The organism is Herbaspirillum sp. 1130 (genome assembly GCF_017833835.1).
Lineage (GTDB): Bacteria > Pseudomonadota > Gammaproteobacteria > Burkholderiales > Burkholderiaceae_D > Herbaspirillum > Herbaspirillum huttiense.
The window spans coordinates 516359-607498 of sequence record NZ_JAFICQ010000005.1 but is presented as its reverse complement, the minus strand read 5'-3'; the positions used below and the strand labels follow the sequence as shown (position 1 = coordinate 607498).

80 protein-coding genes, 1 tRNA gene, 1 pseudogene and 1 riboswitch are annotated in these 91140 nt (G+C 62.8%); of the genes and pseudogenes, 47 read left to right on the top strand and 35 right to left on the bottom strand.

Translation table 11 applies throughout. The features are described 5' to 3' along the window. Positions 1–191 precede the first annotated feature (191 nt). Positions 192–1436, bottom strand: coding sequence for a urate hydroxylase PuuD (locus JOD78_RS24235; protein ID WP_121040603.1), 1245 nt, complete (start codon positions 1434–1436; stop codon positions 192–194). Between the two features lie 719 nt (positions 1437–2155). Between JOD78_RS24235 and JOD78_RS24230 the strand changes: the two genes are divergently transcribed. From JOD78_RS24230 to prmC, 16 genes are all read left to right on the top strand, one after another. After that, positions 2156–3238: a porin gene (locus JOD78_RS24230; RefSeq protein WP_121040605.1), complete on the top strand. Its 1083-nt coding sequence runs from the start codon at positions 2156–2158 to the stop codon at positions 3236–3238. 300 nt (positions 3239–3538) lie between these two features. After that, the gene (locus JOD78_RS24225; protein WP_209569871.1) at positions 3539–4573 is read left to right on the top strand and encodes an ABC transporter substrate-binding protein; all 1035 of its coding nucleotides are present in this window, start codon (positions 3539–3541) and stop codon (positions 4571–4573) included. Positions 4574–4617: 44 nt separating this feature from the next. Then, positions 4618–5403, top strand: coding sequence for an ABC transporter ATP-binding protein (locus tag JOD78_RS24220; protein WP_034332722.1), 786 nt, complete (start codon positions 4618–4620; stop codon positions 5401–5403). Positions 5404–5431: 28 nt separating this feature from the next. Beyond that, positions 5432–6211, top strand: a complete 780-nt coding sequence (locus tag JOD78_RS24215) for an ABC transporter permease (RefSeq protein ID WP_051057499.1) — start codon at positions 5432–5434, stop codon at positions 6209–6211. A gap of 179 nt (positions 6212–6390) precedes the next feature. Next, the gene (locus tag JOD78_RS24210; RefSeq protein WP_209569872.1) at positions 6391–7941 is read left to right on the top strand and encodes an ABC transporter ATP-binding protein; all 1551 of its coding nucleotides are present in this window, start codon (positions 6391–6393) and stop codon (positions 7939–7941) included. Continuing rightward, on the top strand, positions 7934–9028 hold the full coding sequence (locus tag JOD78_RS24205; RefSeq protein WP_034332725.1) for an ABC transporter permease: 1095 nt from the start codon (positions 7934–7936) through the stop codon (positions 9026–9028). The genes JOD78_RS24210 and JOD78_RS24205 overlap by 8 nt, the downstream gene beginning before the upstream one ends. A 16-nt stretch (positions 9029–9044) precedes the next feature. Continuing rightward, positions 9045–9965 carry an ABC transporter permease gene (locus JOD78_RS24200; protein ID WP_034332726.1) on the top strand — a complete coding sequence of 307 codons (921 nt, stop codon included), beginning with the start codon at positions 9045–9047 and terminating at the stop codon, positions 9963–9965. Between the two features lie 89 nt (positions 9966–10054). Then, on the top strand, positions 10055–11194 hold the full coding sequence (locus tag JOD78_RS24195; RefSeq protein WP_209569874.1) for a BMP family ABC transporter substrate-binding protein: 1140 nt from the start codon (positions 10055–10057) through the stop codon (positions 11192–11194). A gap of 310 nt (positions 11195–11504) precedes the next feature. Further along, a complete protein-coding gene (gene minC / locus JOD78_RS24190; RefSeq protein WP_121040610.1) occupies positions 11505–12302 on the top strand; it encodes a septum site-determining protein MinC in 798 nt (265 codons plus the stop codon). Between the two features lie 72 nt (positions 12303–12374). Then, a complete protein-coding gene (gene minD, locus JOD78_RS24185; RefSeq protein WP_039783678.1) occupies positions 12375–13190 on the top strand; it encodes a septum site-determining protein MinD in 816 nt (271 codons plus the stop codon). A gap of 1 nt (position 13191) precedes the next feature. Next, positions 13192–13461, top strand: coding sequence for a cell division topological specificity factor MinE (gene minE, locus JOD78_RS24180; RefSeq protein WP_006465131.1), 270 nt, complete (start codon positions 13192–13194; stop codon positions 13459–13461). Positions 13462–13583: 122 nt separating this feature from the next. Then, positions 13584–14285 (top strand): response regulator transcription factor, encoded by a 702-nt coding sequence (locus JOD78_RS24175; RefSeq protein WP_034340459.1) that lies wholly within the window; start codon positions 13584–13586, stop codon positions 14283–14285. Positions 14286–14561: 276 nt separating this feature from the next. Continuing rightward, positions 14562–15854 (top strand): glutamyl-tRNA reductase, encoded by a 1293-nt coding sequence (gene hemA, locus JOD78_RS24170; RefSeq protein WP_209569876.1) that lies wholly within the window; start codon positions 14562–14564, stop codon positions 15852–15854. Positions 15855–15961: 107 nt separating this feature from the next. After that, a complete protein-coding gene (prfA, locus tag JOD78_RS24165) occupies positions 15962–17041 on the top strand; it encodes a peptide chain release factor 1 (RefSeq protein WP_034331945.1) in 1080 nt (359 codons plus the stop codon). Positions 17042–17225: 184 nt separating this feature from the next. Further along, entirely contained in the window at positions 17226–17720 is a 495-nt protein-coding gene (locus JOD78_RS24160) for a disulfide bond formation protein B (RefSeq protein ID WP_034331943.1), read from the top strand. Then, a complete protein-coding gene (gene prmC / locus JOD78_RS24155) occupies positions 17720–18553 on the top strand; it encodes a peptide chain release factor N(5)-glutamine methyltransferase (protein WP_121040614.1) in 834 nt (277 codons plus the stop codon). Before JOD78_RS24160 ends, prmC begins: the two co-directional genes overlap by 1 nt. 34 nt (positions 18554–18587) lie before the next feature. Here prmC and JOD78_RS24150 read toward each other — a convergent pair whose 3' ends face one another. The 7 genes from JOD78_RS24150 to JOD78_RS24120 form a co-directional block, all read right to left on the bottom strand. After that, complete coding sequence (locus tag JOD78_RS24150) at positions 18588–22184, bottom strand: indolepyruvate ferredoxin oxidoreductase family protein (RefSeq protein WP_134136997.1); 3597 nt, start codon at positions 22182–22184, stop codon at positions 18588–18590. 600 nt (positions 22185–22784) lie between these two features. Continuing rightward, on the bottom strand, positions 22785–23666 hold the full coding sequence (gene phhA, locus JOD78_RS24145; RefSeq protein WP_209569878.1) for a phenylalanine 4-monooxygenase: 882 nt from the start codon (positions 23664–23666) through the stop codon (positions 22785–22787). Positions 23667–23746: 80 nt separating this feature from the next. Continuing rightward, positions 23747–24484, bottom strand: a complete 738-nt coding sequence (locus tag JOD78_RS24140) for a GNAT family N-acetyltransferase (RefSeq protein WP_121040620.1) — start codon at positions 24482–24484, stop codon at positions 23747–23749. A 12-nt stretch (positions 24485–24496) separates the two neighbouring features. Beyond that, entirely contained in the window at positions 24497–25729 is a 1233-nt protein-coding gene (locus JOD78_RS24135; RefSeq protein WP_034331934.1) for a multifunctional CCA addition/repair protein, read from the bottom strand. Positions 25730–25739: 10 nt separating this feature from the next. Next, complete coding sequence (locus tag JOD78_RS24130) at positions 25740–26441, bottom strand: glutathione S-transferase family protein (RefSeq protein ID WP_034331932.1); 702 nt, start codon at positions 26439–26441, stop codon at positions 25740–25742. Positions 26442–26485: 44 nt separating this feature from the next. After that, complete coding sequence (locus JOD78_RS24125; RefSeq protein ID WP_039783660.1) at positions 26486–27454, bottom strand: complex I NDUFA9 subunit family protein; 969 nt, start codon at positions 27452–27454, stop codon at positions 26486–26488. Positions 27455–27527: 73 nt separating this feature from the next. Next, entirely contained in the window at positions 27528–29528 is a 2001-nt protein-coding gene (locus JOD78_RS24120; protein WP_121040622.1) for a lytic transglycosylase domain-containing protein, read from the bottom strand. Between the two features lie 34 nt (positions 29529–29562). On the opposite strand from JOD78_RS24120, the gene JOD78_RS24115 reads away from it, so the two are divergent. Beyond that, positions 29563–30159, top strand: coding sequence for a 5-formyltetrahydrofolate cyclo-ligase (locus tag JOD78_RS24115; protein WP_227022775.1), 597 nt, complete (start codon positions 29563–29565; stop codon positions 30157–30159). Positions 30160–30204: 45 nt separating this feature from the next. Here the strand turns inward: JOD78_RS24115 and metF are convergent, their stop codons facing one another. The 4 genes from metF to metK all read right to left on the bottom strand — a co-directional run bounded on the left by metF (position 30205) and on the right by metK (position 34479). After that, complete coding sequence (metF, locus tag JOD78_RS24110) at positions 30205–31047, bottom strand: methylenetetrahydrofolate reductase [NAD(P)H] (protein WP_134137001.1); 843 nt, start codon at positions 31045–31047, stop codon at positions 30205–30207. Next, positions 31044–31397 (bottom strand): phage holin family protein, encoded by a 354-nt coding sequence (locus JOD78_RS24105; protein ID WP_008332818.1) that lies wholly within the window; start codon positions 31395–31397, stop codon positions 31044–31046. Before JOD78_RS24105 ends, metF begins: the two co-directional genes overlap by 4 nt. 153 nt (positions 31398–31550) lie before the next feature. Next, positions 31551–32957, bottom strand: a complete 1407-nt coding sequence (ahcY, locus tag JOD78_RS24100; protein WP_121041348.1) for an adenosylhomocysteinase — start codon at positions 32955–32957, stop codon at positions 31551–31553. 49 nt (positions 32958–33006) lie between these two features. After that, positions 33007–33096: riboswitch (S-adenosyl-L-homocysteine riboswitch) on the bottom strand. 219 nt (positions 33097–33315) lie between these two features. After that, positions 33316–34479, bottom strand: a complete 1164-nt coding sequence (gene metK / locus JOD78_RS24095; protein ID WP_039783651.1) for a methionine adenosyltransferase — start codon at positions 34477–34479, stop codon at positions 33316–33318. A 189-nt stretch (positions 34480–34668) separates the two neighbouring features. On the opposite strand from metK, the gene JOD78_RS24090 reads away from it, so the two are divergent. Genes JOD78_RS24090 through dapF form a run of 3 tightly spaced genes read left to right on the top strand, consistent with a single transcriptional unit; the run spans position 34669 to position 37317 of the window. Beyond that, a complete protein-coding gene (locus tag JOD78_RS24090; protein ID WP_121040627.1) occupies positions 34669–35514 on the top strand; it encodes a lysophospholipid acyltransferase family protein in 846 nt (281 codons plus the stop codon). Next, positions 35511–36395 carry a lipid A biosynthesis acyltransferase gene (locus JOD78_RS24085; protein WP_034331920.1) on the top strand — a complete coding sequence of 295 codons (885 nt, stop codon included), beginning with the start codon at positions 35511–35513 and terminating at the stop codon, positions 36393–36395. Before JOD78_RS24090 ends, JOD78_RS24085 begins: the two co-directional genes overlap by 4 nt. Before the next feature lie 58 nt (positions 36396–36453). After that, positions 36454–37317 (top strand): diaminopimelate epimerase, encoded by an 864-nt coding sequence (gene dapF, locus JOD78_RS24080; protein ID WP_121040629.1) that lies wholly within the window; start codon positions 36454–36456, stop codon positions 37315–37317. Between the two features lie 104 nt (positions 37318–37421). Here the strand turns inward: dapF and JOD78_RS24075 are convergent, their stop codons facing one another. Further along, a complete protein-coding gene (locus JOD78_RS24075) occupies positions 37422–39038 on the bottom strand; it encodes an SEL1-like repeat protein (protein WP_121040631.1) in 1617 nt (538 codons plus the stop codon). Positions 39039–39405: 367 nt separating this feature from the next. Between JOD78_RS24075 and JOD78_RS24070 the strand changes: the two genes are divergently transcribed. The 4 genes from JOD78_RS24070 (at position 39406) to JOD78_RS24055 (ending at position 43212) form a co-directional block, all read left to right on the top strand. Further along, positions 39406–40557, top strand: coding sequence for a porin (locus JOD78_RS24070; protein ID WP_121040633.1), 1152 nt, complete (start codon positions 39406–39408; stop codon positions 40555–40557). 251 nt (positions 40558–40808) lie between these two features. Then, positions 40809–41477 (top strand): DUF484 family protein, encoded by a 669-nt coding sequence (locus tag JOD78_RS24065; protein ID WP_039783642.1) that lies wholly within the window; start codon positions 40809–40811, stop codon positions 41475–41477. 34 nt (positions 41478–41511) lie between these two features. Beyond that, complete coding sequence (gene xerC / locus JOD78_RS24060) at positions 41512–42504, top strand: tyrosine recombinase XerC (RefSeq protein ID WP_121040635.1); 993 nt, start codon at positions 41512–41514, stop codon at positions 42502–42504. A 135-nt stretch (positions 42505–42639) separates the two neighbouring features. Beyond that, entirely contained in the window at positions 42640–43212 is a 573-nt protein-coding gene (locus JOD78_RS24055; protein ID WP_121040637.1) for a Fur family transcriptional regulator, read from the top strand. Between the two features lie 22 nt (positions 43213–43234). Here the strand turns inward: JOD78_RS24055 and JOD78_RS24050 are convergent, their stop codons facing one another. Continuing rightward, the gene (locus JOD78_RS24050; RefSeq protein WP_121040639.1) at positions 43235–43972 is read right to left on the bottom strand and encodes an HAD-IA family hydrolase; all 738 of its coding nucleotides are present in this window, start codon (positions 43970–43972) and stop codon (positions 43235–43237) included. A gap of 95 nt (positions 43973–44067) precedes the next feature. Between JOD78_RS24050 and JOD78_RS24045 the strand changes: the two genes are divergently transcribed. After that, entirely contained in the window at positions 44068–44970 is a 903-nt protein-coding gene (locus JOD78_RS24045; RefSeq protein WP_310162808.1) for a TraB/GumN family protein, read from the top strand. 82 nt (positions 44971–45052) lie between these two features. On the opposite strand, the gene JOD78_RS24040 is transcribed toward JOD78_RS24045, so the two are convergent. The 5 genes from JOD78_RS24040 to JOD78_RS24020 all read right to left on the bottom strand — a co-directional run bounded on the left by JOD78_RS24040 (position 45053) and on the right by JOD78_RS24020 (position 49203). Further along, positions 45053–45577, bottom strand: coding sequence for a DUF2059 domain-containing protein (locus tag JOD78_RS24040; protein ID WP_121040643.1), 525 nt, complete (start codon positions 45575–45577; stop codon positions 45053–45055). Between the two features lie 110 nt (positions 45578–45687). Next, on the bottom strand, positions 45688–46581 hold the full coding sequence (gene argB / locus JOD78_RS24035) for an acetylglutamate kinase (protein WP_121040645.1): 894 nt from the start codon (positions 46579–46581) through the stop codon (positions 45688–45690). A 131-nt stretch (positions 46582–46712) separates the two neighbouring features. Continuing rightward, the gene (locus JOD78_RS24030; RefSeq protein ID WP_121040647.1) at positions 46713–47495 is read right to left on the bottom strand and encodes a hypothetical protein; all 783 of its coding nucleotides are present in this window, start codon (positions 47493–47495) and stop codon (positions 46713–46715) included. Positions 47496–47563: 68 nt separating this feature from the next. Beyond that, on the bottom strand, positions 47564–48364 hold the full coding sequence (locus tag JOD78_RS24025) for a type III pantothenate kinase (protein WP_121040649.1): 801 nt from the start codon (positions 48362–48364) through the stop codon (positions 47564–47566). After that, entirely contained in the window at positions 48361–49203 is an 843-nt protein-coding gene (locus tag JOD78_RS24020) for a biotin--[acetyl-CoA-carboxylase] ligase (protein WP_121040651.1), read from the bottom strand. The genes JOD78_RS24025 and JOD78_RS24020 overlap by 4 nt, the downstream gene beginning before the upstream one ends. 112 nt (positions 49204–49315) lie before the next feature. On the opposite strand from JOD78_RS24020, the gene JOD78_RS24015 reads away from it, so the two are divergent. The 4 genes from JOD78_RS24015 (at position 49316) to JOD78_RS24000 (ending at position 53069) form a co-directional block, all read left to right on the top strand. Then, positions 49316–50467, top strand: a complete 1152-nt coding sequence (locus tag JOD78_RS24015) for a VanZ family protein (RefSeq protein ID WP_121040653.1) — start codon at positions 49316–49318, stop codon at positions 50465–50467. A 67-nt stretch (positions 50468–50534) separates the two neighbouring features. Next, positions 50535–50885: an NAD(P)H-dependent oxidoreductase subunit E gene (locus JOD78_RS24010; RefSeq protein ID WP_039783618.1), complete on the top strand. Its 351-nt coding sequence runs from the start codon at positions 50535–50537 to the stop codon at positions 50883–50885. Between the two features lie 78 nt (positions 50886–50963). After that, the gene (locus JOD78_RS24005) at positions 50964–51626 is read left to right on the top strand and encodes an alpha/beta hydrolase (RefSeq protein WP_209569879.1); all 663 of its coding nucleotides are present in this window, start codon (positions 50964–50966) and stop codon (positions 51624–51626) included. Positions 51627–51914: 288 nt separating this feature from the next. After that, positions 51915–53069, top strand: coding sequence for a D-alanyl-D-alanine carboxypeptidase family protein (locus JOD78_RS24000; RefSeq protein ID WP_034331763.1), 1155 nt, complete (start codon positions 51915–51917; stop codon positions 53067–53069). A 243-nt stretch (positions 53070–53312) separates the two neighbouring features. On the opposite strand, the gene ahpF is transcribed toward JOD78_RS24000, so the two are convergent. Continuing rightward, positions 53313–54914 (bottom strand): alkyl hydroperoxide reductase subunit F, encoded by a 1602-nt coding sequence (gene ahpF, locus JOD78_RS23995; protein WP_121040657.1) that lies wholly within the window; start codon positions 54912–54914, stop codon positions 53313–53315. 172 nt (positions 54915–55086) lie between these two features. Next, positions 55087–55650, bottom strand: coding sequence for an alkyl hydroperoxide reductase subunit C (gene ahpC / locus JOD78_RS23990; protein WP_008332872.1), 564 nt, complete (start codon positions 55648–55650; stop codon positions 55087–55089). A 358-nt stretch (positions 55651–56008) separates the two neighbouring features. Here ahpC and JOD78_RS23985 point away from each other — a divergent pair, with 358 nt between their 5' ends. Then, complete coding sequence (locus tag JOD78_RS23985; RefSeq protein ID WP_134137011.1) at positions 56009–56461, top strand: thioesterase family protein; 453 nt, start codon at positions 56009–56011, stop codon at positions 56459–56461. A 92-nt stretch (positions 56462–56553) separates the two neighbouring features. Here JOD78_RS23985 and JOD78_RS23980 read toward each other — a convergent pair whose 3' ends face one another. After that, positions 56554–58422, bottom strand: a complete 1869-nt coding sequence (locus JOD78_RS23980) for a phosphoenolpyruvate carboxykinase (GTP) (RefSeq protein WP_121040659.1) — start codon at positions 58420–58422, stop codon at positions 56554–56556. 386 nt (positions 58423–58808) lie between these two features. Further along, positions 58809–59699, bottom strand: coding sequence for a LysR family transcriptional regulator (locus JOD78_RS23975; protein ID WP_121040661.1), 891 nt, complete (start codon positions 59697–59699; stop codon positions 58809–58811). Between the two features lie 198 nt (positions 59700–59897). Here JOD78_RS23975 and JOD78_RS23970 point away from each other — a divergent pair, with 198 nt between their 5' ends. Both JOD78_RS23970 and JOD78_RS23965 read left to right on the top strand, forming a co-directional pair. Beyond that, positions 59898–60905 carry a zinc-dependent alcohol dehydrogenase family protein gene (locus JOD78_RS23970; protein ID WP_209569880.1) on the top strand — a complete coding sequence of 336 codons (1008 nt, stop codon included), beginning with the start codon at positions 59898–59900 and terminating at the stop codon, positions 60903–60905. A 125-nt stretch (positions 60906–61030) separates the two neighbouring features. Beyond that, complete coding sequence (locus JOD78_RS23965; RefSeq protein WP_134137016.1) at positions 61031–62017, top strand: D-2-hydroxyacid dehydrogenase family protein; 987 nt, start codon at positions 61031–61033, stop codon at positions 62015–62017. On the opposite strand, the gene JOD78_RS23960 is transcribed toward JOD78_RS23965, so the two are convergent. Beyond that, complete coding sequence (locus tag JOD78_RS23960; protein WP_134137018.1) at positions 61995–62759, bottom strand: L-asparaginase; 765 nt, start codon at positions 62757–62759, stop codon at positions 61995–61997. The two genes, JOD78_RS23965 and JOD78_RS23960, sit on opposite strands and share 23 nt — an antisense overlap. A gap of 206 nt (positions 62760–62965) precedes the next feature. On the opposite strand from JOD78_RS23960, the gene JOD78_RS23955 reads away from it, so the two are divergent. Beyond that, a complete protein-coding gene (locus JOD78_RS23955) occupies positions 62966–63451 on the top strand; it encodes an asparaginase domain-containing protein (protein WP_034330389.1) in 486 nt (161 codons plus the stop codon). A 25-nt stretch (positions 63452–63476) separates the two neighbouring features. On the opposite strand, the gene JOD78_RS23950 is transcribed toward JOD78_RS23955, so the two are convergent. Further along, entirely contained in the window at positions 63477–64379 is a 903-nt protein-coding gene (locus JOD78_RS23950) for a LysR family transcriptional regulator (protein WP_121040667.1), read from the bottom strand. A gap of 161 nt (positions 64380–64540) precedes the next feature. Between JOD78_RS23950 and JOD78_RS23945 the strand changes: the two genes are divergently transcribed. Beyond that, positions 64541–65590 carry a YeiH family protein gene (locus JOD78_RS23945; RefSeq protein ID WP_121040669.1) on the top strand — a complete coding sequence of 350 codons (1050 nt, stop codon included), beginning with the start codon at positions 64541–64543 and terminating at the stop codon, positions 65588–65590. A 107-nt stretch (positions 65591–65697) separates the two neighbouring features. Here the strand turns inward: JOD78_RS23945 and JOD78_RS23940 are convergent, their stop codons facing one another. Further along, positions 65698–66168, bottom strand: a complete 471-nt coding sequence (locus JOD78_RS23940; protein ID WP_034330381.1) for an SRPBCC family protein — start codon at positions 66166–66168, stop codon at positions 65698–65700. A gap of 126 nt (positions 66169–66294) precedes the next feature. Here JOD78_RS23940 and JOD78_RS23935 point away from each other — a divergent pair, with 126 nt between their 5' ends. The 12 genes from JOD78_RS23935 (at position 66295) to JOD78_RS23885 (ending at position 80480) form a co-directional block, all read left to right on the top strand. Beyond that, the gene (locus tag JOD78_RS23935; RefSeq protein WP_209569882.1) at positions 66295–68367 is read left to right on the top strand and encodes a UvrD-helicase domain-containing protein; all 2073 of its coding nucleotides are present in this window, start codon (positions 66295–66297) and stop codon (positions 68365–68367) included. A 343-nt stretch (positions 68368–68710) separates the two neighbouring features. Next, positions 68711–69859, top strand: a complete 1149-nt coding sequence (locus JOD78_RS28115) for a phage late control D family protein (protein ID WP_245202258.1) — start codon at positions 68711–68713, stop codon at positions 69857–69859. Further along, positions 69741–71354, top strand: a complete 1614-nt coding sequence (gene tssI, locus JOD78_RS28110; protein WP_348534282.1) for a type VI secretion system tip protein TssI/VgrG — start codon at positions 69741–69743, stop codon at positions 71352–71354. Before JOD78_RS28115 ends, tssI begins: the two co-directional genes overlap by 119 nt. An 11-nt stretch (positions 71355–71365) precedes the next feature. Then, the gene (locus JOD78_RS23925) at positions 71366–72967 is read left to right on the top strand and encodes a hypothetical protein (protein WP_121040675.1); all 1602 of its coding nucleotides are present in this window, start codon (positions 71366–71368) and stop codon (positions 72965–72967) included. After that, positions 72964–74079, top strand: a complete 1116-nt coding sequence (locus JOD78_RS23920) for a T6SS immunity protein Tli4 family protein (RefSeq protein WP_209569884.1) — start codon at positions 72964–72966, stop codon at positions 74077–74079. The genes JOD78_RS23925 and JOD78_RS23920 overlap by 4 nt, the downstream gene beginning before the upstream one ends. A 29-nt stretch (positions 74080–74108) precedes the next feature. Beyond that, positions 74109–74579 carry a hypothetical protein gene (locus tag JOD78_RS23915; protein WP_121040679.1) on the top strand — a complete coding sequence of 157 codons (471 nt, stop codon included), beginning with the start codon at positions 74109–74111 and terminating at the stop codon, positions 74577–74579. Positions 74580–74895: 316 nt separating this feature from the next. Beyond that, positions 74896–75708 carry a basic amino acid ABC transporter substrate-binding protein gene (locus JOD78_RS23910; RefSeq protein ID WP_121040681.1) on the top strand — a complete coding sequence of 271 codons (813 nt, stop codon included), beginning with the start codon at positions 74896–74898 and terminating at the stop codon, positions 75706–75708. Between the two features lie 151 nt (positions 75709–75859). Further along, on the top strand, positions 75860–76603 hold the full coding sequence (locus JOD78_RS23905; protein WP_209569886.1) for an amino acid ABC transporter permease: 744 nt from the start codon (positions 75860–75862) through the stop codon (positions 76601–76603). 85 nt (positions 76604–76688) lie between these two features. Next, positions 76689–77987: a TIGR03862 family flavoprotein gene (locus tag JOD78_RS23900; RefSeq protein WP_204726964.1), complete on the top strand. Its 1299-nt coding sequence runs from the start codon at positions 76689–76691 to the stop codon at positions 77985–77987. Continuing rightward, complete coding sequence (locus tag JOD78_RS23895; protein WP_083859453.1) at positions 77984–78193, top strand: SlyX family protein; 210 nt, start codon at positions 77984–77986, stop codon at positions 78191–78193. The genes JOD78_RS23900 and JOD78_RS23895 overlap by 4 nt, the downstream gene beginning before the upstream one ends. A gap of 45 nt (positions 78194–78238) precedes the next feature. Further along, complete coding sequence (dinB, locus tag JOD78_RS23890; RefSeq protein WP_209569888.1) at positions 78239–79393, top strand: DNA polymerase IV; 1155 nt, start codon at positions 78239–78241, stop codon at positions 79391–79393. Between the two features lie 160 nt (positions 79394–79553). Continuing rightward, positions 79554–80480, top strand: coding sequence for a recombination-associated protein RdgC (locus JOD78_RS23885; RefSeq protein ID WP_034330361.1), 927 nt, complete (start codon positions 79554–79556; stop codon positions 80478–80480). A gap of 68 nt (positions 80481–80548) precedes the next feature. Here the strand turns inward: JOD78_RS23885 and lhgO are convergent, their stop codons facing one another. Together lhgO and JOD78_RS23875 are read right to left on the bottom strand one after the other, a co-directional pair. Further along, a complete protein-coding gene (gene lhgO / locus JOD78_RS23880) occupies positions 80549–81766 on the bottom strand; it encodes an L-2-hydroxyglutarate oxidase (protein ID WP_209569890.1) in 1218 nt (405 codons plus the stop codon). 68 nt (positions 81767–81834) lie between these two features. Beyond that, a complete protein-coding gene (locus JOD78_RS23875) occupies positions 81835–82476 on the bottom strand; it encodes a TetR/AcrR family transcriptional regulator (protein ID WP_121040689.1) in 642 nt (213 codons plus the stop codon). 227 nt (positions 82477–82703) lie between these two features. Between JOD78_RS23875 and fusA the strand changes: the two genes are divergently transcribed. Next, positions 82704–84809: an elongation factor G gene (gene fusA, locus JOD78_RS23870; RefSeq protein WP_039783594.1), complete on the top strand. Its 2106-nt coding sequence runs from the start codon at positions 82704–82706 to the stop codon at positions 84807–84809. A 470-nt stretch (positions 84810–85279) separates the two neighbouring features. On the opposite strand, the gene JOD78_RS23865 is transcribed toward fusA, so the two are convergent. The 7 genes and pseudogenes from JOD78_RS23865 to rpmH form a co-directional block, all read right to left on the bottom strand. Beyond that, positions 85280–85356, bottom strand: a tRNA-Asp gene (locus tag JOD78_RS23865). A gap of 111 nt (positions 85357–85467) precedes the next feature. Further along, on the bottom strand, positions 85468–86061 hold the full coding sequence (locus JOD78_RS23860) for a nitroreductase family protein (RefSeq protein ID WP_039783592.1): 594 nt from the start codon (positions 86059–86061) through the stop codon (positions 85468–85470). 313 nt (positions 86062–86374) lie between these two features. After that, complete coding sequence (mnmE, locus tag JOD78_RS23855) at positions 86375–87775, bottom strand: tRNA uridine-5-carboxymethylaminomethyl(34) synthesis GTPase MnmE (RefSeq protein ID WP_134137025.1); 1401 nt, start codon at positions 87773–87775, stop codon at positions 86375–86377. A gap of 154 nt (positions 87776–87929) precedes the next feature. Then, a complete protein-coding gene (yidC, locus tag JOD78_RS23850; protein ID WP_134137026.1) occupies positions 87930–89630 on the bottom strand; it encodes a membrane protein insertase YidC in 1701 nt (566 codons plus the stop codon). A 145-nt stretch (positions 89631–89775) separates the two neighbouring features. Beyond that, positions 89776–90000: pseudogene (gene yidD / locus JOD78_RS28105) on the bottom strand (membrane protein insertion efficiency factor YidD); the annotation flags it as partial. An 18-nt stretch (positions 90001–90018) separates the two neighbouring features. Next, a complete protein-coding gene (gene rnpA, locus JOD78_RS23840) occupies positions 90019–90432 on the bottom strand; it encodes a ribonuclease P protein component (protein WP_088755113.1) in 414 nt (137 codons plus the stop codon). 26 nt (positions 90433–90458) lie between these two features. After that, positions 90459–90596: a 50S ribosomal protein L34 gene (gene rpmH / locus JOD78_RS23835; RefSeq protein ID WP_006461360.1), complete on the bottom strand. Its 138-nt coding sequence runs from the start codon at positions 90594–90596 to the stop codon at positions 90459–90461. Positions 90597–91140 lie beyond the last annotated feature (544 nt).

Below are 91140 nucleotides of genomic sequence, written 5' to 3'. Positions count from 1 at the left end.
GGGTCGCCTTCTTTTGCTTACTTTTCTTGGCGAGACAAGAAAAGTGAGCGGCTGCCGGGCCGCTCCCGGCGCGTTCTTCCGACCGGAGAGAGAAAATAATTAAGCTAGAGCGCAGGAAAGATTTCCGTGCAGACTACCCCAAACCACAAAACCAGAAAAGCAGTCTGCCAAGCCACCAAGCAATCAAACCATCATTTAACGGGAGCACCGCTTTCGAACCACTTCCCGATGATGGCACGTTCATCGTCGGTGATCTGAGTCATGTTCCCTAAGGGCATGGCTTTCTGCACGACAGCCTGTTGATAGATCTGCTGAGCGTGCTGGGAGATATGTTCAGGCGAATCGAGCAGCACGCCTTTGCCGGGCACAGGCATGAGGGTAGGTTTGGCGGCATGGCACTGGATGCATCGTGCCTGGATGACTTGCTGGACTTGGGCAAACGACCCTGCAGCCACAGCTTCGCCAGCAGGAGCAGGAGCAGCAGAGGAAGAAGGAGCAACAGCAGCCACCGGCTTGGACTGCATGGCAGGACTCATCCACAAGATCACCGCCAGCAGCAGTGCAACAGCAATCCCCGGATACCACCAGTTGTAAACCCCCTTGTGCCGCAACACGAAGAACTGCCGGATCAAGGCACCAGCGGCCATGATGCACAACAAGACAATCCAGTTATGCGGCGCGCTGTAAGTCATGCTGTAGTGATTGGACAGCATGGCAAACAGCACCGGCAAGGTGAAGTAAGTATTGTGGACGCTACGCTGCTTGCCGCGCTTGCCATGAATCGGATCGGGTGCTTGCCCGGCGCGCATGGAGGCCACCATCTTGCGCTGCCCCGGAATGATCCACACCAGCACGTTCGCGCTCATGATGGTGGCAAGGGAAGCCCCGCTGATGAGGAACGCCGCCCGCCCCGAAAACAGATGGCAGGCTGCCCAAACCGAAACGATCACCTGCAACCCGACCAGAATATTGACCAGCCGATCCGCCCCCGGCCGATCCCCGATGGTGCTGCAGATCGCGTCATAGATCAGCCAGTTGAAGACCAGGAAGGCAATCGCCGTCCCGCCCGCCATCGACGCCGACATATCGAACACATTGCGATCCACCAAAAAGACGTTCGCATTGAAGAGATACAACAGCGAAAACAAGGCAAAGCCCGACAGCCAGGTACTGTAGGACTCCCAATAAAACCAGTGCAGATGCTCCGGCAACACCTTGGGTGCAAGAAGATACTTTTGCGGATTGTAGAAACCGCCGCCATGCACCGCCCACAGCTCCCCGCCGACGCCCTTCTCCTTGAGCTCAGGATCGGTCGGTGCCACCAGACTGTTGTCCAGCCAGACGAAATAGAACGAAGACCCGATCCAGGCAATCGCCGTGATCACGTGCAGCCAGCGCAGCAGAAGATTGAGCCAATCGAGAAGGTAGGCTTCCATGTCAGAAATGCGTCCTCATGTAGTAGTAAGGCTGGAGGGCGAAAATGCCCCAGCCAAAGGTTCAAGCATAAATGGTGCCGGGATGAGAAAAACACCGACGTCCGCTTGCGAACAAGTCTGCATCCCGATTGCCAACAGGCTTAATCCCACCGAGCAACCCAAACCAACAGCAGCCCAGCTGACGCTTGGAGAATCCAAGCGCAGATTGTGCACAATAGCAATATTTTTTGTTCACAATATGTGGCGATCGTTATAGCCCAAAGTGCTTTTTGCAGATAAGCGTCAACCCGCTCCCAGGCGATACCTCCACGATCAGATCAAGGCCATCGCCAGCCTGCCTGGCAAGCATGTTTTTTTAGTGCATGCCGTCAAAATCAGTGCAGCGAAGGCACCAACTTGTTGCAATTGATCAGAAAACATTGTCAACAAAATGTAAGCCAACTGCCGACGCATACGACAATTGATTGTCGCACCTCACAATAACCTCAGTCAGAACCACCTCTCCCCTTGTGCAGGGGGCCGGGCTGATGAGTCCCGCCCGCCCTCCAATATCAGCGCCCGGCCCGCAATACCCGGTTGGCACGATATCTGCTAATTGGCGTTGCTGAACCCGCACGGCAGGTGGATCGGGAGAGCGGCATTACCTCCTGTCATGCGCAACACGGTGAAATCGTCGGATCAGCTTTCCGACACCCATTTTTTATCAACAGGGGAGATCAATGAAGAAAACTCGTTTGGCACTGGCTTTATCAGCCTGCCTGATGGCCGGCAGTGCAATGGCGCAATCATCCGTCACTGTCAGCGGCCTCGTCGACGCTTACGTCGGCAGCATGAAAAACAGTGGCGATACCGGAAGCAAGTCCTCGGTCGGTTCTGGCGGCATGACCACCTCCTGGATCGGCTTCAAGGGTGTTGAAGATCTGGGCGGCGGTCTCAGGGCAGAATTTGCCCTGACCTCGTTCTTCCAGACAGATACCGGTGCCTATGGCCGCTTCTCCGGAGACAACCTGTTCTCGCGCGATGCCAACATCGGCCTGTCAGGTGAGTTCGGCAAAGTCTCCCTGGGACGCGGTCTCGCACCAAGCTTCCTGCCAACCGTGCTGTTCAACCCGTTTGGCGACTCCTTTACCTTCTCACCGCTGGTACTGCACGTCTACACCCCGTCGGGAAGTTTCGGTGCGCGCACCTGGCCCCAAGCAAACGCAGCTGACAGCGGTTGGAGCAACGAAGTCATCTATACCACTCCGAAGTTCGGTGGCCTGCAAGCCAACCTGCACTATCAGTTCGGTGAAGTGGCTGGCGATAACGGCAAAAAGAACATCGGTGTCAACGCGCTCTACTTCAACGGTGGTCTGGCACTGACCGCCTTGTACTTCGATGCGCAGGTCAGCAACCCCAATTCCGGTGCGGCTGTCGTTGACGCCACCACCCCCTTCGCTTCCATCAATCGCCAGAAAACCTGGATGCTCGGCGCGACCTATGACTTCCAGGTGATCAAGCTGTACGGCACCTACCAGACCAGCAAGGACACCACCGCTGGCGCGTCGCAAGCCAAGGACAAGGTAATGAGCGCAGGCCTGTCGATCCCGGTAGGCAATGGCTCCATCCTGGCCGCCATCGCTCGCACCAAACGCACCGGCGATCTGCTGACCACCGGCGACGTGTCGCGCAATACCACCTCAGTCGGCTACGACTACTTCCTGTCCAAGCGCACCGACGTGTACGCGATCGTCATGAACGACAAGATCTCCAGCCAAAGCAATGCAGCATCGTTCGGCCTGGGAATCCGCCATCGCTTCTAACGGCATGTCCGCATATTGAACACACCGCAATTGCGGCAAGTTCAAACTGGAGTACGCGCCACCCGTTTCCGATGGCGTGGACTCCGGTCATGCGGTGATCGTGCAGCAGGTTTTACAAGCGTCGTAGCCGTCGCGGCGACTCCTTCTAGCCGTGGCGTGATCTTGAGGCAGTACTTCGGTGGGAACCGCATTACCGGAACGCGCCGCCGGCACTCTGAACGCTATCGTTTCCACGACCAAATAGCGCGCGCGTTGCGGTTTCCATCTTCTTTTTTCAATCGCTTTTCGGGAGATTTCCCCATGCGTCATTTCCGCTTCCTCGGTTGCCTGGCGGCGCTGCTGCTCGGCCTGCTGTCGACCTCGCCCAGCTTTGCCCAGGACACCAAAATCAAATTCCAGCTGGACTGGCGCTTTGAAGGACCGGCCGCCCTGTTCCTGGTGGCCAAGTCCAAGGGCTACTTCGCGCAGGAAAAGCTGGATGTCACCATCGACGCCGGCAACGGCTCCGGCAATGCGGTCAACCGCGTGGCCTCCGGCACCTATGACATGGGCTTTGCCGACATGGCCGCCCTGATGGAATTCACCGCCAACAATCCCGATGCCCCGGGCAAGCCGGTGGCCGTGATGATGGTCTACAACGACACCCCGGCCGCGGTGTTCTCGCTCAAGAAATCCGGCATCAAGAAGCCCGCCGACCTGGCCGGCAAGAAGCTGGGCGCACCGGTGTTCGACGCCGGCCGCCGCGCTTATCCGATCTTCGCCAAGGCCAATGGCCTCGATGCCACCAAGGCGCAATGGACCAGCATGGACCCGCCGCTGCGCGAAACCATGCTGGCACGCGGCGACGTGGATGCCATCACCGGTTTCTATTTCACCTCGCTCCTGAACCTGAATGCGCGCGGCATCAAGGATGAAGACATCAACGTGATGATGTACCCGGACTACGGCGTGCGCCTGTACGGCAATACCATCATCGCCTCCGAAACCATGGTCAAGCAGAAGCCGGAAGCCATCAAGGGCTTCCTGCGCGCCTTCGCCAAGGCCAGCCGCGATGTGATGGCCAATCCGGAAGCCGCCATCAAGGTCCTGAAGGAACGCGATGGCCTCATCGATGAAAAGCTGGAACTGCGCCGCCTGAAACTGGCCATCGCCAGCGCCATCGCCACGCCGCACGCCAAGGCGGAAGGCTACGGACAGGTCTACAGCCCGCGCCTGACGCTCATGGCCTCGCAAGTCTCGGACGCCTACGGCACCAAGACCCGCGTCAACGCCGACAAGATCTGGAATGGCAGCTTCCTGCCGAGCAAGGCCGAGCTGGACGTGTTCCCCAAGTAAATCATTTATATCGTTTACCAAATTCATCCTTGACTGAAGCATTCATGAGCGAACCCTTCGTCGATTTCCGCCACGTCTACCTGGCCTATGATGGCGCCGCCGAATTTGCGGTGGAAGACATCGACCTGCAGACCCGCGCTGGCGAATTCATCGCCATCGTCGGGCCGTCCGGCTGCGGCAAGTCCACCTTCATGAAGCTGGCCACGGGCTTGAAGCAGCCCAATCGCGGCAGCGTCGTCATCAATGGCCAGACGGTCACGGGGCCGCTCAAGTTCGTGGGCATGGCCTTCCAGGCCCCGACCCTGTTGCCCTGGCGCACCACGCTGGAAAACGTGCTGCTGCCGCTGGAGATCGTCGAGCCCTACCGGCGCGAGTTCAAGCAGAAGAAGGCCGAGTACACAGAGCGTGCGCTCAAGCTGCTCAAGACCGTGGGCCTGGATGGCTATGCCGACAAATTCCCGTGGCAACTCTCGGGCGGCATGCAGCAGCGCGCCTCGATCTGCCGCGCGCTGATTCATGAGCCCAAGATGCTGCTGCTGGATGAACCCTTCGGCGCGCTCGACGCATTCACCCGCGAAGAACTGTGGTGCGTACTGCGCGACTTGTGGGCCGAGCGCCGCTTCAACGTCATCCTGGTCACGCACGACCTGCGCGAGGCGGCCTTCCTGGCCGACACCATCTATGTGATGAGCAAGCGTCCGGGCCGCATCGTGGTGCGGCGGGAAAACCCGCTGCCGCGTCCCTGCCCGCTGGAAACCACCTATACCGACGGCTTCAACGCGCTGGTGCATGAACTGCGCGAGCACATCGGCCACGTGCGCAATACCTGACCCTCACACGGCCCGGCCAAGGAAACTCATGAAAACTCCGTTCAACGGCAAACTCAACCGCGCCGCCACCACGCTGGCGCCCTGGATCCTGCTGCTCGCCATCCTGGGCGTGTGGCAATTCATCTGCAGCGTGTGGCAGGTCTCCGACTTCATCTTTCCGAGTCCCGCTTCCATCCTGCAGGCCATGGTGGATTACGCCGGCCCGATCACCGAACATGCCCTCTCGACCTTTTGGGTCACCATGGTGGGCTTCGCCATCGCCGTGGCGGTCGGTGTGACGCTGGGCTTCGTGATCGGATCTTCACCCGTGCTGTATGCCGCCGCCTATCCGCTCATGACGGCCTTCAATGCCCTGCCCAAGGCGGCCTTCGTGCCGGTGCTGGTGGTCTGGTTCGGCATCGGCGCAGGGCCGGCCATCCTCACGGCTTTCCTGATCTCCTTCTTCCCCATCATGGTCAACATCGCCACCGGCCTGGCCACGCTGGAACCGGAGCTGGAAGACGTCTTGCGCGTGCTGGGCGCGCGCCGCATGGACATCCTGCTCAAGGTCGGCCTGCCGCGTTCGATGCCGTATTTCTTTGCCTCCCTGAAGGTGGCCATCACGCTGGCCTTCGTGGGCTCCACCGTGTCGGAAATGAATGCCTCCAACCAGGGCATCGGCTACCTGCTGGTCTCGGCCGGATCGTCGATGAAGATGCCGCTGGCCTTTGCCGGACTGGTGGTGATCGGGGCCATGGCCATGGCCATGTACGAACTGTTTGCCATCATCGAGAAACGCACCACCGGCTGGGCGCATCGGGGAAAATGAGGTAAATCGGGCCGTAACGCCGCAACAGGGGCGCAAAACCCGGCAAAAGCGGTATGCGGCGCGGCGCAATTTGTCTATGATGTCGCGCGTGCGAGCCGCAGGGGCGCTCGCGGCGGCCGCAGGCACGCGGACCGCGTTGCATTTCGACATGACCACATTCATCACCACAGGGAAATCACGTGAGCGCAGTTCCACTCCGTCTTGAAATCAGCCATGTGCGCAAGGCCTACCCGGGCGTGCTGGCCAATGACGATGTCAGCCTGGCGGTGGCGCCCGGCGAGATCCACGCCGTGCTCGGGGAGAACGGCGCGGGCAAGTCCACCCTGATGAAAATCATTTTCGGCGCGGTCAAGCCGGATGCCGGCGAACTGCGCTGGAACGGCGAGACCGTGCAGATCGCCAATCCGCAGGTGGCGCGCAAGCTGGGCATTGCGATGGTGTTCCAGCATTTCTCGCTGTTCGATACGCTGACCGTGACCGAGAACATCGCTCTGGGCCTGGATGCCAAGACCGACCTCAAGGAACTGGCCGAACGCATCACCCGCACCGGCGAAAAATACGGACTGGAACTGGAACCGCAGCGCCACGTGCATACGCTGTCGGTCGGTGAACGCCAGCGCGTGGAAATCGTGCGCGCGCTGCTGACCGAACCGCAATTGCTGATCCTGGATGAGCCGACCTCGGTGCTCACGCCCCAGGCGGTGGAAAAACTGTTCGTCACCCTGCGCCGCCTGGCCGACGAGGGTTGCAGCATCCTCTACATCAGCCACAAGCTCGACGAAATCCGCGCGCTGTGCCACAGCGCCACCGTCATGCGCGGTGGCCGCGTGACCGGCAACTGCGATCCGCGCAATGAGAGCAGCGCCAGCCTTTCACGCATGATGATCGGCGACGAACTGGTGCGCCTGCAGCGCGAACGCAATCCCGATTCGCTGCGCAATGAACGCAAGCTGCACGTCAATCGTCTCTCGCTGCCCGAGGCGCATCTGTTTGCCACCGAACTGAAAGACATCGAATGCGAAGTGCGCGCAGGTGAAATCGTCGGTATCGCCGGGGTCTCCGGCAATGGCCAGCAGGAATTGCTGGCGGCGCTCTCGGGCGAAGACCAGCGCGCTGCGCCCAACATGATCATGCTGGCCGGCAAGGCCGTCGGCGACCTCTCGCCCAATCCGCGCCGCGCGGCGGGCCTGGGCCTGGTGCCGGAAGAACGCCTGGGGCGCGGTGCCGTGCCTGGGCTTTCGCTTACGGCCAACATGCTGCTGTCGCACCAGAAAGCGCCCTACGTGAAGCGCGGCATGATCGACTTCGGTTTTACGCGCCGTGCTGCGGCCTCCATCATCGAACGCTTCAAGGTCAAGGCAGCCGGACCGGATGCCCCGGCCAAGAGCCTCTCGGGCGGCAACCTGCAGAAATTCATCGTCGGCCGCGAAATGGAACGCAAACCCGCCGTCTTCGTGGTGGCCCAGCCGACCTGGGGGGTGGACGTCGGTGCCGCCGCCCAGATCCACGGCGAAATCTTGAAACTGAAACAGGAAGGTTGTGCAGTGCTGGTGATCTCGGAAGAACTTGACGAATTGTTCGCATTATGTGATCGCCTGCACGTCATCGCCAAGGGGCGTCTGTCGCCCTCCATCCCCATCGAACAGGCTACGCGCGAACAAGTGGGCGTGTGGATGAGCGGCCTGTGGGACGAACCGGCAGCCGCTGCGGCGGAGGTGAGCCATGGCTGAACGCATGAGCTTCCCGCTGCGGCTTGAACTGCGCGGTGCGCCGTCCAAGACCATGACCTATCTGTCGCCGGTGATCGCCATCGTCGCCACCCTCTTCCTGGGGGCGCTGCTGTTCCTGGCACTGGGCAAGGATCCGCTGGCCGGCCTGAAGGTGTTCCTGGTTGACCCGTTCAATGGCAAGCGCGCCATCAGCGAGCTGCTGCTCAAATCCGTGCCGCTGATCCTGTGCGCGCTGGGGCTGGCAGTGTGCTTCCGCGCCAGCATCTGGAACATCGGTGCCGAAGGCCAGTTCACGGTCGGCGCGCTCTGCTCGGGCGCCATGCTGGTGTGGCTGGATGTGCCGGGGCACGGCATTTCCGGCGGCATGGGGCTGGTGCTCATGATCGTGGCCGGCGTCATCGGCGGTGCCTTGTGGGCGGCCATCACGGCTTACCTGCGCGACCAGTTCAATGCCAATGAAATCCTGGTCTCGCTGATGCTGACCTATGTGGCGCAGCTGCTGCTGATGTGGGCCGTCAATGGTCCGCTGAAGGATCCCAATGGCATGAACTTCCCGCAGTCGAAGGTGTTCTCCGGCGAATTCATGCTGCCCATGCTGATGTCGGGCACGCGCCTGCATATCGGCTTTGCGGTGGCCATCGTCGCGGCCATCCTGATGGCCATCTTCATGATGCGCAGCCTGCGCGGTTTCTCGCTCATGGTCGGTGGCGTGGCACCGCATGCGGCGCGCTATGCGGGCTTCTCGGCACGGTCGGCCTTGTGGGTCTCGCTGCTGATCTCGGGAGCCTTCGCCGGACTGGCCGGGGCCTTCGAGATCGCCGGTCCGATCGGGCAGCTGTTGCCGTCGGTGTCGCCGGGCTATGGTTTCGCCGCCATCATCGTGGCCTTCATCGGCCGCCTGCATCCGGTGGGTGCCATCCTGGGCGGGCTGATCATGTCGCTGCTGTACCTGGGCGGCGAGCTGGCGCAGTCGCGCCTGGGCCTGCCTTCGGCCATCACGGGCGTATTCCAGGGCATGCTGCTGTTCCTGCTGCTGGCCTGCGATACGCTCATCGATTACCGCCTGGCGTGGAAAAAGAAAGTCTAAGGAATCAGGACAGGACATGGAACAACTCGCTCCTCTCATCGCAGCCTCCATCAATGCCGGCACGCCCCTGCTGCTGGCGGCCATCGGGCTGTTGATCAATGAACGATCCGGCGTGCTCAACCTGGGTGCCGAAGGCATGATGCTGGTGGCGGCCATCGCCGGCTTTGCGGTCGGCTATGCCACCAAGAGCCCGCTGCTCGGCTTTGTTGCCGGCGCCGTCTGCGGCATGCTCATGGCCACGCTCTTCGCCTGGCTGGCGCTGCGCCTGGCCACCAACCAGGTCGCGACCGGCCTGGCGCTGTCGATCTTCGGCGCGGGCCTGTCGGCCTTCGTCGGCCAGCGTTTCGTCGGCCTGGCGCTGCCGGCGCAACCGAATTCGATTCCGCTGCTGGGTGATATTCCCTTCCTCGGCAAGGCGCTGTTCCACCAGCACTGGATGAGCTATGTGGCCTTCGCGCTGTGCCTGGCCAGCATCTGGTTCCTGTATCGCACACGGGCCGGGCTGGTCTTGCGTGCCGTGGGCGAGTCGCCGGAATCGGCGCATGCGCTGGGCTATTCGGTGCGTGGCATCCGCTATCTGGCGCTGCTGTTCGGCGGTGCTTGCTGCGGCCTGGCGGGTGCCTACATGTCGCTGGTCTATACCCCGATGTGGGTCGAAGGCCTGGTGGCCGGACGCGGCTGGATCGCGCTGGCCCTGACCGCCTTCGCCACCTGGCGTCCGGCACGGGTCTTGCTGGGTTCGCTGCTGTTCGGCGGCGTTACAATCGCGCAGTTCTACCTGCAGGGCATGGGCGTGACGGTGCCCTCGCAGATCCTGTCGATGGCCCCGTACCTGGCCACCATCGTGGTGCTGGCGCTGATCTCGCGCAACCCAGACTGGATCCGCCTGAACATGCCGGCCTCGCTGGGCAAGCCGTTCCGTCCGGGCGCCTCCTGAACTATTTATACCGTTTATATCGTTTAAATCGTTTATTCCGTTTTTGTAGCAGCACCTGCATTTATCCACTGACCTTGAGGGAGAACACAATGAAGATTTCGCGCAGGGCATCCTTGACGATGCTCGCCACCCTGGCGGCAGCAACCCTGATCGGTTGCGGCAAGAAGGAAGAACCCGCTGCCGCCGCGCCCGCTGCTGCGCCGGCTGCTGCGGCACCGGCGGCTGATCCGCTGAAGGTGGCCTTCGTCTACATCGGCCCGGTGGGCGACGCCGGCTGGACCTTTGCGCATGACAAGGGCCGCAAGGCGGTCGAAGAAAAATTCGGCGACAAGGTCAAGACCACCTTCGTGGAAAACATTCCTGAATCCGCAGCGGATGCCGAGCGCGTCTTCCGCCAGCTGGCCACCGATGGCAACAAGCTGATCTTCGGCACCACCTTCGGCTACATGGAAGCGATGCTCAAGGTCGCCAAGGAATTCCCGGATGTGAAGTTCGAACACGCCACCGGCTTCAAGACCGCCGACAACCTGGCGCAATACGACGTGCGCACCTATGAAGGCGCTTACCTGGCCGGCGTGGTCGCGGGCAAGATGAGCAAGTCCGGCAAGCTGGGCGTGGTGGCCTCGGTGCCGATTCCTGAAGTGATCCGCAACATCGACTCCTTCACCCTGGGTGCGCGTTCGGTCAATCCGAAGGCCACCACCGCCGTGGTGTGGGTCAACAAGTGGTTCGATCCGGGCAAGGAACGTGAAGCCGCCACCACCCTGATCGGCCAGGGCGTGGATGTGCTGATGCAGAACACCGACTCCGCGGCCGTGGTGCAGACCGCGCAGGAAAAGGGTGTGTATGCCTTCGGCTGGGACAGCGACATGACCAGCTTCGGCCCCAAGGCCCACCTGGCTGCTTCCATCATCAACTGGGGCGTGTATTACACGGCGCGCGTGCAAGCCGTGCTGGATGGCTCGTGGAAGAGCAGCACCAGCTGGATCGGCCTGAAGGAAAACGGCATCGACCTGGCCGCCTTCAATCCTGAACTGCCGGCCGACGTGAAGTCGCTGGTGGAAGAGCGCAAGAAGGGCATCGTCGACGGCTCGGCGCCGATCTGGAAGGGTCCGTTCAAGGACAACGCCGGCAAGGAAGTGCTGGGCAAGGACGCCGTGGCCGATGACGGCTTCCTGCATGGCATCAAATTCTACGTCGAGGGCGTGGACGGCAAGGTACCGGGCTGATTGCCGGTTTCCTCACCCGGCGCTGCTGTCAGGCGCCGGGACAAGCTTGATGAAGACCGCTGACATCGCGAGGTGCCGGCGGCTTTTTTTTGGCAAAGTGCGCTTTCGCCGGGTTACTTTTCTCTCAGAAATCTTCACGGCTGCAACTTTTGCCGAATCTCCGAACAGTCTTGGCCGCCTTACTATCGGCTCGCCGAAAACCCCCGCTCCACCGCTATCGCAGCCGCATCCAGCCTGTATAATGCACAGCCAAACCGGGTGGAAAGCCTGCATTTTCCTTCACTTTCCGCCGCATTGAACTACAGGATTTATGCAAAAAACGCGCAAACCGATCGAAATCAAAATTTCCACTGTAGTTGCCATTTCGGCAATCCTGCATGAAACCGATCCGACTTCGCTGGAAAAAGCCCTGAAGGAAATGACTGGCGGCGTCGCCGATTTCTTCGAAGACGAATTCGCGGTACTGGACATCGGCACCCTGGATGCGGCGGCCGCTGCGGCCATCGACTGGAGCGCCGTGGTGGCCCTGTTCAAGCGCTTCCGCTTGAATACCGTGGCCGTGCGCAATGCGCCGGAAGAGTTACACGGCGGCATCGTCGCCCAGGGCCTGGCCATCGACAACTCGGCCGTGGCCGGTGCCGGCACCGCCAATGCACGTGCGCAGGAGGCGGCAGCCCAGCAAGCCGAGCCGGCGCCGACACCGGTAGCCGCCCCCGCAGCACCGGCCGCTCCCGCTGCGCCCGCTCCCCAGTCCGCCCCGGCCCCGGTGGCCAACACCGTGGTGATCGATACCCCGGTGCGCGCCGGCCAGCGCATCTATGCGCGCGGTGCCGACCTGGTGGTGCTGGCCGTGGTCAACAACGGTGCCGAGCTGATCGCCGATGGCTGCATCCACGTCTATGCACCGCTGCGCGGCCGTGCCCTGGCCGGTGCCTCGGGCAATACGACCGCGCGCATCTTCGCCGCTTCACTGGAAGCGGAACTGGTTTCCATTGCGGGGGTCTATCGGACCTTCGAGAACGGTCATGCGCCCGAACTCGCCGGCAAGCAGGTGCAGGTGCGCCTGCAGGGCGAACGCATCGACGTGCTGCCAATGGCGGCATCGTAAGGCTGCGGCGTAAATCATTTAAACGAATCCAGCCGGAACCGCCGGCGTACTGTTCTTCTTAAGGAGTTTTTCGTGGCAAAAATCATCGTTGTGACTTCGGGTAAGGGCGGCGTCGGCAAAACGACGTCCAGCGCCAGTTTCGCATCGGGCCTGGCCATGCGCGGCCACAAGACGGCCGTGATCGACTTCGACGTCGGTCTGCGCAACCTGGACCTGATCATGGGCTGCGAGCGCCGCGTGGTCTACGACCTGATCAACGTGATCAACAAGGAAGCCACCCTGAACCAGGCCCTGATCAAGGACAAGCACTGCGACAACCTGTTCATCCTGCCGGCCTCGCAAACCCGCGACAAGGACGCCCTGACCGAAGAAGGCGTGGAGCGTGTCCTCAACGACCTCTCCAAGATGGACTTCGAATACATCATCTGCGACTCCCCGGCCGGCATCGAGCACGGTGCGGTGATGGCACTGACCTTCGCCGACGAAGCCGTGGTGGTCTCCAACCCGGAAGTGTCGTCGGTGCGTGACTCGGACCGCATCCTCGGCATCATCCAGGCCAAGTCGCGCCGTGCCTCCTCGGGCGGCGAGCCGGTCAAGGAACACCTGCTCATCACCCGCTATTCGCCCAAGCGCGTGGAAGACGGCGAGATGCTGTCCTATACCGACGTGCAGGAAATCCTGCGCATTCCCCTGATCGGCATCATCCCCGAATCGGAAACCGTGCTGCAGGCCTCCAACCAGGGCTCCCCCGCCATCCACATGAAGGACAGCGACGTGGCCCAGGCCTACCAGGACGTGGTGTCGCGCTTCCTCGGCGAGACCGTCGAGCTGCGTTTCACCACCTACGAAAAGCCGGGCTTCCTGCAGCGCATCTTCGGAGGTAAGTGACATGTCCCTGCTTTCTTTCCTGTTCCCCAGCAAGCCCAAAAGTGCGGTGGCGGCGAAGGAGCGGCTGCAGATCATCATCGCCCGCGAGCGTTCCAACGGCCGCCAGGGCCCGGACTTCCTGCCGGCCCTGCACAAGGAACTCATCGAGGTCATCTCCAAGTACACCAAGGTCAACGCCGACGACATCAAGATCTCGCTGGACCGCCAGGGCAACCTGGAAGTGCTGGATGTGAACGTGGTGCTGCCTGACAGCGACGTTCCGGCTGCTTGAGCGCACATACCGCACTCTGCATGAAGAAAAGGGCAGCTTCGGCTGCCCTTTTTGCCAATACGGTCCACCACACCCGGGCCCTGCGCGTTGACTGCCTTTTACTGCTGCCCTGAACTGATGCAATGAAAATCGGGATCCTTTCCAAAGACGCCGATACCGTGACCCTGGTCACGCAGCTGGCCGATCGCCATGACTGCCAGGTCTACAGCGGCGTCGAAGGCTTTGCCGCCGCCTGTGCCGACCGCGCCAACCTGGTCGTGCTGGATCTGGACGACCTGCAGCGGCATCAGCATGCGGTCACCATGCTGGTCCAGCAGCACCGTCCGCCGGCGGCCTCCAAGGCGCGGCCGGTGGTGTTGCTGCTGTGCACGCCGGCTCATCAGCACTGGCTGCGCAACCTGCGCATGGCGGGGGCCGATGATTTCCTGGTCAAGCCGGTGGACCGCCAGGAACTGGCCCTGCGGCTGGACTTGCTGCTGCTGGCCGCGCAGCCCTACGAAGCCCCGCCCAGCGTGGTGGAAGCCGGCGGCTTCATGGTCGACCTGGCGCGCCTGCGCATCACCCATCCCGAGCGGCCCGGCCTGGATGCCACGCTCACCCGCAAGGAAGTCGAACTGGCGCTGCTGTTCATGCAGCACCTGGGACGCCCGCTGTCGCGCGCCTTCCTGCAGGAACGCATCTGGGGGGCCGAGCCGGAAACCCCGACCCGCACCATCGATACCCACGTCTCGCGCATCCGCACCAAGCTCAAGCTGCATCCCGGCAATGGCTACCAGCTGGCCACCGTCTATGGCTACGGCTACCAGCTGGAGCGGCTGGAATAACACCCCGGGAGCCTTCGCGCAGGCCAGCCGGAGAGTGTTGCATCGGCACCCCGGCCATCTGCGCCAAGCCTGATCCATGTCAGGGACATATACCGATTATCAGGGGGCGCCCCAACCCGACAGTGGGCAAAGAGTATAATTATTCCCAAAACCGGGGCCGAATCTGTCTGATTTTGTACGAATTGCATTGTTTCGTACGCTTTTCATTCAGTTTCACAGCCATAGAAGTGCAATTTCCCAGCTCATCGGCACTGCTGCCTTATAGTCGATTCCTCCATGCATTTGCTCGCCGTCGGACTCAACCACACTACCGCGCCGGTCTCGCTGCGCGAGAAAGTGGCATTCCCCGCTGACCAGATCGGTCAGGCGGTGGCGTCCGCGCGTGCGTGGTTTGGCGGCAATGACAAGATCGTGGCCGCGGGCGAAGCCGCCATCCTTTCCACCTGCAATCGCACCGAGCTGTATGCGGCTGCGGCCGCCGGGCAAGACGGGGTGGAATTCGCCATCGACCGTACCGCGCAGTTCCTGGCCGAGTATCACCACATTCCCTACGCCGACCTGCGTCCCTACCTCTATTCGCTGCCGCAGGACAATGCCGTGCGCCATGCCTTCCGCGTCGCCTCCGGGCTGGACTCGATGGTACTGGGCGAACCGCAGATCCTGGGCCAGATGAAGGATGCAGTGCGCCAGGCCGATGCCGCCGGTGGCCTGGGCACCTATCTGCACCAGCTGTTCCAGCGCACCTTCGCGGTGGCCAAGGAAGTGCGCAGCACCACCGAAATCGGCGCGCACAGCGTCTCGATGGCCGCCGCTGCCGTGCGCCTGTCGCAGCGCATCTTCGATTCGATCTCCGGCCAGAACGTGCTCTTCATCGGCGCGGGCGAGATGATCGAACTGTGCGCCACGCACTTCGCGGCCCAGAATCCCAAGACCCTGACGGTGGCCAACCGCACCATGGAGCGCGGCGAAACCCTGGCCCATCGCTTCAGCGGCCGTGCCATCCGCCTGGCCGACCTGCCGGCGCAGCTGGCCAACTTCGACATCGTGGTCTCCTGTACCGCCTCGCAGCTGCCCATCATCGGCCTGGGGCTGGTGGAACGGGCCGTCAAGGCACGCCGCCACAAACCCATCTTCATGGTCGACCTGGCCGTGCCGCGCGATATCGAGGCCGAAGTCGGCCGCCTGGATGACGTTTTCCTCTACACCGTGGACGACCTGGCCTCGGTGGTGCAAAGCGGCGTCGAAAACCGCCAGGCTGCGGTCGCGCAGGCCGAAGCCATCATCGAAACCCGGGTGCAATCCTTCATGCACTGGATCGACAGCCGCGCCATGGTGCCGCTGATCCAGGACCTGCACGAAACCGGCGAGGCCCTGCGCCTGGCCGAACTGGACCGCGCACGCCGCATGCTGGCCAAGGGCGAGGATGTGGAAGCGGTGCTGGACGCCCTCTCCAAGGGCCTGACCGCCAAGTTCCTGCACGGCCCGCAACAGGCCCTGCACCACGCCCAGGGTGAACAGCGCAGCCAGCTGGTCTCGCTGCTGCCGCAACTGTTCCGCGCCAAGCGTTAGCGCCTCTCCCGCCGCGCTGGCCGCTGCCTGCGGCTGGCACCCTCGCGCCGTCGCCGACGGCTGCCGTCGTCCCCCTCATTGCTGACCGATACTGACTTCCCGACCTCATGAAACCCTCAATGCTCGCCAAACTCGACCAGCTCGCCGAACGGCTGGAAGAGCTCAACAGCCTGCTGGCCCAGGAAGATGCCACGTCCAGCATGGACAACTTCCGCAAGATGACCCGCGAACACGCCGAACTGGGCCCGCTGGTGGCGCTGTACCACGACTATGTGCAGGCCAGTGAAGATATCCGCACCGCCGGCGAGCTGCTGTCAGACCCCGACATGAAAGCTTTCGCCCAGGAAGAAATCGATGGCGCCAAGGCCCGCATGGAGGCGCTGGAGCTGGATCTGCAGAAGATGCTGCTGCCCAAGGATCCCAATGATGAACGAAACATCTTCCTGGAAATCCGCGCCGGAACCGGAGGTGACGAATCAGCCCTGTTCGCCGGCGACCTGCTGCGCATGTACACCCGCTATGCAGAACGCCAGCGCTGGCAGGTGGAGATCGTCTCGGCCTCGGAATCGGAACTGGGTGGCTACAAGGAAGTCATCGCCCGCATCGCCGGCTTCGGCGCCTACTCGCGCCTGAAGTTCGAATCCGGCGGCCACCGCGTGCAACGCGTGCCGGCCACCGAGACCCAGGGCCGCATCCACACCTCCGCCTGCACGGTGGCCGTGATGCCTGAAGCCGATGAAGTCGAGGATGTGGACATCAACCCGGCCGACCTGCGCATCGACACCTATCGCGCCTCCGGGGCTGGTGGGCAGCACATCAACAAGACCGATTCGGCGGTGCGCATCACGCACTTGCCGACCGGCATCGTGGTGGAATGCCAGGACGACCGCAGCCAGCACAAGAACAAGGCGCAGGCCATGAAAGTGCTGGCAGCACGGATCAAGGACGTGCAATTGCGCGAGCAGCAATCCAAGGAAGCCGCCACCCGCAAGTCCTTGATCGGCTCGGGCGACCGCAGCGAGCGCATCCGCACCTACAACTTCCCGCAGGGGCGCATGACCGACCACCGCATCAACCTGACGCTCTACAAGCTCGATTTCATCATGGATGGCGACCTGGACGAACTGACCAATGCCCTCATCACCGAGCACCAGGCTGAACTGCTGGCCCAGCTGGGCGACGACTGAGGCCAACGGAACCAAGCCGGGGGGATCCGTTCAGAGTGCCTTTGCCTGCGCGGGCAGCATGCACGCAGGCCCGGACTTCTCTACAATCGCGTCATGGCAAAAAACCGCCGGATCATCCGCGTGGTCCCGCCCATCGAACTGCCCCGACGCATTCCCCCATTAATGAATCTCTGAATCCTCAACCATGAAATCATCCAAAGCGGTTTTCCTGCTGGTGGCGCTGGTGTGCGCTGCCCTGCTGGGCGTTGCCATGTACCTGCAGATCGTCGAAGAAATGCAGCCCTGCCCGCTGTGCGTCATCCAGCGCTACATGTTCGTGCTGGTCGGTGCCTTCGCCCTGATCGGTGCCCTGATGCCCGAAGCCGCCCGCCGCGGCAGCGCCGGCCTGGGCCTGCTGGCCGCGCTGGCTGGCGCCGGCACCGCGATCTGGCATCTGTACGTAAAGGCGCATCCGGGTGTCTCCTGCACCACCGATCCGCTGGAAACGGCGCTCAACCAGCTGCCCACGGCCAAGCTGTGGCCGCAGATGTTCACCGCCGACGGCTTCTGCTCGGCCCCCTGGCCCCCGGTGTTCGGCCTGCAGATCCCGACCTGGTCGCTGATCTGGTTCGGCGTGCTGGCCCTGGTGCTGGCCGTGCAACTGTTCAAGCGCGCCCCGCGCACCACCATCTGGAAGTGATGGAGCCGCTCTCCAGCTATGCCGGCTGTACGCTGGCCACCGTATTGAAGACGGCGCCGCTGGAGCCGCTGGAGAACCGCATCCTGCTGTGCCACGCGCTGCGCATGACGCGCGTGCAACTGATCACGCAATCCGAACGGCGGCTCGATGCCGCTGAATCGGAGGCGCTCACGGCCCTCTACACCCGTCGTCTGCGTGGCGAGCCGATTGCCTACATCATCGGCCAGCGCGAATTCTATGGACTGGACTTGCGCGTCACGCCGGATGTGTTGATCCCCCGGCCCGATACCGAGCTGCTGGTGGAACTGGCCATGGAAAGATTGCCGCAAGGCGCGGCGCTGCTGGACATGGGGACCGGTTCGGGGGCGATTGCCATCGCCATTGCCCATACGCGGCCCGATGCGGTAGTGACGGCACTGGATGCCAGCGCTGCTGCACTGGCCATCGCACGTGAAAACGCCACCGCCAACCAGGTCCGCGTGACGCTGCTGGAAAGCGACTGGTACGCCGCCCTGCCCCAGGATCAGCGCTTTGCAGTGATCGCCTCCAACCCGCCTTATATCGTCGCAGGGGATGTGCATCTCTCCCAGGGCGACCTGCGCTTCGAACCGGTCGATGCGCTCACCGATCACGCTGATGGCCTGACCGACCTGCGCAGCATCATCGACGGCGCACCGGCGCATCTGCTGCCCGGCGGCTGGCTGCTGATGGAGCATGGTTACGACCAGGCCGCTGCGGTGCGCGGACTGCTCTCCGGCACCGGCTTCAAGGAAGTCCGGAGCTGGCGCGACCTGGCCGGTATTGAACGGGTCAGCGGCGGCCGCCTGGCCTGATCCGCTGACCGTTTCTGGCTTTCCTCCTGCTCTCTCAGGCCGCCCGCTTGCCGCCTCCTTGCGGCGAGTGCGGCTGACCGCTTGAGACGCCCTGTTCCAGTTGCGCCAGCAAGGTAGCCTGCTTTTGCATGGCCGCTTTCAGATGGCGTTCCTTCACGTGGCCATAGCCGCGAATCTCTTCCGGAATGCGGGCCACGGCGACGACCTGTTCAAGGTTCTCGGGCGTGAGCTTTGCCAGCAGGCGTGACAGGGTGGCACGGTACTCGCTGATCAGCGCCCGCTCCTGTCTGCGCTCATCGGTGTAGCCAAAAGGATCGAAGGCCGTACCCCGCAGGAAGCGCAGCTTGGCCAGCACGCCGAAGGCTGGCATCATCCAGCTGCCGAAGGCCTGCTTGCGCAGGTGTCCCTTGTCGTCGCGCTTGGCCAGCAGCGGCGGGGCCAGGTGGAAGCGCAGGTTGTAATTCCCCTCGAACATGCCGGCGATCTTGGCGCGGAAGGCCGGCTCGGTGTAGAGGCGCGCGACTTCGTACTCATCCTTGTAGGCCATGAGCTTGAAGAGACTGGTCGCTACCGCACGGCTCAATTTGAAGCCGCGTGCCGCCTCACCCAGCGTGCTCTCGCGCGCACGCACTTCTTCCACGGCATCGCGATAGCTGCGCGCATAGGCGGCGTTCTGGTAATCGGTGAGGAAGGCCACGCGGCGTTCCACCAGTTCATCCAGGGTCGGCGTGCGCTTGAATTCGATCACCTGGGCCGTCATGCCATTGCGGCCTGCGGCGGCCAATACGACCTCGACATCGTGCGCGGCCACGCGGCCCCAGGCGAAGGCCTGCTTGTTGAAATCCACCTGCAGCGCGTTGAGTTCGATGGCGCGCAACAGGGCCGCTTCCGACAACGGTACCCAGCCCTTTTGCCAGGCATAGCCGAGCATGAACATGTTGGTCGCGATCGCATCGCCCATGAGCGCCGTCGCAATGCGGCCGGCATCAATCAGTGAAAGATTGTCGCGGCCGCAGGCCTTGGCGATCTCGCCTTCGCTGGAGGCAGTGGGGAATTGCCAGTCCGGATTGCGGACGAACGCGGCAGTGGGCATCTGCGTCGAATTGACCGCTGCATGGGTACGCCCCTCGCCCATGCGCGAGAGGGCATCGCGGCCTGCAGTGACGATGACGTCGCAGCCGATGACCAGGTCAGCCATGCCGGTGCCCACGCGGGTGGACTGGATGTGCGCCGGGTCCTCGGCCACGCGCACGTGCGACATCACCGGCCCGCCCTTTTGTGCCAGCCCGCTCATGTCGAGCACCGAGCAGGCGCGGCCTTCGACGTGAGCCGCCATGGCGATGATCTGGCCAATGGTGATCACGCCCGTGCCGCCCACGCCGGTGACCACGATGCCATAAGGCTGGGCCAGCCCCGGCAGGACCGGTTCCGGCAGTGTCGGCAAGACCGGACCCGATTGCGTCTTGGCGCGTACCGGCTTCTTCAGCTGGCCACCTTCCACCGTCACGAAGCTGGGGCAGAAGCCGTTCACGCAGGAATAGTCCTTGTTGCAGGAAGACTGATTGATCTGGCGCTTGCGGCCGAACTCGGTTTCCAGCGGCTCCACCGACAGGCAATTGGACTGCACGCTGCAATCGCCGCAGCCTTCGCACACCGCCTCGTTGATGACGGCGCGCTTGGCCGGGTCGGGATAGGCATTGCGTTTCCGACGACGGCGTTTTTCCGAAGCGCAGGTCTGGTCATAAATCATGGCCGACACACCGGGCTGTTCACGCAGTTCGCGCTGCACGGCATCGAGTTCGCTGCGATGGCGGATGGTCACGCCCTCGGCCCATTGGGTGCCGGCCGGATATTTGTCCGGCTCATCGGTGACCACGATGATGGGCCGCACGTTTTCGGCCGCCAGCTGGCGCGAGATCATGGCTGGATCGAGCGGGCCATCGAACTCCTGGCCACCGGTCATGGCCACCGCATCGTTGTACAGGATCTTGTACGTGATATTGACCTTCGCCGCGACCGAGGCGCGCACCGCAAGCAGGCCGGAATGGAAGTAGGTGCCATCACCGAGGTTGGCGAAGACGTGTTTTTCCGTCGTGAACGGCGCCTGTCCCACCCAGGTCACGCCCTCGCCGCCCATGTGGGTGAAGAGGCTGGTCTCGCGGTCCATCCAGGTGACCATGTAATGGCAACCGATACCGGCCAGGCCACGGCTGCCATCGGGCAATTTGGTGGAGGTGTTGTGCGGGCAGCCCGAGCAGAAATGCGGCACGCGGTCCTTGTCGGGATCGGGCTTGCTGCTGATGTTGAGGGCCGCTTCCTTGGCTTCGAGATAGGCCACGCGGGTGCGCACACGCTGCTCCACCGGATGGCCGGCGAAGTAGCGCGAGATGCGCGTGGCAATCGCGCGTGCGATCTGCGCCGGATTGAGTTCATAGGTGGCCGGCAGCAGCCAGTTGCCATGGCCTTCGCGCTGCGAACCGCTCCATTCTCCGGTGTCATCGAATTTGCCGACCACGCGGGGTCGAACATCGTCGCGCCAGTTGTAGAGTTCTTCCTTTAACTGGTATTCAAGAATCTGGCGCTTCTCCTCGACCACCAGAATCTCATCCAGACCCTGCGCGAATTCACGCACGCCCTCGGCTTCCAGCGGCCAGGTCATGCCGACCTTGTAGAGACGGATGCCGATGTCGGCGGCGACCTGTTCATCGATGCCCAGGTCTTCCAGCGCCTGGCGCGTATCGAGGTAGGACTTGCCGGCAGTGATGATGCCGATGCGCGCACGCGGACTGTCCCAGATAATGCGGTTCAACTTGTTCGCACGTGCGTAAGCGAGGGCGGCATACCATTTGTAGTTGATCATGCGCGCTTCCTGGCCCAGCACCGTATCCGGCATGCGGATGTTGAGACCATCGGGCGGCAGTTCGAAGTCCGGTAACTCTATCTTCACGCGCTCCGGATCGATCATCACCGACATGCCCGATTCGACCAGGTCGGTCACGCATTTCATTGCCACCCACAAGCCGGTGTAGCGGCTCATGGCCCAGCCATGCAGGCCGTAGTCGAGATACTCCTGCACCGACGACGGATAGAGCACCGGAATGCCGCAGGCCTTGAGGATGTGCTCGCTCTGGTGTGCGGCGGTAGAGGACTTGGCGGCGTGGTCATCGCCCGCGATCACCAGCACGCCGCCGTGTTTGGAGGTGCCTGCCATGTTGGCGTGCTTGAAGACATCGCCGCAACGATCGACCCCCGGGCCCTTGCCGTACCACAGCGAGAACACGCCGTCGTATTGCGCGCCCTTGAAGAGATTGACCTGCTGCGTGCCCCACACACTGGTGGCGGCCAGGTCTTCATTCATGCCGGGATGGAATTTGACCTGTTTGGCTTCCAGGTATTTGCGCGCCTTCTCGGCGGTCTGGTCGACCGAGCCCAGGGGGGAGCCGCGATAGCCCGTGATGAAGCCGGCGGTGTTCAGGCCCGCGCGTTCATCGTATTGCCGCTGCAGCATCGGCAGGCGGATCAGCGCCTGAATGCCGGTCATGAAGACGCGGCCGCGCTCCAGTGCATATTTGTCGTCCAGGGATACATCGTCCAGCAGCAGGCGTTGCCCGGCGGGTAGGGGTGCGTTCATGTGGTCTCCGTGCCAAAAATCTTGTTTTTGCCTTGCACATGCTCCCGCCAGTCATGCCCCGCACCCTGTCGCTGTGCAGTTACGCTGATCTGTCGGGAATCGGGAACACCTCAGTCTTGTGAACCGGGTGTCTTCAAGTTGTGGGGTCAAGTTAGCACAAGGGTGACCGGCCCGCTACGCGCGCCGCAGCAGGGTTTCCGGGCTTTTTTGTCTTGCGGGAAACTGTTTCCGCAAGTCCTGCGGCATTCACGGCATTGCGGAGAAGAAAATGCCGGAAAGCGAAAAACAACAACATTTCCGGCTGAAAAAAAAGGGCTGCGGACGCCCCAAGTGTTACAAGCAAGACGTGAATGTAACAGCCCGTAAAAGCCGTTGGACCAGCTCGGCCGCTGACGTTTAATAGACCTCACTTGAACAGCGATTGATTGGTATCCGTTACTGTGCAAGGTTCCTCCCCTCTAGTGTTGAAAGCACCACTAGCTCGCGGATCCGGCCTCCCCTGTCGGATCCGCTTTTTTTATGTGCGCTTCTGCCGGGCACAAAAAAAAAGCCGGACGCATGTCCGGCTTTCCTGAGCGCTTGCTTGCAGCGATGTCATCTTCAGCGATTGGGCGGGAAATTGGTCTCGCCCGGCAGCAAGGTATTGGCCGGCAGGGCCTCCTGCTGCTTGAGCCGCTCGTAGAGCAGCGTGAAGTCCGGCGCGGTATCGTTGAAGAGCTGTTCGAAATCCTTGATCACGAAATAGGTCTCCTGATAGGTGTCGATCTTGTAGAGCGTGCGCATGATGCGCTCCACTTCAAACGGCACGCGGCGCGGCTGGTCGCTGGAGAGGCAGTACTCGACCTCGCCGCCCGAGGAGAGGATGCCGGCACCATAGATGCGCAAACCCTCCTTGCTCTGGATCAGCCCGAACTCGATGGTGTACCAGTACAGGCGCGCCAGATAGGCCAGCCCGTCGAGCTTGAGCGCCTTGAGGCCACCCTTGCCGTATTCCTGCAGGTGGTTGGCGAAGATCGGATTGAACAGCAGCGGGACATGGCCGAAGAAGTCATGGAACAGATCGGGCTCGACGATGTAATCGAACTCGTGCTCTTCACGCAGCCACACCGTGACAGGGAAGCGGCGATTGGCCAGGTGCTCGAAGAAGGTGTGGTCCGGCACCAGGCCCGGCACCGCCACCAGCTGCCAGCCGGTGGCCTTGAAGAGTGCTTCGGTGGTGCGGTCAAAGCGCGGGATGCCTTGCGAGACATCGAGCGCCTTGAGGCTGCCGATGAAGACATCACAGGCGCGACCCGGAATCAACTTGGCTTGGCGTTCATAGAGACGACGCCACAGCGCGTGCTGGGCGGGCGTGTAGCCCTCCCAGTTCTGGGCCACGACGTAGTTGGCGTCGGCCTGGCTGTAGTCGCCGCGCAAGGCTCCGCTATCGGACTTGGTGGCGACGGTGGCGAAGAAATCATCGGTGTTGGGATTGGTGCTCATGGCATACCCGTTATCAAAGTGAGGCGCATATTATGCGCTCCCGGCACGGGATGGTCATGTGCGTTCGCGCAAGCAGCGCGTCAGGCAGCAGGCGGCGGCGTGCCGTCATCCTTCTTTTTGGCACCGATGCCGGTCACGCGCGCGCCCCATTTCAGCAGTGCCTTGAAGTTGGCCTTGACGATATAGTCCAACATTGCAACTTGCTCTTCCAGCGCTTCCTGGAACACCGTGGCCGAGTTGGCCGGCTTGATCTTGAGGTAGGCATCGGCCTCGCCATAGTCGCGGTGGATTTCCATGCCGGCCTTCTTGGCGATGTGCATCATCACTTTGTTCGACGAGAGGCAGTGCATGTACAGCGTATCGACATCGGCATTGCGACAGTGCACGGAGGCGCGCATGAACAGGCGCGTGCCCACACCGAGCCCACGCGCGGCAGCCGTCACCGAGACCCCGAACTCGGCCACCACCGGCTTGATGGTGGCACCGCTGATGCGCGTGCTCTCCTTGGGCGCGAAGGCCAGGTGGCCGACACCGAGCAGTCGCAAGCGACGGTCATAGACGCCGAAGACGGTATCGCGCTCGAAGTTGATGCCCTCCACGTAGCGCGTCACCATCTCATCGGAGAGCTTGGAACCGAAGCGCAGCAGGCGATCCTTCTCTTCCAGCGCGAGGAAATGGCGCAGCAGGTGGCGGCGCGCACGCGGCGAGAGCTCCTTGACGAAGACGTTGGGCTTGTCCTGCTTCTCCGGCTGTACAGGCGGCAAGCCGGATTGCTGGCCACGCAAGCGCTGGAGGAGACGGGACAGGGGATGGCTCATCGTGACGTTTCCTCAAGACTGCGCCGGACGATGCTGCTCGACATAGGCCGCCACTTGCGCGGTACGTGCCGCCAGGATGGCCTCAGGAATGCGTTGCGGCTGTGCCTGCTGCTGCGCGATGGCGCCGGCATCGATGGCCTGCGCGGCCTGCAGTGCGCCTTCCAGATAAGCTGCCTGCGGGAAGGGCTGCAACTCCAGCCCGGTGCGGCCGCGATGGTCGCATTCCGAGGCGCGCAGCATGTCGACGAAGCGCTGCGGTTTGCGGAAGGCATCGCACCGTGCGAAGAACTTGACCAGGGTATCGGGACGCATCTCGAAGGAGCGTCCCACATTGCCATGTTCGCGCGCCGTCATCAGCGCCAGGTCACGGCATTCGCCGGGCACCTTCAGGCGCGTGCAGACGTCTTCGGCCAAACGCTCGCTGCGCGCTTCATGGCCATGATGGCGCGGCCAGATCTCGGGTGGCGTGGTGCCTTTGCCGAGGTCGTGCAACAGCGCGGCAAATCGGATCGGCAATGAAAAATTCTGCGCGGCGGCCCAATCGACCACCAGCATCACATGAACACCGGTATCGATTTCGGGATGCCATTTCTCCGGCTGCGGTACGCCCCACAGCGCATCGAGTTCGGGCAGGATGCGCTGCAAGGCGCCGCAGGCGCGCAAGACCTCGAACATGCGAGACGGCTTGTGCTCCATCAGGCCGCGCGCCAGTTCCTGCCAGACGCGTTCAGGCACCAGCGCATCCACCTCGCCCTCTTGCACCATGCGCTGCATGAGCGCATTGGTTTCCGGGGCCACCGTGAAATCGGCGAAGCGCGCCGCAAAACGTGCTACGCGCAGGATGCGTACCGGATCTTCGACAAAGGCCTCGGAGACATGGCGAAATACGCGCGCCTCAAGATCGGCACGGCCGTGATACGGATCGACCAGGGTGCCATCCTCATCCTGCGCAATCGCGTTGATGGTGAGGTCGCGGCGCGCGAGATCGTCTTCCAGCGTCACATCGGGTGCGGCATGGAAGGCGAAGCCCTTGTAGCCGGGCGCGGTCTTGCGCTCGGTGCGGGCCAGGGCATATTCCTCGTGGGTGTCGGGATGGAGGAACACCGGGAAGTCCTTGCCGACCGGGCGGAAACCCAGTTCCAGCAGCTGCTGCGGCGTGGCCCCCACCACCACGTGGTCGCGGTCCTTCACCGGCAGGCCCAGCAAGCCGTCGCGCACTGCGCCGCCGACGGTGTAGGTCTTCATCGGCTGCGCCTCACTGGTGGTCCGGAAGGATTTCCTTCTCGGCCAGCGCCTCGGCGATCCAGCGCGCCACCGCCGGGTGCTCGCGCACACGGTCGGCATAGGCTTGCAGGGCCGGAGCCAGCGGCACCTGGTAGCTGACGAAGCGCATCACCACCGGTGCATAGAAGGCATCGGCAATGGAGAAATCGCCGAAGAGGAATTCATGATGGCCGAATTGCGAGAGGCACTCTTCCCAGATTTCGCACACGCGCGCGATATCGGCTTGTGCGTCGGCGGTGCGCCCCTTGCCGGGGTAGCGGCCACGGATGTCCATGCTCATGGCCGTGCGCAGGCCAGTGAAACCGGAGTGCATCTCGGCACAGATGCTGCGCGCGATGGCGCGAGCATCGGTGCGGGCCGGCCACAGGTGGCGGTCAGGGAATTGCTCGGCCAGGTATTCGCAGATGGACAGCGAATCCCAGATCGCGATGTCGCCATCGAGCAGCACCGGCACGCGGCCCGAGCCGGTGTAGCGGGCGATCTCGCCGGCGGTCTCGGGCTGGTCCAGCAGCACGCGCACTTCCTTGAAAGGGATATCGAAGGCCACGGCGGTGACCCACGGGCGCATCGACCACGAGGAATAATTCTTGTTGGCGATCACCAGGGTGGGCATGTGGCGTCCGGCCTTTTGCAGGGTTTCGGACAAGACCGGATCCAGTTCTGTATCTTGCATGGGAGCTCGTTTCTCGAAGATCAATGTCGCGGCGACTGAACCATTCAGCGTCGCGCGGTGCTACGGAAAAAGTCGAATTGCTGTTGCGGGCTGCGCGGCAGGAGATAGCCGGGAATGACGTCTTCCAGTGCGCGCGGCGTGAGCTGCAGCTCGGGGGCAATGGGGCCGTGCAGGACATTGTCCACCTTCATGGAGGCGACATTGTCGCGGCTCATCAGCTTGCCCGGCAGGTGTTCCAGCGCGAAGGCCTGCAGCCAGCCGGCCGCATCGGGCAAGCCGATCACCGGTCGCGGATGGCCGCTGTACCAGCCCGACAGGCGCACCAGTTCACGCAGAGAATATTGCTTGGGCCCGCCCAGCTCGAACACCTTGCCGCCCAGGCGCGGCAAGGCCAGCGCATTGACGAAGGCCTGTGCCACATCACCCACGTAGACCGGCTGGAAGCGCGCATCAGGGCTGCCCAGCGGAATCACCGGGAACAGGCGGTTCAGGCCGGCGAACATGTTGATGAAATTATCGCCCTCGCCGAACACGACCGACGGACGGAAAATGGCCACATCGAGCGCCGGCGAGGCCAGCGCTTCCTGTTCGCCGGCCGCCTTGGAACGCAGGTACATCGACGGCCCCTGGGCATCGGCGCACAGCGCGCTCATGTGCAGGTAGCGCGGCACGCCCTGCTGCACGCAGGCGGCCACGATGCGGCGCGGCAGCAGCACGTGCTGGCGTTCGAAATCCGGACCATAAGGAGCACCGCCACGCGCCGGACGCGATTGCAGGATGCCGACCAGGTTGATGACCACGTCCGCCTCGGCTACCAGGCGCGCCAGCACGGCATCGTCATGGATGTTGGCCTGGACCACGCTGACCACGGGCGAGACCAGCAGATGCTTGGCGCGCTCGTAGCGGCGCGTGGGCACCATGATGCGGTAGCCGGTGGTGCTGCCCAGCAGTTCGATCAGGCGGGTGCCGATGAAGCCGGAACCGCCGATGACGAGGATCTTCTTGACTGCCATTTGTCTCTCTCCGATTTCCAGGGGGAACCGCTGGCCGCCGCGTCAACGAGGGACGGCGGCCGCGGCGATGGGATCAGGGCAGGTCGGTGGCGACGTTGGCATTGGGGGCCACCGTACCCATGCGCTGCTTCAGCGATTGCGGGCGGTTCTCGAACATGGCCGCATAGTAGGTCGCATTGGACATCACGTTCTTGACATAGCCCCGGGTTTCATTGAAAGGGATGATCTCGGCGAAGATCGCCCCTTCGACCGGACGCGGCAAGGTCGCGCGCCAGGTGCGCGGACGGCCGGGGCCGGCATTGTAGCCGGCGGTGGCCAGGGTTTCCGAGCCTTCCAGGTTGTTCAACACCATGTCCAGATAGCTGGTGCCCAGCAGCAGGTTGGTGTTGATGTCATTGACCTGGTCAGCCGTGAATTCGGTCATCCCGATCTTCTTGGCAACGAACTTGGCGGTGGCCGGCATCAGTTGCATCAGGCCGGAAGCGCCCACATGCGAACGGGCCGACTTGATGAAGCGCGACTCCTGGCGGATCAGGCCATAGACCCAGGCGTTCTCCATGCCCAGCGGTCGCGTGGCCGCATTCATCTCGGGCAGGTGCGGTGCCGGGAAGCGCTGGGTGAAATCGAACTCGGTCTTGGTGCGGTCGGAGGTGTTGACCATGCGGTCCAGCACATCATTCTGGCGTGCGTATTCAGCGGCGGCCAGCAACTGGCGGTCGGTCATGTTGCGCAGTTCCCAGTTCCATTCGCGGATGGCTTCGAAGCGCAGGTTCAGCTGATAGAACTTGAGCGAACGCTTGAAGCCGGCATTCTGCGAATACAGCGCCACTTCACCGGCGCCCGGCGGGGTCGGGCCAGGCGGAATGGTGATCTGCTGACCCAGCTCTTCCAGCGCCAGCTGGCCATAGAAGCTGAAGTTGGGCGCGATCGATTCGAACAGGCGGCGTGCGGCCTCGTTCTGGCCTTCGGCCTTCAGGGCACGGCCGAGCCAGTAGACCCAGGCGGTGTCGCTGCGCAGCGGGGCCGGCATGGCTTCGATGGTCTTGCGTACGGTCTTCCAGTCGCCGTCGCGCAGGGCCATGCGGACCTTCCATTGCATCGCATCCTGGGTCAGCGGCGCGTCCTTGGCTTTGCGCCAGTAGTCCGAGGCTTCCGGTGCCAGCTTGTAGGATGCGGCCAGGGCGATCTGTGCCCAAGCCTGTGCGACTTCCTGCGAGCTCATGTTGCGGCCGGCATCGTTGAGATAGGTCGCGGCCTGGGACGGATTGGTCTTGGCGATGCGGCCCAGCGCGATGATGTAGAGCTGGTGGTTCACCGGGCCACGGCCCGGTCCCTTGGCCAGCATCAGGGCCGGACGATCCATCACCTGGGTCACGCTGACATCGCCGCTGTCGACCAGCACCGCCGCACGGCGCGCCACGGTGGCATTGCCGTTCTCGGCGGCCTGGCGGATCTGGAACCAGACGTCGGCATCACTGAACTGGCCGTTCTGCGCCAGGGTGGCAATCAGGTCGCTGCAGCCCTGGCCGTAGTCCTTGGGATTGCTCAGCAGCGCACGCGCCTCCTCGGCCACATTGGCCCCCTTGAGCGCGCGCGAGTTCAGGGCAAAGCACTTGACCTGGGTATCATCATTGAGTACGAACTTGGGGTACTGCTCATCGAAGACGGCCCAGTTGCCGGTCTTGCCCAGGGCCAGCAGCCAGTCGTTGCGCAGGCGATCAACGATGGCCTGGCCGTCCCAGCGTGCCAGGAAATCGCGGATCTCCTGCTCGCTGGCGCTGTAGTCGCGCACGCGCGGCTTGAGCCGGTAGTAATCGACATAGGACGCCAGCTCATAGCCCGACAGCCGCGAGGCCAGGTCTTGCGCCAGCGCGGCGTTGTCGCTGGCGGCCGCCTGGCGCAGGGCCAGGAAAATATCGTCAGGAGCGGCGTCCGGGGCCACGCGCTTCTGGGCGTGGGCGGCGGGCGCAGCGGTGAGCATGGCGCCGGTCGCCAGCGCCAGGGGGAGCGCCACGGAGGCGGCCAGCGCGCGCAGGCGCTGGTTGAACGGATGATTCTTCGGACGCATACTCATGCAAGCTTCTTCATGCAGATTGTTGGAACAAATAATGAACCCAAGCATAGCACGCGATACGCCCCCTCCACCGACGGAACAGGAGGCGGCCGCCCTTCACAAACAGCGCCTGCGCGCAGAGCTGCTGGCGCGCCGCAAGGCCCTGCTTGACGAGGACAAGATCGCAGCCGATGCCATCATCGGGCAGCGGGTACTGGACTGGTGCGCCACGTACGCCATCCACAGCCTGGCGGTTTACCAGCCGATCCGGCGCGAACCGGATCTGTCTGCGGCCTATAACGCGCTGGCCGCGCGCGGGGTGCACCTGTGCCTGCCGGTGGTGGTCGATAAAGATTCGGCACTGGAATTTCGCGCCTGGCAGCCTGGCGATCCTCTGGAAAAGGATGGGATGGGCACACTCGTGCCACCGGCCGGGACCACCATCGTGCAGCCGCAGGCCTTGCTGATTCCTTGCCTGGGTGTCAATGCGGCAGGATGCCGTCTGGGCTATGGCGGCGGCTTCTACGACCGCACGTTGGCGGCCAGTCCGCGGCCGCTGGCGGTGGGGGTCTGCCACGGCTTCGGACGGGTCGAATTCGAAGCGCAGGCGCACGACATCGCGCTGGATAGCGTCATTTTCGACGATATATGAAGAAAAAAGCCGGACCCAGGTCCGGCTTGGAAAGGCAATCTCCGCCTACTTCACCAGTTGTTGCCAGATCGCCTCGGTCGGCCCTGCCTGGTTCAGTGAATAAAAATGCAAACCGGGCGCACCGCCAGCCAGCAGGCGCTGGCACAGCTGGGTCACCACGTCCTGGCCGAAGGCGCGGATCGATTCGGTATCGTCGCCGTAGCTGGCCAGCTTGAGACGGATCCAGCGCGGGATCTCGGTACCGCACATGTCCGAGAAGCGCATCAGCTGCGTGTAGTTGGTGATGGGCATGATGCCGGCAATCACCGGAACGGTCGCGCCCAGTCTGGCGGCCTCGTCCACGAAGCGGAAGTAGGCGTCGGCATTGTAGAAATACTGGGTGATGGCCGAATTGGCACCGGCCTTCACTTTGCGTGCGAAGTTCTGCACATCGTCCTGCGGCGAGCGCGCTTGCGGGTGCATCTCGGGATAGGCGGCCACTTCGATGTGGAACCAGTCGCCGGTTTCGGCGCGCACGAACTCGACCAGTTCGTTGGCATGGCGGAATTCGCTCGAAGCCTGATCCATCGCCCCATAGCCGCTGGGCAGGTCGCCGCGCAGAGCCACCAGGCGCTTGATGCCTTGGGAGCGGTAATCTTCGAGAATGGTGCGCAGGCTGGCGCGCGAGCTGCCGATGCAGGACAGGTGCGGTGCGGCCTCGTGGCCTTCACCGATGATTTCCAGCACGGTATCGCGTGTACCTTGTTGCGTCGAACCGCCGGCACCGAAGGTCACCGAGAAATACTTCGGAGCCAGCGCCGCCAGCCGGGCGCGGGTAGCGCGCAGCTTTTCCGCCCCTTCGGCAGTCTTGGGCGGGAAAAATTCGATACTGAAATTATGTGTACTCATTGATTCGAACCCGATTTCAGCAACAGTGTGGACAGGGCCCAGGACACGATGCTGTAGAGCAGTGCGCCGCCGACCGCAGACCAGAAGCCGGCCACGTGGAAGCCGCCGACCAGTTGCGCCACAACCCAGAACATGAGGCCATTGATGACCAGGATGAACAGGCCCAGGGTGAGCATGGTCACCGGCAGGGTCAGCACCACCAGCACCGGGCGCACGATGGTATTGACGAACCCCAGGATCAGCGCGGCCAGCAGGGCCGAGCCGAAGCTGTCGACCTGCACCGAGTGCATCAGGTAAGGAACGGCCAGCAAGGCCAATGCGTTGATGAGCCAGGTCAGCAGCAGGCGCATGAAAAAACCTTTCGATCCCGTCGGGGGAGTGATGAAGACACCCGTGAAGCTTGCATCACCTCAAGAGGGGATGCAAGGTCCGCAGGCGGGAGATGATACTGAGACTGCAGGGCCGGCCCCTCAAATCAAGAGAAGGCCGGCGCCAGGCAGGAATCAGTAGCGGTAGTGCTCAGGCTTGTAGGGGCCTTCGACCTTCACGCCAATGTAGGCGGCCTGTTCGGCGGTCAGTTCGCTCAACTGCGCATTGAGTTTCTTCAATTGCAGACGGGCGACCTTTTCGTCCAGGTGCTTGGGCAGCGTGTAGACGCCGACCGGATAGTCCTTGGTGTTGACGAACAGTTCGATCTGGGCAATGGTCTGGTTGGCGAAGGACGAGCTCATCACGTAGGACGGGTGGCCGGTGGCACAACCCAGGTTCACCAGGCGGCCTTCGGCCAGCAGGATGATGCGCTTGCCATCGGGGAAGATCACGTGGTCGACCTGCGGCTTGATGTTTTCCCAGGTGTACTGCTTCAGGGCGGCAACTTCGATTTCATTGTCGAAGTGGCCGATGTTGCAGACGATGGCCTGGTCCTTCATCTTCTTCATGTGCTCGTGGGTGATCACATGGTAGTTGCCGGTGGCGGTGACGAAGATGTCGCCGTGTTCGGCGGCGTAGTCCATGGTCACCACGCGATAGCCTTCCATGGCGGCCTGCAGGGCACAGATCGGATCGATCTCGGTGACCCACACTTGCGCCGACAGCGCGCGCAGGGCCTGGGCCGAACCCTTGCCGACGTCACCGTAACCGGCCACGATGGCGACCTTGCCGGCGATCATCACGTCGGTGGCGCGCTTGATGCCGTCCACCAGCGATTCGCGGCAGCCGTACAGGTTGTCGAACTTGGACTTGGTGACCGAGTCGTTGACGTTGATGGCCGGGAAAGCCAGCTTGCCTTCCTTGAACATCTGGTACAGGCGGTGCACGCCGGTGGTGGTCTCTTCGGTGACGCCCTTGATTTCCTTGATGCGCTTGGAATACCACTGCGGGTCCTTGGCCAGGGTGCGCTTGATGGCGTTGAAGAGGCACACGGCTTCTTCCGAATCCGGCTTGTCCAGCACCGAAATGTCCGCCTCGGCACGAGTGCCCAGGTGCAGCAGCACGGTGGCGTCGCCGCCATCGTCCAGGATCATGTTGGAATAGCCACCGTCGGTCCATTCGAAGATGCGGTGGGTGTAATCCCAGTATTCATCCAGGGTTTCGCCCTTGACGGCGAACACCGGGGTGCCGTTGGCCGCGATGGCCGCAGCAGCGTGATCCTGGGTCGAGTAGATGTTGCAGGAAGCCCAACGCACCTTGGCGCCCAGTGCTTCCAGGGTCTGGATCAGCACGGCGGTCTGGATGGTCATGTGCAGCGAACCGGTGATGCGCGCGCCCTTCAGGGGCTGCGAGGCAGCGAATTCCTCGCGGATCGCCATCAGGCCCGGCATTTCGGTTTCGGCAATCTTGATTTCCTTGTGGCCCCAGTCGGCCAGCTTGATGTCTGCGACGATGTAGTCTTGGGTAGGATTGGTGGTCATGGCAATGGCGCTGTTCACGCCCTCCTTTCATGAAAAAGCCAGAAAAAAAGTAACGTGAGCGCGGTTGCCAGGCGACTTGCGCCTGTTCACCGCTTCAAGCCTGGCAGGGGATGTCCCTGTCGCAACGCTCCTTGCAGCGGTGAGGCATTGTGAGATTTGGCGTTCCGGACGCAATGCCAACATCGGAACAGTGCGCGAATCTTCATTCGCGGGAACAGCATTGTAGCGCGGGTCAGGCGTTAGTCAATCCTCGGAACAGGCGTGTGAATCGCTCTTCACACGCCTGTTGAGCAGGTTTGCAGATGCATTGGCGCTTCATTGTGCATACTGCAAGCCGGCTCGTGCCGGATGGGCTGGCTTACAGGCCGGCCGAGGCACGCAGGGCGGCGACCTTGTCGGTGCGCTCCCAGGTGAATTCCGGCTCTTCGCGGCCGAAGTGGCCGTAAGCGGCGGTCTTGGCGTAGATCGGACGCAGCAGGTCCAGCATCTGGACGATGCCCTTGGGACGCAGGTCGAAGTGCTCCTGCACCAGTTGGGCCAGCTTTTCATCGCTGATCTTGCCTGTGCCGAAGGTGGTCACCATGACCGAAGTCGGCTTGGCGATACCGATGGCATAGGACACCTGGATCTGGCAACGCTCGGCCAGGCCGGCAGCGACGATGTTCTTGGCCACATAGCGGCCGGCGTAGGCAGCCGAACGGTCGACCTTGGATGGGTCCTTGCCGGAGAAAGCACCGCCACCGTGGGGCGCCGCGCCACCATAGGTATCGACGATGATCTTGCGGCCGGTCAGGCCGCAGTCGCCCTGCGGGCCGCCGATGACGAAACGGCCGGTCGGGTTGATCAGGTAGCGGGTGTTCTTGAGCCACTCGGCCGGCAGCACCGGCTTGATGATTTCCTCGATGGCGGCTTCGTGGATGTCCTTCTGCTCCATCTCGGGCGCATGCTGGGTCGACAGCACCACGGTATCGATGGCGACCGGCTTGCCATCCACATACTTCAGCGTGACCTGCGACTTGGCATCCGGACGCAGCCAGGGCAGGCGGCCATCCTTGCGCAGTTGCGACTGGCGCTCGACGATGCGGTGGGCGTAATAGATTGCGGCCGGCATCAGTTCCGGGGTTTCATTGCAGGCGTAGCCGAACATCAGGCCCTGATCGCCGGCACCTTGCTCCAGATCAACGCCACGGCCTTCGTCCACGCCCTGAGCGATGTCGGGAGATTGCTTGTCGTAGGCCACCAGCACGGCGCAGCTCTTGTAGTCGATGCCGAAGTCGGCGTTGTCGTAGCCGATGCGCTTGATGGTTTCGCGGGCCACATCGATGTAGTCGACGTTGGCACGGGTGGTGATTTCACCGGCCAAGACCACCAGACCGGTGTTGCACAAGGTTTCGGCAGCGACGCGGGAATGCGGGTCCTGGGTGAAGATGGCATCCAGGATGGCGTCCGAGATCTGGTCGGCAACCTTGTCGGGATGGCCTTCGGAGACGGATTCGGAAGTGAAGAGATATTCGTTGGACATGCAAGCCTCTGACTGAAAACGATTTACCAATGTCGCGGCCCATCGTTAGTCGTGCCTGCGACGCTTTAGCGATATTTGTACCCCGTCTCGCAAGTTGTCATTAACTCGACGGCTTGTGCTATTTTACGCGTCTTGCATTTTTCTGCAATTTGACGGCGGAGCAACTCCGCCTTTTTGTTATCGGCAAGTATGCTCGTTTCTTTATTCCGCCTGCTCTCTTTCCTGCCGCTGCCGGCCTTGCATGCCCTCGGCGTGGTGGTGGGCTGGCTGGTTTTCCTGCTCTCCCCCGCCTATCGCCGCCGCCTGACTGACAACATCACCCTGGCCGGCCATCGCGGCAGCCTGTGGAAATCGGTCGGGGAAGCCGGCAAGGGCATGTTCGAGCTGCCCTTCATCTGGTGCGCCCGCCCGGAACGGGTGTTGCGCACGGCGCGCATCGTCAACTGGGATCTGGTCCAGCAGGCACTGGACGCCAAGGCCGGCATCGTCTTCCTCACTCCGCACCTGGGCTGTTTCGAGATTTCGGCGCAGTCGGTGGCGCGCCATCACAGCCTGAGCGTGCTGTACCGCCCACCGCGCAAGGCCGCACTCAAGCCGCTCATCGAGGGTGCCCGCGCCCGCGCCAACCTGCACCTGGCACCGGCCAACCTGTCCGGCGTGCGTATCCTGCTCAAGGCCTTGAAGAATGGCCAGGCCATCGGCCTGCTGCCGGACCAGGTGCCGCAGAATGGCGAAGGCGTGTGGGCCAATTTCTTCGGCAAGCCGGCCTATACCATGACCCTGCCGGCCAAGCTGCAACAGATGAGCGGCGCGCCCATCATCCTGGCCTATGCCGAGCGCCTGTCCTGGGGACGCGGCTACGCCATCCATTTCGTGGCCTTTGAAGGTGAACTGGGCGAAACGCCCGAGCAACAGGCTCGTGCCATCAACGCCGCCATGGAAAAGCTGATCGCCCGCTGCCCGGCGCAATACATCTGGAGCTACAACCGCTACAAGACGCCCCCGGGCGTAACCCCGCCGGGAGCCGCTCAATGAGAGCCCTGATCGGGCTGATGTGGCTGCTGCACTGGTTGCCGCTGCCCATTCTGGGACGGCTGGGCGAGGCGCTGGGCTGGCTGCTCTATATCTATATGCGCCCGCGCCGCCGCATCACCCTGATCAACCTGCGGCTGTGCTTTCCCGAGAAATCGGAAGAGGAACGCCGCCTCATCGCCCGCCGCCACTTCCAGGCCTACGCCCGCAGCGCCCTGGAGCGCGGCATCCTGTGGTGGGCCCCGGAGTCCCGCCTGAAGCGCCTGATCCAGGTCGAGCCCGGCATTCCCTTCGAGACGCTCGACAAGGGTCCGACCATCCTGCTGTGCCCGCATTTCGTCTGCCTGGAGATTCCCGGCATCGCGCTGGTGCTCAACTCGGACTACTCGGTCTGCACCATCTACTCCCGCCAGCAGAACGAAGTGGTGGACCAGGCCCTGCTCAAGGGACGCTCGCGCTTCCGCCCGGTGACCCTGCTGGCGCGCGAGAAAGGGGTCAAACCCATCATTCGCGCCATGCGCGAGGGCCTGCCCTTCATCATGCTGCCGGATATGGATTTCGGCACCCGCGATGCCGAGTTCGTCCCCTTCTTCGGCGTGCCGGCCGCTACGCTCACCGCCACCGCCCGCATCGCGGCGGCCACCGGCGCGTCGGTGGTGCCGGTGATCACCACCTTCCTGCCCGGCTATCGCGGCTGGAAGACCACGTTCTATCCGGCCTGGGAAAACTATCCGGGCGACGATATCGTGGCCGCCACCCGCCGCATGAATGCCTTCATCGAAGAACGCGTGCTGGAAGCCCCGGCCGAATATTTCTGGGCGCACAAGCGTTTCAAGAACCGGCCCCCGGGCGAGCCCGACGTCTACCGCAAGGGCCAGCACTAGGCCCTGATCTCCCTCCCTGCGCCCTGTGAATCGGGCGCGGCGTACTTATAATGATGTGATGAAAATCAAATTTACCAAGATGCATGGTGCCGGCAACGACTTCGTCGTGCTTGATGCCGTGAACCAGGCCATTTCGCTCACCCCAGCCCAGTGGCAGTTCATCGCCGACCGCCGCTTCGGCATCGGGGCCGACCAGATGCTGGTGGTGGAAAAGGCGCAAGCCCCTGGCGTCGATTTCCGTTATCGCATCTACAACGCCGATGGCGGCGAGGTGGAGCAATGCGGCAACGGCGCGCGCGCCTTCGTGCGTTTCGTTACCGAAAAGGGCCTGACCGACAAGCGGGCGATCCGGGTGGAAACCATGTCCGGCGTAATCGAACCGCGCCTGGAAGCAGACGGCCAGATCACCGTGGACATGGGCGCGCCCATCCTCACGCCGGCCGACGTCCCCTTCGACAGCCGCGGCCTGCAACACCGCACCGAAGCCGAGGACACGCTGTGGCCGCTGGACGTGGCCGGCAAGACCACCTGGATCTCGGTGGTGTCGATGGGCAACCCGCATGCGGTGCAAGTGGTGGAGGACAGCGAAGCGGCCCCGGTCTTGGTGGACGGACCGCTGATCGAGCACCATGAACGTTTTCCCAGGCGCGTCAACGCGGGCTTCATGCAGGTGGCGGATCGCCATCACATCAATCTGCGCGTCTACGAACGCGGTGCAGGAGAAACCCTGGCCTGCGGCACCGGCGCCTGCGCCGCGGTCGTCGCGGGTATCCGCCGTGGCCTGCTGGATTCGCCGGTAGCGGTCCAGACGCACGGCGGCGTGCTCAACATCGCCTGGGCCGGCCCGGGCGAACCGGTGATGATGACTGGCCCCGCGGTGACGGTGTTTGAAGGCGAAATCGAACTGCCTGATTCTCTTTGATCCCGGACCGACAGCAGATATAACAAAGCGGCTTGCTGAGGCATCAGCAAGCCGCTTTTCATTTGCGCTGCAAGGCTTGCGCTGAACAGTGACTTCAGGTTCAGTCAGGCCGCCAGATCCTGGGTCTCGGTTTCCTCGTCTTCCTGCGACTGGGGCAGCACGGTCTTCAGACGGTACAGACGCTGGCGGTAATTGCCTTCCGGCCCGCTGGGACCGCAGTCCATGTCTTCGAAGAGCCGTCCGATACGGTTGAGCGTACCACGCTGCTCGCCGGTCTCCACCATGATGAGCCGCCGCTTGCTGCGCGCGTACTGGCTGCGGATGTCGATCATCAGGCAATGTCCGCAATCCGCCTGCTTCAGGTCGATCAACAGGGCTTCGGGCCGGGTCAGGCCAAACAGCATGGCCAGCTCGATGCGGGCGGCCAGGAAGGGATGGGCATTGACCTGCTCGCGGCTCATCTGTGCGCGGGCCTGCACGGCCCAGGCGGCAGATTGCGGACGATCCGCCACCTTGTCGAGCAAGGCTTGCGCCTGTTGCGCACCCTGGCTTGCCGCCTTTTGCAACCAGTACAGCGCACGCACGTCATTGGCGGGATCGTCACGCCGGTTGCGCCACGCGCCCACGCCGCATTCCAGCTGCGCCTCCACATGACCCATCTCGGCGGCACGCTCCAAATAATGCTGCACATCGGCAAGGTTGCGCTGTGAAAATTCCGGCTTCAAATAGATACGGGAAAGAACAAACCAGGCCGCTGCCATCCCCTGCTCGCCCGCCAAGGTCAGCCAGCGGATGGCCTTCTTGTAATTGGCCGAGCCTTGTCCGGCAAATCGGCGCTCACCCGAGGCATCTACCCGCCCATACAACAGGCCCAGGGCCAGTTGCGCATCCCGGTCGCAGGCCAGGGCCGCCAGTTCCAGCAGTTGCTGGGCCTGCAGGAGATCAGGGCGCTTGTCGGACTGGTGCACTTCGGCCAGGCGGCGCAGCAACTGGATGTTCTGCGCACCGAGCGCTGCAGCCAGCGCCTCTGAAGGAGCATTGAGCTGCGCCACTTGCTGTTCATGCTGGCGCAACAGGGCATCGGCCAGGGGCTGGGCGCGCTGGCGGAAGGCCACAAAGTCGGACTGCTGCCAGGCGCTGTCGGCCAGCGCATGCTGGGCTTGCTCGATGCCGGCATCGGCGGCTTTCTGCGTCCACTGCTGCAATTGCTCGGGCCTGACCGTCGCGGCCGCCGCTGGCGCCACATCGGCTGCGGCCTCTGACGATACTGCTGTCGGGACCAGCATGCGTTCACCCTGACGCGCCAGCAGCCACTGGGCATCCGGATCGCCCTCCGCTGCCACCGTTTCCAGCGCGCGCAGCGCGCGGCTCTTCTGCTCGGGACTGGCCGCCGCCACGCCGGCAGGATGTTCCAGGAGCAGGCGCGCCAAGGTCAGACCAGCGCGCGTGGCCCCCGCCTCGAAGGCGCGCTCGTACCATTGCGCAGCTTCGTGCGGCTTGCCCAGCTGGCTCACAACTTCATAGGGAATATGCCGGGCAATGAGCATCCAGGCATCGGCCAAGCCCTGGCGGGCAGCCCGCTCCAGCCAGTGCCATGCGGTGCCCGGACTTTGCGGCAAACCATTGCCGCCAAACAGGTAGCGCTGGCCCAGGTTCAGTTGCGCCTGGGCATCTCCGGCACGTGCTGCCCGGATGATTGCTAGATCTTCGCGATTGGCCATCCAGCCTCCACATCAGGTCAGAAAGCCAAAATTATGCCGCACAATCGACATTTTTTTAAAATTCCCTGGAAAAGTATCCAAATGCATCGTTTTAACAACAAACTTGTTGACGAGACGGGGCGGATCAAGTTTTGCGCGGCCATGCCGTTAATGAGTGACACGCTGCAAGCCAAAATTTGCCTGTCATGCATTGACGGGCAGGAAAGCGTTTGAAAAAAACAACACTCCATCCGTGGATTGACGCTTTCAACCAAAATTCCTCCCTCCACGCGACCAATCTGCGGCCACGCCAAATGAGAACCCTTAATGTCTCACCATCCGACCAGAAGTACGGATCCTCAAGACTATTTTTATAGAAGGATGTCAAATGAAAAAATCTCTGCTGGCACTGGCCGTCCTCGGCGCGTTCGCAGGTGCTGCTCAAGCACAAAGCTCCGTTACTATCTACGGTATCGTTGATACCGGTCTGGTTTACACCAGCAAGGCTGTCAACACTGGCAACGCCAGCACCGGCAGCAAGTTCGGTCTGAACTCCGGCATCATCCAAGGTTCGCGTATCGGCTTCAAGGGCGTTGAAGATCTGGGCGGCGGCCTGTCGGCTGTGTTCCAACTGGAAACCGGCTTCAACAACGACAACGGCGCTCTGAACGGCCAAGATCCGAACACCACCAACCTGTTCCGTCGCAAGTCGGTCGTTGGTCTGTCGGGTGGCTTCGGCACCGTGCTGGTTGGCCGTCAAACCGACTTCGCTGACACCATCTCCGCTTACACCTCCGTGAACGATTTCGGTGGCGTGACCGGCGCTGTTGGCCACAACCTGAACCGCCTGGAAGGTACCCGTACCAACAACTCCATCAGCTACACCACCGCCAACCTGAGCGGCTTCACTGGTAACCTGATGTACGGCTTCGGCGAAACCGCTGGCCAAACCTCCGCTGGCCAATCCTTCGGCATCGGCGGCAAGTACGACAACGGTCCTCTGGGTCTGGGCATCAACTACTACCAGTCCAAGCAAGGCGCAACTCCTTCGGACACCAGCCTGCTGTCGACCGCTACCGCTACCCAAGCCGGTAACAGCGCCTACAAGGGCCTGAACGTCGTGGCTTCGTACCAGTTCGGTCCGGCCCGCGTGTACGGTAACTACTCGCGCGTCAAGCAAGACCTGAACACCGGTTCGCCGACCGCCGTTGCTGCCAAGACTCTGGGTGCTGCCAACAAGGCCGACATCTATGAACTGGGTACCGCTTACTCCCTGAGCCCGTCCCTGAAGCTGCTGGGCGCAGTGACCCACACCCGTGCTGACTTCAACTCGTCCTCCAAGGGCAAGCTGACCCAAATCAGCCTGGGCACCGACTACTGGCTGTCCAAGCGTACCGACCTGTACGCATTCGTGGCTAACATCCGCGCAACCGACATGGCCAACACCGGCGTGTTCGGCGATGCAACCGGTACCGCCGCCATTGGCAACGCCAGCGACAGCCAAACCGCTGTTGCAGTTGGTATCCGTCACAAGTTCTAATTCAAGGACCTGAAGCCGGTGTGAACACATCGGTTTCAACCTGAATTGAACCTGAGTCGTACCGAAAGAGGCCTGCATGAGCAATCATGCAGGCCTCTTTCTTTTTGCCCTCATCCGCTGCCATCGCCCCGTCCAACTCCCCGAACGGCGCCGATGATTGTCAGTGTGTCCGATAGCGAGGATAATCTCGCGATACTTCCGGTGCGCCCCTCCCCGCGCGCCACCGGCACTCCAACACAGACCCCGCGACGATGACCACCGAACTGGATTCCAGCCTGATTGCCGACTACCTGCTCGACCACCCTCATTTCTTCGAGGAGCACGCCGAACTGCTTTCGACGGTCAAGCTCACCAGCCCGGTCATGGGCCGCGCCGTGTCGCTGCAGGAACGCCAGATGGAAATCCTGCGCGAGAAGATCCGCGTACAGGAACTGCGCATGGCCGATCTCATGCGTATCGCCCAGGAAAACGACGAGATCACCAGCAAGTTCCAGGCATGGAGCCGCGCTCTGCTGCTCACGCGCGATGCCGACGACCTGCCGCGCGTGCTGGTGGACCGCCTGCAGGAGATCTTCCACGTGCCGCAAGTCACCGTCCGCCTGTGGAATCTGGGCCCGGCCCACGCCGGCAACTGGGCCACGCAGGAAGTCTCGGACGACGCCCGCATCTTCGCCAATGGCCTGTCGGCCCCGTTCTGCGGCCCCAACAAGGATTTCGAAGCCGCGACCTGGCTGGACGATGCCGCCTCCGTGAAGTCGGTCGCCATGCTGCCGCTGCGCGTCGGTGCGGCACCGGAAGCCTTCGGCTTGCTGGTGCTGGGATCGCCCGATCCGAATCGCTTCACTGCCGACATGGGCACCGATTTCCTGACCCGCATCGGCGAAACCGGCAGCGCCGCCCTGGCCTGCCTGCTGCGCTGAGCGCGGCCGAGCGCGTCCCACCGGGAGTCATGCCATGGATGGCCCAACCTCCCCGGCTTCTTCCCTGATCGGACAGTATCTTTCCTTCCTGCGCAGCCAGCGCAAGCTGTCGCCGCACACGCTGGACAGCTATGCGCGCGACCTGCAGGAGCTGCGCGCCCTGCTGGCCCCCGCCGATCAACCGCAAGAGGCCGAACCCGCGCTGCAGCGCGTGACCCAGGCCCAGATCCGCAAATGCGCTGCGCGCCTGCATGCGCGCGGGCTGAATGCACGCTCCATCTCGCGCAAGCTGTCGGCCTGGCGCGGCCTGTTTGCCTGGCTGGCCGTGGAACAGGCGATGCCTGCCAACCCGGTCGACGGCGTCAAGCCACCCAAGAAAAGCAAACCCCTGCCCAAGGCCCTGCCGGCCGACGAAGCCATCCGCCTGGTCTCCCAGGCCGATCCGGCGCGCGACCCCGATTCCACCCTGGCGGCCTGCAACCGGGCCATGTTCGAACTGCTGTATTCGAGTGGGCTGCGGGTCTCTGAACTGGCCGGCATTGATGTGAAAGACGTACGCGACGGCCCTTACGAATCAGCAGGCTGGATCGATCTGGAAGAAGCGGAAGTCACCGTGACCGGCAAGGGCGGCAAGAAGCGCAAGGTCCCGGTCGGGCAGGCCGCGCTGCAGGCGATCCGCGACTGGCTGCCCCTGCGCGCCAGTCTGGTCAAGGCCGATGGCGGCATGGATGGCCATGCGCTGTTTCTCAACGAACGTGGAGCGCGCATGTCGCCCCGGGTCACGCAGCTGCGCCTGAAAGCGCATGGCAAGAGTGTGGAGATGCCGGCCGACGTCCATCCGCACATGCTGCGGCATTCCTTCGCCTCGCATGTACTGCAGAGTTCGGGGGACTTGCGGGCGGTACAGGAAATGCTGGGCCACGCTTCCATCACCGCCACCCAGGTCTACACCGCACTGGACTTCCAGCGCCTGGCCCAGGTCTACGACCAGGCCCATCCGCGCGCCCGCAAGGGCGGCGGGAAATAGTCAATGACGAGCCACAGTCCGGCCGCCGGCCGCGCCGCCGCGAGCGCCGGGCCGTGATCGGCTAAAATGGAGGCTTCCGCACGCCACGTGCTACCGAATCCTTTCGCCAGTCCTGCTGGCCCAGCACACTCGCCCATGCCGACCATGAAAGCCAAAGCCGCCGACTCCTCTCCCGCCAGCACCGCCGCCCAGGCTGCGACGGTGATCGCGCTGGCCGAGGCGCAGCTGCGCGAGGCCGGCGTGCGCGTGACGCAAGCCCGGGTCAACGTGCTGGGCGCGCTGCTGGAAACCCGCAGCGCCGCCTCCCATCAGGATATCCAGGATCGCTTTGCCGACATGGACCGGGTCACCCTCTACCGTGCCCTGGATTGCCTGACCGAAGCCGGCCTGGCACACAAGATCTCCAGCGACGACCGCATCTTCCGCTACAGCGCTGGTGCCGATCACGCTGAACACGGGCTGCACGACCATGCGCAGGGCAAGCAGCACCAGCACGGCCACTTCAAGTGCACCCGCTGCAACCGCGTGTTCTGCCTGGATGCCAGCGATGGCACCGACTTCCTGGCCACCGTGCTGCCCGATGCCGACCGTCACCGCTCCACCGCCGCGCAACTGCAGTCGGCCTTGCGCAAGACCCTGGGCAAGGGCTTCCAGAGTCACGAAGTGGAACTGACCATCAAAGGCTGGTGCGCCGACTGCGCCGACTGACTTTTTGACACATCCCTTCAGGTCAGCGCGCAGCACCCAGCGCCGCGAGCCGTCGCGGCAGCTGCTGCACTGAACGAACCTTCACATCGACAAAACCCGGCAGGCGACTGAGCGCACGCTGGCCTCCCATGTGCCCGAGCAGGGCCTGGCTGCCGCGCAGGTACTGGGTGACCCATGCCGTGCGCACGCCCAACTCGCGGGCGCTCTTGAGGTTATCCACCGTATCCTCGACCAGGATGCAGCGCCGTGGGGCCACCTTGTGGCGCGCCAACAGCTTGCGCAGCATGATGCGCGAAGGCTTGGGGCGCAGCTGGCGATGCACGTGCATGGATTCGATGGAAATGTGATGCGAAAAATGGCGATGCAGCCCCAGGTGCCGCACCAGCTCGCGCGAATAGCGGCGCGGCGCATTGGTGAGCAGGATCTTCTGCCCCGGCAACTGCGAGAGCCAGCGGCCGATGCCGCGCTCGGCGCGCACCATGCCCGGGAGGTCGTCGAACAGATGCGCTTCATGCAGGAATTCATCCACCCCCAGTCCATGATGCCGCACCAGCCCCAGCAGGGTTGCGCCGTAGAGCTTCCAGTAATGCCGCCGCAGGTAATTGACCGCGGCTTCGTCGCTGGGCTGGCCATCGTTGTCCAGCACGCGCTTGATGATGCGGTTCATGTTGGTGTTGATGGCGGGGAAGATCGCGTGCGAGGCGTTGTGCAGGGTATTGTCGAGATCGAACAGCCAGAGCGGTGTAGTATTGGACGCCATAAAAAGACCGGCGCGCCGCCGTCGCCGGGGCGCACCTTCAGCAAGCTAGGAAAGAAAGGCCAGCAGTGACCGGATTGATGCAACGCTTGATTATAGTGAGTTTGACCTGGCTGTCCTGCCTGAACTTGCTCTCCCCGGCCCGCGCCGCGACGCCAGCCGATGCAGCTCCGGCCGCCCCGCCGCGCGGCGCGCTCTACCAGGTCTCCGATGGCCGCCATACGCTGCTGCTGTTTGGCACCATCCACGTCGGCGCACCCGATTTCTATCCGCTGGAACCGAAACTTCAGCAAGCCCTGGCCGCCGCCCCCACGCTGGCGCTGGAACTGGATCCGCAGAACACCGCCGCCATGCAGAGCTCCGTGCAACGCTATGCGGTCTATCCTGCCGGTCAACAACTGCTGGACCAACTCGACCCGGCGCTGCGCGAACGGACCCGGACCACGCTGCAGCGTTTCGGCATGACGCCGGACAACGTACAGCAACTTCGTCCCTGGATGCTGGCCATGGCCCTGACCGTGCAGGAATATGTGCGCCACGGCTATCGCACCGACCTGGCCGTCGACAGCCACCTGGCTGAGAGCGTGCGCGCACATGGTGGCAGGGTGATCGAACTGGAAAGCGCCGACCGCCAGCTGGGCCTGTTCAGCAAGCTGACGCCGGCGCAGCAGGCGCAATTCCTGTCCGATACCCTGCAGGAGCTGGACGATGCCGACCTTGCCCGCAAGCTCGATCGCCTGGTGGCGGCCTGGCGCAGGGCCGACAGTGCCGACTTCGGTGCCGCCTTGCAGGAGATGCAGCAGGATGACAGTTTCGCCAGCCGCTTTGCCGTGCAAACCCTGCTGCGTGAGCGCAATCCTGGCCTGGCGGCGGGCATTGCCGGACTGCTGCGCCAACAGGACAAGGCCGTGGCGGCTATCGGGATCCTGCATCTGGTCGGGCCGGACAGCGTGCCGGTGCTGCTGGGCAAGCAAGGCCTGCAGGTCAGACAGCTCTATTGACCCGGTCGGTCCACGATATCCGGAAACAAAACAGGGATGAGCACACTCATCCCCGTCCATCTCACCAGCGTCAGAAAGCGGCTTACTTCGCCGCCTTGATTTCCGCCATGAAGTCCTGCTGGATCTGCTGCATCCTGGGCTGCATCGCGATGAGCGATTGCTGCATCAGGTCCATGTTCCGCTGCATCAACACTGGCAACTTGTGGATCATGGCCTGTCCGGCCGGGGTCCGGTAGAAGTCGAGCATACCCTGCACCTCTTCCTCCGTGAAGGTCTCACGGTAGAGGCGTATATAGGCCGGCTCCATCTTCTCCCAGTTGATGCTCTCCCTGATGAGGTTGAGCATGCGGAATTTCATCTTGTCCATCGCCTGCTGCTGAGCCGGGGTGGGCTTGTGCCCCGCGAGCACCGCCGTCATGACCTGATCCATGCGCGCTGCCTGCTGGTCCATGATGCCGTCAACGAGCTGACGCGATTGGGTCACTTCCAATATCTGGCGAACGGTGTCCTCGCTGGCGGGTGCCGCCAGCGCAGGTGCCGAGACGGCAGACAGGGCAGCCAAGGCCGACAACGCGACGGCCAGCAGGATACGGCGGTGATGCATCATGGTTTCTCCAGTCGATGAGGAAGGCAAACAAAAAAGGATGGGGGCACCATCCTTTGGGGGTTCATGGCGATCTGCGCCGCCTTGATGTTGAAACTTGAATCGCGTGTGGATCAGTGCGAACGGATCATGGTCCCGAAGGCCTGCTCGGTCAGCACTTCCAGCAGCAGCGAGTGTTCAATACGGCCATCGATGATGTGCACCGTGTTCACGCCCGACTTGGCCGCATCCAGCGCCGAGGAAATCTTGGGCAGCATGCCGCCGGAGATGGTGCCGTCGGCGAACATCTCGTCGATCTCGCGCGCCGACAGGTCGGTCAGCAGGTTGCCGGCCTTGTCCTGGACACCGGCGATGTTGGTCATCATGATCAGCTTTTCGGCGTGCAGGATCTCGGCGATCTTGCCGGCCACCACGTCGGCATTGATGTTGTAGGCCTGGCCGTCGTCGCCGAAACCGATCGGCGAGATGATGGGGATGAAGGCATCATCCTGCAGCGCCTTGACCACCGCCGGGTTGATCGCGTCGATCTCACCCACGTAGCCGATGTCGAGGAATTGACCCGGATGCTCCTTGTCCGGCATCTGCATCTTGCGCGCGCGGATCAGGCCGCCGTCCTTGCCGGTCAGACCCACCGCCTGGCCGCCGTAGTGATTGATCAGCATCACGATGTCCTGCTGCACCTCACCGCCCAGCACCCATTCCACCACTTCCATGGTTTCTTCATCGGTAATGCGCATGCCCTGCACGAAGGTCCCCTGCTTGCCGATCTTCTTGAGCGCCGCATCGATCTGCGGGCCGCCGCCGTGGACCACCACCGGGTTCATGCCGACCAGCTTCAACAGGATCACGTCGCGCGCGAAGCCGTGCTTCAGGCTCTCTTCGGTCATCGCGTTGCCGCCGTACTTGACCACGATGGTCTTGCCGTGGAATTTGCGGATATACGGCAGCGCCTCGGCCAGGATTTCGGCTTTGATCTGCGGGGCTACGTGGGTGAGGTCGGTGGTCATGGCAATGTCCTGTCGATGCGATGAGGAAAAAGTGATGGGGTGATGCGGTTAGGGACGCGATTTTACATGGAAAGCCGCTTGCCTTCGCACTGCAACATGCGGCGTGTCCTATCCAGACAACGCCGCCGCGCTCAGACGCTGCAGGCGCGGATTTCCTGATCCGGGAAGGCGCTCTTGATGTTCTCCAGTGCGGTGCGGGCTTCCGGGCTCAGGTCGCGCAGCTGGAATACCTGTTTGCCGGCCCCCGAGCGGCGCGCAATGATGCGGGCGCTGCGCACGCCCCGCGAGATCAACTGGCCCACATAGGCCTTGGCCGCCTCCTCGGTACGGAAGATGCCCAGCGAGACGCCCGAACGCAGTGCCGGATTGGGGAAACTGTCTGGAATGACGTAGAAATCGCCGATACCCAGCCGGCGCAGTTCGGCGATGCGGCGGTCCGCGCCCTCGCGGCCATCCTGGGGCGGGATGTAGACCATGTGGCTGGTGACGTCCTGGGTCAGCTTCTGGACCACCTTGTCGCCCAGCTTGAGGCTGGCCAGCTGGTCCGAGAAGCGGCGGGCGTCGGCGGCGGTAAAGTTGCCGACTTCGGTACAGGAAGGCGTGACCGTGGCGACCTGCGGGACCGCTGGCTGGGCCGGGGCTGCCGTGGCGGGGGTGGCCGCAGGGGCAGGCGCTGCGGCCGCCGTCCCAGTGTCGGCAGCGGCGGCCTGCGCGATCGCTGGCTGCGCGCGCAGTTGCGACGCGAGTTTGTCGCTATTGGCGGGCAGCACGCTGAGCAGTTCCGGGCGCAACTGCTCAGCCAGGCGCTGCGGCTCGCGCCGTTCGGACGCGTTGGCACCGAAATAGCCGCGCGACATCCCGAACAGGACCACGTTACCTACCAGCAACAGCCAAAAAAGCAGTTTCAGCTTCATCCGCGCCCAGTCTTCCTTGCCCTCATTGATTTGCCTGTCTGCATGGACAAGCGCTCAGCGTCCATGGTTCATACCCGCATGGTGGCCATATGAAGGCCTATGAGCACCAGATTATCCACTTTTTCCAGCGGCGTATCGCCCGATGCGAGATACGGCGCCAGCAACAAGCCGGCGCCCCCGGCCAGCAGGCAGCGCAGCGGAACGTTCGGACGAAGGCGCCGCCGCTCGGCCAGCGCATGCTCGATGGCTCCGACCTGGGCCGCGATGCAGCCGGCGACGATGGCCTCGACGGTATTGTCCGCAAACAGGCGTTCGGGCGGTGCGGCGCCATCGATGCGGGGCAACTGGGCGGTATTCAAGGCCAGCGAGGTGGCCATGGTACCGAATCCCGGCAGGATCATGCCGCCCTCGAAACACCCGTCGGCACTGACCACGTCGATGGTGGTGGCCGTGCCGCAGGTCGCCACCAGCAACTCCTGGTCCGGAAACAGGGCCCGCGCGCCAATGGCCGCCGCAAAGCGGTCGCAGCCCAACTGGCCGGGATGGCGGTAGCCATTGCGCACGCCAGCCCGCTCGGCGGTGGAAGCGAACCATTCGACGATCACACGCGGTCCGAAGACACCGTGCAGAAGGGCCTGCAGGCTGTCGCGCAGGGCCGGGCCGGCGACGTTGGACACACAGATCTGCAACTCCTCCTCAGGAGCAGCCTGTCTGGCCAGTGCCCCCCAGTCCCGTGCCAGCCTCTCCACCTGGGCGCGTTCCACCGCGCCTTGTTGTTGCCAGCGCGGCAGCGGCAGCGTGGTCCGTTCCGCATCGGCCACGACCGCCCACTTGATGCGGGTGTTGCCGGCGTCGACCAGCAGCCTCATGCGTCTTGCAACCGCAAGGAGACATCCCCGGCCAGGATCTCGACCTGCCCGGCCTCGGTGTCCATGAGGAATCGGCCCATCATGTCCACGCCCACGGCCGTGCCTTCCTGCAGCACGCGGCCATTCTCGACGATCTTGACGGCCTGGCCGGCATAGGCGTGGAAGGCTTCCCAGCGCTTGACGAAGGCCCCGAAGCCGCGCGCCTCGAACTCTTCCAATACGCCTGCCAGCGCGCTGGCGATGATGGCCAGCACGGTTTCGCGCGGCGGCTTCTGCAGTTCGGGGGCCGCACCGATGGCGCGCTGCAGTTCATCTTCCAGCCCCGGCGGAACCGCCAGATTCAGTCCGATGCCGATCACGGCCCAGGTGGCATTGCCCTGGCGGCCATCCGCGGCGGTCTCGATCAGGACACCGGCCAGCTTGGCGCCATCGCGCAAGACGTCATTGGGCCACTTCAGTTGCGGCCGGATGCCGAACACTTCCAGCGCCTCGGCCAGCGCCACGCCCACAGCCAGCGGCAGACCCAGCAGCGCGTGCATGGGACGCTGCAGGCGCCAGGCCAGCGAAAAGGTCAGGGAATCTTCCGGTGCGGCGCGCCACGGACGGCCCGCGCGGCCACGGCCGGCGGTCTGGCGGTCGGCCACCAGCAGCAGCGGACGCTGCAGGGACGACAGGCGCTGCATCAGGTCGACATTGGTGGAACCGGTCTCGGCCACGGCTTCGACATCGATGCGTTGCTGCCCCTGGGGATCGGAACCGGCCAGGAGCATGCCGATGCGCTCGGGACGCACCAGCGGTGCCGATTCAGACTCGGCGGGCATGGGAAAAGTCAGTGTCATGCGGGCATTGTAACGGCAGAGCGCACCTGCGCGGGGGGGCCGGGCACGCTGCAATGGTAAAGACGGCAGCCGGCCGGCGCTGCCTGGCCCGAAATCGGTTACCCTCTGGCCCATGCCCGTTCCACCCGATTCCCGCTCCGAGCCTCCCGCTACCCCGGCCAGTGCACCGGCAGCCTCGTCGTTCGCGCGCGTGAGCCTGCTGGTCTATACCCTGCTGATCGTCTATGCCAGCTGGTATCCCTTCTCCGGCTGGCGCGACATGGGAATCAAACCCTTCGATTACCTGGGCGCGCGCCTGCCCTACTACTGGACCGTGTTCGACGTCTGGACCAACGTGGCCGGCTACATCCCGCTGGGCCTGCTGCTGGTGCTGGCCCTGCATCCGCACCTGCGGCCCCGGTGGGCGATATGGCCGGCCACGGTGGCCGGTGTGCTGCTGTCGGCCTGCATGGAGGCGGTGCAGACCTACCTGCCCACGCGCGTGCCCTCCAATCTCGACCTGCTGACCAATTCGCTGGGCGTGGCGCTGGGGGCCGTGCTGGGCGCAGCTTGCAGTCGTTATTTCCTGGAGGATAGCCGCTTCCTGATGCTGCGCCGCCGCTGGTTCTCGGGCGCGGCCAGCCGCGGGCTGGTGGTAGCGTGGCTGTGGCCGCTGGCGCTGATTTATCCACAGAATCACCTGTTCGGCCTGGGACATCTGGTGCCGCCGCTGTCGGCATTCTTTTCCGACCTGTTCGATACCCCCATCGACCTCGCCACCACCTGGCTCAACAGCGCGCAACCGAGCGCCGAGCAATACTGGCTGGCCGACGTCATCGTCACCGCCTGCGGCCTGACCGGCGCGGCCCTGCTGGTGCTGCTGCTGATGCGCCGCCAGGCCCCGCGCCGGCGGCTGGTAACGCTTTACCTGCTGGCCTGCATCGCGGCCAAGTCGCTGGCCTGCGCGCTGTTCTTCGCGCCGCAGAATGCCTTCGTCTGGATTTCTCCCAGTGCCGTGGGCGGTATCATGCTGGGGACGCTGATGATCGTCGGCCTGGCCTGGGCCCCGCCTACGGCGCAGCGGCGCGTGGCAGCGCTGGCACTGATCCTGAGCCTGGTGGTGACCAACGCAGTCCCGGCCAATCCCTATTACCTCTCCACGCTGGAGACCTGGGTCCAGGGCAAATTCCTCAACTTCGACGGGGCCGCGCAGTTCCTGTCGGTGCTGTGGCCCTTCCTGGCGATCTGGTTCCTGTTGCACCCGGTGCACCGCAGGCCGGGCTGAGCGGGGTGTATCATTGACGCTTTGCCGGCCCGCGCCGGCACTGCCGTCACTCTCCACAGGGCATTCCATGAGCGATCAAGAGCAACCGCAAGAGCAAGAGCAAGAGCAACCCTATTACGAACATCACGTCTTCTTCTGCCTGAACCAGCGCAAGCCGGGCGAACGTACCTGCTGTGCCGACAAGGGCGCGCAGGCCGCGCAGGAACACGCCAAGAAGCGCATCAAGCAACTGGGCCTGTCCGCGCCCGGCAAGGTCCGCATCAACAAGGCCGGCTGCCTGGAGCGCTGCGAAGAAGGCCCGGTGGTGGTGATCTACCCGCAAGGCACCTGGTACACCTACGTCGACAATGAAGACATCGACGAAATCATCGACAGCCACATCGTCGGCGGCAAGGTCGTGGACCGCCTGAAAATCTGACGATATGAAAGTTTGATCATGCTGCCGCCCTGAATGCCGGGCGCAGCAAGCTTCCCCTCATCCGTTTCCCCGCACGCCATGAACGTACATACCCAACACTTCCAGATCGCCGGTGCCGTGGGCCAGCTCGAATGCGCACTCGACCTGCCGGATCCCGAGCAATTCGCCGCGCCCGTCGGCCTGGCCTTGGTGGCCCATCCGCATCCTCTGTATGGCGGCACGATGGACAACAAGGTTGCACAAACCCTGGCCCGCACCTTCCTGGCGCTGGGCTACGTGGCGGTGCGCATGAATTTCCGCGGCGTGGGCAAGTCCGAAGGGGTGCACGACCACGGGGCCGGCGAAACCGACGACATGGCCCTGCTGCTGCAGCACATGCGCGCGCAATATCCTGACCTGCCGCTGGCACTGGGCGGTTTCTCCTTCGGTACCTTCGTTCAGGCGCAATTGCAGCAGCGCCTGCTGCAACAGGATGCAGCCAGCGCCGCCGAACGCCTGGTGCTGGTCGGCACCGCCGCCGGCAAGTGGCCCATGCCGCCGGCCCCGGCCAATACCATCCTGATCCACGGCGAGCAGGACGACACCATTCCCCTGTCCGCCGTCCTGGACTGGGCGCGCCCGCAGGAGCTGCCGGTGGTGGTGATTCCGGGCTCGGATCACTTTTTTCACCGCAAGCTGCAACATATCAAGAACGTCGTGGTCGAAAGCTGGCATCGCCGCCCGGCGCAGCTTCCGGCCTGAAGGTTTCCGGCACGTCCGGCGTTCATCCGGAAGCATGGCGGCGCTGTACGAGGCCAGAGCCAGGGTGCATGCCGGTATCGTGAGGGGATTTTCGGGGATGAAGATCCATTCAATTGGGAACGATGCCACATGACGTTTTATAATTCAGTGCGACCAGCCAGACCGGCGCAGCGCGCGCCATTGCGGTTGTTCGCATCGATTGAACCAGACTGATCCGTCCTGCCTCACCCTCTTTTCAAACCAACAGCTACGATGTTCCCCCGTGCTGGCAATTTTTCTTAGGCACCGATGAAAAAGCTTCTCGCGGCATTTGCCGCAACCGTCCTTTCCCTTTCCGCCCTGACCGCCTCCGCCCAAAGCCTGCCGCCGCCGACCGTGGCGGCCAAGAGCTGGCTGCTGCTGGATGCCTCGGCCAACCAGGTGATCGCCTCCAGCGACGCCGACACCCGCGTGGAACCGGCCTCGCTGACCAAGCTGATGACCGCCTACCTGGCCTTCGCCGCCCTGCGCGACAAGCGCCTGAGCCTGGAGCAGGAAGTGAACGTTTCAGTCAACGCCTGGAAGGTCGATCCGAGCAGCTCCAAGATGTTCATCGAGCCCAACAAGCCGGTCTCGATCGACAACCTGCTGTATGGCCTGATCTCGGTCTCCGGCAATGACGCCGCCGTGGCCGTGGCCGAAGCCGTCTCCGGTACGGAAGATGCCTTCGTGCAGCTGATGAACCGTGAAGCGCAGCGCCAGGGCCTGACCAACACCCACTTCAGCAACCCGCACGGCCTGCCCAGCGCCGACACGTACACGACCGCGCGCGACCTGTCCATTCTGTGCCGCAACCTGATCAACGACTTCCCTGACTATTACAAGCGCTATTACTCGGTCAAGAAGTTCACCTACAACAACATCACCCAACCCAACCGCAACCGCCTGCTGTGGCTGGATCCGACGGTCGATGGCATGAAGACCGGCCACACCTCCAGCGCCGGCTATTCGCTGATCACCTCGGCCCATCGCCCGGTGCCCAACGGCGAGCGTCGCCTGATCTCGGTGGTGATCGGTACGGTTTCCGACCAGGTCCGCACCCAGGAAAGCCAGAAGCTGCTGAACTGGGGCTTCCAGAACTTCGACGCCGTGAAGCTGTATGCCAAGGGCCAGGCCGTGGATACGCCTGACGTGTGGAAGGGTTCGCAGAGCAAGATCAAGGTCGGCTTCAAGAACGACGTCTACATCACCATCCCCAAGGGCACGGCTGACAAGGTCAAGACCAAGCTGGAACGCAATGATCCGCTGATCGCCCCGATCTCGGAAAACGCCAAGGTCGGCACCCTGAAGGTGACCATCGATGACAAGACCGTGGCCGAACTGCCGGTGATCGCACTGGAATCGGTGGGCCCGGCTGGCTTCATCGGCCGCGCCTGGGACTCGCTGCGCCTGATGTTCAAGTAATCCTCAGGCGGTTCTGCCGCCACGGCGGCAGATGAGCAAGATGAGCAAGTCAAGAAAACGCCATCGGTCACCCGATGGCGTTTTTTCATGTGCGCTGCCAAGGCCACGCATTGCATGCCGATACGTATACGCAAACCCTTGGATGCATCGGATCACATACCCCAAGCCAGAAACAAAAACGCCACCGGCGAACCGGTGGCGTTTCTTTTACTGCTTTACTGGCTGGCTGAAATCAAACAGCAATCAGGCCGCGACCGCTTCCTTGGCTACTGCCGGTGCCACATCATCCGCCGACGAACGGATCAGGTGATCGAAGGCCGACAGGCCAGCCGTTGCACCTGCACCCACGGCGATGACGATCTGCTTGTACGGCACCGTGGTGACGTCACCGGCCGCGAAGACGCCCGGAATCGAAGTCTGGCCCTTGGCGTCGATCTCGATCTCGCCGTGCTTGGACAAGGCCAGGGTACCCTTGAGCCATTCGGTGTTGGGCACCAGGCCGATCTGGACGAACACGCCTTCCAGTTCCACGTGCTTGACCTCACCGGTTTCACGTTCCTTGTAGCTGATGCCGTTGACGCGCTGGCCGTCACCGGTGATCTCGGTAGTCTGCGCCGAGGTCACGATGGTCACATTGGGCAGGCTCTTGAGCTTGCGCACCAGCACCGCATCGGCCTTCAGTTCGGCTGCGAACTCGATCAGGGTCACATGGGCGACGATACCGGCCAGGTCGATGGCTGCTTCCACGCCCGAGTTGCCGCCACCGATCACCGACACGCGCTTGCCCTTGAACAGCGGACCATCGCAGTGCGGGCAATAGGCCACGCCCTTGTTCTTGTATTCCTGCTCGCCCGGCACGTTGACGTTGCGCCAGCGGGCACCGGTGGACAGGATCACGGTCTTGCCCTTCAGCACGCCGCCATTGGCCAGCTTCACTTCGATCAGCTTGTCGCCCGGCACCAGCGCTTCAGCGCGCTGCACGTTCATGATGTCGACGTCATAGGCCCGCACGTGCTGTTCCAGCGCGGTGGCGAATTGCGGGCCTTCGGTTTCCTGCACCGAGATGAAGTTCTCGATGGCCAGGGTATCGAGCACCTGGCCGCCGAAACGCTCGGCCACCACGCCGGTACGGATACCCTTGCGCGCTGCATAGATCGCAGCCGCTGCACCGGCGGGGCCACCGCCGACGATGAGCACGTCATACGGCTCCTTGGCGCTCAGTTCTTCACCCTTGCGGGCAGCGGCACCGGTGTCGAGCTTGGCGAGGATCTCTTCCACGCCGGTACGGCCCTGACCGAAGACTTCACCGTTCATGTAGACGGTCGGCACGGCCATGATCTGGCGTTGCTCGACTTCACCCTGGAACAGCGCGCCGTCGATGGTCACCGACTGGATGCGCGGATTGATGATGGACATCACGTTCAGCGCCTGCACGACTTCCGGGCAGTTCTGGCAAGTCAGCGAGACATAGGTCTCGAAGCGATAATCGCCGTCCAGGTTCTTGATCTGCTCGATGACCTTGTCGTCGAGCTTGACCGGGTGCCCGCCGACTTGCAGCAGCGCCAGCACCAGGGAGGTAAATTCGTGGCCCATCGGGATCGCGGCGAATTCGACGCTGATATGGGTCCCGGGGCGGTTCAGTCTGAAGGACGGGGTACGTCCCTGGGCATCGGCACCGCGTTGCTCGACCAGCTTGATGCGGTCCGACAGCAGCACGATGTCTTGCAGGAGTTCCTGCATCTCACGGGACTTGGCGCCATCATCGAGCGACGCGACGATCTCGATCGGGTGGCTGACCTTTTCCAGATAGGCCTTCAATTGGGTCTTGAGATTGGCATCAAGCATGATGATTACTTCCTCGTTGAGAGATTCTAGGGTCGCCCTGACCACGGCCTCGCCCTTGTGGGGGTCGGCCGCTTGCCCGGGGGGAGCGGGCCAGGACGGATACTGCAGGGATGTTCAGTGCAGCGCCAGCCGGAGAACAGCGCTTGGCTGGCGCGATACGGCGGGGTGTTGCTTAGATCTTGCCGACCAGGTCCAGCGAAGGCTTCAGGGTGGCAGCGCCTTCTTCCCACTTGGCGGGGCAGACTTCACCCGGGTGCGAGGCCACGTACTGGGCAGCCTTGACCTTGCGCAGCAGTTCCGAAGCGTCACGGCCGATGCCGTTGTCATGCACTTCCATGACCTTGATTTCGCCTTCCGGATTGATCACGAAGGTGCCGCGCAGTGCCAGGCCTTCTTCTTCGATCAGCACTTCGAAGTTGCGTGCCAGGGTTGCGGTCGGGTCGCCCACCAGCGGGTACTGGACCTTCTTGATGGCTTCCGAGGTGTCGTGCCATGCCTTGTGAGCGAAGTGGGTGTCGGTGGACACGCCGTAGATTTCAACGCCCAGCTTCTTGAATTCAGCGTAGTTGTCGGCCAGATCTTCCAGCTCGGTCGGGCACACGAAAGTGAAGTCGGCCGGGTAGAACACGAACACGGACCACTTGCCCTTCAGGGTGGCTTCGGTGATGTCGACGAACTTGCCATCGTGGTAAGCGGTTGCCTTGAACGGCTTGATAGTGGTGTTGATCAGGGACATTGTCGATTTCCTTTTAAAGGGGGGTTGAGTGAAGCGATGGGTTGAATAGTAGAACGCCAAACAAAATAGATCAATTTTATTTAATCAATACTTTTGATTGGATTTAACTATCAGTCTTGAGGATCAGGCTATCGGCAGCGCCGGCGCCCGCAAAACGACGCGGTCACCGGAAACACATGGCATCGGCCTGCGCAGATGCAAGCGCGACACTGGCCAATCTCTGACCGTGATCGCTTAAGATGGAACACTTCCGGCCGCACCAAGGAGCGGGTGCGAGCGGAAGTGGGAGCAATGTTACTGCAAGCACGCCGTTCTTGTGCAGGTGCACAAGCTGACCAATCCTGACCCTGATGAACCGATGAGCGAGCACCGTCCCCAACCCGGCCGCCGCGCCGATTTCCTGCACTTCCACGCCATTGCGACACGCTGGATGGACAACGATGTCTATGGCCACGTCAACAATGTCGTCTACTACAGCTGGTTCGATACCGCCGTGAACCACTACTTGGTGCAGCGGGGCGTGCTGGACATCGAGCGAGGGGAAGTGATCGGGCTGGTCATCGAAACGCAGTGCAACTATTTCGCTTCCGTGGCCTTTCCGGACCTCATCGAAGTGGGCGTTCGCGTATCGCATCTGGGCCGCAGCAGCGTGCGTTACGAGCTGGGCATCTTCAAGGCGGGGGAAGAGACTGCCGCTGCGCAAGGCCACTTCGTGCATGTGTACGTGGATCGCGCCAGCCGCAGGCCGGTGGCGTTGCCGGAGGCATTGCGGGCGGCGCTCATGCCGCTGACCTTGCTGATGCCGGGCTGAAAAAACGCTTCCGCCAGATCCGCCACCCCAAAAAGAAAACGCCTGCCGCATCACTGCGGCAGGCGCTTCCTGTCTTCTCCGAACCGGTCAGCTTAGGCTGCCAGCTTCTTCTCCAGCTTGTCCTTCACGCCTTGCAGTTCGGCAGGCAGCTTGTGCTTGAGCTTGTCGAACAGTTCGGCATGCAGCTCCAGTTCCTTGACCCAGGCGGCCTTGTCGATGGAGGTGATGGTGGCGAACTGTTCGGCGCTGAAGTCCAGGCCTTCCCACTGCAGGTCATCGAAGCGCGGGGTCACGCCGAACAGGTGTTCGACGCCGCCGGTCTTGACGCCCTGCGGATCCTCGATGCGGTCCAGCATCCACTTCAGCACGCGCATGTTGTCGCCGAAGCCGGGCCAGACGAACTTGCCATCGGCATCGGTACGGAACCAGTTCACGCAGTAGATCTTCGGCAGCTCGGCCGGCGAGGCGGCGATCTTCTTGCCGATGTCCAGCCAGTGCTGGAAGTATTCGCTCATGTTGTAGCCGGCAAACGGCAGCATGGCGAACGGATCGCGGCGCACCACGCCCTGCTGGCCGACGGCCGCAGCGGTGGTTTCCGAGCCCATGGTGGCGGCCATGTACACGCCTTCCACCCAGTTGCGGGCTTCGGTCACCAGCGGCACGGTGGTGGAACGGCGGCCACCGAAGATGAAGGCCGAGATCGGCACGCCGGCCGGATCATCCCAGGCCGGATCGATCACCGGGTTCTGGGTCGCGGCCACGGTGAAGCGGGCGTTCGGGTGCGCTGCCTTGCGGCCGGTTTCCTTGCCGATTTCCGGGGTCCAGTCCTTGCCCTGCCAGTCGATCAAGTGCGCCGGGGCTTCCTTGGTCATGCCTTCCCACCAGACGTCGCCATCATCGGTCAGCGCCACGTTGGTGAAGATGGTGTTGGCCGAAACCGACGCCATGCAGTTGTAGTTGCTCTTTTCGTTAGTGCCCGGGGCCACGCCGAAATAGCCGGCTTCAGGGTTGATGGCGTACAGGCGGCCATCGGCACCCGGCTTGATCCAGGCGATGTCGTCACCGATGGTGGTGACCTTCCAGCCGCCGAAGGCCTTGGGCGGGATCAGCATGGCGAAGTTGGTCTTGCCGCAGGCCGAGGGGAAAGCGGCGGCCACGTAGTGCTTCTTGCCTTCCGGGGATTCGACACCCAGGATCAGCATGTGCTCGGCCAGCCAGCCCTGGGCGCGGCCCATGGTGGAGGCGATGCGCAGGGCGAAGCACTTCTTGCCCAGCAGCGCATTGCCGCCGTAGCCCGAACCGTAGGACCAGATCTCGCGGGTTTCCGGATAGTGGACGATGTACTTGGTGGCGTTGCACGGCCAGGCCACATCCTTCTGGCCGGCGGCCAGCGGTGCGCCCACGGTGTGCACGCAGGGCACGAACTCGCCATCGCTGCCCAGGACGTCATACACGGCCTTGCCCATGCGGGTCATGATGCGCATGTTCACGGCCACATAGGGGGAGTCGGACAATTCCACGCCGATGTGGGCGATGGGCGAACCCAGCGGACCCATCGAGAACGGCACCACGTACAAGGTGCGGCCGGCCATGCAGCCGTCGAAGAGGCCGTTCAGGGTCTGGCGCATCTCGGCCGGATCGGTCCAGTTGTTGGTCGGGCCGGCGTCTTCCTTGTTCTGCGAGCAGATGAAGGTGCGGTCTTCCACGCGGGCCACGTCCGACGGATCGGAGCAGGCCAGGTAGCTGTTGGGACGCTTGGCTTCGTTGAGTTTCTTCATGGTGCCGGCGGCGACCATTTCAGCGCACAGGCGATCGTATTCTTCCTGCGAACCATCGCACCAGTAAATGCGAGCCGGCTTGGTCAGCGCGGCAATTTCGGCGACCCAGTTGATCAGTTTCTGGTGTTTGACGTAGGCGGGCGCATTGACTGCGGGAATGCCTGCCATGAGGGGTTGGTTCATATGCTACCTCCAATGCCACAAGTTGATGAATTCGGTTGGCACGGCAGGATCGTCGTTGCACGGCCTGGCGGGATACGCACGCCAGTCTGCAATACGGCGGTCTTGTCGATGGGGGCCGTCTCCAGGAGCCCGGCCACCCGGCCCGCCTCCTTGCTGGCGGCGGGTTTTGCTCACTCTTCGACAGTCGAGAGTGCAGGAAAGTGGCAGCGATTGTACCCCGATAAAACGGAATTTACGCAAATTTGTAGCGAAAAATACCCGACTTATGTAGTAGGTAATTACAAATCAAAAAAAATCTGTTAATTCATTACCGTGGGATATAACAGTCATTCCTTGATAAACCGCATGAACACTGGATTTGCGGGGCATTGCGGGCGATATGCCATTCACGCTGTGAATATCTCCTGCAGAAACGCGACGAAAACTTTCACCTTGGCTGTCTCGCGGCGTGTTGGTTGGTAAAGCGCCACGATGTCCGGACCGGCCACCTGCCATTCCGGCAGCACCGGCACCAGGCTACCCTCCTGCATGGCCGGATCGAGGGTCACCGACATCTGCTGGATGATGCCTCCCCCGGCCTGCGCGGCGGCCACCATGGATTCCACATGATCCATGGCCAGCAGGCCCTTGGGAATATGCGAGCTTTCCACGCCGTCACGGCTGAAACGCCAGGGCTTGACCATACGCGTGCGCGGATTCAGGAAACCCAGGCAGGCGAACTGGTCCAGCGCCTCGGGCGTCTGCGGCCAGCCGTGCTGCTGCAGGTAGGACGGCGCCGCGCAGCACAGGTAGCGGGTGCTGGCCAGCTTGCGCGCCACCATGCCGGAGTCGGCCAGGGTACCGATGCGCACCACCACGTCCAACCCTTCTTCGACCATGTCGACCATGCGGTCGCTCACGGTCACGCGCAGCTCCAGCTCGGGATACCGGCGCAGGAAGTCCGGCAGCGCCGGCGCCACGTAACGCCGGCTGATGACGCTGGGCAGGTCAACCCGGAGCAGCCCTGCCGGGCGCGTATCGGAGGCCCGCAAACCCGCCTCCAGCTCGCCCATGTCGGCCAGCAGCCGCAGCGCCTGCTGGTGGCAATGCCGCCCCTCTTCGGTGAGCGACATGCTGCGCGTGGTGCGATTGAGCAGGCGCACCTTGAAGTGCGCCTCCAGTGCGGCCACGTGCGTGGTCACGGAGGAGGTGGACATGGACAGCTTTTCAGCCGCCCGGCTGAATGCGCCCGCCTCGACCACGGCGCAAAAGACCTTGAGCATGTCGAGTCGGTCCATGGTGTTCTCCCTGTGCTGTCGTTGTTGGTGCCCTGATTCTAGGCCATGGTGCGCGGTCGATTATTCGCCGATGCGCAATTCTGACTTTGGCGTTGCCCGCTTTTTCGGCGCAAGGCAAACCGGGAGACTGCGTGCATCGACCAGCCGCCATGCGGTGAGGCGATGCTTCCTTCACCCAGACCACATTCAGGAGTCATCATGTCCAACGCCCCTTCCCTCATGCAAGCCGCCCTGCTGACCCAGTTCGGCACCCCGTTGTCGCTTGCCCCGATCGAAACACCAACGCTGCGCCCCGGCCAGGTGCTGGTGCGCGTCGTCGCCAGCGGCGTCAATCCGCTCGATACCAAGATCCAGGCCGGCAACGCAGCCCACGCCCAGGCTAGCCTGCCGGCCATCCTCGGCATCGACCTGGCCGGCGCGGTCGAGGCAGTCGCGCCTGGCGAAACGCGCTTCGTTGCCGGTGACGAGGTCTATGGCATGACCGGCGGCATCGGCGGCGTGCCGGGTTCGCTGGCCCAGTTCGCCGCCGTGGATGCCGACCTGCTGGCGCACAAGCCGCGTAGCCTGGACATGCGCCAGGCCGCCGCCCTGCCCCTGATCTTCATCACCGCCTGGGAAGGCCTGGTCGAGCGCGCCCGCGTGCAGCCCGGCCAGAAAGTGCTGGTGCACGGCGGCGCAGGCGGGGTCGGCCACATCGCCGTGCAGATCGCCCGTGCGCTCGGTGCCGAGGTCTATGCCACCGGCAGCGCCGACCAGCAGGGCCTCATCGAAAGCCTGGGCGCCACCGCCATCGACTACCGCAGCCAGCAGGTGGAGGACTACGTCCAGCAACACACCGCCGGCAAAGGCTTCGACGTCATCTACGACACCGTCGGCGGCGCTACGCTGGACGCCTCCTTCGCCGCGGCGCGCCGCTATGTAGGACATGTCGTCAGCTGCCTCGGCTGGGGCGCGCACAAGCTGGCGCCGCTGTCCTTCCGGGGCGCGACCTATTCGGGCGTCTTCACCCTGCTGCCGCTGCTGACCGGCGAAGACCGCGCGCGCCATGGCCAGATCATGCGCCAAGCCGCAGGCCTGGCCGATGCCGGGAAATTGCGGATTCTGATGGACGAACGCCGCTTCACCCTGGAGCAGGTCAACCAGGCCCACGCCCTGGTGGCCGAGGGCCAGGCGCGCGGCAAGCTGGTCATCGACATCGGCATTTGAGTGGCGGGGAAGCGGCCAGGGCAGCACCGCCCGTGCCGAATCCCGGCAATCGCTTTATGATGGACGCCCACGCCGGCCGCGCAGGTGGCCGGACACAGCCCCTCAAGAGTGCCAGGAGACTTCCCATGAAAATCGCCATCCTCGACGACTACCAGGATGCCGTGCGCCACCTCGACTGCTTTCGCCTGCTCGACGGCCACGACGTCAAGGTCTTCACCAACACCGTGCGCGGCACCGGCCAGCTGGCCGCGCGGCTGGCGCCCTTCGACGCCGTGGTGCTGATCCGCGAACGCACCGCCCTCACCCAGCCCCTGCTGGAAAAACTCCCCCTGCTGAAACTGATTTCCCAGACCGGCAAGGTCAGCGGGCATGTCGACGTGGCCGCCGCCACCGCGCGCGGCATTGCCATCGTCGAAGGCGTGGGCGACCCGACCGCACCGGCCGAGCTGACCTGGGCCCTCATCATGGCTGCCATGCGCCGCGTGCCGCAATACTGCAGCGCCCTGCGCGCGGGGGCCTGGCAGCAGGTCTCGCCCACGCCGCATCACAACCTGATCGGCACCGCCCTGAAGGGGCGCACCCTGGGCATCTGGGGCTACGGCAAGATCGGCAAGCTGGTAGCCGGTTATGGCCGCGCCTTCGGCATGCAGGTGGTGGTGTGGGGACGCGAGGCCAGCCGCGAGCAAGCCGTCAAGGATGGTCTGCAAGCTGCCGCCAGCAAGGAAGATTTCTTCACCCAGGCCGACGTACTGACCCTGCACCTGCGCTTGAACGACGCCACGCGCGGCATCGTCAAGGCCAGCGACCTGGCCCGCATGAAGCCGACTGCCTGCTTCGTCAACACCAGCCGCGCCGAACTGGTCGAGGCCGATGCGCTGGAAGCGGCCCTGCACGCCGGCCGTCCCGGACTGGCTGCGCTGGACGTCTACGAGCGCGAGCCGCTGCCGGTGGATTCACCGCTGCTGAAGATGGATAACGTGGTGGCCGCCCCGCACCTGGGTTACGTGGAAAAAGACGGATATGAACTTTACTTCCGCGCGGCCTTCCAGAACATCGTCGACTACGCCGCCGGATCGCCCAAGAACGTGCTCAATCCTGAGGCTCTGGGGTGATGCGGTGAATGGTTCTGACCGGCGGGTCATAGGTGAGCTGGGGCACGGCCCCGGCGCGCTTCCACAGGTGCCGCCAACCCGGCGGCCAAGGTAGCGGCGGGCCGGCGTATTCGGGGACGTTGCGCCGGATCGGGATCACCGGCAGGTGTTCCGGGATGCTGCCGTTGCTGTGCCAGCCGAGGCTGAAGGCGTAATCCGGCAACAGCGTGGCGCAGACCAGCTCGAACCAGCTGGCGTGGGCTTCGTCTTCGCCCAGCGCCTGGGCCAGTCCCTGCGGGTCGAACTGGGCCAGCAGGCGCGCCAGTTCCTCGGGAGACGAAGAAGGTCCGTCGCCCCAGCCCATCACCGGATTGAAGTTGTAATCGGCGCCCGAGCCATACCAGCCCTCGCGCCAGGGCCGCTCGATCCAGTTGCGCGGGCCGCTGAAGAGATGCCAGCGCCAGTGCAGCCCGGACGGCTTGGGCCAGCTGTAGAGGTAGAGCCGCTGGTAGCCGGCACGATGCAGCTCGCGCACCATGGCCATCAGGCGCGCATGAGGCATGCGGTCCGGCGGAGCGCGGCGAAACAAAATGGGCGTGCCATCGGCGTGCTGCACTTCGTCCGACGACAGGTTCAGGTCCAGGGTGCGCACCTCGCTGCCGAAGCGCGCAGAAATCCAGCCCGTCATCAGGTTGACGAGCACGATCACGCCATAGCCGCGATGGCGGTGGAAGATGACGGTGCCGGGTGCCAGAGGTTTCATATGCGGTCCATTATAAATGTCCTTGGAAAATCGCTCCGGCCCCGCCCGTCTCGACACGAAAATGAAGCTTCCTGCGTGTAAGATAGCGCCTGCCAGCAGCCATAGCGCGGCTATCCGGGGGGAAGCGGCTGGCACGCGGCGTCCGGGACCGCATCTTGCTTATCCCGCGATGTGAACATTTTGACCAGTTGGAAGATAGGAAACCCATGAGCCTGCGCATCATCGCCACCGGTGGCACCTTCGACAAGCATTACGACGAAATCGCGGGCCAGCTTGGCTTTGGCGAGAGCCACCTGCCGGACGTCATCGCCCGCGCCCGCATCACCACCGAAGTCTCCCTGGAAACCCTGCGCCTGCTCGATTCGCTGGAGATGCAGGACGGCGACCGCCAGCGCGTGCTGGAAGCCTGCCAGGCCTCGGCGCAGCAGGCCATCGTCATCATCCACGGCACCGACACCATGCAGCAGACCGCCCAGGTGCTCGGCCAGGCGCTCACCGACAAGACCGTGGTGCTGACCGGCGCCATGATCCCCTACGAGATCGCCAATTCCGACGCCTTCTTCAACTTCGGCTTTGCCTGCGGCGTAGCCCAGGTCCTGCCGCCGGGGGTGTATGTGGCCATGAACGGCCGCATCTTCGCTTGGAACAAGGTGGCCAAGAACCGCAGCGCGGGCGTTTTCGAGCCGATCTGATTCCGGCCTTTGGCAGGCCCCGTCTTCAGTGCGGTGCCTGCCGCTGCGCCCAGTCGCGGCAGAACGACAGCAGCGCCGCGAGGCTGGGCGAAGGCGCGCGGTGGCGGCTGACCACCATGTAGAAATGCCGGCGCAAGGTCGGCAGGGGCGTGTCCAGTTCGACCAGCTTCCTCGATTCGATCAAATCTTCCACCACCGAACGTGACAGGCAGCTGATGCCCAGGCCTTCGGCGGTGGCGCGCTTGATGGCTTCCGAATTGCCGAACTCGAAGGACGACGGCAAATAGTGCAGGTAGGGAATGAGCGCATGCTCGACCGCCTCGCGCGTGCCGGACCCGGCCTCGCGCAGCAGCCAGTCGGCTTCGCGCAGCATCTTCAGGGTGATCTTGCGGCGCGCGCGGACGATGGGGTGTTTGGGCGCGGCCACCACGATCAGTTCATCGGTCATCCACGGCTCCACCTGCACATCATCGGCATGGCAGGGCCCTTCGATGAGCCCCGCATCCACTTCGAAGTTGACTACTGCCTCCACGATATCGGCGGTATTGGCCACCAGCGCGCGCACTCGCGCTCCTGCATGACTGCGCCGATAAGCGGCGATCATGGCCGGCAACAGATAGCTGCCGATGGTGGTGGAAGCCCCCAGGTGCAGGTCGCTGCCGGCGGCCGGATCGCTGAACTGGCGCTCGATGGTCTGGGCCGCATCGAGCATGTGGCGCGCCTGCGGCAGCAGCTGTCGGCCGCTGTCATTCAGCACCAGCCGCTTGCCGACACGGTCGAACAACTGCACGCCCAGCAGGCTCTCCAGTTCGTTCAATGCAGCGCTGGCCGCCGACTGCGACAGCGACACCAGCCCGGCCGCCGCCGTGGTCGAACCCGACTGGGCCACGGCCAGAAAAATCTGCAATTGCCGCAGCGTGATCCTCATCGATCCTCCTTTATGCATTTCCGACATGGGGGTGCGCAGAAAACGTCACCGTCCATCTACCTGTTAAACAGGTAGATATTAGCAAAATAACGCGTTTTTCTTTTATAAGCCCGGCGCGTAAAGTGCACTCCATCGACAGCACACCCTTCGTGGAGAGCCCCATGCGTACCGCCATCCAGACCTCCTCCCTGCCGCCGGCCGCCGCCGGACTGGCGCTTTCAGGCGCCGTCGCCTGGGCAGCCATGAGCCTGGGCAATATCGGCTGGCTGCAGAATCACGGCTTCTCGGCCCTGACCGTGGCCATCGTGCTGGGCATCCTGATCGGCAACACCGTCTATCCGCGTCTCGGTGCGTACTGCGGCGAGGGCGTGCGCTTCTCCAAGCAGACGCTGCTGCGTGCGGGCATCATTCTCTACGGATTCCGCCTGACCTTCCAGGACATCGCCCACGTCGGCGTGGCCGGTGTGGTGATCGATGCGGCGATGCTGCTCTCCACCTTCGGCCTGGCCTGGCTGGTCGGTACCAAGTTGCTGAAGCTGGATCGCGATGCCGCGCTGCTGATCGGTGCCGGCAGCTCGATCTGCGGTGCGGCTGCCGTGATGGCCACCGAGCCGGTGCTGCGCGCCCGCAGCGAGCAGGTCACCGTGGCGGTCTCGACCGTGGTCATCTTCGGGTCGCTGGCGATCTTCCTCTATCCGCTGCTCTATACGCTGCAGGCCGAACCCGTGTGGGGCCTGCGCCTGCCGGACTTCGGCGTCTACATCGGTTCCACCGTCCATGAAGTGGCGCAGGTGCTGGCCGCTGCACGCTCCATCGATCAGCACACGGCCGACGTCGCGGTGATCACCAAGATGGTCCGCGTGATGATGCTGGCGCCCTTCCTGCTGATGCTGTCGATGAAGGCGGCGCCGTCCGTCACCGGACACCAGCACCAGCAACGCAAGCTGTCGATTCCCTGGTTCGCCTTTGCCTTCATCGGTGTGGTGGTGTTCAACTCCTTCTTCCCGCTGCCGGCCGCGGTCAACCAGCTGGTGCTGCAAGCCGATACGCTGATGCTGGCCATGGCCATGGCGGCCCTGGGCTTGTCCACCCATCTCTCGGCGCTGCGTAGTGCAGGCATCAAGCCCATGATCCTCGGTGCGGTGCTGTTTGCCTGGCTGGTGATTGGCGGTGCCCTGGTCAATGGCGCATTGGGACGCTTGCTGGCCTGAGGCCCACTCCACCTCATCAAGCAAAAAGGCGCGCTCCGCAGGGAGCGCGCCTTCTTGTTTTGTTGCATCAGGAAAACTGACTCAACGGGAAACTTGATTCAGTTTCTTCAATGCAGCTCACCACGCTGGGTCAGTTCGCGGATGATGCGCACCGTATCGATATCGGCTTCCTGATAAGCCGAGCGGCGGAAGTTGTCATAGAAAGCTTCTTCGCCGGTGACATCCTCGGGCTTGCCGTCGTCATACTCGAAGCGCACGAAGAGCACATCGGCCTGAGGCTCCTCGATGGTCATGCTCATGCGCGAGGCCGGGATCTCGCCCTGCGAGGGCACTTCATAGAGCACCTGGATCTGCGGCAGGTAAGTGACCTTGTCGATGATGACCAGCTCGCCATAGCGCAACTCACGGCGCACGCTGTCGAGGCTTTTTTCGGAGAGGCGGCAGTCGTCCAGATGCGGCATGAACAGGCGCGGCGACTCCGCACGCAGGACCAGGCCGCGCCAGAGTTGCTCGCGGGTCAGGGAATCGATCAGCGGATTGAGCGGATCGTTGATCTGGATGAGATGGTTGAATTTCATGGTTGCTCTCGTGTTGTTGTTGCCGCCGGCAATGCGGGCATTGTCCCACAGGCGCAGCCGGGCCGGTCGGGCGGGCTGCTACAATGGCGCCTCGTTTCTTCTCCTGCCCACGCCGATCGCCTCCGTATGTCCGCACCCTCCTTCGGCCTGAACAAGCCGCAAAGCGAAGCCGTCCACTACATGGCCGGGCCCTGCCTGGTGCTGGCCGGTGCCGGTTCGGGCAAGACCCGCGTGATCACGCAGAAGATCGCGCACCTGATCGAGAACTGCGGTTACGAATCGCGCAACATCGCCGCGCTCACCTTCACCAACAAGGCCGCGCTGGAAATGCAGGAGCGCATCGCCAAGCTGCTCAAGGATCCCAAGCAGGCCAAGCACCTCACGGTCTCGACCTTCCATTCGCTGGGCGTGAAGATCCTGCGGCAGGAGTCCAAGCATCTGGGGCTGAAGGACCGCTTTTCAATCATGGACAGCGACGATTGTTTTTCCCTCGTGCAAGAACTGGCGGTCACTACCGACAAGGCCATCATCCGCGGCATCCAGAATTCCATTTCCTTGTGGAAGAACGGCCTGGTCGATCCCGAGCTGGCCGAAAAGAATGCCCGCACCGAAGACGAAGCCCAGGCCGCGCGCATCTACCGCAGCTATGTGGCTACGCTGAAGGCGTACCAGGCGGTCGATTTCGATGACCTGATCCGCCTGCCGGTGGAACTGTTCCGCAGCAACGAGGAAGTGCGCGACCGCTGGCAGCGCAAGCTGCGCTACCTGTTGATCGACGAATACCAGGACACCAACACCTGCCAGTACGAACTGGTCAAGCTGCTGGTGACCGGCGTGGGCAAGAAGCCGATGTTTACCGCCGTGGGCGACGACGACCAGGCCATCTATGCCTGGCGCGGCGCGACCATCGAGAACCTGAAACTGCTGGGCGTGGATTTTCCCAACCTGCACCTCATCAAGCTGGAGCAGAACTATCGTTCCAGCACGCGCATCCTGCAGGCGGCCAATGCGGTCATTTCCAACAATCCCAAGCTGTTCGACAAGACCTTGTGGTCCGAGCACGGGCTGGGCGATCCGATCACGGTCATGGCGATGGATGATGAAGAAGCCGAAGCCGACCAGATCGCCATCACGCTCTCGGCGCACCGCTTCGAGCGGCGCGCCAAGTTTGCCGATTACGCCATCCTGTATCGCGGCAACCACCAGGCGCGCATCCTGGAAAAATCCTTGCGGCGCGAACGCATCCCCTACGTGATGTCGGGCGGGCAGAGTTACTTCGACCGTGCCGAGATCAAGGACATCATTGCCTACCTGCGCCTGATCGCCAATCAGGACGATGACCCGGCCTTCATCCGCGCGGTCACCACGCCGCGCCGTGGCGTGGGCCAGGCGACATTGGAGGTGCTGGGCACGCTGGCCGGGCAGTGGCAGTGTTCGCTGTTCGAGGCGGTCTACAAGGGCGGCCTGGAAGACAAGCTGACCGACCGCCAGCTGCTGCCGCTGCGCAAGTTCTGCGACTTCATCAATGCGCTGGAATCGCGCGCCACGCGGCCGGGTCCGTCCGGCAGCGGCGAAGAGGCGGGCAAGGTGCTGGACGACATGATGGAGGCGATCAACTACGAGTTCTACCTCTACGACAGCTTCGAGGAGCGCGCGGCGCTGGCACGCTGGCAGAACGTGGTGGACTTCATCAACTGGTTGAAGGAGCGCGCCTGTGGCGGCCGCGATGGCGAGGGTGAACAGAAGAACCTGCTGGAGATCACGCAGATGGTGGCGCTCATGAGCATGCTCGAAGGGCGCGACGAAGAGCAGGATGCGGTGCGCATGTCGACCTTGCATGCGTCCAAGGGACTGGAGTTTCCGCACGTGTTCCTGGTGGGGGTGGAGGAAGGCATCCTGCCGCACAAGGGCGACCCCGACACCCCGCCCGAGGCCGCCGCTGCGCGCGTGGAAGAGGAGCGCCGCCTGATGTACGTGGGCATCACGCGCGCGCAACGTTCCCTGCACCTGTCCTGGTGCAAGCGCCGCAAGCGCGCCAAGGAAGTGATCGAATGCCAGATCTCGCGCTTCGTCAAGGAGATGCGCCTGGATGAAGGCGAGGCGGTGCCGCAGGAGAGCGAGAAGATCACGCCGCAGGCGCGGCTGGCGAATTTGAAGGCGTTGTTGCAGAAGCCGCGCAATACGCCGGAACAAAGTTAGCACCTGCCTTTTCAGGGACTGGCAAGGCAGGTTTCCTCAACCCGCTGCATCCATCCGTTTGACCGTCATCGCTTCACAACGAGTGGACTGCCGATCAAAATTGCCAAAATAATTTGGCGGAAAAATAGAATTTCTTCCATTGAGAAAGTGCCTCGCGCAACGGAGACTGTCGCCTTCGTCGCCCGAGGCCCCGGCTGTACCGAGGAGTCCATGGGCATTGGCCGCATCCGGGACATCCTCCTTCAAACCGGGCAGGCGCGCTTCGCAAGAAGTCCTGCGTTTTTTCCTGTTTGTTCACTGGCATGGTCCCGGCTGCGCGAATTCTCTCCGGAAGCCGCATCGCATGCCCTCACCCTCGCCGAATGATTCACCACGCTCCCAAGCGCGCATCACGCAGCATCGCCGGCTGCTCCAGCTGGACTCGACACTCGGGCCGGACGTCCTCTTGCCACAACGGCTCATCGCCACCGAGCGACTCAATGACGGCTACGAAGTCACCCTCGATCTGCTGAGCACGCACACCGGCATCGCGCTGGAGCAGTTGATTGCTCAGCCAGTCACGCTGTGGATCCGGCAGCATGACGGCGATACCCTGCCCTGGCATGGCTACGTGCATACCGCAAAACGCCTGGGCAGTGACGGCGAGATCGATTTCTGCCAGCTCACGTTTTCTCCCTGGCTGCATTTCCTGCGCTTTCGCAAGGACGCCCGTATCTGGCAGGACAAGCGGACCGAGGACATCCTCGCTGACGTCTTCAACAACCATCCGCAAGCACGCGGCCATTACCGTTTTGTCCTTGAACGAACTTACGTCCCGCGATCCTATTGCACGCAGTACGAAACCGACTGGCATTTCGTCCAGCGCCTGATGGAAGAGGAAGGCTGGTTCGCCCATCACGAGCAGCGGGAAGATGGCAGCGGTCACGTTTTGGTCATCACCGACAACACCTGGAACCTGCCCGGCCCGCCCCAGCAAGGCATCGCCTTCCACGGTGCTGGCCCCCGCGACGAGCTCGACAAGATCCTGCATTGGAGCGCCAGCCGCACGCTTTCCTCCAAGACATGGCGGGGCCGCAGCGACGACTACAAAGCGCCTCGCATGCAAAAGGAGGCCGAAGAACAGGTGATGCCCGAATACGGCCACCTGCCCGCGCAGCTGGAGATGTATGAGTACACCGGCGCGTACAGTTTCAGGCTGCAGGAACAGGGCAATCGCCAGGCCGACCTGCAGGTGGAACAGTGGGAGTCTTCCATGCAGCGCTACGCTGCCGTCTCGGGCGTGCGCAATCTGGCTTGCGGGCTGGTTCAGGCTGGAAGACCATCCCCGGCATCGGACAGAGCCGGACGGGGAACGCCAGTTCGTCATCCTGGCCATCGACTGGTTCATCGAGAACAATCTTCCCCTGTCGCATCAGGCGCTGGATTTTCCGGGCAGCCTGAGCACTGCGCTGGCGGCCTTCAAGGAGTATATCCGGCGCGAGCGGCAAGTTGACGAAACGGACAACGAACACACCGGCCATTGCTTCAACCGCTTTGAGGTACAGCGCCGCAAGCTGCCGTTTCGTGCTGCGCGTACTCATGCCAGGCCGGTCATGCTGCCGCAGACGGCCATCGTCGTGGGGCCGGCCAGCGAAGAGGTCTATACCGATCATCTCGATCGCATCAAGGTCCAGTTCCGCTGGGACCGGATCAATCCCGGCAGCGAGGCGGCGTCATGCTGGGTGCGGGTGAGCTATCCCAATGCCGGCCAGTCCTGGGGTGCCATCCAGGTGCCGCGCATCGGACAGGAAGTCATTGTTTCCTTCCTCAACGGCGACCCGGACCGGCCGGTCGTGACCGGGCGCTTGTTCAATGGGGAGCAACGCCCGCAGTGGCATACCAACGGTAGGCTCTCGGGCATGAAGTCCAAGGAATTCGGCGGCACCGGCTTCAACCAGATGGTGATGGACGACACCCCTGAGCAGAACCGGATTCATCTCTACAGCACCCATACCCATGCGCAATTGAATCTCGGCTACATGGTCAGCCAGACGGGCAACGAACGTGGCGGCTTCTTCGGCAGCGGCTTCGCCCTCAGCACCGATGCCTACGGTGCCATCGTCACGCACAAGGGCTTGTACATCAGCACCTATGGACGGCCAGGCGCACAGGGAACACAACTCGATGCCAGCGAGGCTAGCGGCCAGCTGAAGGCCGGTGCATCCCTCAGCCGGACCCTGTCGGAGACGGCAGCGAAAGCTGGTGCGGAACCTTTGGCGGGACATGAGTCATTGCGCGACTTCGCCGATGCCACGCAGGCGGATTACGAGGATCCGTCGCAAGCGCAGGCCAATCGCTTCAAGCAAGCCATTCTGCTGGCGGCCTCCCCGGATGGCATTGGCCTGACCACGCCCAAAGGCGTGCACACGCATGCTGGTGCCGAAATCACGCTCTCATCAGGAACGGATACCAGCATCGCCGCCGGAAAGAGCCTGCTGGCCAGCGTGGCCGAGAAGATCAGCCTGTTCGCCTTCAAGGCCGGGATCAAGCTGTTCTCCGCCAAGGGCAAGGTGGAGGTGCAGGCGCAGAGCGATGATTTGGACCTGATTGCAGAGAAGGTGGCGCGGTTGCTGTCCGCAAGCGGACGGGTGGAGATTCGTGCCAAAGAGGAAGTGCTCATTACGGCAGGGGGTTCCTTCATCCGGCTCAACGCATCGGGAATCACGCAAGGGACGTCAGGAGCCTGGGAAGCCAAGGCGGGCACCCATGCCATGCAGGGGCCTTCCACCTTGGCCTACGAGATGAACAAGTCGTCGGCAGCACTGCCATTCGACGAAGAGTTCGTCCTGAGGTGGCCGTATGACCAATCACCTGTCAAGAACCGGCGCTTTGAAATCGTCCGGGGCGACGGCACCAAAGTCCGCGGCACGACCGACGCGCAAGGCAAGACCGTCCTGCAGAAGAGTCTGTTCGTCGAGAACACCTCCCTGCGCATCCTTCCAGAATAACGCCCCCCATCATGAGCAAAAACAATAGCGAACGGGTACTGACGCCCACCTTCGACAAGAAGGGCAATCCTGAATGGAAGTCGACACTAAGCCGTCCTGACGACTCCTATGCGGTCTGCCACATGATTCCAGATCGCATCATCCCGGTGATTTTTGTGCCGGGGGTGATGGGCAGTAATCTGAAGGGAATCGGAAATGCGCAGGGTGTTCGTTGGCGGTTGGACAGCGAACACACCATGTTGAGTTGGTTAGGCAGAGGAGCGGTGAAACGGAAGCAATATCTCACGCCGGAGACGATGACTGTCGACAACGAAGGCGAAAGACCCGGCGGAACCGCCCAGTCTGACGAAGAACTGAAACGGCGCGGCTGGGGGGAAGTCGGGGCGATGAGCTATGGTGGTTTTCTGGTCTGGCTTGAGAACGCGTTGAATGATTTCGCCGATGCCAATGGCGGCCTTCGTGATTTGCTGACCAACAAGACTTTAGGATCCATGAAAAGCGATGAAGCTTTGCTGAAGGCACAGGTAGCCCTGAGCTACCGTTATCGATTCCCCGTGCATGCCTTTGGCTATAACTGGCTGGACAGCAATGACGCGTCCGCCGAGCAATTGAAGCTGCGGATCAACAGCGTGATTGCGCGCTACCGGCAGCAGAAGAAGCGCTGCGAAAAAGTGATTCTGGTGACGCACTCCATGGGCGGCCTGGTGGCACGCCATTGCTCGGAAGTACTGGGAATGTCGGACAAGATCCTCGGCATCGTCCATGGCGTCATGCCCGCCATCGGGGCAGCCGCTGTCTATCGGCGCTTCAAGTCGGGAACGGAAGGTGGATGGCTGGCGGCCAAAGTACTGGGAGAAGATGCAGCAGAAATGACTGCTGTGTTGTCCAGTGCACCTGGCCCCTTGCAGCTTCTGCCAACGCCGGAATATGGAAATGACTGGCTCAAGATTGATGATGGGAGCACCGTCGTCAGTCTGCCGCGCAATAACGACCCGTACAACGAGATCTACACCGTCCGTGGGCGATGGTGGAGCATGTGCGAGGATTATCTGATCACTCCGCGCGCACCTAGGACTCCAGTAAGGGAGCAACGAGAAATTGATGCCGACTGGGCTAGCTTTTCGGACATCATCAATGACAAGGTCAAAAAATTTCACCAGAAAATCAAAGGGAATTACCACCCTAACACTTACGCGTTTTTCGGCAGTGATAGCCAGTTTAAAGCTTATGGAACGGTAGTTTGGCGAACGACATTCAAGTCCATCAGACGTCCACCTCTCCCACGACAGGAGAAAGACGTATTCAATGCAAAACCTCACTTCTACGGTGAATTGGGAGAAACAAGGACCGCACTCTATTCCGGAAAGAGCCCAGGACAGATCCTACCTAATGAAATGTTCCGAATCAGCGAGCCCGACGAAGAGGGTGACGGAACAGTGCCCTATCGCTCAGGCATCGCGCCCAAAGAACATCCCGGCATCAAATCAATGCTTCGGGTTTCAGTTGGCCATGAGCCGGCCTATAAAGATTCAGCCATGGCGAGAGAATTCACTCTCCGCTCCATCGTTCAGATCGTCCAGGCGATCAAGGGCACATCTCTGGATTACGAATGAAAAAATTCATGCGGAATAAATATCTGGGTTCCTTTGGCGTGCTGCTCGCATTGATCGTGTTTACGTTTTTTTCATGCCAATCCGGAATCCCGAAACTCAATGCGAAGGAAACACAGAAGATGAATGCCATTACGGAGAAAATGATTCCAAGATGTTTTGGACGCTATCTGATTGATTTGCCAGAAAGCTTCGTCCTCAACACCGAAGGAGGGCAGAAAATCGATGGGGTGACCATCGATATCAGAGCTCGCTCAGAGGCAGAATTCAACCAAGGGCTGGACGCAAGGAGACGCGTGCTCGAGTCACAGACACTTTTGCTCGAACCAAAGATTACAACGCTCAAGGAAATTCTCCCTCTCCCAAATGGACGTGGCGTGATTTTTGATCGTGCCGAAAATCAGTTCAGCAATTTGTTCCGCACTCTTGAGCTCATGGATTGGCGTGATGGCTATCAAATCAAGATGGAAATTGATGCGAGAGACAGACGCTACTCGGAGGAGAAATATCCCGAAGGAACAGTATTAAACACCACCCCCGAAAAACTGGCCGCCCTGCTCAAGGTCTACCATCGCACCCGCCCCCGTGGCGACGAAATCCCCTCGGGCCAGGGCACCTGCATCCTCAACGGCTTTGTCACGGGCCCCGCTTCAAGCAATGAAAGTCTGCGCTTCTTCTATCATCTGAAGGACGTCGACGATGTGTATTTCACGTTAGCGACCTTATCCGGTCTGCGCGACACCGACACTCTGCTGGACCGGATGAAATTTCTTGCACCCATCTGGAAGACGGACGGCGGCCGCCTCATCAGGAGCAGCAGGCTTTATCACCACCTGCCCGGACAGGAGGTGCTGTATATGGCCCCGGATGAACACACCAAGATTCCGACCCTCCAGTTCCTCTACGAGGACACGCGGCGAGAAGAAGGGGTGAGCAATCCGATGATCGAGGTGGAAATGGCCGTAGGCAAACGCAAACCCGAACCTGAGCCCGAGGACCCCGATGAGGCCCCCTATCCGCCACCCATTCTCGCCCCCAGCCTGAGCGACGCCGAAGCTGTCTACCTCTGGGACAAGGTCATCGCGACGTTGCGTACCCGGCCTGGTGCATTCTGATCCTGCAGTCCGTGTCGGAGGTCTTGAACATGAACCACATCGCACTTGCCCAGTTTGATTCGTCAGCGCGATTGTTGCTGATTGATCTGGTAGCGTTGGAAAGACGGCTTGTTAGCGAAGCATCGGTCAACCCCCGACGGATCTGCTTCGGCTTCTTCGAGGTAGAAAGCGAGGCCCCCGCACTCACTACCGTAGCCCTGTTCGCCACCCCTAAAGGCCCGGTATTGCTACTGAATGATCTGCTGTATCCAATGTCTCTCGGCAAAACAAAAATCAGATTGAGCGATATTGAAAAGAAAACGCTCTTTCGTCTGCTGCACGAAGACCAGCATGTCTTCGAGATGTGGATAGAGCCCAAGTTCGGTATCGGGCTACACCCGTACAACAATGAGCGTGAAGACATCGACTTTTATTTTTGGCTAAGCAAGCAGGTGGATAACCCGGCTTTCTATTCCACCTATACAAAAGAGATGGTTTACGCCGATCCCGAGGCCCCCTGAAGTCGCAATGAAAGACGGCATATCCGATTTGAACCTCGTGCCTCTCCACGGCAACCTGACGAGTTGCCGGCGGTCTCATGTAGTTCACCGACAGGGGCGAAATTTCCACCCGCCCGCCCTGAAAATTGCACTCACGCCACGCTTCCCACCTTTTCCTGCCCCTTTTTGACGCACCATTGCCCGCCACCACCCCCGGGCGGTTTACAATGCCGCCTGCAAAAAAATCCCCGAGTTTCACCCAAGCAACACCGCCCGCCGCGCTACCCGCTCGTCTGCCCCTGTTGCCCCAAACCATTCCAGACAAGGAAATCAAGCAATGATCAAGATGTTCTCCCGCCACGCCCGTACGCTGGCGCTGACCGCCGGCTTCGTCGGCATGCTGGGCCTGGCCGCCTGCGGCAAGCAGGAAGACAAGAGCGCCGCCACCCCGGCACCGCAAGCCGCAGCCGCCCGCGTCTACGTGGTCGGCGTGGAATCGGCCTATGCGCCCTTCTCCTCGGAAAACGAACAGAAGGATGTGGTCGGTTTCGACATCGACGTCATGAAGGCCCTGGCCAAGAAGATCGGCATCGAAGTCAAGTTCGTACCGACGCCCTTCGAAGGCTTCTTCAACTTCCTGGCGCAAGGTGACCGCGACCTGCTGATCTCGGCCATCACCATCACCGATGAACGCAAGAAGTCGGTGGCCTTCTCCGAGCCCTACTTCGTGGCCACCCAGACCATCGCCCTGCCGGCCGCCGACACCAAGGTCAGCAAGATGGACGACCTGAAGCCCCTGACCGTCGGTACCCAGAGCGCCACCTCCGGCGACGAACTGGTGCAGCAGGTGCTGGGCAAGAACAGCGCCAAGATCAAGCGCTTCGACTCCACCCCGCTGGCCCTGAAGGAACTGGAAAGCGGTGGCGTCGACGCCGTCGTGGCCGATGAACCGGTGGTCAAGAACTACATCGCCAACAACCCCAACAGCAAGCTGCGTATCGTCACCGATCCCAGCTTCCCCAAGGAAGACTACGGCATCGCCGTGCGCAAGGATGATCCGGAACTGCTGGCCAAGATCAACAAGGGCCTGGCCGACATGAAGGCCGATGGCAGCTTCGCCGCCATCAGCGCACAATACTTCGGCAAATAAGCCCGCACGCCGTCCTGCTGCTCCTGCCGACCTCTACAGGAGCAGAGGACTGCATGAGTGCATGACTGCCTGATCCGGCAACAAGACGGCGGCCCCGGCCGCCGTCCCCGTTTTGTTCCTTTCCCGATTTCAACCACCAATCGAGTCCGACATGGATTTCCGCTGGAGCATCATCCAAGGCTACGCGCCACTGTTCGCCAAGGGCGTCCTCATGACCTTGCAGGTGTCGCTGATCAGTATCCTGATCGGCACCGTGATCGGCTTGCTGGTGGGCATGCTGCGCCTGGCCGACCTGCAGCACGGTCCGTGGAAGTGGCCGCTGAAGCTGCTGCGCTGGCTGGCCAGCTTCTACGTCGCCTTCTTCCGTGGCACGCCGCTGTTCGTGCAGATCATGCTGATCCACTTCGCGGTGATGCCGCTGCTGGTGCAACAGGAACACGGCCTGCTCATCACCGGCGAACTGGCGCGCACCATCAAGCAGGACTATGGTGCCTTCCTCTCCGGCACGGTCGCGCTGTCGCTCAATGCAGGGGCCTACATTTCGGAAATCTTCCGCGCCGGCATCCAGTCCATCGAACGCGGCCAGTCCTATGCCGCCGCCAGCCTGGGCATGAACTACGGGCTCACGATGCGTTACGTGGTGCTGCCGCAGGCGTTTCGCCGCATGCTGCCGCCGCTGGGCAACGAAGCCATCACGCTGTTGAAGGATTCCTCGCTGGTCTCGGCCATCGGCCTGGCCGAACTGGCCTATGCCGCGCGTACCGTGGCGGGCACGTATGCCCGCTATTGGGAGCCGTATATCACCATCTCCATCCTGTATTTCTCCATGACCATCTGCCTGGCGCTGGTGGTGGCCCGTCTGGAAAAAAAGTACAGCGCGCCGCATCGCCGCTGACCGTTTTGCCCGCCGATCCGCAGCGATCAGCGGGAAGCGCGTGCGCTGCTCGCAGGCGGGCGGTATCATGCCGCGCATGACATCGATGCACACTCTCCCCCAACTCGCTCCCGGCAGCCGCCGCGTGGCCGTGATCGGCGCCGGTCCGGCCGGCCTGATGGCCGCCGAAGTGCTGGCCGCACAAGGCGCCGCCGTGGACGTCTACGACGCCATGCCCTCGGCCGGCCGCAAATTCCTGCTGGCCGGGCGCGGCGGCATGAACATCACGCACTCCGAACCGCAACCCGACTTCCTGCCGCGCTATGGCCATCGCCGCGAACAGGTCGCACCCTTCGTGCGCCGCTTCGACGCCGACCAATTGCGTGCCTGGATACACGGCCTCGGCATCGAGACCTTCGTGGGCAGCTCCGGCCGCGTCTTCCCGCGCGAGATGAAAGCCGCACCGCTGCTGCGCGCCTGGCTGCATCGCCTGCGCGAAGCCGGCGTGCGCTTCCACATGCGCCATCGCTGGCTGGGCTGGCAGGAGGACGGCGCACTGCGCTTTGCCCATCCTGATGGCCACACCGATGTGCAAGCCGATGCCGTGGTGCTGGCACTGGGCGGCGCCAGCTGGCCGCGCCTGGGCTCGGACGGCAGCTGGGTGCCGCTGCTGCAAGACCGCCAGGTCGAGGTCGCACCACTGCTGCCTTCCAACTGTGGCTTCGAGCTGGACTGGAGCGAACATTTCCGCAGCCGCTTCGCGGGGGAACCGGTCAAGCCGGTGGTGGCCAGTACGGCGCTGCCCAGCGGCGGCGTGCAGAATCGCCGCGGCGAATTCATCATCACCGCCGAAGGCATCGAAGGCAGCCTGGTCTATGCCATGTCCTCCGCCTTGCGCGACACGATCGCCGCCGAAGGCGCGGCGCGCCTCTACCTGGACCTGCTGCCCGACTGGCCGCTGGAAAAAGTGGAAGCCGAACTGGCCCATCCGCGTGGTGCGCGTTCGCTCTCCAGCCACCTGCAAAGCCGTCTGCATCTCAAGGGCGTGAAGGCCGGACTGCTGCGCGAGCTGGTCAGCAAGGACGACTTCGCCGACATGGGCAAGCTGGCGCGCGCCATCAAGGCTCTGCCGCTGACCGTGCTGCGCACGCGTCCCATCGCCGAAGCCATCAGCAGCGCCGGTGGCGTCAGCTTCGAGGCGCTCGATGATGCGCTGATGCTGCGTGCCCTGCCCGGCGTGTTCTGCGCCGGCGAGATGCTGGACTGGGAAGCGCCCACCGGTGGCTACCTGCTTACCGCCTGCTTTGCCACCGGCCGCGCCGCTGCTGCCGGTGCCTTGCATTGGCTCATCAGCGATGACCGCGCTGCCAGCCTGAGCCACTCTTCCAAGGAACAACACAAGTGACCCAAGACGACCGCCTCATCGACCTGGAGATGAAACTCGCCCATCAGGAACACCTGCTGGACGAACTGAACCAGACCGTCTATCGCCAGGAAAAGAAGATCGAGGAACTGGACATGCTGCTGCATGCCCTGGCCAAGCGATTCAAGGAATTGTCCGACACCAGCCAGGACCGCGCCGCCGCCAACGAGAAGCCGCCGCATTACTGATCGCGCCGCTTCCGCTTCCGCTTTCTCTTCGCTGCACGCACCACCATGGCCAACGAACGCCGCATCGCCCACCTCGACATGGATGCTTTCTATGCGTCGGTGGAATTGCTGCGCTATCCCGAGCTGCGCGGCCAGGCGGTGGTCATCGGCGGCGGTTCGGCTACGCGGCCGGTGGAATTGCCCGACGGCACGCGCCAGTATTTCCGCATGCGCGATTACGCCGGGCGCGGCGTGGTCACCACTTCCACCTACGAGGCGCGCGCGCTGGGCGTCTTCTCGGCCATGGGCATCATGAAGGCGGCCCAGCTGGCACCGGACGCCATCCTGCTGCCGACCGACTTCGAGGCCTATCGCAAGTATTCGCGCCTGTTCAAGGAAGCGGTGCGCAGCATCGCGCCGCTGATCGAGGATCGCGGCATCGATGAAATCTATATCGATCTTTCTGCGTGGCCCGATACCGCGCATGAGGTCGCGCGCCAGATCAAGGATGCGGTGCATGCCGCTACCGCCCTGACCTGCTCCGTCGGTGTGGCGCCCAACAAGATGCTGGCCAAGATCTCCTCCGAACTGGACAAACCCGATGGGCTGACCATCCTCACGCCCGAGGACATCGAGCGCCGCATCTGGCCGCTGCCTGCGCGCAAGATCAACGGCATCGGGCCGAAGGCCGCCGAGAAGCTGGCGGCATTGGGTATCGAGACCGTGGCCGACCTGGCACGCGCATCGCCTGAGTTGCTGCACGCGCATTTCGGGCGCAGCTATTCCGAATGGCTGGGACGTGTGGCGCAGGGCGTTGATGATCGCCCGGTACAGACTTATTCCGAACCCAAATCCATCAGCCGGGAAACCACCTTTGAACGCGACCTGCATGCGCGTGCCGACCGTACACAACTCTCGGAAATCTTCACCGCCCTGTGCGTAAAGCTGGCCGGTGACCTGGAGCGCAAGGGCTATGTCGGCCGCACCATCGGCATCAAGCTGAAATACGCCGATTTCCAGGGGGTGACGCGCGACGTCACGCTGCCCGCGCCCACCGGGGATGCCGCCACCATTCGCCAGGCGGCGGGGGAATGCCTCAAGCGCGTACCCCTGGAAAAGAAGCTGCGCCTGCTCGGTGTGCGCGTGGGCGCGCTCTCGCGCAAGGATGAGCTTGCATTGACAGCGCAGGCGCTGCAGGCGGAGTTGCCGTTCGGCGGCTGATCCATATTTCCGCGAACTATTTGTGCGTTTTTCTGACGTACTCTGCGGCAAGCCCGGCCACGAAAAATTTAACTGCAAGCGTGGACAATCCGACATCGCTTGCGGCGAGACGGGCGTGTAAAATCTCCCCCTTTCCCTCTTTGCCCTGCTCCGGAAACCTATGTGGTTCAAGAATCTCCAGATCTACCGTTTGCCCGCACCGTGGGCGATCAATGCCGACGAACTCGAATCCCATCTCGCGCCGCAGGCCTTCACCGCCTGCTCCAGCCTGGACATGCAGAGCCAGGGCTGGGTGCCGCCGCGCAACAATGAAAAACTGGTGCATGTGGTCAACCGCCAGCTGCTGTTGAAACTCGATACCGAGAAGAAACTGCTGCCCTCGACCGTCATCAACCAGGTCACCAAGGCCCGTGCCGCCGAGCTGGAAGAGCAGCAAGGTTTCCCGCCGGGCCGCAAGCAGACCAAGGAATTGAAGGAACAGGTCACCGACGAACTGCTGCCGCGCGCCTTCTCGGTAGTGCGCAGTACCTGGGTCTGGATCGATCCGGTCAATGGCTGGCTGCTGGTCGATGCCGGCTCGCCCTCCAAGGCCGAAGAAGTCCTGAAGCTGCTGTTCAAGGCCATCCCCAAGTTCCCGCTGGAAACGCTGCGTACCGTCATGTCGCCGGCAGCGGCCATGACCGACTGGCTGGCCAGCGACGAAGCGCCCAACGGTTTCACCGTGGACCAGGATACCGAGCTGCGCTCCACCGCCGAGAGCAAGGCCACGGTGCGCTACGTGCGCCACACGCTGGAAGCCGACGACATCCGCCGCCACATCGAAGCCGGCAAGCAGTGCACGCGCCTGGCGCTGACCTGGGCCGACAAGGTGTCCTTCGTGCTGACCGAGAACCTGTCGGTCAAGCGCATCGCGCCGCTGGACGTACTCAAGGAAGACAGCGAGATCGCCGGCAAGAACGACGATGAACGCTTCGATGGCGACTTCATGCTGATGACCGGTGAGCTGGCCAAGCTGCTGACCGCGCTGGTCGACGCGCTGGGAGGCCAACTGAAGGAAAACGACGGAACACTGGCCCGCGCGGCCTGACCGGCATCGCTTCAGTACGCCAGTACGAATGAAAACGCCGCGACGGGCTGACCGTCGCGGCGTTTTTTTCATATCGTCCCGTGCGGGTGGATCAGGTTGCGCACGATGTGCTCGCCGATGGCCAATGACGAGGTGGCCCCGGGCGAAGGGGCATTGCGGATATGCGTGACGCGGCTGCTCTGGCGAATCACGAAATCGTCCACCAGCCGGCCATCGGGTTCCATGGCCTGGGCGCGAATGCCGCGCACCGCCGGGGTCACGCTCACCTCGGACAGGGCCGGCACATAGCGGGCAGCTTCGCGCACGAAGTGCCGCTCGCTGACCACGGTCTTCAGTTCGCGCAGGGTCGCGGCCATGTTGCGGCTGGCGAATTTCCAGAAACCCGGATAGCCCAGATAATCGGCCACGTCGCGCAGGCTGAAACGATCCCCTTGGTAATTCTCGCGTCCCAGCGAAATGAAGGCATTCGGACCGATGGTCATCTGGCCATCGATACGCTTGGTGAAATGCACGCCCAGGAAGGGAAAGCGCGGATCGGGCACCGGATAGATCAGGCCCCGGACATGCGACTTGAAGGCTTCATCGATGACGTAGTACTGACCGAAGAAGGGCACGATGCGCGGCGTGGCGACATCGCCCGATTGCTGTGCCAGCCGGTCTGACTGCAGGCCGCAGCAGGCGATGACGAAATCGAACGCATCACCGTGGATCTCGCCACCGGCCAGTTCGATCTGCACATGCTGCCCCTGTTCGAACACGCGTTGCACCGCTGCATTGAGACGGATCACGCCGCCCCTCTGCACGATCTCCTGCGCCATGTGCTGCGCGATCTGGCCATAGCTGACGATGGCCGTGCGCGGCGAATACAGCGCGCGCAGTCCCACGCAATGGGGCTCGATCTCGCGCAGGCGTGCGCCGTCGATCATCTCCACATCCGGCACGCCATTGGCCAGCGCCTTGCGATGGATGGCTTCCAGGCGCGGCAATTCGTCCGCCTCCAGCGCCACCACCACCTTGCCGCATTCATCGTAGGGCAAGCCATTCTGCTCGCAGTAGGTCCTGACCAGCTCGACGCCGCGCCGGCACAGCCGCGCCTTGAGGCCGCCCGGTTCGTAATACAGGCCGGCGTGGACCACGCCGGAATTATGGCTGGACTGGTGGCGGGCCACGGCGTCTTCCTTCTCGAAGACGGTGACGCGCACATCGGGTTGATCCAGCAGCAACTGGCGGGCCACGGCCAGGCCGTTGATGCCGCCGCCGATGACGGCATAGTGCAAGGGTCTCATGAGGCTGGTAAGGGTCCTGGTAACGGCAAAGGGAGGGAGGATATCGTAACGGGCGCAGCCGGCTTCATTCACTCCGGTGGCAGCGCATGCACCATCACGTTTTCCAGCGGCAGCATCGCATGCGGCAGCGTGGCGGCCAGCCGCGCCGTGGAGACCCCATCGCGCGCACCCAGCGCCAGTCCATTGAGGAAGCTGGTATAGAAATCTCCCAGGGCGGTGACATCGGCATCGGCCCGGATCTCCCCTTCACGCTGCGCCTGCAGCAGGCGCGCGCGGATTTCATTGCGGCGCTTGTGGCGGCGTTGCGAGAGCGCATCACTGTGCTCGCTGTTTTCGGGCGCACAGTTGATGGCGGAAATCACTACCATGCACCCCTTTCCTGCCGGCAATCCCGGCACCGTCGACTTGCCCGAATACATGCGCACGCTGGCGCGCAGCATGGCTTGCAGGTCTTCGCGAATGCCCTTGCCGGCCTGCAACAGGCGCAGCGGTTCGGCGCTGATGGTGCGCGAGTAGACCTCCATGACTTCTCGGAACAGCGCATCCTTGTCGCCGAAGGCCGAGTAGAGACTGGGGGCCTTCACGCCTATGGCCTCGCACAGATCGGCCATGGTGGTGCCTTCGTAGCCCTTGCTCCAGAACACTTGCATGGCCTGCTGCAGCGCCTGGTCGCGGTCGAAGCTGCGCGGGCGGCCACGGGTTTTTATCATCGGTTTCCTTTGCGGGGTATTACCCCTGGCGGTAATGGTGTTGCGGAGAAGTGTAGTTTAATTTAGTCGGCATTACAAAAATAAATCGCCAGACCTTGAACTTTGGGGAAGACGTTCCTATTATCTAATGCTCGTTACATAAATAAACTTTGTAGCGGGCAATTTGATCAATCGTCACCATCAACACTGAATCCAGCATTTGACGGCACCCATCGAAAGGACATGCCATGAGCCGCAAGACCCGAATAGAAAACTACCGCAACATCGGTATCAGCGCGCATATCGACGCGGGCAAGACCACGACCACCGAGCGCATTCTTTTTTATACGGGTGTGAACCACAAGATCGGCGAAGTGCATAACGGTGCGGCCACCATGGACTGGATGGAGCAGGAGCAGGAACGCGGCATCACCATCACCTCGGCCGCCACCACGGCCTTCTGGAAGGGCATGGCCGGCAATTATCCCGAGCATCGCATCAACATCATCGACACCCCGGGCCACGTGGACTTCACCATCGAGGTGGAGCGCTCCATGCGCGTGCTCGATGGTGCGGTGATGGTGTACGACTCGGTGGGCGGCGTGCAGCCGCAGTCCGAGACCGTCTGGCGCCAGGCCAACAAGTACAAGGTGCCGCGCATCGCCTTCGTCAACAAGATGGACCGCATCGGTGCGGACTTCTTCCGCGTGCAGAAGCAGATCGAAGAGCGCCTGAAGGGCAAAGCCGTTCCCATCCAGATTCCGGTGGGTGCGGAAGACCATTTCTCGGGCGTGATCGACCTGGTCAAGATGAAAGCCATCATCTGGGACGAAGCCAGCCAGGGCGTGCTGTTCAAGTATGAGGACATCCCGCTGGAGCTGGAGGACACCGCACGCCACTGGCGCGACCTCATGATCGAGCAGGCCGCCGAGGCCAATGAGGAACTGCTGGAGAAATATCTCTCCGGCAATCCCCTGACCGAGGACGACATCAAGCGCGGCCTGCGCCTGCGCACGGTGGCCAACGAGATCGTGCCGATGCTGGCCGGCAGCGCCTTCAAGAACAAGGGCGTGCAGGCCATGCTGGATGCGGTGATCGATTACCTGCCCTCGCCCGTCGACGTGCCCGCCATCGCCGGCCATGCCGAGGACGACAGCGAGATCGAGCGCCATCCTTCGGACGAGGAACCGTTCTCGGCGCTGGCCTTCAAGATCATGACCGATCCCTTCGTGGGGCAGTTGACCTTCTTCCGCGTGTATTCCGGCATCGTCAATTCGGGAGACACGGTCTACAACCCGGTCAAGGGCAAGAAGGAACGCCTGGGCCGCATCCTGCAGATGCACGCCAACGAGCGCAAGGAAATCAAGGAAGTGTTCGCAGGCGACATCGCAGCCGCCGTGGGCCTGAAGGATGTGACCACCGGTGACACGCTGTCGGATCCGGAACATCCCATCATCCTGGAGCGCATGATCTTCCCTGAGCCGGTGATCTCGCAGGCGGTGGAACCGAAGACCAAGGCCGACCAGGAAAAGATGGGCATCGCCTTGAATCGCCTGGCGCAGGAGGATCCGTCCTTCCGCGTGCATACCGATGAGGAATCGGGCCAGACCATCATGTCGGGCATGGGCGAGCTGCATCTGGAAATCCTGGTGGACCGGATGAAGCGCGAGTTCAACGTCGAGGCCACGGTCGGCAAGCCGCAGGTGGCTTACCGCGAAGCGATCCGCAAGGGCGTGGAAGATGTGGAAGGCAAGTTCGTCAAGCAGTCCGGCGGACGCGGGCAGTATGGCCATGTGGTGATCAAGCTGGAGCCGCAGCCGGCCGGCAAGGGCTATGAATTCGTCGATGCCATCAAGGGTGGCGTGGTCCCGCGCGAATTCATCCCGGCGGTCGACAAGGGTATTCAGGAGTCGCTGAAGGCAGGCGTGCTGGCGGGTTATCCGGTGGTGGACGTGAAGGCCACGCTGACCTTCGGTTCGTACCACGATGTGGACTCCAACGAGAACGCCTTCCGCATGGCCGGTTCCATGGCCTTCAAGGAAGCGATGAAGCGTGCCGGTCCGATGCTGCTGGAGCCGATGATGCAGGTCGAGGTGGAAACGCCCGAGGAATTCATGGGCAACGTGATGGGCGACCTGTCCTCACGGCGCGGGATGGTGCAGGGCATGGAAGACATGGTGGGCGGCGGCAAGCTGGTGCGTGCTGAAGTCCCGCTGTCGGAAATGTTCGGCTACTCGACCACGCTGCGTTCGCTCTCGCAGGGGCGCGCGACTTACTCGATGGAGTTCAAGCATTATGCCGAGGCGCCAAGGCAGGTGGTGGAGCAGTTGTCGGGGAGCAAGGGCAAGGGTTGATTGACCCTGCTCGCTGCTGGGTGCATGAGGAAGCCGATGCATCTTTGGGTGCATCGGCTTTTTTAACTTTAGGTAAATAATCCGGAAAGAATCCGCAAAAACAAAAGCGCCCCATTCTTTCGAATGAGGCGTTTTATTTGGCGGAGCGGACGGGGCTCTCCTACACAAGCGCAGGCCGCGGAATCGCTTGCAAGCGATTCCCTTCTCGCCCCGCCGGGAGCCGCGCAGGCGGCTCCCTTCACTCCGCAGGTTTTTGCTGCGCAAAAACAAAAATGCCCCGTTCTTGCGAACGGGGCATTTTATTTGGCGGAGCGGACGGGGCTCTCCTACACAGGCGCAGGCCGCGGAATCGCTTGCAAGCGATTCCCTTCTCGCCCCGCCGGGAGCCGCGCAGGCGGCTCCCTCCACTCCGCAGGTTTTTGCTGCGCAAAAACAAAAATGCCCCGTTCTTGCGAACGGGGCATTTTATTTGGCGGAGCGGACGGGGCTCGAACCCGCGACCCCCGGCGTGACAGGCCGGTATTCTAACCAACTGAACTACCACTCCTAAAACCGTTTCAGCCGTCGTTGCTTGCTGAAAGATCGCTATTATAGGAGAGACTTTTTGAAAATGCCAGCCCTTTTTAAAAATAATTGCGAAATATTTTACGGCCCGGCATCAAGCCTTGAACTTGCCCTCAAACGCCAGCTTGGACAGCGGCTCACGCGGGCTCGGCACTTCACGTGCCTGCAGGCCTTCCGGCAGGATGGACTTGTCACCCAGCTTGCCCACCACCACCATCGCCTCCACCGAGAACTCGGCCGGGACGTTCAGCTCGGTACGGGCCTTGTCCTTGTCAAAGCCGGCCATGCCGTGCGCATGCCAGCCGGACAGCGACGCCTGCAGCGCCAGGTAGCCCCAGGCCGAACCGGTGTCGAAGGAATGGGTCGGCGCAGGCACCGCCTCGGTCGCACCCGGCGGCACCATCACGGTACGCGACAGCACCACGAACAGAGCCGATGCATTGGCGCACCAGGAACGGTTGAATTCATTCAACAGGCCCAGCAGGCTGTCCCAGGCCGGCGTACCACGGCGCGCATAGACGAAGCGCCACGGCTGCGCATTGTAGGCCGAGGGTGCCCAGCGGGCAGCCTCGAGGAAGGTCAGGACGGTTTCTTCGGAGATCTCGGCACCGTTGAAGGCGCGCGGGGACCAGCGGTTCAGGAATTGCGGATCAATGGGATAGTCGGCGTTGCGCGGATTGGCGGACATGCTCTTTTCCTATGAGGATGAGGGTGGATGAATTCAGGCAGCAGGCATCTTAGCAGCGCCGCCTGTTTCCTGCAGAGCCAGCCGCGCAGCCATAAAAAAACCCGCGCACCTTGCGGCGGCGGGTTAAATCCAATTCTCAGGGGTGATGAATTGGAGGGGGAGGAACTTCAGAATAACGATGGCCCTCTCGCGCCTCCAACGTTTTTACACGCTGTAACATCCGTTGCAATTGTGCAGTGGACTGTGGGGAAACTGTCAGGAATGGCGTTTCCCCTGTCGTCCACGGCCGACGCGGCTTTGCGCCGCATCCGACTCATTTCCCGATACAGAACCGCGAAAAAATCACCCCCAGCAAATCATCCGGCGTGAACTTGCCCGTGATGCTGGACAAGCGCTCCTGCGCCAATCGCAGCTCTTCTGCAAACAGATCCAATGCATGCTCGCCAGCCTCATTGTCCAGCGCCGCATGCGCCGCTGCATGGGCCAGATGCTCATCGGCCGCCTTCAGTGCCAGCAAATGCCGCTCGCGCGCGAGGTAGCGCGATTCCACCGTCTGCTGCCAGCCGGCGATGCGCAGCAGTTCGGCACGCAGCAAGTCCACGCCCTGCCCTTCGGCCGCCGACAGATAGACGTGCGTGGCGTCCGGCATCGGATCCACCGCAGGCTTGTGGCCGGAGCGGTCGATCTTGTTCCAGATGCGGATGATGGGTACGCCCTCGGGGAAGCGCGCGGTAATCTTTTCATCTTCCAGCGTCGGGCCACGGTCCGCATCGAGCATGTGCAGGATCACGTCCGCCTTGGCCACCTCGGCCCAGGTGCGCTCGATGCCGATGCGCTCGACTTCGTCCGGACCGCTGCCATCTTCACCAGCCTCGCGGATACCGGCCGTATCGATGATGTTGAGCGGCATGCCTTCGATCTGTATCGTCTGCGTCACCTTGTCGCGCGTGGTGCCGGCGATGGGCGTGACGATGGCCACATCCGATCCGGCCAGTACGTTCAGCAGAGAAGACTTGCCCACGTTGGGCTTGCCGGCCAGCACCGCATTCAAGCCATCACGCAGCAAGGCCCCTTGCGCGGCATGCTTGAACACCTCTTCCAGCGTGCTGCGGATGGTGGCCAGCTGGCCGCGCGCGTCGCTCTGTTTCAGGAAATCGATTTCTTCCTCGGGGAAGTCCAGCGTCGCTTCCACCAGCATGCGCAGGCGCGTGACCTGATCCACCAGCTCGTGGATCACCTTGGAGAACGCGCCCGAGAGCGACTCGGAGGCCGACTTGGCCGCCGCCTCGGTGGTCGCTTCGATCAGGTCGGCCACCGCCTCGGCCTGGGCCAGGTCGATCTTGTCGTTCAAGAAGGCGCGCTGGGTGAATTCGCCCGGCTCGGCCAGACGCAGGCCGATCTCGTTGCCGGCCTGCACACAGCGCGCCAGCAGCATCTGCATCACCACCGGGCCACCGTGGCCCTGCAGTTCCAGCACATCCTCGCCGGTATAGGAATGCGGGGCCGGGAAGTGGATCGCCAGGCCCTGATCGATCGGGCTGCCATCCTCATTGAGGAAGGGCAAATAAGTGGCGTGGCGCGGTGCCAGGCTGTCGCGGCCGCAGACGGCACGGATCACCGGGCCCAGGTTCTTGCCTGAGATGCGGACCACGCCGATGCCCCCGCGTCCGGGTGCGGTGGCGATGGCGGCAATGGGAGAAGAATCGAAAGTCATCTGCAAATACTTGTTGTTGTGTTGAGGTGAGCCCGCCGCTGCATCCCCCTCGGAGCAACGGCGTAAAGCCATGTTAACCCTGCTTGCGCTCTACGACCGAAAAAAAACCCGTGGATTCCACGGGTTTTTCCTTTGATGGCCTGCAAGAAGCAAATTATTTGGTCTTGCCGCTCTCGATATTGCGGGTGATCACCCATTGCTGCGCGATCGACAGGATGTTGTTCGTCACCCAGTACAGCACCAGGCCGGACGGGAAGAAGAAGAACATGAACGAGAACACCAGCGGCATGAACATCATCACCTTGGCCTGGACCGGATCCGGCGGCGTCGGGTTCAGCTTGGTCTGCAGGAACATCGACGCAGCCATGATGATCGGCAGCAAACCGATGGGCATGTTGAAGTAAGGGATGGTGCCGAACAGGCGGTCCGGGGCGGTCAGGTCATGCACCCAGCCCAGCCAAGGCGCGCCGCGCATTTCCACCGAGGCCAGCAGCACCGAGTACAGCGCGATGAACACCGGGATCTGGATCACGATGGGCAGGCAGCCGCCCAGCGGATTGATCTTCTCGGTCTTGTAGAGCGCCATCATCTCGCGGTTCATGGCCTGCGGATCACCCTTGTGGCGTTCGCGGATGGCTTGCATCTTCGGCGAGACCGCCTTCATCTTGGCCATGCTGCGATAGCTGGCCGCCGACAGCGGGAAGAACACCAGCTTGATCAGCACGGTCAGCAGGATGATGGTCCAGCCCCAGTTGCCCACCAGGTTGTGGATGTGGGTCATCAGCCAGAAGATCGGCTCGGCGATCACGGTCAGGTGGCCGTAGTCGCGCACCAGGTCCAGGCCCGGGGCAATCGCTTGCAGGGTCTTGGAGACGGTGGGACCGGAATACAGCTGGGTATCCATGGTCACGCTGGCGTTCGGGGCCACGCTGCCCAGCGGCAGGATGGAACCGACCGCGTACAGGTTGTCGCCGACCTTCTTGCTGAAGATGTCGCGCTGCGCGTTCTGCGGCGGGATGAAGGCCGAGACGAAGTAGTGCTGCACCATGGCGATCCAGCCGTTGTCCGCCTTGTTGACGTGCTGCTGCTTGCCGTTGGCGATCTTCTCGAAGTCCAGCTTCTCGAAGTGCTCGGTGCTGCTGTAGACGGCAGGACCGGTGAAGGTGCTGTAGAAGTGCGATTCGCCGCCCGGCTTGTTGCCGTCGCGCACCAGCTGCAGGTACAGCGAAGGATTGATCGCCGCACCGGTGGTGTTGGTCACGGTGTGCTTGACGTCGATCAGGTAGCTGTCGCGCTTGAAGGTGTAGGTCTTGGTCAGCTTCACGCCGCCCTGCTCGGCCACCAGCACCAGCTGCACTTCATTGCCGTTGTCCAGCGAACGGGCGCCGGGCTGTGCGGTGAAGATGGTCTTGTGATTGGGGAAGGGACCGCCGATCAGGCCCGACTCCGCCAGGTACATGTGGCCGGGTTCGGAATCGAACAGCACGACGTTCTTGGTCGGATCGACCACGTCGGGTTGCTTCAGCAGTTCCAGGCGCTTCAGCTCACCGCCCACGGTATCGATGCTGGCCTTGACCAGGTCGGTGGTGATGGTGATGGTTTCGCCCTTGGTGGCGGCGGCCACGTCAGCACCGGGGACCGCGCCAGGCGCCGGTGCCGGCGTGCCAGCCTGCGGCACCGGGGAACCGGTCGGGCTGGCGGTGGGCGCGGCCGGATTGGCGGCGGCTTGCTCCTGAGTCGGGTTGGCCGACGGGAAGAACATCGACTGATGTCCGTTATGGCGCATCCAGCCATCCCACAGCAGCAGCAGGGAGAAGGAGAATACAACCCACAGGACGGTACGTTTGATATCCATATGCGTATTGATGAGTTCAGGAGTGGCTGCAACCGTCAGCGGCCACAGGGGGAGACAGCCGCGCTACCGGAGACGGCAGCGCAGTGGTCGGGGAATCGGGAACGACGGAAGAAGACGGGCTGTTCGCCTGCGCCTGGGCATGGGCTTGCGCCTCGGCCGAGCCGGGCACGAAGTCCAGGCCGCCGGCATGCCAGGGATGGCATTTGCAGAGGCGCTTGCCGGCCAGGACACTGCCCTTGAGCGCGCCATGCAGACGCACCGCCTCGGCGGCGTAGTCGGAACAGCTGGGATAGAAACGGCAATTCTGCCCCAGGAAAGGGCTCACTCCCAGCTTGTAGGCACGCAACAGCAGGAGCAGAGGGGTCTTCATCACTTCCTGTTTTCCTGGCTATTTCCTGGCGAACGCGGGGGCGCTCGGCAGGAAGGCGAACAATTGCATCAGTTCGGCGCGCAGCGTGGCCTTCACGGACGCACTGCGGGCAGGATCCTTCCTGGTATTGACCGGGCGCGACAGGCGCACGATGCAGTCCACGGCAGGCAGTTCAGCCTGGCGAAACAGCTCGCGCGTGGCCCGTTTGATCGTGTTGCGGGTGACCGCACGCGGTGCCAGCCGCTTGGCCGCCACTACGCCCAGACGGGCTTGCGGCAGGCTGTTGCGGCGTGCGTACAACACGAAATGCTCGGTACGATACACGGGGCGCAAACGAAAAACGGATGAAAACTCATCCGTTTTAACGATTCGCCGATCGCGTGGGAAGTCGCCTGCTTGACGTGCTGGAAGCGGTGTACGGACGTCCGTCACACGAAACGGCAGCGCAAAGCCCCGGCTTAAACTGCAGCCAGACGCTTGCGGCCCTTGGCGCGACGGGCGTTGATCACGGCACGGCCGCCACGGGTTGCCATACGGGCACGGAAACCATGGGTACGCTTGCGACGCACGACGGAAGGTTGGTAAGTACGTTTCATGTTGGACTCGCTAAGTTGGGCTGCCTTGGAGCAAACAGCAAAAATAAATCGGAATTCTGGAACCGCTTTCGGTGTGCCTGTTCCGCATCACCGATGCCCTGCCGCCTGTCTGAGCCGGCAGCCCCTGCATCGCTGACACCATTAACTCTGTTGGCCTCTGCCGCCTCCCGGTGTGATCACTGGGTAATCGACCGGTGGACAACTGAAACAGCACTGCGTCGGCACCGCGCGCAATTCTTCAGATGGTGAACCCTGAATTAGACTGCATTTTCCACTTCGCTGTCAATGACTTATGCGCTTTTGCGCCCTCCCCGGGCACTCAACGGCCGAGTTCGGGGCCAATGCGTGGCGGAATTGCCGCATCTGGCCAGAATCGCCCCTTCCCTGCCGCCAGCCGGCCGGCAAAAAGCCGATATGAAGTTGCTTGCAGGACATCACCCCGTTTTCAGTACAAGCCTTCACCTGACGCGTTCAATGCATGAAGAAAATGCAGGCACGCCATGCGCCCCACGCATGAACAAATCCGTAAATCATCTAAAGCATT

Coding starts and splice junctions, on each gene's coding strand:
- JOD78_RS23920 (WP_209569884.1), top strand. CDS start 72,964: ATGAAAAAATTCATGCGGAATAAATATCTGGGTTCCTTTGGCGTGCTG.
- JOD78_RS23915 (WP_121040679.1), top strand. CDS start 74,109: ATGAACCACATCGCACTTGCCCAGTTTGATTCGTCAGCGCGATTGTTG.
- mnmE (WP_134137025.1), bottom strand. CDS start 87,775: ATGACTTTCGATTCTTCTCCCATTGCCGCCATCGCCACCGCACCCGGA.
- minE (WP_006465131.1), top strand. CDS start 13,192: ATGTCCCTGCTTTCTTTCCTGTTCCCCAGCAAGCCCAAAAGTGCGGTG.
- JOD78_RS24015 (WP_121040653.1), top strand. CDS start 49,316: ATGCCCGTTCCACCCGATTCCCGCTCCGAGCCTCCCGCTACCCCGGCC.
- JOD78_RS23945 (WP_121040669.1), top strand. CDS start 64,541: ATGCGTACCGCCATCCAGACCTCCTCCCTGCCGCCGGCCGCCGCCGGA.
- JOD78_RS23950 (WP_121040667.1), bottom strand. CDS start 64,379: ATGAGGATCACGCTGCGGCAATTGCAGATTTTTCTGGCCGTGGCCCAG.
- JOD78_RS24220 (WP_034332722.1), top strand. CDS start 4,618: ATGAGCGAACCCTTCGTCGATTTCCGCCACGTCTACCTGGCCTATGAT.
- hemA (WP_209569876.1), top strand. CDS start 14,562: ATGCATTTGCTCGCCGTCGGACTCAACCACACTACCGCGCCGGTCTCG.
- JOD78_RS24160 (WP_034331943.1), top strand. CDS start 17,226: ATGAAATCATCCAAAGCGGTTTTCCTGCTGGTGGCGCTGGTGTGCGCT.
- JOD78_RS23955 (WP_034330389.1), top strand. CDS start 62,966: ATGAGCCTGCGCATCATCGCCACCGGTGGCACCTTCGACAAGCATTAC.
- JOD78_RS24200 (WP_034332726.1), top strand. CDS start 9,045: ATGGAACAACTCGCTCCTCTCATCGCAGCCTCCATCAATGCCGGCACG.
- yidC (WP_134137026.1), bottom strand. CDS start 89,630: ATGGATATCAAACGTACCGTCCTGTGGGTTGTATTCTCCTTCTCCCTG.
- JOD78_RS24215 (WP_051057499.1), top strand. CDS start 5,432: ATGAAAACTCCGTTCAACGGCAAACTCAACCGCGCCGCCACCACGCTG.
- fusA (WP_039783594.1), top strand. CDS start 82,704: ATGAGCCGCAAGACCCGAATAGAAAACTACCGCAACATCGGTATCAGC.
- JOD78_RS23885 (WP_034330361.1), top strand. CDS start 79,554: ATGTGGTTCAAGAATCTCCAGATCTACCGTTTGCCCGCACCGTGGGCG.
- JOD78_RS24065 (WP_039783642.1), top strand. CDS start 40,809: ATGACCACCGAACTGGATTCCAGCCTGATTGCCGACTACCTGCTCGAC.
- metF (WP_134137001.1), bottom strand. CDS start 31,047: ATGAGTACACATAATTTCAGTATCGAATTTTTCCCGCCCAAGACTGCC.
- rpmH (WP_006461360.1), bottom strand. CDS start 90,596: ATGAAACGTACTTACCAACCTTCCGTCGTGCGTCGCAAGCGTACCCAT.
- JOD78_RS24040 (WP_121040643.1), bottom strand. CDS start 45,577: ATGATGCATCACCGCCGTATCCTGCTGGCCGTCGCGTTGTCGGCCTTG.
- JOD78_RS23965 (WP_134137016.1), top strand. CDS start 61,031: ATGAAAATCGCCATCCTCGACGACTACCAGGATGCCGTGCGCCACCTC.
- JOD78_RS24175 (WP_034340459.1), top strand. CDS start 13,584: ATGAAAATCGGGATCCTTTCCAAAGACGCCGATACCGTGACCCTGGTC.
- JOD78_RS24120 (WP_121040622.1), bottom strand. CDS start 29,528: ATGAGTATGCGTCCGAAGAATCATCCGTTCAACCAGCGCCTGCGCGCG.
- ahpC (WP_008332872.1), bottom strand. CDS start 55,650: ATGTCCCTGATCAACACCACTATCAAGCCGTTCAAGGCAACCGCTTAC.
- JOD78_RS24115 (WP_227022775.1), top strand. CDS start 29,563: ATGAACCCAAGCATAGCACGCGATACGCCCCCTCCACCGACGGAACAG.
- JOD78_RS24105 (WP_008332818.1), bottom strand. CDS start 31,397: ATGCGCCTGCTGCTGACCTGGCTCATCAACGCATTGGCCTTGCTGGCC.
- JOD78_RS24140 (WP_121040620.1), bottom strand. CDS start 24,484: ATGAGCCATCCCCTGTCCCGTCTCCTCCAGCGCTTGCGTGGCCAGCAA.
- minC (WP_121040610.1), top strand. CDS start 11,505: ATGCAAAAAACGCGCAAACCGATCGAAATCAAAATTTCCACTGTAGTT.
- JOD78_RS24010 (WP_039783618.1), top strand. CDS start 50,535: ATGAGCGATCAAGAGCAACCGCAAGAGCAAGAGCAAGAGCAACCCTAT.
- JOD78_RS23935 (WP_209569882.1), top strand. CDS start 66,295: ATGTCCGCACCCTCCTTCGGCCTGAACAAGCCGCAAAGCGAAGCCGTC.
- JOD78_RS24135 (WP_034331934.1), bottom strand. CDS start 25,729: ATGAAGACCTACACCGTCGGCGGCGCAGTGCGCGACGGCTTGCTGGGC.
- JOD78_RS23985 (WP_134137011.1), top strand. CDS start 56,009: ATGAGCGAGCACCGTCCCCAACCCGGCCGCCGCGCCGATTTCCTGCAC.
- JOD78_RS23970 (WP_209569880.1), top strand. CDS start 59,898: ATGTCCAACGCCCCTTCCCTCATGCAAGCCGCCCTGCTGACCCAGTTC.
- JOD78_RS24050 (WP_121040639.1), bottom strand. CDS start 43,972: ATGGCGTCCAATACTACACCGCTCTGGCTGTTCGATCTCGACAATACC.
- JOD78_RS24030 (WP_121040647.1), bottom strand. CDS start 47,495: ATGAAGCTGAAACTGCTTTTTTGGCTGTTGCTGGTAGGTAACGTGGTC.
- JOD78_RS23910 (WP_121040681.1), top strand. CDS start 74,896: ATGATCAAGATGTTCTCCCGCCACGCCCGTACGCTGGCGCTGACCGCC.
- JOD78_RS28115 (WP_245202258.1), top strand. CDS start 68,711: ATGCCCTCACCCTCGCCGAATGATTCACCACGCTCCCAAGCGCGCATC.
- JOD78_RS24130 (WP_034331932.1), bottom strand. CDS start 26,441: ATGCAAGATACAGAACTGGATCCGGTCTTGTCCGAAACCCTGCAAAAG.
- JOD78_RS24125 (WP_039783660.1), bottom strand. CDS start 27,454: ATGGCAGTCAAGAAGATCCTCGTCATCGGCGGTTCCGGCTTCATCGGC.
- JOD78_RS23960 (WP_134137018.1), bottom strand. CDS start 62,759: ATGAAACCTCTGGCACCCGGCACCGTCATCTTCCACCGCCATCGCGGC.
- JOD78_RS23900 (WP_204726964.1), top strand. CDS start 76,689: ATGCACACTCTCCCCCAACTCGCTCCCGGCAGCCGCCGCGTGGCCGTG.
- JOD78_RS24090 (WP_121040627.1), top strand. CDS start 34,669: ATGCTCGTTTCTTTATTCCGCCTGCTCTCTTTCCTGCCGCTGCCGGCC.
- xerC (WP_121040635.1), top strand. CDS start 41,512: ATGGATGGCCCAACCTCCCCGGCTTCTTCCCTGATCGGACAGTATCTT.
- JOD78_RS24070 (WP_121040633.1), top strand. CDS start 39,406: ATGAAAAAATCTCTGCTGGCACTGGCCGTCCTCGGCGCGTTCGCAGGT.
- JOD78_RS24150 (WP_134136997.1), bottom strand. CDS start 22,184: ATGAACGCACCCCTACCCGCCGGGCAACGCCTGCTGCTGGACGATGTA.
- JOD78_RS23860 (WP_039783592.1), bottom strand. CDS start 86,061: ATGTCCGCCAATCCGCGCAACGCCGACTATCCCATTGATCCGCAATTC.
- argB (WP_121040645.1), bottom strand. CDS start 46,581: ATGACCACCGACCTCACCCACGTAGCCCCGCAGATCAAAGCCGAAATC.
- JOD78_RS24055 (WP_121040637.1), top strand. CDS start 42,640: ATGCCGACCATGAAAGCCAAAGCCGCCGACTCCTCTCCCGCCAGCACC.
- JOD78_RS24195 (WP_209569874.1), top strand. CDS start 10,055: ATGAAGATTTCGCGCAGGGCATCCTTGACGATGCTCGCCACCCTGGCG.
- prfA (WP_034331945.1), top strand. CDS start 15,962: ATGAAACCCTCAATGCTCGCCAAACTCGACCAGCTCGCCGAACGGCTG.
- lhgO (WP_209569890.1), bottom strand. CDS start 81,766: ATGAGACCCTTGCACTATGCCGTCATCGGCGGCGGCATCAACGGCCTG.
- JOD78_RS23975 (WP_121040661.1), bottom strand. CDS start 59,699: ATGGACCGACTCGACATGCTCAAGGTCTTTTGCGCCGTGGTCGAGGCG.
- JOD78_RS24235 (WP_121040603.1), bottom strand. CDS start 1,436: ATGGAAGCCTACCTTCTCGATTGGCTCAATCTTCTGCTGCGCTGGCTG.
- JOD78_RS24230 (WP_121040605.1), top strand. CDS start 2,156: ATGAAGAAAACTCGTTTGGCACTGGCTTTATCAGCCTGCCTGATGGCC.
- ahcY (WP_121041348.1), bottom strand. CDS start 32,957: ATGACCACCAATCCTACCCAAGACTACATCGTCGCAGACATCAAGCTG.
- JOD78_RS23875 (WP_121040689.1), bottom strand. CDS start 82,476: ATGATAAAAACCCGTGGCCGCCCGCGCAGCTTCGACCGCGACCAGGCG.
- JOD78_RS23905 (WP_209569886.1), top strand. CDS start 75,860: ATGGATTTCCGCTGGAGCATCATCCAAGGCTACGCGCCACTGTTCGCC.
- JOD78_RS24025 (WP_121040649.1), bottom strand. CDS start 48,364: ATGAGGCTGCTGGTCGACGCCGGCAACACCCGCATCAAGTGGGCGGTC.
- prmC (WP_121040614.1), top strand. CDS start 17,720: ATGGAGCCGCTCTCCAGCTATGCCGGCTGTACGCTGGCCACCGTATTG.
- dapF (WP_121040629.1), top strand. CDS start 36,454: ATGAAAATCAAATTTACCAAGATGCATGGTGCCGGCAACGACTTCGTC.
- metK (WP_039783651.1), bottom strand. CDS start 34,479: ATGTCCAACGAATATCTCTTCACTTCCGAATCCGTCTCCGAAGGCCAT.
- JOD78_RS24085 (WP_034331920.1), top strand. CDS start 35,511: ATGAGAGCCCTGATCGGGCTGATGTGGCTGCTGCACTGGTTGCCGCTG.
- ahpF (WP_121040657.1), bottom strand. CDS start 54,914: ATGCTTGATGCCAATCTCAAGACCCAATTGAAGGCCTATCTGGAAAAG.
- dinB (WP_209569888.1), top strand. CDS start 78,239: ATGGCCAACGAACGCCGCATCGCCCACCTCGACATGGATGCTTTCTAT.
- JOD78_RS24205 (WP_034332725.1), top strand. CDS start 7,934: ATGGCTGAACGCATGAGCTTCCCGCTGCGGCTTGAACTGCGCGGTGCG.
- JOD78_RS23940 (WP_034330381.1), bottom strand. CDS start 66,168: ATGAAATTCAACCATCTCATCCAGATCAACGATCCGCTCAATCCGCTG.
- JOD78_RS24000 (WP_034331763.1), top strand. CDS start 51,915: ATGAAAAAGCTTCTCGCGGCATTTGCCGCAACCGTCCTTTCCCTTTCC.
- JOD78_RS24225 (WP_209569871.1), top strand. CDS start 3,539: ATGCGTCATTTCCGCTTCCTCGGTTGCCTGGCGGCGCTGCTGCTCGGC.
- JOD78_RS24020 (WP_121040651.1), bottom strand. CDS start 49,203: ATGACACTGACTTTTCCCATGCCCGCCGAGTCTGAATCGGCACCGCTG.
- JOD78_RS24005 (WP_209569879.1), top strand. CDS start 50,964: ATGAACGTACATACCCAACACTTCCAGATCGCCGGTGCCGTGGGCCAG.
- JOD78_RS24075 (WP_121040631.1), bottom strand. CDS start 39,038: ATGGCCAATCGCGAAGATCTAGCAATCATCCGGGCAGCACGTGCCGGA.
- JOD78_RS23925 (WP_121040675.1), top strand. CDS start 71,366: ATGAGCAAAAACAATAGCGAACGGGTACTGACGCCCACCTTCGACAAG.
- phhA (WP_209569878.1), bottom strand. CDS start 23,666: ATGAGCACCAATCCCAACACCGATGATTTCTTCGCCACCGTCGCCACC.
- JOD78_RS23980 (WP_121040659.1), bottom strand. CDS start 58,422: ATGAACCAACCCCTCATGGCAGGCATTCCCGCAGTCAATGCGCCCGCC.